This window comes from Dyadobacter jiangsuensis, from assembly GCF_003014695.1.
Classification (GTDB): Bacteria; Bacteroidota; Bacteroidia; order Cytophagales; family Spirosomataceae; genus Dyadobacter; species Dyadobacter jiangsuensis.
Genome location: NZ_PYAS01000005.1, coordinates 1 through 115343, shown reverse-complemented (window position 1 = coordinate 115343; position 115343 = coordinate 1). Strand labels below are relative to the sequence as shown.

Annotated in this window: 101 protein-coding genes, 2 tRNA genes and 1 riboswitch (1 of these 104 running past the window's edge); of the genes, 39 read left to right on the top strand and 64 right to left on the bottom strand. The window is 49.5% G+C overall.

What is annotated here, in order from left to right:
* On the top strand, nt 1-384 hold the 3' portion of the coding sequence (locus tag CLV60_RS11615; protein ID WP_229210929.1) for a YybH family protein. It extends 66 nt beyond the left edge of the window; the window shows 384 of its 450 coding nt (coding positions 67-450); its start codon lies beyond the left edge, outside the window; it ends in the stop codon at nt 382-384.
* 38 nt (nt 385-422) lie between these two features.
* A complete protein-coding gene (locus tag CLV60_RS11610) occupies nt 423-1286 on the top strand; it encodes an AraC family transcriptional regulator (protein ID WP_106595567.1) in 864 nt (287 codons plus the stop codon).
* Between the two features lie 348 nt (nt 1287-1634).
* Here CLV60_RS11610 and CLV60_RS11605 read toward each other — a convergent pair whose 3' ends face one another.
* From CLV60_RS11605 to CLV60_RS11575, 7 genes are all read right to left on the bottom strand, one after another.
* On the bottom strand, nt 1635-3041 hold the full coding sequence (locus tag CLV60_RS11605; RefSeq protein ID WP_106595566.1) for a TolC family protein: 1407 nt from the start codon (nt 3039-3041) through the stop codon (nt 1635-1637).
* Nucleotides 3028-6228, bottom strand: coding sequence for an efflux RND transporter permease subunit (locus CLV60_RS11600; RefSeq protein ID WP_106595565.1), 3201 nt, complete (start codon nt 6226-6228; stop codon nt 3028-3030). Before CLV60_RS11600 ends, CLV60_RS11605 begins: the two co-directional genes overlap by 14 nt.
* Nucleotides 6229-6239: 11 nt before the next feature.
* Nucleotides 6240-7439, bottom strand: coding sequence for an efflux RND transporter periplasmic adaptor subunit (locus CLV60_RS11595; RefSeq protein WP_106595564.1), 1200 nt, complete (start codon nt 7437-7439; stop codon nt 6240-6242).
* Between the two features lie 45 nt (nt 7440-7484).
* Entirely contained in the window at nt 7485-8573 is a 1089-nt protein-coding gene (locus CLV60_RS11590) for an NADH:flavin oxidoreductase (RefSeq protein ID WP_106595563.1), read from the bottom strand.
* Between the two features lie 40 nt (nt 8574-8613).
* Nucleotides 8614-9261, bottom strand: a complete 648-nt coding sequence (locus CLV60_RS11585; RefSeq protein WP_106595562.1) for an NUDIX hydrolase — start codon at nt 9259-9261, stop codon at nt 8614-8616.
* Between the two features lie 12 nt (nt 9262-9273).
* The gene (locus CLV60_RS11580) at nt 9274-9945 is read right to left on the bottom strand and encodes a DsbA family protein (RefSeq protein WP_106595561.1); all 672 of its coding nucleotides are present in this window, start codon (nt 9943-9945) and stop codon (nt 9274-9276) included.
* Between the two features lie 106 nt (nt 9946-10051).
* Complete coding sequence (locus CLV60_RS11575; RefSeq protein ID WP_106595560.1) at nt 10052-10939, bottom strand: helix-turn-helix domain-containing protein; 888 nt, start codon at nt 10937-10939, stop codon at nt 10052-10054.
* A 134-nt stretch (nt 10940-11073) separates the two neighbouring features.
* Here CLV60_RS11575 and CLV60_RS11570 point away from each other — a divergent pair, with 134 nt between their 5' ends.
* From CLV60_RS11570 to CLV60_RS11550, 5 genes are all read left to right on the top strand, one after another.
* Nucleotides 11074-11643: a TetR/AcrR family transcriptional regulator gene (locus CLV60_RS11570; protein WP_106595559.1), complete on the top strand. Its 570-nt coding sequence runs from the start codon at nt 11074-11076 to the stop codon at nt 11641-11643.
* A gap of 81 nt (nt 11644-11724) precedes the next feature.
* Entirely contained in the window at nt 11725-12099 is a 375-nt protein-coding gene (locus CLV60_RS11565) for a DsrE family protein (protein ID WP_106595558.1), read from the top strand.
* A 52-nt stretch (nt 12100-12151) separates the two neighbouring features.
* Complete coding sequence (locus CLV60_RS11560; RefSeq protein ID WP_106595846.1) at nt 12152-13072, top strand: PNPOx family protein; 921 nt, start codon at nt 12152-12154, stop codon at nt 13070-13072.
* Nucleotides 13073-13077: 5 nt separating this feature from the next.
* Nucleotides 13078-14139, top strand: coding sequence for a 2Fe-2S iron-sulfur cluster-binding protein (locus tag CLV60_RS11555; protein ID WP_106595557.1), 1062 nt, complete (start codon nt 13078-13080; stop codon nt 14137-14139).
* The gene (locus tag CLV60_RS11550; protein WP_229210928.1) at nt 14129-14566 is read left to right on the top strand and encodes a nucleoside deaminase; all 438 of its coding nucleotides are present in this window, start codon (nt 14129-14131) and stop codon (nt 14564-14566) included. The genes CLV60_RS11555 and CLV60_RS11550 overlap by 11 nt, the downstream gene beginning before the upstream one ends.
* Before the next feature lie 369 nt (nt 14567-14935).
* On the opposite strand, the gene CLV60_RS11545 is transcribed toward CLV60_RS11550, so the two are convergent.
* From CLV60_RS11545 to CLV60_RS11525, 5 genes are all read right to left on the bottom strand, one after another.
* Nucleotides 14936-15009 (bottom strand) — tRNA-Pro (locus CLV60_RS11545).
* Nucleotides 15010-15134: 125 nt separating this feature from the next.
* A complete protein-coding gene (locus CLV60_RS11540; RefSeq protein WP_106595555.1) occupies nt 15135-18566 on the bottom strand; it encodes an efflux RND transporter permease subunit in 3432 nt (1143 codons plus the stop codon).
* Nucleotides 18567-18680: 114 nt separating this feature from the next.
* Complete coding sequence (locus CLV60_RS11535) at nt 18681-19811, bottom strand: efflux RND transporter periplasmic adaptor subunit (RefSeq protein WP_106595554.1); 1131 nt, start codon at nt 19809-19811, stop codon at nt 18681-18683.
* Nucleotides 19812-19856: 45 nt separating this feature from the next.
* Nucleotides 19857-21218: a TolC family protein gene (locus tag CLV60_RS11530; protein ID WP_229210927.1), complete on the bottom strand. Its 1362-nt coding sequence runs from the start codon at nt 21216-21218 to the stop codon at nt 19857-19859.
* A complete protein-coding gene (locus CLV60_RS11525; RefSeq protein WP_229210926.1) occupies nt 21193-21834 on the bottom strand; it encodes a TetR/AcrR family transcriptional regulator in 642 nt (213 codons plus the stop codon). Before CLV60_RS11525 ends, CLV60_RS11530 begins: the two co-directional genes overlap by 26 nt.
* 550 nt (nt 21835-22384) lie before the next feature.
* Between CLV60_RS11525 and CLV60_RS11520 the strand changes: the two genes are divergently transcribed.
* On the top strand, nt 22385-23878 hold the full coding sequence (locus tag CLV60_RS11520) for a type III PLP-dependent enzyme domain-containing protein (RefSeq protein WP_106595551.1): 1494 nt from the start codon (nt 22385-22387) through the stop codon (nt 23876-23878).
* Between the two features lie 241 nt (nt 23879-24119).
* On the opposite strand, the gene CLV60_RS11515 is transcribed toward CLV60_RS11520, so the two are convergent.
* From CLV60_RS11515 to CLV60_RS11495, 5 genes are all read right to left on the bottom strand, one after another.
* A complete protein-coding gene (locus tag CLV60_RS11515; RefSeq protein WP_106595550.1) occupies nt 24120-24644 on the bottom strand; it encodes a D-glycero-alpha-D-manno-heptose-1,7-bisphosphate 7-phosphatase in 525 nt (174 codons plus the stop codon).
* A 2-nt stretch (nt 24645-24646) separates the two neighbouring features.
* On the bottom strand, nt 24647-25675 hold the full coding sequence (hemE, locus tag CLV60_RS11510; protein ID WP_106595549.1) for a uroporphyrinogen decarboxylase: 1029 nt from the start codon (nt 25673-25675) through the stop codon (nt 24647-24649).
* Between the two features lie 27 nt (nt 25676-25702).
* Nucleotides 25703-28150 (bottom strand): TonB-dependent receptor, encoded by a 2448-nt coding sequence (locus CLV60_RS11505; protein ID WP_106595548.1) that lies wholly within the window; start codon nt 28148-28150, stop codon nt 25703-25705.
* Between the two features lie 67 nt (nt 28151-28217).
* A riboswitch (TPP riboswitch) is annotated at nt 28218-28314 on the bottom strand.
* A gap of 44 nt (nt 28315-28358) precedes the next feature.
* Nucleotides 28359-28661, bottom strand: coding sequence for a type II toxin-antitoxin system RelE/ParE family toxin (locus CLV60_RS35010; RefSeq protein WP_106595547.1), 303 nt, complete (start codon nt 28659-28661; stop codon nt 28359-28361).
* Nucleotides 28662-28670: 9 nt separating this feature from the next.
* A complete protein-coding gene (locus CLV60_RS11495; RefSeq protein WP_106595546.1) occupies nt 28671-28979 on the bottom strand; it encodes an addiction module protein in 309 nt (102 codons plus the stop codon).
* Between the two features lie 78 nt (nt 28980-29057).
* Between CLV60_RS11495 and rocD the strand changes: the two genes are divergently transcribed.
* The 9 genes from rocD (at nt 29058) to CLV60_RS11450 (ending at nt 41373) form a co-directional block, all read left to right on the top strand.
* A complete protein-coding gene (rocD, locus tag CLV60_RS11490; RefSeq protein WP_106595545.1) occupies nt 29058-30320 on the top strand; it encodes an ornithine--oxo-acid transaminase in 1263 nt (420 codons plus the stop codon).
* Nucleotides 30317-31708 carry a S41 family peptidase gene (locus tag CLV60_RS11485; RefSeq protein WP_106595544.1) on the top strand — a complete coding sequence of 464 codons (1392 nt, stop codon included), beginning with the start codon at nt 30317-30319 and terminating at the stop codon, nt 31706-31708. Before rocD ends, CLV60_RS11485 begins: the two co-directional genes overlap by 4 nt.
* 111 nt (nt 31709-31819) lie before the next feature.
* A complete protein-coding gene (locus tag CLV60_RS11480; RefSeq protein WP_106595543.1) occupies nt 31820-33334 on the top strand; it encodes a GH3 auxin-responsive promoter family protein in 1515 nt (504 codons plus the stop codon).
* A gap of 214 nt (nt 33335-33548) precedes the next feature.
* Complete coding sequence (locus CLV60_RS11475) at nt 33549-36647, top strand: AAA family ATPase (protein WP_106595542.1); 3099 nt, start codon at nt 33549-33551, stop codon at nt 36645-36647.
* 48 nt (nt 36648-36695) lie between these two features.
* On the top strand, nt 36696-37895 hold the full coding sequence (locus CLV60_RS11470) for a hypothetical protein (RefSeq protein ID WP_106595541.1): 1200 nt from the start codon (nt 36696-36698) through the stop codon (nt 37893-37895).
* 310 nt (nt 37896-38205) lie between these two features.
* Complete coding sequence (locus CLV60_RS11465) at nt 38206-38601, top strand: sugar 3,4-ketoisomerase (protein WP_106595540.1); 396 nt, start codon at nt 38206-38208, stop codon at nt 38599-38601.
* Nucleotides 38598-39692 carry a DegT/DnrJ/EryC1/StrS family aminotransferase gene (locus CLV60_RS11460; RefSeq protein WP_106595539.1) on the top strand — a complete coding sequence of 365 codons (1095 nt, stop codon included), beginning with the start codon at nt 38598-38600 and terminating at the stop codon, nt 39690-39692. Before CLV60_RS11465 ends, CLV60_RS11460 begins: the two co-directional genes overlap by 4 nt.
* Nucleotides 39689-40609, top strand: a complete 921-nt coding sequence (locus tag CLV60_RS11455; RefSeq protein ID WP_106595538.1) for a glycosyltransferase family 2 protein — start codon at nt 39689-39691, stop codon at nt 40607-40609. Before CLV60_RS11460 ends, CLV60_RS11455 begins: the two co-directional genes overlap by 4 nt.
* On the top strand, nt 40606-41373 hold the full coding sequence (locus CLV60_RS11450) for a class I SAM-dependent methyltransferase (protein WP_106595537.1): 768 nt from the start codon (nt 40606-40608) through the stop codon (nt 41371-41373). The genes CLV60_RS11455 and CLV60_RS11450 overlap by 4 nt, the downstream gene beginning before the upstream one ends.
* On the opposite strand, the gene CLV60_RS11445 is transcribed toward CLV60_RS11450, so the two are convergent.
* A complete protein-coding gene (locus CLV60_RS11445) occupies nt 41374-42252 on the bottom strand; it encodes a PIG-L family deacetylase (RefSeq protein WP_106595536.1) in 879 nt (292 codons plus the stop codon).
* Nucleotides 42253-42365: 113 nt separating this feature from the next.
* On the opposite strand from CLV60_RS11445, the gene CLV60_RS11440 reads away from it, so the two are divergent.
* From CLV60_RS11440 to CLV60_RS11420, 5 genes are all read left to right on the top strand, one after another.
* Complete coding sequence (locus CLV60_RS11440; RefSeq protein WP_106595535.1) at nt 42366-43160, top strand: SDR family NAD(P)-dependent oxidoreductase; 795 nt, start codon at nt 42366-42368, stop codon at nt 43158-43160.
* Between the two features lie 83 nt (nt 43161-43243).
* Nucleotides 43244-43822: a TetR/AcrR family transcriptional regulator gene (locus tag CLV60_RS11435; protein ID WP_106595534.1), complete on the top strand. Its 579-nt coding sequence runs from the start codon at nt 43244-43246 to the stop codon at nt 43820-43822.
* 48 nt (nt 43823-43870) lie between these two features.
* Nucleotides 43871-44872, top strand: a complete 1002-nt coding sequence (locus tag CLV60_RS11430) for a quinone oxidoreductase family protein (protein WP_106595845.1) — start codon at nt 43871-43873, stop codon at nt 44870-44872.
* A 23-nt stretch (nt 44873-44895) separates the two neighbouring features.
* A complete protein-coding gene (locus tag CLV60_RS11425; protein WP_106595533.1) occupies nt 44896-45486 on the top strand; it encodes an NAD(P)H-dependent oxidoreductase in 591 nt (196 codons plus the stop codon).
* A gap of 30 nt (nt 45487-45516) precedes the next feature.
* A complete protein-coding gene (locus CLV60_RS11420) occupies nt 45517-47364 on the top strand; it encodes a monovalent cation:proton antiporter-2 (CPA2) family protein (RefSeq protein ID WP_229210925.1) in 1848 nt (615 codons plus the stop codon).
* Between the two features lie 11 nt (nt 47365-47375).
* Here the strand turns inward: CLV60_RS11420 and CLV60_RS11415 are convergent, their stop codons facing one another.
* The 8 genes from CLV60_RS11415 to CLV60_RS11375 form a co-directional block, all read right to left on the bottom strand.
* Nucleotides 47376-48770, bottom strand: coding sequence for a high affinity choline transporter 1 (locus CLV60_RS11415; protein ID WP_106595531.1), 1395 nt, complete (start codon nt 48768-48770; stop codon nt 47376-47378).
* A gap of 4 nt (nt 48771-48774) precedes the next feature.
* Nucleotides 48775-49023 (bottom strand): acyl carrier protein, encoded by a 249-nt coding sequence (locus tag CLV60_RS11410; RefSeq protein WP_106595530.1) that lies wholly within the window; start codon nt 49021-49023, stop codon nt 48775-48777.
* 93 nt (nt 49024-49116) lie between these two features.
* Nucleotides 49117-50766 carry a fatty acyl-AMP ligase gene (locus CLV60_RS11405; protein ID WP_106595529.1) on the bottom strand — a complete coding sequence of 550 codons (1650 nt, stop codon included), beginning with the start codon at nt 50764-50766 and terminating at the stop codon, nt 49117-49119.
* 588 nt (nt 50767-51354) lie between these two features.
* Complete coding sequence (locus CLV60_RS11395) at nt 51355-51654, bottom strand: Dabb family protein (RefSeq protein ID WP_106595527.1); 300 nt, start codon at nt 51652-51654, stop codon at nt 51355-51357.
* 29 nt (nt 51655-51683) lie between these two features.
* Nucleotides 51684-52775 carry a sensor histidine kinase gene (locus tag CLV60_RS11390; RefSeq protein ID WP_106595526.1) on the bottom strand — a complete coding sequence of 364 codons (1092 nt, stop codon included), beginning with the start codon at nt 52773-52775 and terminating at the stop codon, nt 51684-51686.
* Nucleotides 52776-53340: 565 nt separating this feature from the next.
* On the bottom strand, nt 53341-54615 hold the full coding sequence (locus CLV60_RS11385; protein WP_106595525.1) for a Glu/Leu/Phe/Val family dehydrogenase: 1275 nt from the start codon (nt 54613-54615) through the stop codon (nt 53341-53343).
* 297 nt (nt 54616-54912) lie between these two features.
* On the bottom strand, nt 54913-56727 hold the full coding sequence (gene typA, locus CLV60_RS11380; protein ID WP_106595524.1) for a translational GTPase TypA: 1815 nt from the start codon (nt 56725-56727) through the stop codon (nt 54913-54915).
* 212 nt (nt 56728-56939) lie between these two features.
* On the bottom strand, nt 56940-57338 hold the full coding sequence (locus CLV60_RS11375) for a DUF4160 domain-containing protein (RefSeq protein ID WP_106595523.1): 399 nt from the start codon (nt 57336-57338) through the stop codon (nt 56940-56942).
* Nucleotides 57339-57451: 113 nt separating this feature from the next.
* On the opposite strand from CLV60_RS11375, the gene CLV60_RS11370 reads away from it, so the two are divergent.
* The 4 genes from CLV60_RS11370 to CLV60_RS11355 all read left to right on the top strand — a co-directional run bounded on the left by CLV60_RS11370 (nt 57452) and on the right by CLV60_RS11355 (nt 60810).
* Nucleotides 57452-59077 (top strand): M28 family peptidase, encoded by a 1626-nt coding sequence (locus CLV60_RS11370; protein WP_106595522.1) that lies wholly within the window; start codon nt 57452-57454, stop codon nt 59075-59077.
* 79 nt (nt 59078-59156) lie between these two features.
* A complete protein-coding gene (locus tag CLV60_RS11365) occupies nt 59157-60017 on the top strand; it encodes a TraB/GumN family protein (protein ID WP_106595521.1) in 861 nt (286 codons plus the stop codon).
* Nucleotides 60018-60145: 128 nt separating this feature from the next.
* Entirely contained in the window at nt 60146-60589 is a 444-nt protein-coding gene (locus tag CLV60_RS11360; protein ID WP_106595520.1) for a DUF6934 family protein, read from the top strand.
* Between the two features lie 29 nt (nt 60590-60618).
* Nucleotides 60619-60810, top strand: a complete 192-nt coding sequence (locus tag CLV60_RS11355) for a hypothetical protein (RefSeq protein ID WP_106595519.1) — start codon at nt 60619-60621, stop codon at nt 60808-60810.
* Here CLV60_RS11355 and CLV60_RS11350 read toward each other — a convergent pair.
* Entirely contained in the window at nt 60799-62256 is a 1458-nt protein-coding gene (locus CLV60_RS11350; protein ID WP_106595518.1) for an NADH-quinone oxidoreductase subunit N, read from the bottom strand. The two genes, CLV60_RS11355 and CLV60_RS11350, sit on opposite strands and share 12 nt — an antisense overlap.
* 82 nt (nt 62257-62338) lie before the next feature.
* On the opposite strand from CLV60_RS11350, the gene CLV60_RS11345 reads away from it, so the two are divergent.
* Complete coding sequence (locus tag CLV60_RS11345) at nt 62339-63004, top strand: hypothetical protein (RefSeq protein ID WP_106595517.1); 666 nt, start codon at nt 62339-62341, stop codon at nt 63002-63004.
* 1 nt (nt 63005) lies between these two features.
* On the opposite strand, the gene CLV60_RS11340 is transcribed toward CLV60_RS11345, so the two are convergent.
* The 5 genes from CLV60_RS11340 to CLV60_RS11320 form a co-directional block, all read right to left on the bottom strand.
* Nucleotides 63006-64250 carry an alkaline phosphatase family protein gene (locus tag CLV60_RS11340; RefSeq protein WP_106595516.1) on the bottom strand — a complete coding sequence of 415 codons (1245 nt, stop codon included), beginning with the start codon at nt 64248-64250 and terminating at the stop codon, nt 63006-63008.
* Between the two features lie 112 nt (nt 64251-64362).
* Nucleotides 64363-64863: a hypothetical protein gene (locus tag CLV60_RS11335; RefSeq protein ID WP_229210924.1), complete on the bottom strand. Its 501-nt coding sequence runs from the start codon at nt 64861-64863 to the stop codon at nt 64363-64365.
* Between the two features lie 13 nt (nt 64864-64876).
* A complete protein-coding gene (ffh, locus tag CLV60_RS11330) occupies nt 64877-66199 on the bottom strand; it encodes a signal recognition particle protein (RefSeq protein WP_106595514.1) in 1323 nt (440 codons plus the stop codon).
* Nucleotides 66200-66329: 130 nt separating this feature from the next.
* Complete coding sequence (locus tag CLV60_RS11325) at nt 66330-67142, bottom strand: mechanosensitive ion channel family protein (RefSeq protein WP_106595513.1); 813 nt, start codon at nt 67140-67142, stop codon at nt 66330-66332.
* Between the two features lie 220 nt (nt 67143-67362).
* Nucleotides 67363-67692, bottom strand: a complete 330-nt coding sequence (locus tag CLV60_RS11320; RefSeq protein WP_106595512.1) for a DUF6787 family protein — start codon at nt 67690-67692, stop codon at nt 67363-67365.
* 279 nt (nt 67693-67971) lie between these two features.
* Here CLV60_RS11320 and CLV60_RS11315 point away from each other — a divergent pair, with 279 nt between their 5' ends.
* Both CLV60_RS11315 and CLV60_RS11310 read left to right on the top strand, forming a co-directional pair.
* Nucleotides 67972-69348 (top strand): SGNH/GDSL hydrolase family protein, encoded by a 1377-nt coding sequence (locus CLV60_RS11315; RefSeq protein ID WP_106595511.1) that lies wholly within the window; start codon nt 67972-67974, stop codon nt 69346-69348.
* Between the two features lie 32 nt (nt 69349-69380).
* The gene (locus CLV60_RS11310) at nt 69381-71150 is read left to right on the top strand and encodes a sialate O-acetylesterase (RefSeq protein WP_106595510.1); all 1770 of its coding nucleotides are present in this window, start codon (nt 69381-69383) and stop codon (nt 71148-71150) included.
* A gap of 58 nt (nt 71151-71208) precedes the next feature.
* On the opposite strand, the gene CLV60_RS11305 is transcribed toward CLV60_RS11310, so the two are convergent.
* From CLV60_RS11305 to CLV60_RS34130, 8 genes are all read right to left on the bottom strand, one after another.
* Nucleotides 71209-72744 carry a PepSY-associated TM helix domain-containing protein gene (locus tag CLV60_RS11305; RefSeq protein WP_106595509.1) on the bottom strand — a complete coding sequence of 512 codons (1536 nt, stop codon included), beginning with the start codon at nt 72742-72744 and terminating at the stop codon, nt 71209-71211.
* A gap of 6 nt (nt 72745-72750) precedes the next feature.
* Complete coding sequence (locus tag CLV60_RS11300) at nt 72751-75096, bottom strand: TonB-dependent receptor (RefSeq protein ID WP_106595508.1); 2346 nt, start codon at nt 75094-75096, stop codon at nt 72751-72753.
* Between the two features lie 44 nt (nt 75097-75140).
* Nucleotides 75141-75518: a hypothetical protein gene (locus CLV60_RS11295; protein ID WP_106595507.1), complete on the bottom strand. Its 378-nt coding sequence runs from the start codon at nt 75516-75518 to the stop codon at nt 75141-75143.
* A complete protein-coding gene (locus tag CLV60_RS11290) occupies nt 75518-76651 on the bottom strand; it encodes a cytochrome-c peroxidase (RefSeq protein ID WP_106595506.1) in 1134 nt (377 codons plus the stop codon). The genes CLV60_RS11295 and CLV60_RS11290 overlap by 1 nt, the downstream gene beginning before the upstream one ends.
* An 18-nt stretch (nt 76652-76669) precedes the next feature.
* Complete coding sequence (locus CLV60_RS11285; protein WP_229210923.1) at nt 76670-77500, bottom strand: MbnP family protein; 831 nt, start codon at nt 77498-77500, stop codon at nt 76670-76672.
* Between the two features lie 121 nt (nt 77501-77621).
* Nucleotides 77622-78017, bottom strand: coding sequence for a hypothetical protein (locus tag CLV60_RS11280; RefSeq protein ID WP_229210922.1), 396 nt, complete (start codon nt 78015-78017; stop codon nt 77622-77624).
* Nucleotides 78018-78120: 103 nt separating this feature from the next.
* Nucleotides 78121-78774 carry a hypothetical protein gene (locus CLV60_RS11275; protein WP_106595505.1) on the bottom strand — a complete coding sequence of 218 codons (654 nt, stop codon included), beginning with the start codon at nt 78772-78774 and terminating at the stop codon, nt 78121-78123.
* The gene (locus CLV60_RS34130; protein ID WP_146151548.1) at nt 78771-79058 is read right to left on the bottom strand and encodes a DUF6452 family protein; all 288 of its coding nucleotides are present in this window, start codon (nt 79056-79058) and stop codon (nt 78771-78773) included. The genes CLV60_RS11275 and CLV60_RS34130 overlap by 4 nt, the downstream gene beginning before the upstream one ends.
* Before the next feature lie 333 nt (nt 79059-79391).
* Here CLV60_RS34130 and CLV60_RS11265 point away from each other — a divergent pair, with 333 nt between their 5' ends.
* The 3 genes from CLV60_RS11265 to CLV60_RS11255 all read left to right on the top strand — a co-directional run bounded on the left by CLV60_RS11265 (nt 79392) and on the right by CLV60_RS11255 (nt 81239).
* The gene (locus CLV60_RS11265; protein WP_229210921.1) at nt 79392-80012 is read left to right on the top strand and encodes a Uma2 family endonuclease; all 621 of its coding nucleotides are present in this window, start codon (nt 79392-79394) and stop codon (nt 80010-80012) included.
* A gap of 120 nt (nt 80013-80132) precedes the next feature.
* Nucleotides 80133-80813: a MotA/TolQ/ExbB proton channel family protein gene (locus tag CLV60_RS11260; RefSeq protein WP_019944977.1), complete on the top strand. Its 681-nt coding sequence runs from the start codon at nt 80133-80135 to the stop codon at nt 80811-80813.
* 33 nt (nt 80814-80846) lie between these two features.
* Complete coding sequence (locus CLV60_RS11255; RefSeq protein WP_106595503.1) at nt 80847-81239, top strand: ExbD/TolR family protein; 393 nt, start codon at nt 80847-80849, stop codon at nt 81237-81239.
* A gap of 78 nt (nt 81240-81317) precedes the next feature.
* On the opposite strand, the gene CLV60_RS11250 is transcribed toward CLV60_RS11255, so the two are convergent.
* The 9 genes from CLV60_RS11250 to CLV60_RS11210 all read right to left on the bottom strand — a co-directional run bounded on the left by CLV60_RS11250 (nt 81318) and on the right by CLV60_RS11210 (nt 92780).
* Nucleotides 81318-82346, bottom strand: a complete 1029-nt coding sequence (locus CLV60_RS11250; protein WP_106595502.1) for a Gfo/Idh/MocA family protein — start codon at nt 82344-82346, stop codon at nt 81318-81320.
* A 73-nt stretch (nt 82347-82419) separates the two neighbouring features.
* Complete coding sequence (locus CLV60_RS11245; RefSeq protein WP_106595501.1) at nt 82420-84252, bottom strand: TonB family protein; 1833 nt, start codon at nt 84250-84252, stop codon at nt 82420-82422.
* A 21-nt stretch (nt 84253-84273) separates the two neighbouring features.
* Nucleotides 84274-85866 (bottom strand): M56 family metallopeptidase, encoded by a 1593-nt coding sequence (locus CLV60_RS11240; protein WP_106595500.1) that lies wholly within the window; start codon nt 85864-85866, stop codon nt 84274-84276.
* 14 nt (nt 85867-85880) lie between these two features.
* On the bottom strand, nt 85881-86255 hold the full coding sequence (locus CLV60_RS11235; protein WP_015812834.1) for a BlaI/MecI/CopY family transcriptional regulator: 375 nt from the start codon (nt 86253-86255) through the stop codon (nt 85881-85883).
* A 155-nt stretch (nt 86256-86410) separates the two neighbouring features.
* Nucleotides 86411-87034: a hypothetical protein gene (locus tag CLV60_RS11230; protein ID WP_106595499.1), complete on the bottom strand. Its 624-nt coding sequence runs from the start codon at nt 87032-87034 to the stop codon at nt 86411-86413.
* A gap of 156 nt (nt 87035-87190) precedes the next feature.
* On the bottom strand, nt 87191-88630 hold the full coding sequence (gene pyk / locus CLV60_RS11225; RefSeq protein ID WP_106595498.1) for a pyruvate kinase: 1440 nt from the start codon (nt 88628-88630) through the stop codon (nt 87191-87193).
* A 27-nt stretch (nt 88631-88657) separates the two neighbouring features.
* On the bottom strand, nt 88658-91153 hold the full coding sequence (gene priA / locus CLV60_RS11220) for a replication restart helicase PriA (RefSeq protein ID WP_106595497.1): 2496 nt from the start codon (nt 91151-91153) through the stop codon (nt 88658-88660).
* A gap of 42 nt (nt 91154-91195) precedes the next feature.
* A complete protein-coding gene (locus tag CLV60_RS11215) occupies nt 91196-91789 on the bottom strand; it encodes an aminotransferase class IV family protein (RefSeq protein ID WP_106595496.1) in 594 nt (197 codons plus the stop codon).
* A complete protein-coding gene (locus CLV60_RS11210; protein WP_106595495.1) occupies nt 91776-92780 on the bottom strand; it encodes an aminodeoxychorismate synthase component I in 1005 nt (334 codons plus the stop codon). The genes CLV60_RS11215 and CLV60_RS11210 overlap by 14 nt, the downstream gene beginning before the upstream one ends.
* Before the next feature lie 125 nt (nt 92781-92905).
* On the opposite strand from CLV60_RS11210, the gene CLV60_RS11205 reads away from it, so the two are divergent.
* Nucleotides 92906-93913 carry a YpdA family putative bacillithiol disulfide reductase gene (locus tag CLV60_RS11205; protein WP_106595494.1) on the top strand — a complete coding sequence of 336 codons (1008 nt, stop codon included), beginning with the start codon at nt 92906-92908 and terminating at the stop codon, nt 93911-93913.
* A 47-nt stretch (nt 93914-93960) separates the two neighbouring features.
* Here the strand turns inward: CLV60_RS11205 and CLV60_RS11200 are convergent, their stop codons facing one another.
* Nucleotides 93961-94977, bottom strand: a complete 1017-nt coding sequence (locus CLV60_RS11200) for a WD40/YVTN/BNR-like repeat-containing protein (protein WP_229210920.1) — start codon at nt 94975-94977, stop codon at nt 93961-93963.
* A gap of 190 nt (nt 94978-95167) precedes the next feature.
* On the opposite strand from CLV60_RS11200, the gene CLV60_RS11195 reads away from it, so the two are divergent.
* The gene (locus tag CLV60_RS11195; RefSeq protein ID WP_106595493.1) at nt 95168-95470 is read left to right on the top strand and encodes a YtxH domain-containing protein; all 303 of its coding nucleotides are present in this window, start codon (nt 95168-95170) and stop codon (nt 95468-95470) included.
* A gap of 69 nt (nt 95471-95539) precedes the next feature.
* Here CLV60_RS11195 and CLV60_RS11190 read toward each other — a convergent pair whose 3' ends face one another.
* The 14 genes from CLV60_RS11190 to tgt all read right to left on the bottom strand — a co-directional run bounded on the left by CLV60_RS11190 (nt 95540) and on the right by tgt (nt 112273).
* Nucleotides 95540-96079 (bottom strand): DUF4136 domain-containing protein, encoded by a 540-nt coding sequence (locus CLV60_RS11190; protein WP_106595492.1) that lies wholly within the window; start codon nt 96077-96079, stop codon nt 95540-95542.
* Between the two features lie 22 nt (nt 96080-96101).
* On the bottom strand, nt 96102-98141 hold the full coding sequence (gene dnaG / locus CLV60_RS11185) for a DNA primase (protein WP_106595491.1): 2040 nt from the start codon (nt 98139-98141) through the stop codon (nt 96102-96104).
* A 13-nt stretch (nt 98142-98154) separates the two neighbouring features.
* Nucleotides 98155-98904, bottom strand: a complete 750-nt coding sequence (locus CLV60_RS11180; protein WP_170118765.1) for a TerC family protein — start codon at nt 98902-98904, stop codon at nt 98155-98157.
* 335 nt (nt 98905-99239) lie between these two features.
* Nucleotides 99240-100202: a glycosyltransferase gene (locus CLV60_RS11175; protein ID WP_106595489.1), complete on the bottom strand. Its 963-nt coding sequence runs from the start codon at nt 100200-100202 to the stop codon at nt 99240-99242.
* Nucleotides 100195-101595 carry an O-antigen ligase family protein gene (locus tag CLV60_RS11170; protein WP_106595488.1) on the bottom strand — a complete coding sequence of 467 codons (1401 nt, stop codon included), beginning with the start codon at nt 101593-101595 and terminating at the stop codon, nt 100195-100197. Before CLV60_RS11170 ends, CLV60_RS11175 begins: the two co-directional genes overlap by 8 nt.
* Entirely contained in the window at nt 101583-102944 is a 1362-nt protein-coding gene (locus tag CLV60_RS11165; RefSeq protein WP_106595487.1) for a hypothetical protein, read from the bottom strand. Before CLV60_RS11165 ends, CLV60_RS11170 begins: the two co-directional genes overlap by 13 nt.
* On the bottom strand, nt 102908-103636 hold the full coding sequence (locus tag CLV60_RS11160) for an acylneuraminate cytidylyltransferase family protein (RefSeq protein ID WP_170118764.1): 729 nt from the start codon (nt 103634-103636) through the stop codon (nt 102908-102910). The genes CLV60_RS11165 and CLV60_RS11160 overlap by 37 nt, the downstream gene beginning before the upstream one ends.
* On the bottom strand, nt 103633-104781 hold the full coding sequence (gene neuC, locus CLV60_RS11155; protein WP_106595485.1) for a UDP-N-acetylglucosamine 2-epimerase: 1149 nt from the start codon (nt 104779-104781) through the stop codon (nt 103633-103635). Before neuC ends, CLV60_RS11160 begins: the two co-directional genes overlap by 4 nt.
* Nucleotides 104774-105787 (bottom strand): N-acetylneuraminate synthase family protein, encoded by a 1014-nt coding sequence (locus CLV60_RS11150; protein ID WP_106595484.1) that lies wholly within the window; start codon nt 105785-105787, stop codon nt 104774-104776. The genes neuC and CLV60_RS11150 overlap by 8 nt, the downstream gene beginning before the upstream one ends.
* Before the next feature lie 19 nt (nt 105788-105806).
* Nucleotides 105807-107387, bottom strand: a complete 1581-nt coding sequence (locus CLV60_RS11145; RefSeq protein ID WP_229210919.1) for a polysaccharide biosynthesis tyrosine autokinase — start codon at nt 107385-107387, stop codon at nt 105807-105809.
* Entirely contained in the window at nt 107356-108087 is a 732-nt protein-coding gene (locus CLV60_RS34650) for a Wzz/FepE/Etk N-terminal domain-containing protein (protein WP_229210918.1), read from the bottom strand. The genes CLV60_RS11145 and CLV60_RS34650 overlap by 32 nt, the downstream gene beginning before the upstream one ends.
* 152 nt (nt 108088-108239) lie before the next feature.
* Nucleotides 108240-109346 carry a UDP-galactopyranose mutase gene (gene glf, locus CLV60_RS11140; RefSeq protein WP_106595483.1) on the bottom strand — a complete coding sequence of 369 codons (1107 nt, stop codon included), beginning with the start codon at nt 109344-109346 and terminating at the stop codon, nt 108240-108242.
* A gap of 111 nt (nt 109347-109457) precedes the next feature.
* Nucleotides 109458-110912: an OmpA family protein gene (locus CLV60_RS11135; RefSeq protein ID WP_106595482.1), complete on the bottom strand. Its 1455-nt coding sequence runs from the start codon at nt 110910-110912 to the stop codon at nt 109458-109460.
* Nucleotides 110913-111139: 227 nt separating this feature from the next.
* Entirely contained in the window at nt 111140-112273 is a 1134-nt protein-coding gene (gene tgt, locus CLV60_RS11130; protein ID WP_106595481.1) for a tRNA guanosine(34) transglycosylase Tgt, read from the bottom strand.
* Between the two features lie 60 nt (nt 112274-112333).
* Here tgt and CLV60_RS11125 point away from each other — a divergent pair, with 60 nt between their 5' ends.
* The 5 genes from CLV60_RS11125 to CLV60_RS11105 all read left to right on the top strand — a co-directional run bounded on the left by CLV60_RS11125 (nt 112334) and on the right by CLV60_RS11105 (nt 115162).
* A complete protein-coding gene (locus CLV60_RS11125; RefSeq protein WP_229210917.1) occupies nt 112334-113515 on the top strand; it encodes a glycosyltransferase in 1182 nt (393 codons plus the stop codon).
* The gene (gene rsmG / locus CLV60_RS11120) at nt 113506-114126 is read left to right on the top strand and encodes a 16S rRNA (guanine(527)-N(7))-methyltransferase RsmG (RefSeq protein ID WP_106595480.1); all 621 of its coding nucleotides are present in this window, start codon (nt 113506-113508) and stop codon (nt 114124-114126) included. Before CLV60_RS11125 ends, rsmG begins: the two co-directional genes overlap by 10 nt.
* A gap of 26 nt (nt 114127-114152) precedes the next feature.
* Nucleotides 114153-114434 carry a hypothetical protein gene (locus CLV60_RS11115; RefSeq protein WP_106595479.1) on the top strand — a complete coding sequence of 94 codons (282 nt, stop codon included), beginning with the start codon at nt 114153-114155 and terminating at the stop codon, nt 114432-114434.
* An 85-nt stretch (nt 114435-114519) separates the two neighbouring features.
* Nucleotides 114520-114593 (top strand) — tRNA-Asn (locus CLV60_RS11110).
* A gap of 92 nt (nt 114594-114685) precedes the next feature.
* Nucleotides 114686-115162: a hypothetical protein gene (locus CLV60_RS11105; RefSeq protein WP_106595478.1), complete on the top strand. Its 477-nt coding sequence runs from the start codon at nt 114686-114688 to the stop codon at nt 115160-115162.
* Nucleotides 115163-115343 lie beyond the last annotated feature (181 nt).

Sequence of the window (115343 nt, the reverse complement as noted above, 5' to 3'; positions counted from 1 at the left end):
GCAACAACGCCCGAAGAAATCGTCCCATCGCTTTTGGCGCATTTTAACTCGATGGATGTGGATGTAATGCTGGATTTCTACGAACAGGATGCCGTGCTCGTCGACGCCCAGGGTGTCCCTCAGCGAGGGCGCGAGCAGATCCGTAAGGAGCTTTTGAAATACTACAGCGTCCAACTGCCCATGCACATCATTGCCCGCCATATCTTTGTTTCGGGCGACACGGCATCGCTCGTATTGGACTGGAACATTGCCGGTAAAGCCCCTGATGGCACGCCGGTGCACATGGTTGCAACCTCCAATGATATCGCCAGAAAAGGCCCTGACGGCTTCTGGCGGTACATCATCGACAACCCGTTCGGGACACAGGTTAGGAGTTTATATTAAACAAGCCAGGGCCGGACTCCCGGCCCAACTTAGCATCTATGGCAAACACCGGCATTATCCTGCAAAAATTAGTCAATACTCACACAGGTGTGGAAGTCGAGCGGTGGGTAGGCAATCATGTACAAAACGCGGAAGCCTTTAAACCCCATCGGCATGACCATTATACCTGCCTGCTTCTGGAAAAGGGTAAAATTGATATTATGCTCGATTTTCAGCCCGTTACGGTTAAACCCGGGATGCTTTTCATCTCCTACCCAGGGCAGGTACACCAGGTGATATCATCGCTTGGCGGAGCAGGCTGGTATGTCTCGTTCGACAGCCGATTGATCGACGAGCCAATCAGGTCTACGCTGGATGAATCAGTGACCGAGGTATTGGCGGTACTGCTCTCACAAACCGAAGACGCCTGGTTTAAAAAATCCATCGGTCTGATGCTACAATTGGAAGAACTGAACAAAGGTGCTGATCTCAACCGGATAGTTACGCACGCGTTATTGAAAGCATTTGTCTACGAGGCTATGATCATTTACCGTAAAACACAAAATCATCTGGCTGAGCGTCGCGGGCAACGTCAGTTCGTTGTCGCCAAAGACTTTAAAAAGCTTCTGCGGAACCATTATAAGACTTTGAAAAAACCTGCCGATTATGCCGATCAGTTAAATATATCGGTTAACTACCTCAATGCGTGCGTGAAGGCCGTCACAGCTAGCTCCGTCTCAGCATTAATCCATCGAGAGGTGATCGCCGAATCACAGCGGCTGCTGTTTTACACAGATTTGGATATCAAGGAAATTGCATTGGATCTGGGATTCGAGGACCAGAAGTATTTTAGCCGGCTGTTTAAGAAGGTCGTAGGCGTTGGCCCAACTGTATTTAGAAACAAACAATTATCGATCGAATAGTCAACACCGGCAGAGTACAAAAAAACACCGGATGAAATATAGTTAGTCAACCATGACTGAAAGTTATCACACACTTATACAATGTATAAATTGCTCAACAAGTCTATATCAACCAGAAGTAATGATGCGACGCAGCCACAACTTAAAGCTGCTATCACAAAAGATGCCGCTCCGAATCATCGGAACGGCATTCTGATTTGAAGCTAGATCGATAAAAGATTTACCTCAAACTTATCCAGGAAATACGATCCAGAATTCTCCGAAACAATATTTAACTACTTGTCCACATGCCATGATTAGGCAAGAAACTTCAAACACTACAAGTGTTGACATGATATGGAAGAGCCGTCAATTCCACCCACCACCCAGAGACCTGTACAGCTCGACCACCGCATTCAGCTGCCGGGTTTTAATGGTAGCTAGTTGCAGCTCGCTTTGCAGCAGGTTGCCTTGCGCCGTAATGACTTCCAGGTAATTGGCCATCCCGCGGGTAAAGAGAAGGTTCGCATTGCGGGAAGCAGTTTCCAGCACGTGCGTCCGTTCTGCGGCTGCGCGGTATTGCGCTTTCAGCTTCTCCACTTTGGTCAGTTCGTCCGACACTTCGCCCACCGCGTTGAGAACCGATTGCCGGAATGCAATCACTGTTTTTTCACGCTCTATATTGGCTATTTCAAGGTTGGCTTTCAGCTGTCCCCGCTGAAAAACGGGCTGGGTAATGCCGCCCGCGACCAGTCCGAAAAGCGATGCGGGAATATTGAACCAGTTGCTGGCTTTCAATGCATTGATGCCGCCGCCGGCCGTAATCACCAATGAAGGATAAAAATTCGCCTGCACCTCGCCTACTTTGGCATTAGCCGCATTCAAAGCCAGCTCAGCGCTTTTGATATCGGGCCGGCGGCTGAGCAATGTGGATGGAAAACCGGCATGCAGTTCTTCCGGGATCGTCAATGCTTGCAAACGGCTTTTGCGGTTGATCGCCTGCGGCATTGTCCCGATCAGCACATGCAATGCATTTTCCTGCAATGTGGCCTGCTCTTCCAGTTGCGGAATGAGCTGGGAAGCAGTGAGCCGCTGCGCCTCAGCTTGCTGGACCGCCAGTGAGGTGACCTGGCCGCTTGCAGCTTGCAATTTGATAATGACCAGCGTGCTGTCGTTGAGCATCAGGTTCCTCCGGGCGATTTCCAGCTGTGCATCCAGCATTAAAAGATGGTAGTAACCCTGCGCGACCTGCGCTACCAGCTGCGTTTGCAGCGCTTTGCGGGCTTCCGTGGTTTGCAGGAAGCCTGCCAGCGCGGCGGCTTTGCGGCTGCGGATCTTGCCCCAGATATCGGCTTCCCAAACTGCCGTCATCCCGGCGCTGTAATCCTCGATGTGCGAAGTGCCCAGGAACTGGTTCAGGGTGAAACCATTCAGACTATTGTCGGACGGGCGACTGGTATTGGCAGTCAGATGCGCTTTCAGCTCCGGCAGGTAGCCCTGCCTGGCCTGTTTGAACAGTACTTCGGCGGCATCGATGTTTTGTAGCGCGATCTGCATGTCGTAGTTTTTAATCAATGCCGTATCGATCAGTTGCAGCAGCGCCGGGTCGGTAATGAAAGTCCTGAGCGGAATGGCGCCGATACTGGCAGAATCTCCGGGCGCTACACTTCTGAATGCCCCCGGTACCGCATCGGGTAGCGGCACGTTTTTCGAAACCTTGCATCCCGCCCCGGTCAGGGCGACGAGCAGGATAAGACTTATATTAAACTGTTTCATAAATAGCTTGATTTACAGGCCCTTCGTCGTCGCGAACCGCCTCATTGGAATCTTTGGATAATCGCTCCTGCAAAGCGCGAAAAACCACGAACAGCACAGGAATGATCAGCAAGCCCAGCACCACCCCGGAAATCATACCGCCCGCGGCGCCGATGCTGATCGAATGGTTGCCCTGCGCCGACGGCCCCGTGGCGCTCATCATTGGGATAAGCCCCACTACGAATGCCAGTGAAGTCATAATGATCGGGCGGAGCCGTAACTTGGCTGCCTCGATGGCCGCCGCTACCAATGGTAGCCCTGCCCTCCTGCGCTGAACGGCAAATTCCACGATCAGGATCGCATTCTTCGCCAGCAGGCCGATGAGCATCACCAATGCTACCTGCACATAAATGCTGTTGGCAATGCCGGTTATGCCGATGGCAACGAATACACCGAAGATGCCCGCCGGAATGGAAAGCATTACCGCCAGCGGCAGGATGTAGCTCTCATACTGTGCTGCCAGCAGGAAATAGACGAACACCATGCAAAGGATGAAAATGACCGTCGATTGTCCGCCAGAGGCGATTTCCTCCCGCGTTTGACCGGAAAATTCATAAGTATAACCGGCTGGGAGCTGTTTTGCCGCCACTTCTTCCACCGCCTTGATCGCCGCCCCGGAGCTGAAACCGGCCTTGGGAATCGCATTCACGGAAATGGAATTGAACATATTATACCTCGAAACCGTCTCCGAACCGTAGATCCGGCTCAGTTTCACAAGCGTATTGATCGGCACCATCTCGCCGGTTTTGTTTTTGACAAACACCCTGTCGATCGCCGACGGGTCGGCGCGGTCCTGCACATCGGCCTGCACTACCACGCGATAGTACTTTCCAAAACGGTTGAAATCCGATGCCTGGGCACTGCCGAAATAGGCCTGCATGGTTTCGAGAATGTCTTTCACGCTTACACCGAGCTGGTCGGCTTTATCGTCGTCGATGTCCAGTTGCAGCTGCGGGTAATCGGCCTTGAAGCTTGTGAATGCTGCCGCTATTTCCGGGCGCTTGGAAAGCTCGGCGATAAACTGCTGCGATATGGTGCTGAATTTATCGAGCTTACCGCCGGTTTTGTCTTGTAACACCAAATCCAGGGCTTCCACATTGCTGAAACCGGGCACGGTCGGAAAGCTGAACACAAAGAAGCTGGCGCCGGTAATGCCGCCCAGTTTGCTGCGCACATTGTCCATCACAGCGTCCAGGTTCTTGATATCGCCGCGCTGCTTATTGGGTTTTAATAATGCATAAATAATGCCTTTGTTGGGGCTCATGGAGTTGGTAAGCACGTCAAAACCGGAAATGGCCGTCACAAATCGCGTGGCGTCAAGGCCCTTCACGGTCGTTTCGGCCTGGCTCATCACTTTCTGAGTCACATCCAGCGTCGTTCCCGAAGGCGTATTTACGGCAATGGCGATAAACCCCTGGTCTTCTGTGGGTATAAATGCCGAAGGCGTGGATTTCACCATGAATACCGTCGCCATCGCTATCAGTACAAGGCCGCTCATGGCGAGCCACTTGTGACGGATCAGAAATTTCAACCCGCCTACGTAGCGGCCCGTCAACGCATTGAAACTGCTATTGAACCCGATGAAGAATTTTTCCTTAAAATCTTTCTTCACTCCCGCTTCTTCACCAGTGCCGGAAGCATTTGTATGGATTTCCTTCAAGAACAATGCAGCTAATGCGGGACTGAGCGTTAGCGCATTAATGGCTGAAATCACAATCGCGATGGCCATCGTGAATGCAAATTGCCGGTAGAAGAGCCCGGTAGATCCTTCCATTGAACCCACCGGCACAAATACCGCTGCCATGACGAGCGTAATGGAGATAATGGCCCCCGAAATTTCATGCATCGCCTCATGGGTCGCCGCTTTGGGACCCAGGTGTTTGTGCTCCATTTTGGCATGTACCGCCTCTACGACCACAATCGCATCATCCACCACAATACCGATCGCCAGGATCAATGCAAAGAGCGTGAGCAGGTTAATTGAAAAACCAAAGAGCTGCATAAAGAAAAAGGTACCTAAAATGGCCACTGGAACGGCAATGGCGGGGATCAAAGTCGAGCGGAAATCTTGCAGGAATAAAAACACGACGATAAACACCAGGATAAACGCCTCGATGAGCGTGTGCTCGACCTGCGCAATAGATTCGTCCAAAGCCGTTTTGGTACTGAAAAATATTTCATGCTTAATGCCCGCCGGAAATGCTTTCGACGCCTTTTCCATCGCTTTACGGACTGCGATCTGCGTCTCGTTCGAGTTGGCGCCGGATAGTTGCAGGATACCGATTACCACCCCTTTCTTACCGCTCAATCGTGTCGAGCTGTTATACGAAAATGCGCCCAACTCCACCCTGGCCACGTCTTTCAGTCGCAATACCGAGCCATCCGCATTCGAGCGGATCGCGATGTTTTCGTATTCGTCGGGCTTGGTCAGTTTACCCTTATATTTAATCACATACTCAAAAACCTCTTTGCTATGCTGACCGAATTTCCCCGGCGCAGCTTCCAGGCTTTTATCCTGGATGGCTTTCATCACTTCGGCGGTCGTCACCTGGTAATTGCTCATTTGGGTCGGGTTCAGCCAGACGCGCATCGAATAATCCTTTTGGCCTCCGTATAAGCTCGCCAAACCCACTCCCGGAATGCGTTTCAGCTCGGGGATAATGTTGATTTCGGCATAATTTCCGACAAATGTCGGGTCGTAGCGGGCTTCGTCTTCGGTGAAAAGGCCGATGCCCATCATGAAAGTTACGTGCTGTTTGGAGGTGGTAATCCCCTGCTGCACCACCTCGGCCGGCAAATGGCTCAATGCCTGCGACACCCGGTTTTGCACGTTGATCGCCGCCTGGTCGGGGTCGGTGCCCAATTTGAAATAAACCGAAATTGACAGCGTGCCGTCGTTGCTGGCCGTGGAGCTCATATAGGTCATATTTTCGACCCCGTTAATGGATTCTTCGAGCGAGGGCGCCACCGATCGCAGCACCGTTTCGGCATTTGCACCGGGGTATAAGGCGCTCACCATCACGGATGGCGGGGCAATGTCGGGAAATTGCTGCACAGGCAGCTTGATCAGGCTGATCACCCCGAGGATCACGAGGATGATCGAGATCACGGTGGCCAATACAGGCCTTTGAATGAATATCTTGAACATGGCTGTAATACTTAATTTTTACTCACTAATTCGACGGGCTGGCCGGCCACGATCTGCGGCTTGATCACCTGCCCGTCCTGCAACCGGTCAAATCCGCTGAGCACGATCTGATCGCCCGGTTTCAAACCCTCTTTGATCAGGTAATGGCTGCCGCTTTTACCGATCACAGTAATGGGCGTTTTGGTCACTTTGTTTTGATTATTTAATGCAAAAACAAAAACCTTGTCCTGCATCTCGAACGTCGCCGATTGCGGCACCAGCACCGCGTCGCTATGCTGTAAACCAAGCCGGATTTTGCCCGTGTTACCCGAGCGGAGCACCGAATTGGCATTTGGGAAACTCGCCCTCAATGTAATAGCGCCGGTATTCTTATCAAACTGGCCGTCGATCATGTCAATCTTGCCTTTGAACGGATAAGCGGCATGATTAGACAGCAGCAGCTCCACGTCAGGCAGGTTTTTGATCCGCTCCGCAGGCGTTTTCCCAGGATAATGGTTATTGAATGCATTGAAATCGTTCTCGGCCAGGGCGAAGTACGCCCGCACTTCGTGGATGTCCGAAAGCTGCGTTAATGCCGCCTGGTCGCCGGGAGAAACGAGGCTACCCTGCTTTTTAGGAATGCGGCCGATGTAGCCACTCACTTTCGCACGGATATTGGTATAATTTAAATTGATCTCCGCCGACGCCACACCGGCCCGCGCCTGCTCGGCATTGGCCTGGGCAATCTGATAGGCAGTCCTCGCCGTTTTCAGTTGAAAATCCGAAACAACCTTGTTTTCGACGAGCGGCGTCAGCTTTTCTACTTCCAGCTGCGCATTCAGCACCGCTGCCTCCGCTGCACGCAGACTGGCTTTCGCATTGTTCAGCGCTTCTTTGAAAGACTGCGGATCAATCTGAAACAATATTTGTCCAGCCTTAACATATGCACCTTCATCCACGAATGTATGCTGCAAATACCCGCTCACCTGCGGGCGGACGTCAATGTCGGCTGCGCCCTGGATGGAGGCCGGGTATTCAACAAACGTGATGGCCGAACTTCCGCTGATCTGAACCACCGGCAGCACGGGCGGCGGCGTGGCAGCCGCAGGCTTATCCGCGGCCGACTGGCAGGCCAGCATTAAAGCCGTCATGGAAGAAACTGCAATGAGGTACAGTACCCGGTTCATGCGCATCCTGACCATGTCAGGCGCATGTAATGTGATCGTATTCATAGTATTCGTATTTAAGATTTCATTAGTTGTGGTACATAGCTGCATTCACAGGGAGCCGGGCAGCACGAAGCTCGGCCATCCGCGCAGGTGGTTGATAAAGCGCTCGCTCAATCCGCCGCGGCGCAGGTAAGCGGCCGTGACGGGCAGTGTCGGGCTTTCATACCTTGGATCGGCCATTACCTGCAAGGGGAAGTCTCGTTGGAGAATGCCGGCCCGGGCAATGAGCGCGAAATCGCACCCTTCGTCCAGTAGCCGTGCAGCCCGGTGCGCGCTCATGATCTTCCCGGCAGCGCCCACCCGTACGCCCTTGCGCGGGAGGCTGGTGAAAACGCTAAGCATGCTCTTGCCCCGGAATGTGCCTTCCCGCACGACTTGGGCCGAATCCCATAATGCGAGATCCAGGTAATCAATCAGTTCGCGGTTGAAAATCTCGGCGGTAAGCTCGCGCAGCTCGTCCAGCTGCAACCCGTACCGTTCGATTGACAGTCGCCAGCCGATCTGAAAATCAGGCCCGCAGGCGCGGCGAATGCCTTCGATTACCTCCATCGTGAGGCGCGCCCGGTTTTCCATGCTGCCGCCGTAGCGGTCACGGCGGTCGTTCAGCTCGGGGGAAAGGAACTCGGAAAGTATCCATCCAAACGCGCCGTGTACGGCGACGCCGTCGAACCCGGCCATTTGTGCGCGTTTGGCGGCTGTGATGAATGAGTCGCGGATCCGCTCCACCACTTCGGTCGGGATTGCCCGCACGCCCGGCACGGTATAGCTCGACGCGGGCGCCGGTATACCGCCGAAAATCGGGTTGGCACGGTGCCCAGCGTGGTGCAGTTGTACGGCCGACAGACCGCCGCCGTCCCTTATCGTGGTTGCGATGCGCGTAAGACCGGGCAAGTGCGCATCGCTGTGAATGCCCAGCTGGCGCGCGAATGCGATGCCGCCCGCTTCCACGGTCGTCGCGCAGGTTTGGATCAATGCGTAACCGCCTTGGGCGAGCTGCTCCATCCATTGTTGGTCGTATTCGGAAGCCGTGCCATCGTAGCCGCTTTGCTGGTTCGTGAGCGGCGCAAGCATGAATCGGTTACGCATAGGCGGGCCATGCAGCAGCGTGAGCGGCTGAAAAAGATCAGAAACAGACATTTTGCTTAAAATTAAATTGAAATAACAATGACGCTTGGCATTATACGCCGTGCTTTTCCGGCGCACTACCCTTCACAATCATGAGCAGTTCGCTGATCATCTTCGCAGTGGCTCCCCAAACGGGATGGCCCTGCACATCGTAATGCGGCGTGGACACGAGGTCGCCGGGAATCTCGATTTCGCTGGCGCCCAGGGTGTTCGGATCGAGAAAATGGTCCAGTTTCACTTCCAGAACGGCCTCCACTTCGCGGGTGTCGGGCAAAAAGTCGGGGCGGTATGGAATGCAGGCTACGACGGGCAGGACCAGGAAATTGCTGGGCGCAATATAGATTTCCGTGAGCGTACCCAGGATTTTGACCACATTAGGCTTTACCCCTATCTCCTCTTTCGCCTCGCGTAACGCCGTGTGGATCAAATCTTCGTCCATAGGCTCATACCTGCCGCCGGGGAATGCCACCTGCCCGGAATGCACCCCATCGTATGCGGTCCGCAGAATCAATGCAAAACATATCTCGTCCCGAAATGGATACAGCAGGATCAATACCGAGCTTCTTCGGGTAGCAGCGTCCGGCACTATGCCCAGGTATCCGGCCGACGATGCTTCCATGGTCCGGTGCGCAACTTCACCAGGCAGCGGCTTTTTCAGGTTTTCGCTGAGCCCGAGGATAAATGAAGAAAACGATTTCATTATTTCCGGGTGTTAACACTCGCAGGAATCATCCGTGCATGCAGGTCCCTGGCCGGGCGCGGACGTAGCCATTTTTCTGAACAGCCCGTCGATGATGATTTTCATATTCTCATACGACTGAAACCCGCGGGTAACCACTTTCACCGACGCATTTTCCAACGTGAGCAACGTCGGGAAGCCCTGCACGCCCAGCTGCCGGCTGAAATCAAAGCCCTGGACGGTACGACGCTTCATTTCTTCGGAATGAAAGCTTTCCAGGAAAACCTGCTTCTCTATGCCCAGCTCCGCGGCGATTTCTGCCAGCGCCAGGTCATTGGTAATGTCCTTGCCCTTCACGTAAAACGAAGTTTGCATTAGGCTCAGAAATTCAAAGTCCCAATCGGGCAACAGCTTTTGCACCACCGCCAGCGCCCGGCTCGAAGGCTCCGTATCATAATGGAATGTGTCGGAAACGAACTTCATCGAATGATCGAACGGCTGGCCGCTGCGGGCCGTGACATTCCGCCAATGGTATTCGAGAAAGTCGCGGTACTCTTCGGTGACCGTTTGCCGGCTGCCGGGGGAGAATCCGCCGGAGACAATTTGAAGATCGATATCCGGGTAATTTTCTTTCAGCTTTTTCAAAACCGGACTAAATCCATAACACCACGAACACATCGGGTCCGTGAAATAGAACATTTTCATAACGCATCTTGCTGATTGTTTGATGAAACAAAATTAGCCCCTTTGGAGGAGGGGCTATTTCACGAGAAGTCCAAAAAATGTCCTGTAAAGTTCAGGCTAAAAAGGGTCAAAACCGCTGCTGCAACTGCTTGGGCGTGCTGCTGTATTTCTGTTTAAAAGAAGCAATAAAATGGGCGGGCGTTTCAAAACCGACCTCGTAGGCGATCTCGGTCACGTTCTTTTCGGAGCTTTGCAGCAGCTCGTAAGCCGTTTCGAGCCTCCGCTGCATGATCCATTTTCCGGGGTTCATTTTAAAGGTCTGCTGAAACTTGCGCTTGAATGTCGAAAGGCTGCAATTGGCCAGGGAAGCGTATTGTTCCAGCGACATATTTTCCTTGTAATGGTTTTGCATTAACAACACGAGGTCCGGGGAGAAAAAACTATCGATGCTGCGGAGCTGTTTTTCAAGCAAATGCCCCTCCGGCGCGGAGATCAGGATCTGGAACAGTTCGGTGATCTTGGCGGGTAAAAGAAACCGTTTGCGCTCGGGATCGGCATTGCCGGTAATGCAGGCTTTGAGCTGCAAGGTTAGTGCGGCCGTCAGATCGTCGGCCGGGAGTAATGCTACGCCGGGAATGTTCTGTTCCGGTTCGTCGGGCTGTGCGAGGCTGGTGCAAGCAAATATGTTTCCAGCCTGGGCGCGGAGCCATTCGTCGGAAAAGAGAATGGTAATCTCATCATAGCCCACAGCGGGATCGACCACTTTCTCCGCGATCCGGTAAGTTCCCTTTTTCAGGCTAAACCCCGCTCCGGCGGTAACGGTAGTGGTGCATTCGCCGCTGCTGATCTCCTTTTGCCCGTTAATGACAATGCTGATCATATTCATATGCACACTGGTCAGCGTAGCAGGAATGTCCTCGAAATGCATATGGTGCATTAAATGGATCTCATCGTCCCAGGAAAGAACGGCGGGAGTCTCTTTGATGATGACGCTGCAATGGCGGGTATTGTTCATGGATCACACAGCTGGTTTGATACATTAATTTTACCAAACGGTCGGGATAGTCTGTAAGTTCCATAAAAATTTTTCTCCCATTACTGAACTAATTTTCTTTACCGATCGTTCGGTATTTGAAACACTCAGAATACATGGCTTACGCAAAAGTTGAACACGATGTCGTTATCGACAAACTGATGGAAGTATTCCGGTCGTCCGGTTACGATGGTGCGAGTATGGCCACGCTTGCGCAAGCGACGCAGTTGAAGAAAGCCAGCCTCTACCACCGCTTCCCGCAGGGCAAAGAAGAGATGGCACACGCCGTGCTCCGTTATGTTGCTACCTGGGCCAAAAGCAGAATTGCCGATGTGCCCGTTGTCTCGGATAGCACGCCGGAAGACCGGCTCGATACTGCATTGAAGGCTATCGACGAGCTCTACGATGGTGGCCGCCTCGATTGCATTCTCCGGGCATTGTCGCATGGCTCGGCGGCAAACCTTTTTCAGAAAGAAATCGGCGCGATTTTCGAAACGTTGATCCGCTCTTTCAAACACCTGGCCCTCGAATTCGGCCACAATGAGCAACAGGCGCAGCAGCTGGCCAATGAACTCATGGTGAAAATCCAGGGAACGCTCATCGTGCAGCGCTCGCTTGGGCAACCCTCGATGTTCAAAGCCATGTTAGCCGAAATGAGCGCCAAATTCATGAAGACTCATTTTTAACATATATTTTTTGTCAAAATTTTTACCGATCGTTCGGTAAATTGTAAGTTTAATTTTTAAAGTTTAAATCAATCAAGTACAATGAAAAATGATGCAAAAACGGCCCTGATTATTCTTTCAGATCCTAACTCCAATTCCGACGATGCCAACGGCAAACTGTTCAATGCGCTGGCGGCGGCTTACGATTTTAAACAGGCAAACCAGGAAGTGACGATCCTCTTCCAGGGCGCAGGTACCCGCTGGCCCGCATTGCTCGAAAAAGCAGACAGTCCGTTTTATGGCTTGTTCGAAGCTGTGAAAGACAAAGTGCAGGGCGTTTCCTGCGGCTGCGCCAACGTCTTCGGCGCGGATACCACCGGCTACGACCTTATTTCGACCAATGCCATTCCCGGCACTTCCGGCCTGCCCAGCTTTGTGCAGCTGCAAGAAGAAGGCTATCAGATCATTACATTCTAATTCCGAAACCTGCGGCCGCTGGTAATTGCGGCCGCATTTCCCTACGCTGAACATGGAAAACAACCCATTTCACCCCGGTGAGCTGAAAGTCCAGGCCCTGGCCGGCGAGTCGCAGATCGCCAGTCGGAACGGCCGGCTCATTGCCGACAAGATTCCCAACGGCGCATTGAAATTTGTCGATAAACAGCCTTCCGTGCTCGCCGCGAGTCTGGATCAGGAGCAAAACATCTGGGTATCGATGCTGGCAGGCCAGCCCGGTTTTGTGCAGGCCGAATCGCCGCAAGCGGTGCAGCTGCATACGGAACATCTGGTGTCGGCTGAAAATGATATTTTCTGGTCCAATGTGGCCGGGCACCCCAGCGTCGGCCTGCTGTTCATCGAGCTGGCCACGCGCAGGCGGTTGAAAGTGAACGGCCCGGTGATGTTTGCGCCTGACGGTACCGGTTTGCAAGTGCACGTGCAGGAATGCTTCCCGCTTTGCCCACGCTACATTCAGCGGCGCGAAGTAGCAGTGACCGCAGCCACACGGCAGGCCCATGCAGCCACCGAAACCGGCGGGCATTTCACCGATGCATTGCAAAGCTGGATTACCAGCGCCGACACCCTGTTTGTCGGCAGCGGCCACGACGACGACCACATCGATGTCGGCCACCGGGGCGGCAACCCGGGTTTTGTACAAATCCTCGACGAGCGCACGCTCCGCATCCCCGATTACAACGGCAACAGCATGTTCAATTCGCTCGGCAATTTCACGATCAATCCCCGCGCCGCGTTGCTTTTCGTAGATTTCAAATCCGGCGAAACCCTGCAACTTACCGGCCATGCCGAACTGGACTTTACCGGGCCCGACGAAGACGACACCACAGGCGGTACCGGTCGCTACTGGCAGTTTCATTTACACAGCTGGCGAAGGCAGACAAGCCTGGCCGGACTCAACTGGACCTTTCTGGATTATTCCCCATTTAACGTTTAGCATTCATGTTCAAGCCCGTTCAGGTCATCGATAAAGTTCAGGAAAGCCAGACGATCTGGTCATTTTACCTCAAACCCGCCGATGGCGATCGCCTTGCGCATTATCTGCCGGGGCAGCACATTATCGTCCGGCTGCAAATACCCGGGCAAGCCGGGCCGGTTCAACGTTCTTACACCTTATCAGGCGTGCCTGGCCAGAACCTTTACCGCATTACCGTAAAGCGCGAGGGCACACCGGATCAGCCCGGTATTGCATCGTCGTTCTTGCATGATCATGTTGATATTGGCGATACAATCTGGATCAGCGAACCTCTTGGCGGGTTTGCATTACAAAAAGACTCACGACGGCCGGTCGTGCTTCTCAGCGCCGGTGTAGGCATTACGCCTATGCTCAGCATGCTCGAAGCCATTGCCGAAGAGCCCGATCCCCGGCAGGTTTGGTTTGTGCACGGAAGCAGGAATGCGGGCGAGCAGCCGATGCTCGGGTGGCTGCGATCGCTGGCCCGCACGCAGGCGCACATACGGGTGTCGATCCACCATAGCCAGCCGTCGCTGTCCGAAATCATTGGGGTTGACTATGACGCGTTCGGTCGGATAGACCTGGATTTTCTCAAACAAAATTCATCCCCTGCCAATAGCGACTTTTACATTTGCGGCCCCGAATCTTTTGTCAAAACACTTGCTGATGGACTGCGGTCCTCGGGCGTTGCTGATTCCCGGTTGTTTTGTACTTATCTTAGTGGAAATGACAACACTGTTTTACCAGATCAGAAAACAGCGCCGATTTTTATCGAAGAAGACCTGGCCGGTGCGGTCCCGACAATCTCACTCACGCAATCTGGCCGGTCATTTTCCTGGGCCGATGGATACGGAAACCTGCTGAATTTGCTCGAAAAACACGACATTTACCCGCCAAGCAGTTGCAGGGAAGGTACTTGCATGAGTTGCAGCACAAGGATAATTTCAGGAACAGTAACTTACGACCCGGAACCATTCGGCGACCCTTTCGAGGGTGAAATTCTGCTTTGCTGCGCACGGCCTGAAACCGATCTGGTGCTTGATTTATAGACAAATGGACGATCACCGAAGATTTTTACAACGCTGTCACGAGCTGGCATTGGAGGCCGGCCAATCGGGTAACACGCCCGTCGGCGCACTCATCGTGCGCGACGGCGTCATCGTAGGCGAGGGCATCGAAGCCACGCGCCCCGACAATGACATCACCCGACATGCGGAAGTGGAAGCTATCCGTGATGCATTGAAACGCCTCGGCACCGACAAACTTACCGGCTGCGCGATGTATACCACCCACGAGCCTTGCATCCTCTGTTCGTACGTGATCCGGCATTATCAAATCAGCTGGGTGGGTTTCGAGCATGCAGTACCGGCAGTCGGCGGCGTCAGTTCATCATGGCCCATTCTGACGGCAGCTGATATACAGATTTGGACGCCGCCACCTGTGATAGAGACGTTTAAATCGCCGCATGATGCCTGAGAAGCAGCATCATATTTGATCTTTTTATGCTGAGCAATTCCACAATGGCACAGCCGTAATTACAGTTTAACGGTACTATCAGAGGCAAAACTGAACCAATAATTAGGTGAAAAAGCTCAGAATCAGCATTTTCAGAAATTCTCTTGATTGTACGCTTGAACGACCGTATAATCGAACACTGGGTGAGTTAGTCGATCAAATAATTCAATTTTGGATGCCCGTTTTCCGAAAGTCAAACTCTAAAAAATGACTAAATCAGTTCACCGGAATCAGAAAAACTCAGTGAACCTGAGAAAAAATGTTCGACCTATGTTCGACCTAAGAAAAAAGCCACCTACAATTTTCATCGTAAGTGGCTGATAATCAATGTCGGGATGACAAGATTCGAACTTGCGACCCCTAGCACCCCATGCTAGTGCGCTACCGGGCTGCGCTACATCCCGAACTTTCAAGAATGCCTTACGGCCGTTCTTTGGGGTTGCAAATCTAAGAATGTTTTGGATTATTGTTCATTTCAGGTTGAAAAAAATTGAAACAACCTGAAATGAACAATCCATGTGCCGGGAGTCTAGATCGATTCGTTCTGCCAGTCCGGATTTACGACATCGACCTTGCCTTTCCGGAACCATTTGTCGCGGATGCGCTCGTTGACGTAATACATACATGGTACCATGATGAGCGTCAGCAGGGTAGAGAATGTCAGACCGAAAATGATCGTCCAGGCGAGGATGTTCCAGAACACCGAGCTTGGCCCGCCGACGATCAAATGGGGTTCGAGATCGCGGAAGAGGCCCACGAAGTCGACTGTGATACCCAATGCAAGCGGTACCAGACCCAGTACGGCCGCGGAGGCTGTAAGCAACACGGGTGTCAGACGGATCGCGCCACCTTCAATAATAGCCTCGCGCATCGGGTACCCGCGCCCACGGAGCTCTTCGATGAACTCGATGAGTAGAATACCGTTTTTCACCACAATACCAGCCAATGCGATGATACCTACACCGGACATGATGATTGAGAAATCTTTGTTGAAGATCACAAAGCCCAGCAATACACCAATGAGCGAAAGCACGATGGTAAAGAAGATAATAAATGGCTTGATGACCGAGTTGAACTGTGTGGCCAGGATCAGATAAATCAGCATGATCGCCGCACCGAACGCAGTTCCAAGGAATGCCATAGATTCGGCCTGCTCTTCCTGCTCGCCACCCATTTTGATAATATAGCCATTTGGTACCTCCATTTCCTGGATCAGTGTTTGGATCTGCGCTACAATTTCGTTGGCATTGTAGCCCGGCAGCACATCGGAGCCCAGGGTGACGATACGACGCTGGTCCTGACGGTTAATCTGGCTGAAAGTCGTCGAATAATGAATATTGGCAACGGAAGTGATCGGTACCTGGCGCAGTGCACCACCCATATTCATGTCGCGGTACACGACATTGAGGCTCAATAGCTTCTCAATTTGCTCGCGATCGTCTTTTTCCAATCGGACCATGATCGGATATTCGTCCTTGTCATCACGGAATTTCGAAACTTCCAGACCGAACAAGGCCGTACGAACTGCCAGTGCGATCTGCTGCGAGCTGATGCCTTCACGTTGTGCCTTCTCGCGATCGATGTCAATGACGATTTCGGGCTTGTTGGTAACGAGGTCGGAGCGGAGCTGATCAATCCCTTCAATACCCGAATCCTGCACTTTTTTCAGAACGTCTTTTTCCAGTTTTTGAAGTACTTCAAATTCATCGCCGGAAATTTCGATGGAAATAGGTTTACCTGTTGGCGGGCCTACTGCTTCACGTTCTACGGAGATTTCGGCACCTGGTATACCGGATACGGCGTCGCGGATTTTGCGAAGTATAGCCTCCGACGACCTTCCACCACGTTCGGTACCGTATACGAATGCTACGGTCACCTTCGACTTGTGCGGCGTGGCAGAACGGTCTGGGTTGTATGGGTCACCCGCGTTTTTGCCGACGTTGGCAATTACCGAATTGACCATATCCATGGCTTTTTCCTTCTCCAAAACATCAAAAACACGTTTTTCAATGATCTTGGTGACGGAGTCGGTCACGCGGGCGTCGGTTCCGATCGGAAGTTTGTTGTAAACATATACGTAGTCGGGATCTCCGCTTGGGAAGAACAGTACCTTAGGCTGAGCAATCCCGGTAATGATAAACGTGGCGATCAGCAGGAAGAACACACCCACAATGGCAACCACCGGACGCCATCCTCTGAGCAGCCAGTCGATCAGTTTGCGGTAGCCGTTTTTCAATGCAGGCAACAAGTGATCCTGGAAGGGAACCAGAATGCGCGGCGTCAGAATATAGTGGTTGAAAATCCAGAGTATCAATATAAATACAAAGAAATTACCCACACCGCGGTCGATCAGATAACCTATCAGAGCGGCTACCACCAGGATGATCACCGGCCGGCGGATCGCTTTGAAACTCGTATCGTGCGCTTCTTTTTCATCTTCATGGCGGCCCATGAACGACACGGCAAATACCGGGTTCATTACATAAGCCACAAAAAGCGAGGCGCCAAGCGTAATAATGAGCGTTAGCGGCATGAATTTCATGAATTCCCCGACTATACCCGTCCAGAAAAGAAGCGGGAAGAATGGCGCGATGGTGGTGAGGGTACCGGAAAGTACGGGAATGAATACCTCGCCGGCCGCCGCTTTCACTGCCTGCTGGATCGTCCAGTCCTTGTGCATGTTGAACAAGCGGTGCGTGTTTTCGATCACCACAATGGCGTCATCCACCACGAGACCAATACCCAGCAGGAATGCGAAGAGCACGATGGTGTTCAAAGTAAACTCGGTGCCTACCATCGGGCCGATGATCGGCATTAATACAAATGCTACCAAGGCAGATAGCGGTACCGAAAGCCCCACGAAGATCGCGTCGCGCACACCCATGAAGAACATCAGTACAAGTACCACGAAAATAAAGCCGAGTACAACGGTATTGATCAGGTCATGCAGGTCGGCACGGGTCTGGATCGACTGGTCGGCCGTAATTTTAATATCCAGACCAGCCGGAAAACGATTTTCTTTATAATCGGCGATTACATTTTCAATTTTGTCGGCCGCATCGACCAGGTTCTCTCCCGAACGTTTGATCACGTTCAGGGTAATTACCGATTTGTTGGCCAGACGGGCGAAATCCTGCTGCTCTTCAAAGCCATCGGCCACTTCGGCAATGTCGCCCAGACGGACCGTAGCGCCCGTGGATGTGCGTATGCGGATGTTCGCCATGTCGTCTACGTTCGTGTACTCGCCTTTTACGCGAAGGGTGCGGCGCACGCCCTGTACGTTGAGCTCACCACCCGAAACGTTGATGTTTTCACTCTGGATCGCCGTTTGAACGTCATAGAATGTCAAACCCGTCGATTTCATGCGGTCGAGGTTCACATTGATCTGGATTTCGCGGTTCAAAGCGCCGAGGATATCCACGCGGGTAATTTCAGGCAATGCTTCGATTCCGTCTTGCAGGTCTTCTGCGTATTCTTTCAGTTGTTTCAAAGAATAGTTACCCGCAATGTTGACGTTCATGATCGGAAACTCCGAGAAGTTCACGTCCTGGGCTGTCGGGCCAGAGTCGAGGTTTTGGGGCAAGTCGGTTTTGGCCTTATCCACCGCATCCCTTACCCTTTGCAAGGCGACTTCCACGGCCACGTCCGGCGTAAATTCCACGAGGATTACCGAAACGTCCTGCAATGCATTGGATTTGATCTTCTTGACCCCGTTGAGGGATTTGAGCTGCTTCTCGATCGGCTTGTTGATCGTGTTTTCGATATCGGCCGGTGCCGTCCCGAAATACACCGTATTAATGTAGATCTGCGGGATCTTGATATCCGGGAACTGCTCTTTCGGCAGGTTATTGTATACCATGAACCCCGCCAGCGTGATGATGAACGTAAAGATGTAGATCGTCGTCCTGTTCTCTACGCACCAGTTGGTGAAGCCTAAGGTTTTATATTCGCTAAATTTCATAGGACTAATTTTGAATGACTGAATGAGTGAATGAGTGAATTGTTCATTTTCTGACAATTCTTGACAACTCCTGACTATAAACTGGCCTTTGACGGCCGTCACTCTTATTCATATTTAGTAGCTGATCGGCTGACCGTCGGACACTTCCTGGTAGCCGAGGGTAATCAGTTGGTCTCCTGCCGAAAGCCCTGAAAGGATCTCGACTTTGCCATTGTAGCTCAGGCCGGTCTTTACTTCTTTCGCTTTGGCTACCTTTTTGTTGCCTTCGGTCACGGCTACATACACTACATTTCCTTTCTCCGTGCTCTGGACGTAGTTCTGGTCGATTGCCAGTGCGTTTTTGCTGGTGGCGTCGTTGATCTGCACCTGTGCCATCATATTAGGCTTGATGGCGCGGTCGGAAGGCAGGTTGGCCTCAATGGTAAATGTTCTGGACAATGGATCCACCGCGGTGCTTACGAATGAAATTCTCGCTTTGAATTCCTTTTTCAGATCAGGAAATTTGACGATCACTTCGTCGCCCTTTTTCACGCTGGCGGCATACACGTCGGATACTTTCGCCAAAACTTTCAGGTTGCCCAAATTCACTACGCGTACTACGCCTACGCCCGGGGAAGCCATTTCACCTACTTTTACATTCACGAGGTCCACCACACCTGCCATCGGCGAGATGATATTGGCTTGGGAAAGCTGGGTGTTCAGCGTAACCAGTTTCTTTTCCAGCGACTCCTTGTTGTTTTTCGCTTGCAGGTATTGCAGCTCGGTGCCGATTTTCTGGTCCCAGAGGTTTTTCTGTTTATCATAAAGCGTATTGGCGAGGCTGAGCGAAGTTTTTAGTTCTTCAATGGATTCGGTCAGAATGCTGTTGTCGATCTTCCCGATCACGCTTCCGGCCTTCACCGCATCGCCTTCCCGGACGTACATCGCCACGACGGCACCGCCTGTTTTAGGCGTAACCAGCACGTTGTTTTTCGCATCGACGGTCCCTTGCAGCTCTACATAATGCTTGAAGGTCTCGGCGTTCAATGTGGCGATCGACACCGGTTTTACTTTGGCCTCCGTGGCTTTCTTGGGATCCAGTTTGCCGATTTCGATTTCGAGCGCCTTGATTTTCTTTTCGTTCTCGACCTGCTGGGCTTTCAGTTGGGCGAGTTCTTCTTTTTTGCCTTCCAAACCTTCTTTCTTGGCGGAGCAGGCGGCCAGGATGGTCGCAATAGCGGTTATAATCAGAATATTGCTTTTCATGGTATTGGTAAGTAGCTGTTTCAATTTTGTTCAGTGTTAATGGTATTATTCGGAATAAAGCTCGCCTTTGGCTTTGCTGAGATCCACTTTGGCGATCATCAGGTCGTACAATGCGGTGAAGTAGTTCGTCTGTGCTTCTTTCAAAGAAGATTCCGCATTGACCACCTCGATGTTCGAACCAACGCCTTCTTTGTATTTGATTTTCGTGACCCGCACAATCTCTTCGGCGAGGGTCAGGTTCCGTTTCTGGGTTTCAAGGGTGGCAAATGCATTCTTGATATTGATGCTAGCCTGGTTGTTTTCGAGATCGATCGACTGTTTCAGCAGGTTTTGGTTGTTCTTAACCTTGTCGATCGCGATCTTTTTCTGAGCGATCTGGTATTTTTTGGTGAAGCCGTCGAAGATCGGAATGTTCAGATTTACAGCCAGTACCATGTTGTTGAACCACGGATTATTGAATAGCTGGGAAAATTTGTCCATACCGGCATTGTATCCGTAACCCAGAGACGCCGACAAGCTCGGCAAATAGCCGGAGCGGACATTGCGCAGGTCGAGCATGGCCAGCTTTTCCTGCGTGTTCAATAAGGAATACTCGATTCTTTTCTCATAGCTCACATCCAGGCTCTCCGATTCCGACCGGAGCTCGGCCACGTTTACCGCATTAATATCATCAGTGAGCTTGATAGGCTCGTTTGCCGGCATTCCCATCTGGAAGCGGAGCAATGCATAACTCAGCTCGATCAGGTTCTGCACCTTCTGACGCTCGGTTTGCAGGTTGTTGATCTGCACCTCCAACCGGTTTACATCGAGCAGCTCCACAAAACCGCTGGCATTCATCGCCTTCGTCTCGCGCATGGATGAGTCCACGCGGGCGATGTTCAGATCGAGCAGCTTGGCGCGTTCTTCCGCCACCTGGGCCGAGTAGTATGCCTTCGTTACCGCTTCGGCAACTGTTACCTTCGAAGAAGTGGTGCTTTTTTGAGCCAATTCACGATAAGTCGCAGCTGCTTTCAGCCCGATAAAATAGGAGCCGTTGAAAATCAGCTGGTTCAGGTTGGCAGAAGCAGAGCCTTGCCAGGGGATACCAAACTTCACAGCACTCGGTGGTGCGTCGTCTGGTGCCGATGGATCGAAGGTCTTCGCCGGCAAAAAGAACCTTGGGATAATAATGTTGTTCGTTAGCGAAACAGCCCCGGTTACTTGCGGCAATCCGGCTGCACGGATTTCGCCAATGCGCGCTTCGGCCGATACGGCGTCGAGTTGCGCATTCTTGACATTCAGATTGTGCTTGATCGCGTAATCAACGGCTTCTTTTAACGAGTAGCCGGTTTGTGCATGAAGTGGTACAAAATAGATCAGTGCCGCGAGCAGCATCAAAGTGCTACGTATTGTTCTGGCATTTTTCATGGATATTGAGTTCAGTTGCTGGTTTATCTTTTATGGTGTTGTAGTATTCAAAGCCTTTTTCCGAAAGTATCCCCCTTAAAAAGTGCCCGAGAAACTGGGTTTGTACGTGCATGATATTGAATTTCTTGGCGGGATAAACGGTGGGGTCGAAAGCAAGCACGATCTGCTCCACACGCAGCAAGGAAAGAACCTCCACGTCGATGTCAGGCCGGTATAGCCCCATTTCGATTCCTTTGAGGAGATTTTCCCGCATGTTTTTGATAATGAACTCGTGTTTGTAGTTCTGAAACAGCTCCCAGGCATTGGGATAATACTTTTTGAGATCATACAAAAGCGTGGGGTTCATGTCGGCGAGCGTTTCCTGCATTTGCACCGTGGCGTACATCGCTTCCTCGATCGGGTTTTCAGCAAGCTCTTCCAGCTTCTCCATTTCGCATTTCTGCGTCCGGATCTCCTCCTGTATCACCAGGGCGAGAATGGCTTCCTTGTCGGAGTAATGCTGGTAAATGGTACGCTTCGAAATCCCCAGGTCACGGGCAATGTCGTCCATCGTGACGCTACGGATGCCGTAACGCCAGAAAAGGTTCAGTGCCGATTTGATAATTCGCTCTTTCACAGCGACAAATTTGAAATTTTCGAATGACAAAAACTAAGAAAACTCTCAGAATGTTTAAAGTTTTCTGCCAGTAAGTAGTCGATTATCGGCAAAGAAGGCACAAATCGGGTTGTAAATTGCCCTTATGCGCTGAATATTAGCTGTTTTGGCGGAATTTCGGTCGTTTGCAGAGCGCGGCCGTTTTGAGAGAGATCATAGGAATGGTTTTTAGCTGTTGAGAAATGTATAAATTTTAAATAGGATTATATTTAGAATAAATAGTCTGATGCAAAATACTGTGAATGAGTCGGGAGCAGAAATTATGGATAGGATTTTCAAATTTCCGGCCTGAAAATAGGGAGGGGAGCGCCGGTTCGTCAATTAAAAAATTATTAAGCGGGGATTTTCAGGTATGAACTTGGCAAATAGAGCGATAAATTGCTTTCGAATGGGAATGATTTGACGGTGATCCGTGTTTGGAAATGACACATATTCTGCCCAATTTTCGGGTCATTTTCGTTCCTATTTTTTAACACCCAATTCACTAATTGCCATCGCGACAAACAAATCAATGAAAAGCTACATTGACCTGATTCAGCAGACGTTCGAGTTTCCGACCATGGAGTTCAACGTTGATAATAATGAATTGCTGTTCAACAATGTACCTCTGATGGATATCATCAAGGAACATGGTACGCCGTTAAAGATCAATTATCTGCCCAAGATCGGAGAACACATCGAGAATGCCAATATGTTCTTCCGCAATGCCTTCAAAAGACATAACTACAAAGGTACTTATACCTATTGCTACTGCACGAAATCGTCGCACTTCAGCTTCGTGCTGGAAGAGGCTTTGAAGCATAACATCCATATCGAGACGTCTTCCGCTTTCGATATTCCCATTATCCGGGAGCTTTACCGCCGTGGCAAGGTGAATAAGAGCACGTACATTCTGGCGAACGGCTACAAGCTGCCTCGCTACACGCAATACCTGAGCGAGCTGATCAACGAAGGGTTCAATGTGGTACCGATCCTGGATAACCTCAAAGAAATCGAATCGTATGAGCAACAGGTGACGGCCGATTCGGTGCATTTCGGAATGCGTATTGCGACGGACGAGGAACCGAATTTTGCATTCTATACCTCGCGTCTGGGTATCCGTTATAATGATGTTCAGCAGCTCTACAAGGAGAAGATTGAGCCGAATCCTCGTTTCAAGCTTAAAATGCTGCACTTCTTCATTAATACCGGCATTAAGGACAGTGCCTATTATTGGAGTGAACTCACCCGCTTCATGTTCAAGTACTGCGAAATGAAGAAAATCTGCCCTGATCTCGATTCAATCGACATCGGTGGCGGCCTTCCGATCCAGACCTCGCTGCAATCGAACTATGATTACCAGCAGATGATCGACGAGATTATCGAGAACATCCAGTGGATCTGCAACAAGAATAACGTCCCTGTTCCGCACATTTTCACGGAGTTCGGAAGTTACACGGTAGGAGAGAGCGGCGCGGTGATTTATGAAATCATCGACAAAAAGCTCCAAAACGATAAAGAGCTCTGGTACATGATCAACGGATCGTTCATTACCCAGCTTCCGGATTCGTGGGGTATGAACCAGAAGTACATCATGCTGCCGATCAATAACTGGGATAATCCTTACCAAAAGGTCAACCTCGGTGGACTGACGTGCGACTCGCAGGATTTCTATAACTCAGAAATGCACAGCGCCGATTTGTACATGCCGATTTTTGAAGATAACGAACCACAATACATCGGCTTCTTCCACACGGGCGCCTACCAGGAATCACTCGGTGGCTACGGCGGCATTCAGCATTGCCTGATCCCGGCGCCGAAGCACGTACTGATCGACCGCGATGAGGAAGGTCGTTTGACGACCCGCGTTTTTGCTGAGGAGCAAAACAGCGACTCGATGTTGAGAGTTTTAGGTTTCAGGGAAGAGCCGTTCGGGCCGCAGGATCGTGCTGCGCAAGACCGCCAGCCTCAGAAGGATGCCAAAACGGTGGAACCCGAAGAAGAATTGGCAGAAACAAAAATCTGATACCGTATATAAAGTTCTTTGAATGAGTTCGTTATTAGTTAGGCTAAAACGCTCATTCAAAGAACTTAATTTTATATTTTTGTAGTGACAAAATCTTATACGAACTGGAAAATGAAAAAGATCTTACTTCTCCTGGCTGTTTGCGGAACATTGGCGGTAGCGTCATCTTGCACCAAGCATGCCTGCCCTGCCTACGGATCAGTACAGAAAACCCAGCCTGCGCCGGTAGTAAAAGCTTAATTTACTGCTTCAATATCAGCCTGGCAGCTTCCAGCAAATTCACAGCGGCATAATCTCCCGTCGATTCTTCTGCATTCGGGATGATGTGAACCGTTTTTAAACCCACATTCTTTCCTGCTTCCATATCCCGGTCCCGGTCGCCGATCATCCACGATTGAGCGGGATCGATATCGTATTTGGCCATGGCTTTCTCGATCAGCAATGAACCAGGCTTACGCGACAATGAGTTGCCGGAGTAAGATGGGTGATAAGGTGAGAAATACAGGTCGTCCAGTGCATTATCCGAGGCGTTTTGCATGGCCTCGTGAATGGCATACACATTATCCGCAGTATATAGTCCTTTCGCAATGCCGGCCTGGTTGGTAATGACAATCAGCAGATAACCAGCCTCTTTCAATATTTGCAATGCTTCGGCGACCCCTTCGGGTATGACGAGTTCTTCCAGTTTGTATAAATAATCCGGGCAATCCTCATTCAGTACTCCATCGCGGTCGAGGAATACGCATTTATTTTGGTGCAAAGCCATATTTATAGGGAAGAATACTCTTTAACCGCCTCGATGAAGCAACGGACTTTGTCGGGATCGGTGTCGGGGTACACGCCGTGGCCGAGGTTGGCAATATACCGTTGTGTACCAAACTGATTTACCATTTTCTTCACTTCCGCACGGATCTGGTCATACGAAGAGTACAGTACGCATGGGTCCAGGTTTCCCTGCAATGTCTTGCTCGGGATCAGTTCGCGCGATTCGGTGATATCCATATTCCAGTCGAGGCCAACCACCGAGCAGCTCAGCTCCCCGATTTCCTTTCTGGCGAAGAATGCGCCCTTGGCAAACACAGTTACAGGTACCTCGGTAATCGCATCGCAGATCTGCTTGATATAGGGCAACGAGAACTCGCGGTATTGCTCAGGCGACAGGATACCTGCCCAGGAGTCGAAAAGTTGTACAATATCGGCACCGGCTGCGATCTGCGCTTTCAGGTAAGCGATCGTGCTATCGGTGATTTGCTGTAATAATGTATGAGAAAACTCGGGATCGGCGTATAAATGCTTTTTCGCAACCGAGAAGGTTTTGGAGCCTTTGCCCTCCGTCATGTAGCAGAAGATCGTGAAAGGCGCGCCCGCGAAACCGATCAGCGGAACGCGTCCTGCGAGGCCTTCTTTCGTGATTTTAATAGCGTCCAGCACATATTTGAGATCCGTTTCCGGCTCGGCGATGTGCAGTTTTTGCAGGTCGGCCAAAGTGTGTACCGTGCTCGGGAACACCGGTCCGCGCTGCTCTACCATTTCGTAAGGCAAGCCCATTGCCTCGGGAATGACGAGAATATCGGAAAATATAATGGCAGCATCCACGCCCAGCAAGTCCACAGGTTGCAGGGTCACTTCTGCTGCCATTTCAGGTGTAGTGGCCAAATTGATAAAACTTCCGGCCTTCTCGCGAACGGCCCGGTATTCTGCAAGGATGCGTCCGGCCTGGCGCATCATCCAAACAGGCGTACGTTCGGTTTTCTCCCCCCGTGCCGCCCGAAGCAAAAGGTCATTTTTCAGATTCATGCGGCAAAGGTAGGGAGAAAGTGGTTATCAAAACCTGAAATTCACCCCGATCAGGAAATTTCGCCCCGCTTGCGGAAAATAGAAATTTTCCTGCGTAAGCGCACCGCCGGCAATATAACCGTAGGTATAACCATTCGACTCGTACTTCTCGTTCAGCACATTGTTTACGAGCAGATTAAATGCGATTTCATTCGCCCAGGACGGCTTGATGGTCCATGACAAACGAATATCGTTGGTGAGGTAAGCGTCGAGTTTGCGGGTTTCAGTTGAGGTGTTGTCCAGATATTGTTTGCCTACATATTTGGTCAGTAATGCCAGTTCCAGGTTTTTGCGGAGCGAATAGGTAAACTGGCTTCCGACGATCACATTCGGTGAGAATGAAATATCCGATTTGCCGTGATCAACCATTTTGTATCCGCCATTATCGTAGTCGACAATGTATTCCGTGAAGTTTTTGATCTTGTTCTGGCTGAAAGTCGCATTGGCGTTCCATTTCAAAAAGCGGTTGAATGCCACAGCGCCTTCCAGTTCAATACCGGTACGGTAGCTCTTAGGCACATTCACACGTATGGAGCCGCCCACGTCGTTGATCTGGCCGGTGAGTACGAGCTGATTCTTATAGCTCATCAGATAGTAATTCGCGGCAAATGCCCATTTGCCTTGCTGCGTTCGGAAACCGGCTTCGACGTTCTGCAAACGCTCGCTTTTCGGAAAGAGGTTGGCGGTTGAAGATGTGAAGTCGTCGCGGTTCGGTTCGCGGTTACCGATGCTGTATGAGGCATAAACCGAGCTTTGTTCTGCCAATTGATAAGTAAGACCTGCCTTTGGATTAAAGAATGAATACGATTGGTCAAATGCTAGCTGAACCAGATCATTGTCTGTACCATGAATGGCGTGGCTTACCCGGCGGTATTGCAAGTCGGCAAACGCGGTGAGTTGATCTGTGAATGCATAATAAACCTTTCCATACAGGTTGAAATCCTTCTTTTTACCCGTGCTGAAATAGTATTGATGCTCATTTTCAATGTTTCCAGCATTACGTGCCCATATGATCTGACCGTAATGGTCGCCATCATATTGGTTCCAGCCTCCGCCGAAGCTTGCAGTAAGCTTTTTGAAATTGTTGTAATCGAAGGAAAATGTACTTCCGTAAAAGTAATTGTCCAGCCAGCGGCGACGGATGAAGTCGGTGCTGGTGAGCGTGTCTTTACCGACAATTACATTAGGCAAATTGTATTTGCTGTAATCGTCGCCGGAACGGTATTGCTCATAATAACCCAGCCCGCGAACGAGGAAGGCATTGAGGTTGAATGTCAGTTTATTACTCAGGTTATGGGACGAAACGATCTGGTAATGGTCCTGGCGATAGTTATCCACCTCATTTTTATAAGTGTAGGAATTATAAGTCCGGTTATCGGAATTGAGGAGGTTTGCAGCGTCTTTTTCACCTAAATAATTTCGGTCGATGTAAGCCAATATACCTTCACGATCGCCGCGCAGCTTAGCTTCCGGCACACCGTTCCAGGATTGGTAGGTACGCTCTTTTCCGGAAAACACATTCACCCGCACAAAGCTTTTCTTACCAAAATACCCACCTGAGAGGTAGTAGGAATGCAGTTCCGACGAAGCCCGGTCCACAAAACCATCCGAAGACACCCGCGACAGCCGAGCGTCGAAAGTAAACTTGTCCTTAATCAGGCCCGAGCCTACTTTCAAGGTGTTTTTAAACGTATTGAACGAACCATAAGAGTTATTCAGCTCTGCATAGGCCGTTTCGCGAAATGCATTGGTATTGATATTCACGGAAGCACCAAATGCGCCGGCGCCATTGGTGGACGTTCCCACGCCGCGCTGGATCTGAATGCTGCTCACGGATGACGCAAAGTCCGGCATATTCACCCAGAAAACGCCCTGGCTTTCAGCATCATTATAAGGAATTCCGTTTACAGTTACGTTAATGCGGGTAGCGTCGGAGCCGCGTATGCGTATGCCCGTGTAACCCACGCCGCCGCCCGCGTCGCTCGTGCTCACGAGGGAAGGCGAAAAGTTGAGCAGCACGGGCAAGTCCTGTCCCATATTCTGCTTGTCGATCTGTGCGGCGGTCACGTTGGTATAGGCCATACCCGTTTTATCGTTCACGCGGGTGGCGTTGATAATCACTTCGTCGGCCTGGTAAGTACTTTTTTGGAGCTTGATTTCCAGCTGATTTGAGGTGCCGGTGGCGATTTTAGTAGTTTGATAACCAATGTAGGAAATGTCAAGGGCATCGATATTTTCGGAAATGTTCTTCAAAACAAAATGACCATCCTTGTCGGTACTCGCGCCGCGGATTTCACCGGCTTTAATGGTCGCGCCGGGGAGCGGCTTACCGTCTTCGGCGTCGGTCACACGGCCGGAAATACTTTTTTGTGCAAAAGTGAGGACTGAGGTGGTGCTGAGCAGCAGGGCCAGCAGATAGGTAGTAATTTTTCGCATTGCGATCAATAATTACAACAGGCAGGGGCCACCTATCAGAAAGTTCTATAAAATATTAACAGAAAATAGCCGGTCCGGCTTTCTCTCCCTACGCCGGCATTACCCGGATCAGGTTAAATGGGTATGATCTCAGCCCGTTCGGTAGGGCACCCCTTGAGATTATGCTGCAAAATTAAGGGTTGACGCGGGATCTTTCAAGTGAAAAGATTTATTGTTTCCGTGCCTGCATTTTATCAGGATCCTGGCTTGTGTGCCAGACACCCAATACGACAACAGCCCGTTGCTGCTCGTTAATGTTGAAGTGAATCATGAAGGGAAAGTACCTAAGTAACGCCGTTCGTGTTTTTCTGTAACGAACTGCATAGAGATAAGGATTTTCACCGATCAAGACAAGTTTACTTCTGATAGCGTGTGTGAATCGCCTGCCCAAGCCTGGTTGCTGTCTGTCATACCAACTCGCAGCGTTCCTAACGTCCTTCCTGGCGCGACTCAGGAAAACAGTTTTGTACATTCAAGATTATCAATACAAGTCTTTTTCAATGTCTTTTAAAACCTCCTCTGAATCAAATACCTCTTCAAGCCCATTTTCGTAGGCTTCGATTCTTTCTGCCAATAAGTGTTTGTGCCATTCCGGTATTTCAGGCCATTTTTTCTCATCGGTGTCCTGGGATTTAGCCTTGAGTAGGTTCCATTCTGAGATTGGTATAAGAAAGCTTTTTGGGATACTTCGGCACCCTGATAAATATCGAAGTTTCATGATTGCCAACTGGATAGTTTTGCTTCTGCTTTGAACAAATATAGCGAAAGTTGGGCAACCGTTTAAATCCATTTTGCCCCAATTTTCTAACGGTTTTCCTTAATTTTACCTAATTTAATACGAACATCGTCATTCATTTTTCTGCCGGATATGCCAAACTATACAGACACAACCGATATATCACCTTCACAACATGCCATAGACCTCGAATACCGGTACGGAGCGCATAACTACAAGCCAATGCCGGTAGTGATCCAACGGGGCGAAGGCATTTTTTTGTGGGATGTGGAAGGGAAGCGGTATTTCGACTTCCTCTCGGCATACAGCGCGGTGAGCCAGGGACATTGTCATCCGAAAATCGTGGATGCGATGGTCCGTCAGGCGCAAAAACTGACGCTTACGTCCCGTGCATTTTATAACGATCGCCTCGGTGAATGCGAGAAATTCCTCTGTGACTATTTCGGGTATGACAAAGTTCTGATGATGAATTCGGGTGTGGAAGGCGGCGAAACCGCGCTGAAACTAACCCGGAAATGGGCGTACAAAGTGAAAGGTATCGAGCCCGGGAAAGCGAAAACGGTGTATGCAGCCGGTAATTTCTGGGGAAGGACGCTGGCGGCGATATCCTCCTCTACAGACCCTTCTTCCACCAACGATTACGGTCCGTTCCTTCCCGGCTATGAAATCATTCCCTATAATGACCTTCAAGCGCTTGAAAATCTACTGAAAAGCGACGCGAACATCGCGGGTTTCATGGTGGAGCCCATCCAGGGTGAGGCGGGAGTAGTAGTGCCCGATGAAGGCTACCTGAAAGGCGTGCGCGATTTGTGCACAAAATACAATGTTCTCTTCATCGCCGATGAGGTGCAAACCGGCATCGGACGCACCGGAAAAAGACTGGCTTGCGATTGGGAAGGAGTGAAGCCGGATATCCTGGTTCTCGGAAAAGCGCTGTCGGGCGGCACAATGCCGGTTTCGGCTGCATTTGCCGACGATGAAATCATGCTGACGATCGCGCCCGGCGAGCACGGCTCAACCTATGGTGGTAACCCGTTGGCCTGTGCCGTGACGATTGCCGCATTACAGGTGGTTCAGGACGAAAACCTCGCTGAAAATGCCGAACAAATGGGGCAAATCTTCCGCAGGAGAATGCAGGAACTTCAAAAGCAATGTTCTCTGATCGAAAGCGTTAGAGGGAAAGGGTTGCTGAATGCGATCGTGATCAACGACTCCGAGGATAGCAGCACGGCCATGGACCTTTGTTATAAAATGATGGAAAAAGGGCTGTTGTGCAAGCCTACGCATGGTAACAAAATTCGTTTCGCGCCCCCGTTGGTGATCAATGAGTCGCAAATGGATGAAGCATGCCGCATTATTGAAGAGGTATTTTTAGAAATGAACGGAAATCTATGAAACTGAGACTTTTCCTGCCTGTCATTTTACTCGCTGCGTTTGTTTTTTCGTGTAAGGAGAAAAACGCAGACCCCAAGAACGACACTGAAACCAACCAGTGGATTTATACCAACATGAAATACTGGTATTACTGGACAGACCACATCACGGCGTCGCCCGATTACAATAAAACGCCAAGCGATTTTTTTAGCTCACTCCTTTATAAATATGATGCGACGGCGCGCCCGGATGGCGACCGCTTTTCGTGGATGCAGGAAAGTGCGAAGGAATTGGAAGCTTCTCTGGGAGGTGAATCCAAAACGAGCGGAATGGAGTACAAGCTGGTGTATTTTCCTGCCAACACCAGCAATGTGGTTGGTATTGTCCTTTACGTGATCCCGGACTCGCCTGCCGCCAAGGCCGGCTTTGTGCGGGGTGATGTTTTTAGCAGCGTGAATGGCCAGAAAATGACGGATTCGAACTACTCGAAACTGCTGAACACGCAGGATAAAACTACTTACACCCTGGCCGATATCAAGGATGGTACATTGAAAGAAACCACGACGACACGCGAGGTGACGCCCATCGTATTGCAGGAAGATCCGGTGTTCTTCGATTCGGTTTACACGATCGGCGCCAGCAAAATCGGTTATGTGGTTTACCATCAGTTCATTCCCGAGCCTTACCAAACCAGCAACAAAGCGTACGACAAGAAGTTGGATGCGATTTTTTTGGAGTTCAAAAATAGCGGCATCAATGCATTGGTACTCGATCTCCGCTACAACCCCGGAGGTTATGTCAGTTCAGCGACGAACCTGTCCAGTCTGATCGGCAAGGTTACGGCCAATGATGTGTTTTATTATAAAGAATACAACAAGCAGGTAACTGAAACGAGCCTCAAAAAATACGGGGAATCCTATTTCTATGACAAGTTTGTGGCCAAAAGCCAGAATGTGGGCAGTGACCTGAAACACCTCGTGGTACTGGTATCGTCGCGGACGGCGTCTGCGAGTGAACTGGTGATCAATGGGTTGAAGCCTTTTATGACGGTAACATTGGTTGGAGGAAAAACAGTGGGTAAGAATGTAGGGTCGGTCACGATCAGCGACGAGAAGAATGGTATTAAAGTAGGATTGCAGCCGATTGTCTCCAAATCATTGAATAAGGACAAAAAATCGGATTACCATGTTGGCTTTGAGCCGGATGTGAAGGTGAGTGAAGGAAATATCCTCTACCCATATGGCGATCCGCGCGATCCTTTACTGGGCGAGGCGCTCTTCCAGATTACGGGTACGCACGTGACTCGCCAACTGCGTAGTGCACGCGTGCTGGCGGAGGAAGCAAGTGCGGAACTGTCGTCTTCGATCAGCCAAAAGGCGGGCGGTAGCAACATGTTCTTCGACAGATAACCGCCTGCTGATAAAAAATCCTGAATGGTGAGAGAACAGCTTGCAACTGTTCTCTCACCATTTTTTATTGCTATTTTTACAAACTTGCGTATTTCTAACTAATTGACCTTTATGAAGCTGGTAAATGATATGACTGTCTGGTTTATGAAGCGGCGCTTCGAACGGATCGAACAGTTTATGAAGTACCCCATTGAAACCCAGCAGCGTATATTTTCCGAATTGATCGAAACCGCGCGGTACACCGAATGGGGCAGCCGCTATAATTACGGTCAGATCAAATCGGTCAAGGAATTTCAGGAGCAGGTACCCATTTCGGCTTACGAGCAACTTTATCCCTACATCGAGCGCGTTCTGAAAGGCGAGCCGAATGTGCTGTGGCCGTCGCAAATCGAATGGTTTTCCAAATCGTCGGGCACGACCAATGCGCGGAGCAAATTCCTGCCGGTTTCACCCGAGGCGTTGGAAGAATGCCATTACGAGGGCGGAAAGGATATGATGACCCTGCTGATCAATAACCGGCCGGATACCCGGGTTTTCGACGGTAAGGGCCTTTCGATCGGCGGGACTTTGCATGCCAATCCATTTGACGATTATACCCAGATCGGCGATGTGTCGGCGGTTATCATGCAGAACCTGCCTTCCTGGGCAGAATTTATGCGTACGCCGCCGTTGGAAGTGGCTTTGATGGACCATTGGGAAAGCAAGCTGGACAAAATGGCGTCGATATGTTCGCAGGAGAATGTGACCAGCATTCTGGGCGTCCCTACCTGGACGATCGTGCTGCTCGATCAGATACTCGAACGTACCGGCAAAAAGAATATGCTTGAAATCTGGCCGGATTTTGAGGTTTTCGTGCATGGCGCGGTTTCGTTCGAGCCCTACCGCGATTTGTTCATGACCAAATATTTCCCTTCTGACCAGGTGCTGTACCTCGAAACGTACAGCGCGTCGGAAGGTTTTTTCGCGATTCAGGATGATATTAATAGGGTAGGAGAAATGCTGCTCATGCTCGATTATGGCATTTTTTATGAATTTATACCGATTGAAGAGCTCGGTAAGGAGCATCCCAAAGCATTGTTGCTGGATGAAGTGGAAGTAGGGAAAAACTATGCGATGGTGATCTCGACCAACGCCGGACTCTGGCGCTACCTGATTGGCGATACTGTGAAATTTACTTCTACCTACCCGTTCCGCGTGAAGGTGAGCGGGCGTACGAAGCATTTTATCAATGCTTTTGGTGAAGAAGTGATTGTCGAGAATGCCGACCATGCCATTAAAGTGGCGGCGCATCAGACGGACGCCCTGGTTGCAAACTATACTGCCGGGCCTGTGTATATGGGCGATGGCGCGCGAGGCTGCCATGAATGGATCATCGAATTCACCAAAGAGCCGGAAGATCGTGACGCTTTCGTACAGGCGCTGGATGCTGCATTACGCGAAGTGAACTCCGATTATGACGCCAAACGATACAAAGATATGGCCCTCACACGCCCGCAAGTGCATTTTGCACCCGCAGGTACCTTCTACGCCTGGCTCGGCAAGCAGCACAAGCTCGGCGGCCAAAACAAAGTGCCGAGGCTGAGCAACACGCGGGAATACCTGGATGATTTGTTGGCTGCATTGTAGGGCGACGTTGAGAGACTGACCGCCGACGGCAGACCGCGGACCGCCGATTTGTGATTGCGAGAGCGTATTTATCGAATGAGTTAATATTTAAGTAAACATTAAAAGAATCGGCGGTCTGTGCTCGGCCGTCGGTGGTCAAGTAGAATCCTTAATCGGCGGTCAGCGGTCGGCGGTCAAAATTCCCCGACGCTATCACTTACCGCAAGCCGTACCAATGATCCCCAAACGCTTAAAAATAAAAGGACTATATTCTTACCAAACCGAACAGGAGATTGATTTCGACCCGTTGACGGACGCGTCGTTGTTCGGGATATTCGGGGCTGTGGGGAGTGGGAAATCCTCCATCCTGGAAGCGATCACATTTGCATTATACGGTGATACCGAGCGGCTCAACAAGTCGGGCGACGACCGTACCTACAATATGATGAACCTGCGTTCGGATGATTTGCTCATTGATTTTGAATGCATTGCAGGTAAAGACGCTGAGCGATACCGGTTTACGGTGCGCGGCAAACGGAACAGCAAGAATTTCAAGGATGTAAAAACCTTTGAACGGAAAGGCTATGTCTGGCGGGAGAACGACTGGGTGCCGCTGGCCGAAAACGAATCGACCGAAAGCATTATCGGCCTCAGCTATGACAACTTCCGCCGGACGATCATCATACCGCAAGGACGTTTTCAGGAATTCATTGAACTGAAAGACGCCGAGCGTACCCGGATGATGAAAGAGCTCTTCCAGCTCGAAAAATACGACCTCAGCCGGAATGTAGGCTCGCTGAGCAACCGGAATAACCTTGCATTGTCGAATGTGGATGGTCAATTGCTGGGGCTTGGAGAGGTGACGAAGGAGATGCTTGCGGAAGGCGAACAGCAGTTGGAGCAGCTGCGCCTGCAAATTCAGCATATCTCAAATGAGCTGGCGGTTCAGACGGAGCTGGAAGGCAATTTTCAGAAACTCAAACTCGCCGGAGAGAAGATTCAAATGCTGCAAAGCAGGCTCGCGATGCTCGATTCCCAGCGTGCAGCCATGCAGGAACGTGAGGCTACATTAAAGACTTTTGAAACCTGCTCACTGCATTTCAAATCCATTTTTGACCAAAAAAGTAAACTGCTGACCGACATAGCGCGGGACGAACGCGTTTCAGAGGGCAATCAGGCAAAGCTTACAGAACTGGCAATATCACTGGGAAAGCAGCAGGAGACATTACTAATCCTGAAACCACGGTACGAAAAGCGTGAGGAACTGCTTGCGACCGCCGAGGAACTCGAAAAGGTGATACGGATTATCGAGCATTCGCAGGCGGTTATTAAAAGGAAGGATGCGCTGGCGCGTGGCGAGGAGCAGTTGAAGGAGAAGGAAAACGCCATCGAAATACAAAAACAACAAAAACAGGAGCTGGAAACGGCCAATGAGCAGCGGAAAGCCGGCCTGGGCGATGTGCTCGAAATGGGGCTGGTGAAATCTTGGTTTACTACTGCCGATGGCCTCGCAGAGAACCGTCAGACGATCAAAACAGAAGCAGAAGCGCTTGCGGCGGAGATCAAAACGTTGGCGGACGGCCTTGCGGAACGTTTGCAGGAGATTACCGGTGAGTTCGGCATTCAGTTTGGCGAGGATTATTCATTGGATGCATTTCAAAAAGGTGTTGCGGCATATTTTGAAACCGGGGATGCCAATCGGAAAGAGCTCAATAGGCAGCTATTGCACATCAATACCCGCGTTGCATTGCATCAGTATGCGGGTAACCTGGAAGACGGCGAGCCCTGCCCGCTCTGTGGCTCGTTGCATCATCCCGAGGTATTGATCACCGACGGTGCATTGGCGGGGGAAATAGCAGCGATGGAGAGACAGCTTAATGCATTGGATGAAAAGGAGCGGCTATTGAGGAAGTTGCAGTCACCGATAGAGCGGGTTTTTAATCAGATTGAAAATCTTGAAAAGCAGAAATCGTCGATAAAACAACGTTTCGCAGAAGCAAAGGCAAAACTCGAATCGCACGATAAGGCATTCGAATGGGCCGCATTCAACAAAACAGATCGGGAAGGTTTTGAAAAACGGTTTGCGGAAAGTAGTCGTGTGCAGACGGAAATCAGAGCCGCGGAAACAGCATTGAAGTCCTTGACGGATCAGATAGAAGTCGCGGGCAGAGATAAAACAGAAAAGATCGAAAAGCCGCTTCAAGCTTTAAAGGACGAGATTCTGAAATTGGAAAATACTATTCAGACGCTTTCGGAACAGTTGCAGAGGATTAACCTGGCAGAGTTTGAAACAGTTGAAAAAAGTGAAATTTCAGAAAAGATCTCGGGATTGAAAACCGACTATCAGCAGCTCTCCACAGCATTTGCCGAAGCAGAACAACAGGTAGATGCATTGGAGAAAGAACGGAATACGCTTTCGGGGAGCCAGGTCACACTATTGGCGGCACTGGAAGGGAGCCGTCGCGAACTGGCGGCGGTGCAGGAAAAAATCGACAGCGAGCTGGCGGCTTATGCCTTCGAGTCGGAAGCGCAGGTGGCAGAAATACTCCAAAAGCCGATCCATACCGAAACCGAGCGACGGGCGATCAATGAGTTTAAACTGGCATTGGAAACGACCGGTGCCGAGCTGAAAAACCTGTTGGAAGATCATGCTGGTGAGCAGTATGACGTCGCGAAGCACGAGGAAGTGACTGCATTGAAGAATACATTAACCGAAAATCTGAATGCCCAGCGCAAAGAAGAGGGGAACATAGGCGGTCGGCTGAAACAAATGGCGGAAGATCTGGCCAAAAAAGCGACGCTTTTGACAGAGAAGGGCCGCTTGCAGCTCCGAAAAGAACATCTCGACGATTTGGCGAAACTCTTCCGGTCGAGCGGGTTCGTGGATTACGCGTCGAGCATTTACCTGCAAAACCTGATTCAGGCCGCGAATCACCGGTTCCATCAGATGACCCACCAGCAGCTTCATCTCGAACTTGGGGAAGGAAACAGCTTCTGGGTGAGGGACTTACTCAATGGCGGACATATGCGGCTCTTGAAAACGCTTTCCGGAGGGCAGAAATTTCAGGCGGCATTGTCGCTGGCCCTGGCGCTGGCCGATCATATTCACGTCAGGAATGAATCTAAACACAACTTTTTCTTTCTTGACGAAGGCTTCGGTTCCCTCGATAAAAATGCATTACAAACGGTCTTTGAAACGTTAAAATCATTGAGAAAAGAGAACCGGATCGTAGGGATTATCAGCCACGTGGAGGACTTGCAACAGGAAATCCAGACGTACCTGCGCATTACCGAAAGCGAAGAAGGCAGCCGGATCGTGCCGAGCTGGAAATGAGTATCGCACATTAAATGTATATTTGAGCGTATTTGCCCAAGCCGTCCTATGCTTTTGGAAAATTTTTACGGGTCGTCACTCCTTTGGATTGAAGCGCAGTTGTCTGGAAAGAACTGGTTGTGGAAGCTCACTTTTTTTGCTGTCGCGCTGTCGCTTTTTCTCGCATTTCCGCCTTATTCGCTCTTGCTCGATCATTTGAGAAGCAACGGTGTGAGCCTCGATGCCTGGGTTTTTATTCATAATCAGGCGCAGGACATACTGCACCCGAAAGACATGGATTACGACGTGCGCCGGGAGAATATGATTTTCCGCTGGACATTACCGGCCCTTTCGTTCCTCACAGGTCATAATGTGCTGCTGATCCTCATCATTCAGGCTGTTCTGGGCGTATTATTTCTTTATAAAACCGGCGCGTATATCTATTCCGTATCGGGCGATAAGGTAATTACCGCGCTGTTTGTGACGGCGATTGCCAACATCTTCGTGAGCGTGTGGGCCTTCGCGGACGTACACGGGTATGGGGATGAATTTGCCTTTTTCTTTCTGCTGCTCGCATTGTTAAGCAAAAATTCGCTCGTGATTTTCCTCTCGCTGTTAATCGCATTCTTTACCGACGAGCGAGCTGTGGTGGCGGGCGGCTATCTGCTGCTGTGGTGGATGGGGACGAAGGCTTATCGTAATAAGAATTTTGGCGTTCCCGGTTTACTCAAATCGGCCTTTACAGGGGAAAGCCTCGTCGTGTGGGTGGCGTGGGCGATCTATTTTACGATCCGGGAATATGTGCAGACTACCTATTTCCCGCACCACTCCTATTCTACGATCGGAACGCCCGTATTGCTGGCCAATGCGCACCGCAATGGATTGGGAAGCAGTATATGGGGGGCATTTGAAGGGACCTGGCTGATCCTGATCGCCGCCTTTGCCGTGCTGTGCCTTACCAGGCGCTATTGGCTTTTGCTGGCGCTGATGGCCGGTTTTGTGGTGCTGGTAGCCACGGGAATCTACGTCCACGACATCGACAGGGCATTGTCATACGGCTTTCCGTTTATCCTGCTCGCCGTTTTTATATTAATCGAAACCTCTTCTACATCTACGGTCCGGCTCATCCTGTTTTTCACGATGGTCGTCTGCGTGGTCCATCCGCAGGTCTTTTACATGGGCTACAACAAAATACTTTGGCTGGAACCACTGCCCGTTAAAATCTTCATGCTGATCGATCACCGCCTGCAATGGGGGATGTTTAGTTAGATCACCCGCATAGGGTGGCCCGCATAGGGTGGCCCGCATAGGGTCGCCCGGATAGGGGTAGCCCCGACTATTTTCGTCCTTTCCCAACCAATACCTTGCAACATTGGTCAACGCGAGAGTGGCAGCACTTCGTGTCGGTACGCATTAAATGATCATTAAGCCTTGCCTCAGGATAATCGATTTTTTTATGTGGAAGGTATTTTTGTATTTTAAAGGAAAAAATGTCTGACATTTACTAACAGGTTACTTTTGAAGAAGATCGCGTATTTGAAAGAGTTTAACCACACCCTAACAATCTAGAAATTTCTATATGCCGCTTTTAGTACAGCTGGATACATTTAATACCGGATCAGGCAACCTCACAGTCTTTGAAAAAATCATCCCCGGTACAATTAAACGCGTGTTTTACATTTACGGCGCGGGTGAGACGCAGCGAGGTGGTCACAGGCATCACAAAACGTGGAATGCCCTGGTTTGTATTCACGGAAGTTGTCGTATATACTCCAACGACGGCGAGAAGGAGGAGATCTTCATCCTCGATAATCCTGTGTCGTGCCTGATTCTCGAACCGAAAGACTGGCATATCATGGATTCTTTCTCGGACGATGCAATACTGTTGGTATTGTCCAACGAATATTATGACAAAGCCGATTATATCGACGATCCTTATCCCCTGAATCAGCTAATCCAGACAGTATCTCAATGATCCCATTTCTGGATTTAAATCAGGTAAATGCCCCTTATCTGCAAGCGATCGAAGATGCCTCCCTCCGTGTAATCCGCTCGGGGTGGTATATTCTGGGCAATGAGCTAAAATCGTTCGAAAAGTCGTTCGCCACATATTGTGAAGCGGAGCATTGTGTAGGGACCGCCAATGGGCTCGACGCGATTACGCTGATACTGCTGGCCATGGACCTGCCGAAGGACAGCGAGATCATCGTGCCGGCTAATACGTACATTGCATCGGTACTGCCCGTGAGTTACCTGCATTTGACACCGGTTTTCGTGGAGCCCGACCCGCATACGATGCTGATCGATCCCGCGCTGATCGAACAGGCTATTACGCCGCGGACGAAAGCTATTGTCACCGTCGATCTTTACGGGCGAAGCTGCGAAATTGCACAAATCCTTGATCTGGCACGTAAGTACGACCTCAAAGTGATCACCGACGCCGCGCAGGCGCACGGGGCCACGCATGCAGGCAGGAAGGTGGGTACGTGGGCGGACGCGACGGCATTCAGTTTTTACCCTACTAAAAACCTGGGTGCACTGGGCGATGCCGGTGCTATTACTACGAATGACGCCGCCCTGGCCGAGAAGATACGTTACCTGCGTAACTACGGCTCGGTGATCCGTTACCAGAACGAATACCAGGGTGTAAACAGCCGCCTGGACGAAATGCAAGCTGCGATACTCAGCGTGAAACTGCCGTATCTCGATCCTGAAAACGTCCGAAGGAGAGAGATTGCGGGCCGGTATTTGCGGGAATTGATATGCAGCGAGCTGATATTGCCGCCCGCCGACCGGATTTCGGAAGATGCGTGGCACCTCTTTGTGGTGCGGCATCCCCGTCGCGCCGGGTTTATCGCTTTTCTGGAAGCACGCGGCGTACAGACGAACGTCCATTATCCGCAGCCTATTCATAAACAATTGGCTTACAAAGAATTTAAAGATTTACATTTGCCTTTGACAGAGCAGATTCACCAGCAGGTGATCAGCTTGCCGCTCAACCCGGTTTTGACGGATGATGAGGTGGCTTACATCATAGAAACCGTCAACCTATTCGATCGTCAATGAAGCTATCGGTCATTATCCCGGTTTACAACAGCGAAAAAACCATCCGGTCGCTGATCGAAAAGCTACAAGCCACTTTATCAGAAATATCATTCGAAATCGTGATGGTGAACGACGGCAGCCGTGACGGTTCTGAGCAGGTTTGCCGGGAGTTGTCGAATGCCTATGCCAACGTGCGGTTCATTTCGCTACGCCGGAATTACGGGGAATTCAATGCGGTGATGTGCGGCCTTAACTGGGCTTACGGCAACTATTGCGTGATGATCGACGATGATTTTCAGAACCCGCCGGAAGAGATATTGAAGCTGGTGGAAACCGCTGAATCGGGGGATTACGACGTCGTTTATACCTATTATGCCAAGAAACAGCACTCCGTAGGCCGGAATATGGGCAGCAGGTTTGTGAACTGGCTCACGAGTTATCTTTTGAATAAACCCAAAGACCTGTACCTGTCGAGCTTCAAATTGATCCGGCAGGAAGTCGTACAGGAAATTATCAAATATCACGGGCCTTATCCATATATCGATGGGCTGATATTCCGGATCACGCGGAATATCGGTACCGTGCAGGTAGCGCACCAGAAACGCGAAGAAGGGGCTTCCAACTACACGTTTCATAAGCTGATATCGCTTTTTCTCAATATCCTTTTCTGCTACTCGTCGTTACCGATTCGCCTTTTTGTGCCTATCGGTGTGGGATTATTCAGTTTAGGATTTTTGCTTTTGCTCTTCCTGACTCTCCAGTGGATCATCGGTCCTGACCCGAAAGGCTGGCAGGTGGTAACGGCTACCATCATTTTTATCGGAGGCATTCAATGCATGCTGCTGAGTGTTTTGGGGGAATATATTGGCAAGAGTTTTATGGCGCAGAGCGGCCAGCCGCAGTATGTGATCAAATATAACAGCTCCGAACACGTATGATCGATAACCGGCTCGAATACCAGCGCATGTACGAAACCGAGCGCAAGCTGTGGTGGTATCAGATTCTCCACGGCAAGGTGTTGGGCCAGATCCGCAAGCATTTCAAGGCTATGGATCCCGATCTCAAAATCCTCGATGCCGCCTGCGGTACGGGCGGGTTAATGTCGTTTTTAAGGGAAAATGGTTATTCCAACCTGCGGGGTTTCGACTATTCACAGCATGCCATTGATTTCTCGAATGAGCGCGGGCTGAATGTCGTTTTCGGTGACCTGCGGAATGTCGATGCATTTGAGCCGGGCGAAACTTTCGACATCATTACCTGCAACGACGCGCTCTATTTCCTGACTGACGAGGAGATCATCCGCGCCCTCACGGCCTTTAAAAAGCGTCTGAACCGCAACGGGCTGATCATCATTAATATTCATGCATTCGAAGCCTTCTCGGGTACGCATGACCTGGCCGTCGGTAGCTCGCGGCGTTTCAAGTTGGAGCAATTCCAGGCATTTGGTAAGGCGGCCGGGCTGCGAATTGGTTACACTACCTATTGGCCGTTTGCGCTTTCCCTACCCATTTTACTCGTACGGCAATGGCAGAATTACCAGATCCGCAGGAAAAAGATCAATGTTGACGAGCTCGATTCGGATGTGGAATACCCGGGCGACGCAGTGAATGCAGTTTTGAAGGCCATCACCAAGACTGAATCCGCCATTCTGGGCAAAGCACCTTTCGGGAGCTCGCTCTTTATGACCTTTCAACCAGCCTGATTACTTTTTGGAATACCCCGAAGTGTTCAAAGCGTCAAACAGCGCCTTGGTTTTCCCGACTCCCTCCTCCCCATTGATCGCGAAATACCAGAATGTTTCCAGATCTCCCCGGTGCATCGCCTGGTTCATATCGCCGCTTTGCGACTTGTGTGCGGCTTTCACCCAGTCGGCGACGATCATGTAACTGTGTTTTTTATCCTCTCCGAAGCTGTAAGAACGGTCGAATTCGAAAACGGGCGCTGCTTTGAGGATGTCGGTCTCCGGATAGCCCGTTAGCCTGGCGAACTGGAAAGTATAGCCTTTGTTTTGAGATTGGCCACCCAGCACAACCGGTTTTTTAGGCCCCTTAAAACGCTGCGCGGCTCTTAATGCGCTGATTGAAGCGGTTTTATGATGCGCGTGCTGGCCATCATGCGGAACGAGGCATAATATGAAGTCATAGCCGCCGTTGGCGAGGATATGATCCAGCTTTTTCTCCACATAGGCAATATCCCAGTTCTTGCCCTGCAAATAGGGTTTCTCGTCGCGGTTGTAGTAATCATCGAGCTGGTCGAGGAAGAAGAAATTGCCAATCCCCATCACCTCGCCGGAAGCCATGAGCTCTTTTTTTCGGATTAAGGGTAAATGTTTCCTGCCCGTTGCAGAATCCACGAGGTTCAGGCCGTAGTAGCTCGATGCCACCAGGCCGTTGTAGCCGCCCGAAGCATCGGTGATCAATGCGAGGTCGGCGGAGCCTTTCAGTTCGTGGGTGATCTTAAAAACAGTCACGGGAAACATGGTTTCATCGTCCGGATGTGCCGTAACGATCAGCACGCGCGGGCCCTGCGCATGGACACCCGCGGAAAACAGCAATAGTAACAAAAGATAAATGTGTCTCATGCGATCATTTTGTTAGGTGATGTGTTATAAAATTATGGATTCCGGGGATTATTGCAATCGATGCCCGTCCTGCCAGGTCAAACAGTCATCTACACTCTTATTATCAAAGTCTTATGGATTTGAAATTGAATGGAAAAACTGCATTCGTCAGCGGCTCCACACAAGGTATCGGGTTTGCCATCGCACAGGGTTTATTGAAAGAGGGTGCCGATGTGATCATTAATGGCCGTTCGGAAAGCAAAGTCAGGGAAGCGGTGCTGAAATTGAAAGAATCAACGCCGGGTGGACATGTGAGTGGTATTGCAGCCGATTTTTCAAAAGTGGAAGAAGTGAATACGCTATTGCAGCAATTGCCGGATATCGATATACTTATCAACAATGCAGGTATTTTCGAGCCAAAACAGTTCACAGAAATTTCGGACGAGGAGTGGTTCCGTTTTTTTGAAGTAAACGTATTGAGCGGCGTGCGGCTATCAAGGCATTTCTTCCCTAAAATGATTGCCAAGGATTGGGGCAGGATTATCTTTATTTCCAGCGAATCGGGTGTGAATATCCCCGAAGAAATGATTCACTATGGCACTACCAAAACAGCGCAACTCGCGGTAAGCCGTGGTCTGGCTGAATTGACCAGGGGTACAAATGTTACGGTGAATACGGTAATGCCCGGCCCGACTAAGTCGGAAGGCGTCGCCGATTTTGTCAAACAGCTGGGGGAAGCCAACAACATGTCAGCGGAACAGGCCGAAAAGGATTTCTTCAAAAGTGCGCGGCCAACTTCGCTATTGCAGCGTTTTGCATCGGTGGAGGAAATCGCCAACCTGGTAACTTACGTGGCGAGCCCGCTTTCATCGGCTACAAACGGCGCTGCCCTGAAAGCAGACGGCGGCGTGGCGAAGTTCATTATCTGATAAATACAGGGTCTGCTTTTGGGGTGTGATCAGAATATTTCCTAATTCTGGAACGTTCGTTCTGAAATAATTGTCTGATAGTCATGGCACGCAACAAAGCATTCGAACCGGAAGAGAGGCTGGAAAGGGCGAAATGCCTTTTCTGGCAAAAGGGCTACAACGCCACCTCTATGCAAGACCTCGTCGATACGATGGGGCTGAACCGCGGAAGTATTTACGATACTTACGGTGATAAGCACACTTTGTTTCTTCAATGCCTGCGCAGTTATACGGAAGGCATGTTTGAGGATTACCGGAAAGTGGCTGAGGAAACAAAGTCGCCGCTGAAAGCCATCGAAAAGATCATCAAAAAGGCGGCGATCCGGACGGTCGAGGAAGAAAGGACTTGCATGGGGGTGAAATCGACCTTCGAACTGGGTTCCGTGGACGAGGAAGTGCATGCCATACTAAAACAAAATACGACCAATCTGACGGCCCTGCTGAAAGAACTTTTGAAAAAGGCACAGAAAGCGGAGGAAATCAGTAATAAAAGGGATCCTGCAATGCTTGCCAGTTTCGTCGTATCGAATTTTACGGGCTTCTGGCAGACATTCCTGGTATATGGCGATGGGGAGCTGGTGCAGGAGCAAGCCGAATTTTTAATAAAATCTATCAAAAAATAATTTGTCCAATGATGGAACAAGCATTCCATAATGACAATGCTTACGGACATGTCAGGGTTAGTTACAGCAATCGCAAATAAATCAGGTATAGTAAAAATCTACAAGCAAGGAGCGCCTTCGGTGCTGGGTTACGAACGGGAGTCCATTGCAGAACCGGGGCCGGGGCAGGTAAGAGTGCGGCAGGAAGCCGTCGGGCTGAATTTTGTGGATACTTATTACCGCGACGGAAAATTTCCGGTCAAATCATTCCCATATACACCGGGCGTGGAGGCGGCAGGCGTTATCGAGGCCGTCGGGCCGTGGGTGACCGAATTCAACGTAGGCGACCGCGTGGGTTACCATTTCATCCCTGGGGCATATGCAGAAAGCCGCGTGGTATCGACGCAGCAATTGATCCATATACCGGACGACATTACCTCGGAGGAAGCCGCGGCCATGCTGGTGAAAGGCTTTACCGCCAGGATGCTCGTGAAAATAGTGAATCCCATTAAGCCGGGCGACGTGGTGTTGGTACATGCGGCGGCGGGCGGTGTGGGCACCCTCGTTACCAAATGGGCGAAGGCGCTTGGGGCGACGGTAATCGGCACGACGGGCTCCGAAGAGAAGAAAGAAGTGGTGTTGGCGAATGGGGCCGACCATGTTTTTCTGGCGGAATGCCGGGAATTTGTGCACTCGGTAATGGAAATTACGGAGGGCCGCGGTGTGGATGTGGTGTTCGACGGAGTAGGGAAGGACACTTTCAGCTATTCACTGGATGTAATCCGGAAAGGGGGCAAAATCGTTTTGTACGGATCGTCGTCAGGCCAGCCCGAGCATATCGACCACGCCTTGCTGCGTGAGAGGTCCATCGTAATGGCAACTCCGACGCTCAGCGCGTACATCACCGACCGCGAAGTGCTGGAAGAATATGCGGCGGATACCTTCGAGGCATTCAGCAGTGGAATTTTCGGTGAGCTGGCTATTACCCGGTATCCATTATCGAAAGCATATCTGGCACAAGCCGACCTTGAAGCGCGGAAAACAATAGGTTCCGTAATTTTGGTACCGTAAGTTTTTTGCATCAATTCCCTATTATGTCCAAAGTTCTGATCCAGTTTGCCCACCCCACTCACAGTAAATCCAATGTGCAGAAGACGTTGGAAAAATATGCCCGCAAGGTAAAGGGTGTGACCTTTAATGATCTGTATGAACATTACCCCGACCTTTTTATAGATATCAAAAGGGAGCAGCAGTTGCTGGCAAAGCACGATATTATCGTATTTCAGCATCCTTTCTATTGGTACAGCAGCCCTCCCATTCTGAAACAATGGCAGGATCTTGTGCTCGAATACAACTGGGCTTACGGCCCGAAAGGGCAGGCGCTGAAAGGCAAGAAGATATTCAATGCGGTGTCGTGCGGAGGCGGGCGTGATGCCTATACCTCGTCGGGGTACAACCGCTTTCCTGTCGGGCAGTACTTGCTGCCATTCAACCAAACGGCCTATTTATGCCGGATGGATTATCTGCCACCTTTTGTGGTACATGAAACTTATACGATCGAAGATTATACGCTGAAAGCCTACGGCGAGCAATATGCCGAGTTGCTGGATGCGTTGGTGAATGATCGCATCGATCCGGCGGAGTTGGCCGGGGTCGAATATCTGAACGAACTTTTTCCACACTGAACCATGCAGCAATCCTTCTTTTTTCAGGCAATGATATACCTCGCTTCGGCGGTGGTAATGGTCCCTGTTGCCAAACGGCTGGGGTTGGGATCGGTGCTCGGTTACCTGGTTGCGGGGGTGATCATCGGTCCGGCGGGCCTGAAATTCATTGGAATGGAAGGCCAGGATATTATGCATTTTGCCGAGTTCGGCGTGGTGATGATGCTTTTTGTCATCGGTCTTGAACTCGAACCCTCGCGCCTGTGGCGTATGCGCAAGAGCATTGCGGGGCTTGGCGGGTTGCAGGTAGGCGTGACCACCATCCTCGTAGCCGGTGTTGCGATGCTTTTCGGTATTGGCTGGAAAGAGGCGCTCGCGTTGGGGATGATCATCGCAATGTCGTCCACGGCGATTGTGATGCAGACACTGAATGAAAAAGGCTGGCTGAAAACCGTTGCCGGGCAGAGTTCGTTCGCCGTGCTCCTGTTTCAGGATTTGGCGATCATTCCGATGCTCGCATTGTTCCCGTTACTCGCCGACCACGCGGGGGTGATCGACGGGCATGCTGGCGGAGGCTCGCTGGTGAGCGCATTGCCGGCCTGGCAGCAGGCCATTGTGGTATTGCTCTCGGTTTCGGCGATTGTGCTGACGGGCAAATACCTGTTACGCCCGGTTTTCCGCATGATGGCACGTACCGCATTGCGCGAAATGTTCACCGCCACCGCACTGCTGCTCGTGGTAGGGATTGCCGTGCTTATGACTTCCGTAGGCCTTAGCCCTGCCCTGGGCGCATTTGTAGCGGGTGTGGTACTCGCCAACAGCGAATACCGCCACGAGCTGGAAAGTTCTATCGATCCTTTCAAAGGCTTGCTGCTGGGTCTGTTCTTCATTTCGGTAGGCTCCTCCATCGATTTTTCGCTGGTGGTTTCCAAGCCGCTGCTGATTATCGGGCTAGTGGCCGGACTGATGCTGCTGAAAATGGCTATTCTCTTTGTTTTAGGCAAAATATTCGAAGTGCGGAATGCGCAGAACTTCATATTCAGCATTGGTTTGAGCCAGATTGGCGAGTTTGCATTTGTATTGCTCAGCTTTTCTGTTCAGCAGGGTGTTTTGGGTAAAGAAGTGTCGGATACGATGACGGCCGTGGTGGCGATCAGTATGGCCATGACGCCGCTGGCGATGATGGTGAATGAGAAGTTTATTCTGACACGATTCTGCCTCGTGAGCGCGGGACTGCAAACGGCGCAGCGCCCAAGCGACGTGGAGGAAGAAGATAACCCGGTAATCATCGCCGGTTACGGGCACTTCGGAAATATCGTGGGCCGTTTTCTGCGGGCGAACGGCGTGGAGGCGACGGTGCTTGACAATGACAGTGACAATGTCGATTTCCTCCGCCGGATGGGTCTCAAAGTGTATTATGGCGACGCTACCCGCTATGAATTGCTGGATATTGCCGGCGCAGGCCGTGCCCAGATGATCATTATCGCGATCAGCGATGAGGAAAAGAGGTTGGAATTAATTGAAACAGTGAAAAAGCATTTTCCGCACTTGCATATGCTCGTGCGCTCGACCAACCGCAACGATGCTTACGACCTCATGAATGCGGGAATGATGCATATTTACCGCGAGACGTTCGATACAAGTCTGCGCCTGGGGGTGGATGCATTGAAATTGCTCGGACATCGTGCGCATGAGGCGACGCGCATGGCCAAAACGTTCTTTGTTCACGACGAACGGACTTTGAAGCATTTGTCGAGCATCCGGAACGACGAAGAATATATCAATGCGGCCCGGCAGCATATCGAAGAGCTGGAAATGATCATGCAGGCTGACAGGGATGCGGTGAATTTGAATGCGCTTGCCGGCTGGGACCGCAAAGCCGAAGCCGAGACGGCTTGATTTTTCAGGGATCAGCGCGATGGTTCAACTACCGGACCACCGGCGATTTTTCCCCAAATCCAACCCACTGCCATACCCAGGAAACTGGCGAGCAATCCGTAAATGAGGGCCGGATATTCGGTTTCAATAAAAACACAAACCAGCCACACCGCCAGTCCGATAACCATTGATAGTATACAACCAAGGGTATTGCTGGATTTCCAATAGAGTCCCGCAGCCAACGGAACAAATAAGGAAACGAGACTGAATGCCGACGATTCTGCGACGAGTTCGAAAATGCTTTCGCGGGTTGCGGCCATGAAAATGCACACCGCCGTAATACCGATGATGCCTGCGCGAATGATTTTCAGCAACTCTTTGTCGTCGAGATCTGGCTTGAAGTATTTGAAGATATTTTCCCCTAATACAACTGCCGGAGCCATGATGGCGCTGCTCGTCGTACTGAGAATCGCAGAAACCAGCGCCCCGAAAAACAGGATTTGAAGCGGCAGGTTCATGTGTTTGAGAACCATGTTGGGAATGATCATCTGTCCGTCTTTTTCTTCTCCGGGATACAGATGGTGCCCGCAAAGCCCGATGAAAAGCGGCAACAGGGCGATGGTGAGATACATAAACGACGAAAGCAACGTCGACTGCACCGATACCCGGGCCGATTTCGCCGACATAACCCTTTGAAAAACATCCTGCTGCGGAATCGATCCGAGCCCGATGGTAATCCATGCCGCGAAGTATTCGAGGTGGCCTTTGAGGGTATTTTCGGGAAAAAAGCGGAAAAAACCGGTGGGGGCAGCATCAAGCAGCGGCTGAAAACCGCCAACTTCCTTGTAAAGCACCGCTGCCACAATGAGCAGGCCGACGATGATCATGATCGTCTGAATGAAATCGGTGATCGATATCGACCACATTCCGCCCCAGATCGTATAGAGAATTACGACGAACGAACTTGCGAGAATGCACATGAGCAGCGACCAGCCGAGCACGACTTTCAGTACAATACCCATGGCTAGCAACTGGGCGGCTATCCAGCTGAAATAGGACGGAATAATGAGGATGGCGGAGAGCAGCTCGGCATTGCGCCCATAGCGGATCCTGAAAAAATCACAGAATGTGATAATATTCATTTTGTAAAACCTCCTGGCAAAGAACAATCCTACCAGGAAAAGGCACAGCGAAGCGCCGAACGGGTCCTCGATGATACCTAACACCCCGTGTTCGATAAACTCGGTAGGGGCGCCCATGATGGTTTCCGACCCGAACCACGTGGCAAAAGTCGCGGAGGCGGCGAGGATCAGCGGTAGCTGGCGCCCCGCCAGTACGAAATCTTGGGTAGTAGTGATTCGTTTGGAGGCCCAAAGGCCTATTCCCAGGTTTGCCAGCAGGTATGCCAGGATGGAAAAGGCCAGCATGCTTTCAGGCTTCCTGATTTTCTACAATCCATTGGGTAGTGGCATTAATGGTGCCCATTTCCCAGAAAATGGATGGGCTTAACTCGATCCCGAGCCATTCCTGTAACTCGGTTGTGATATCGACCATGAGAAGGGAATCCAATCGGTAATCGATGATTTCGGCGTCCAGATCTACTTCGGAAGGATCTATTTCCGCATGGTGAGCAATGCGCTCAACTATCCAGCCGGAAATTTCGGTAAATGTTTTACTCATTTAGTTGAAGTTTGTAACAAGCACTGAATGCTACGTGAAAATAGTACTTTTGCAGGTTTTTTAAAAATTAGGAGCTTTTTTAAGTAACCGATATTAATCTACAATACTCTTTTTGGCGAATAGCTCGCGGGCTTTCAAACGCTGGATTTTGCCGCTCGATGTCTTGGGAAGTTTCCCTGGTTGGAGCAGCAGAATTTCATGTGGGATAAGCCCAAATGCCAGTCCGACGCTCTGCGCCATTTTGTTTTTGATGACCTTCTCATCGTCCGGCGTTTGTGCCACCCGGCGCACTTCGCTTACGATCATCAGTGCTTCGCCCTGCTCTGTTTCGACGGAGAAAGCCGCCGCAGCGTTAGGCTGGATATCCGGATGGCTTTCGCTCACGACTTCCTCGATGTCTTGCGGATAATAGTTTACCCCGCGGATGATAATCAACTCTTTAGTACGGCCGGTGATAAAAAGAAGACCATTTTCCATGAAACCTAAGTCTCCCGTCCTCAAATAAGGGCCTTCGCCATCGCTGGTATAAGCCTGGAACGTAGCTTTGGTTACATCGGGTTTTTCCCAATAGCCTGCTGCTATACCACTGTTTTTTACCCATATTTCGCCCTCTTTTCCATCCGGCAAGCTTGCATTGCTTACCGGGTTCACGATGGATACTTCGGTGAATTCCACCGGAGGGCCGCAAGCAACCACTTCTTTGGCATCCGTCAGTTTGCGGTAGGTAGTGGGCGTGCCATTCAAATGCAGGCTGACGGCCAACGTAGCTTCGGCGAGGCCATAGGACGGTACGAGGCTGTTTTTTCTGAAACCGGCGGCTTGTGTAGCGGCAGCGAATCTCTCGAGGGTCGAAATCCGGATCGGTTCGGCACCCACGTAGAGGACTCGTAGCGAGCTGAGATCCAGCGCATCCAGCTGCTCCTGCGGAATGCGCGCGAGACAATGGTCGAGTCCGAAGCCAGGTCCGCCGCAAAATCCGGCATGATAGGTGCTGATCGTTTGCAGCAGTAATGCGGGTTTGGTAATAAAGAGCAGCGGGGAGATCACAAAACCGGTACCACCCGTAAAAAGCGGGGACAGAAGTCCGTCCACCAATCCCATATCATGGTAATGTGGCAGCCAGGTAACCGACGTATCCTCGGCCGTGCGCCCGAAGCAATTGTTGATCGCCCGCAGATTGGCCGTCAGGTTGGTGTGGCTGATCATCACGCCCTTAGGCTGGCTCGTGGAGCCAGAAGTATATTGTAAATAGGCTGTTTCGATGGATTCCTTATGCCGGCGGATGGCGCCTGGTGCTGCCGGTGCGACCATCAGATCGTCGGTGAAAATCCATTCGGCATCATAGTCCTGTAATGCGGAAGAAGCGTCGTTTTTCCGCTGAAACAGCATTTTGTAGGTTTTCGCATTGGTAATGATGCCGGAAGCCGCGCAGTCGCGCATAATGCTCAAGATACGATTTATTCCCGGCTCGGAATAACTGATGGGCGTAGGAACCGCAATAATACCCGCATGCAGCGCCCCCAGGAACGAACATACAAAGCCCGCTTCCGCGGGTAGCAGGAGGATCACCCTGGCGTTGACAGGAAACTTGCTGCTTAGCAGATGTGATGCGCCCAGTACGCGTTGATGAAGTTGATGGTAATCAAGTTGCTCAGTGATTTCACCCTCTTTGCCAATATAACCGTAGGCAAGCTTGTCAGGATGTAATCCGGCATTGGTTTTTAGTACATCGAGTATATCCATAAACTGCAAAATAAAAAGAAAAGGCCAGATAAAAGTGGCTTAATGCACAGTATCGGGCCTTTTTTTATCGAAAGGTATGTCAATTATCGTCTGTGTCCGCGATGGCGGCCATTGTTTCCGTAGTGGTCGTTGTGGCGGTATTGCTTACGGTAAGCATGGTTGTCATGACGACGGTACTTATGCCGGTCGGCATGTATGACCCGCGGCGGTGGCGTCACCACTACTACACGTGGCGGCGGCGGGGGTGCGTGATAGCGCCTGTAACCATGCCGGTAGCCATAATCATAGCCCGGCTCGTAGGAACGATAGGTACAGGATGAAATCGAAATGGCTGCGATCAGGGTAATCATGACCGACAGCAAGACTCTGTTCTTTTTCACGGTTCTAGTTCGTTTTGTACTGGTTCTAGAACGAATTGGATGGAAGGATAGTGCCGAAGACAGGGAAATTACAGGCGGTGGAAAAAGTTATCCACAGTGTGGATAGTGCTTAAATGTAGCTTAACTTGTTGATGTTCTGTATTGTTGAGAGTTGTTAACAAGTTATGCACATTTTACGTGTGGATAACTTGTTAACAAATATTAGGCTTTACGCTTCAACGTCGTAAATCACAACCTTCTCCCAAAGATGTGCGCATTCTTCGACGAATTTCTTGTGCAGCGGGTGAACCTGGTACACATCATGGGCAGCTTCATCCTTGAAAATCAGGATCTCGGCAAAGTCATAGGTAGCATCGATAACCGGTCTGCGGGTAGCAGCAGGAGGGCCGATATAGGCCGATTCGATGGATTCGATCGCTTCGAGGGATTTAATGCCGGCGAGCAGGGCTTGTCTTGCTTCTTCGTTGTCCTTCTCCTTCAACCAGAAGAATACGTTGTGGATAAACATGGATAATGGTTTATGGTGTTAGAAATTAATTATGGATTCAACTGATTGACGACATCGTCCGCTTTCGCTTCCGGCAATTGCTGGTGGTACGCTTTTTCGAGCTTGAAGGAAAAAGTGGTCCCCTTATCCGGCTTCGACATTACGGCGATTTTCGTGTCGTGGGCATTCAATATATGCTTAACAATGGCAAGTCCCAAACCGGTACCGCCGATTTCTTTGCTACGGCTCTTGTCGATCCGGTAAAAGCGTTCGAAAATGCGGTTCAAATGCTCATGTGGAATGCCCGGGCCATTGTCCTTCACCTCCACTTCAATGTACTTTTTACTTTCGCTGAAATGGACGACTACTTTACCATTCTCATTCCCGTATTTGATCGCATTCTCGATCAGGTTAAGCATTACCTGCTCCATTCGGTCGGCGTCGGCCTTGATCCACACTTCGGGCATGTCGTCCGGTTTCACTTTCAAGGTCACGTTGCGGTTTTTGGCAATGTGTTCGAGGCGGCTGAAAATACCGAGGGTAAGTTTGCGCAGGTCTGTCGGGACGATATTCATTTTTATATCGCCGGTTTCCATTTGCGAAAGTACGAGAAGGTCTTTCACGAGCACGTCGAGGCTGTCGAGGTTATTGGCCGCCTTCCTTAAAAAACGTTCACGCACGTTTTCATCATCCATCGCGCCGTCGAGGAGCGTGTGGATAAATCCCTGGGCAGCGAAAATCGGTGTTTTGAACTCATGCGAAACATCTGCCAGAAATTCCCTTCGGAACAATTCCAGCTTTTTGAGTTCATCGATTTCCTTTTGTTTTTTGGTTACATAAACAAAAATCTCGTCGTTGATGGTCTTCAGCGGGTTGGATTCCCTGATCAACTTCTTGCGCGGGGCCATATTGAAATCCCGCATTTTCAGTTTGTGGATGGTGCGGTACATTTTGTTCACCTCGCGGAAAACCAGGATGTCGACGGCGTAAAGCACGAGGAAAAAGGAAGAAATAAAGGAGGAAATGGCCGAAACGAACAGCATCCCTTTTGAAACCCCATCCACAAATGCGAGGAATGTGGTGGTAATGAGGGATATCAGGAATGCCAGAATGACGGCAATGAAACGGGGACTTAACGACATGGTACTTTAAAGCTTGCTTCACGCGGGAGCGTGTACGCCCGCGTGAAGCGAATCTGTTGAAATTTTAGCCTTAAAGTTAACACTTTGAAACCGGTTTAGATTCGGTTTCGCCTCCGAAGTGGCTTGTTAAGAAATTGTTAACCAATTGGGGTGTCTGTGTCGTCGGTGTGGAGTCAGGTGTTGTCAGGTTTAGTCAGGCGTTGTCAGGTGTTGTCAAGTTTAGTTGTATGCAGTTTTTGGGAAGGTAAATTCCGTTAGGCATGCAACATTGGTAGAAAATGCAAGCTGCCCGATCGTGTTAAAATGCCGTCAGGCATGCAACAACAATGCTCGGTTGTTACATGCCTGACGGCATTTGCCGGAATACAGCATCCGGTTCGGCAGCTACCAATGTTTCATCGCTAAGCGATTTCTGCGGAGCTCAAGGAGTAACAATAAATGACAATACCTGACTCCTAATGACTATTCCCGACTACCAATGACCACACTTGACTATTCCTGACTACCAATGACCACACTTGACTATTCCTGACTATCAATGACCAACCGTGACCACTCCTGACCATTAAAATCCCCCGCGATACTTATATGTACTCGCGACCTTGTCAATCGCCACAATGTACGCCGCAATGCGGAGCGACACCTTGTATTTCAACGATGTTTCATACACTTTGTCGAAAGCTTCTTTCATAATGCGATCGGTGCGGCGGTTGATGCGTTCGAGCGTCCATTTGTAGCCGATGCGGTTTTGAACCCATTCGAAGTAGGAAACGGTAACGCCGCCTGCATTTGCAAGGATATCAGGTACTACCATAATGCCCTTATCATTAATGATATCATCGGCTTTGGCAGAGGTAGGGCCGTTGGCCCCTTCGACGATCATGCGAGCCTGGATACTTTCTACATTTTTGCGTGTAATTACGTCTTCTTTCGCCGCTGGTACCAATACGTCTACCGGAAGGGTGAAAAGCTCATCGCCGGAAATTGCTTCTGCTTTGGAATAGCCTTCCAGTGAACCCTTGTTGGCATCTCGGTAAGCAATGGCGTCCGCCACATCGATTCCCTTGTCATTATAATAGGCACCCGAAATGTCACTGATCGCGTGGATGGCCGTCCCGCGCTCGCGCAGGAGCAGGGCCGCGTGCGAACCTACATTTCCAAAGCCCTGCACTGCCGCTGTGGCACGGTAGGGGTTAATGCGCAGCTTTTCCATACCTGCCAATGCAGACACCATTACGCCCCGGCCGGTCGCTTCGGTACGGCCCAGGGAGCCGCCGAGTACCAGCGGTTTGCCGGTTACCACGGCCGGGATTGTCATGCCTTTTGATTTGGAATACTCATCCATCAGCCACGCCATTTCGCGGGGGCCGGTGCCCATATCAGGAGCCGGAATGTCCTGGTCCGGGCCGAAAACATCTAGCAATGCAGTCGTGTATGCACGCATGAGGCGCTCGATTTCGCCAGGCGACATTTCACGCGGGTTGCAGGCGACGCCACCTTTGGCACCACCGTAGGGGATATCCACCACGGCGCATTTCCAAGTCATCCATGCCGCTAATGCACGTACTTCGTCGAGGTTGACGTCGGGATCAAAACGAATACCGCCTTTGCTGGGGCCGAGGATAGTAGAGTGGATTACGCGGTAACCTTCGAAAGTCCGGATTTCGCCGGAATCCATCGTGACCGGCAGGCCGACTGTTACCTGTTTGCGGGGCACTTTGAGGATATAGTACATTTCTTCGGATATCCCGAGGAGGTCTACGGCTTTGTCAAATCGCTGCATCATTGACTCCAACGGATTGTCTTTATCCTTAATCGGAGCCGGTTCTATGTAAGACATCATTTGATCTTTAAGGTGTTGATATTAAAATAGTTAACTCGAAATGAATGAGTCGACAATACAAACTACGCTATTTGTTATTATAAAAACAAAAAACTAATTTTTCTTGAAATAGTAATAAAATATGATTGGCGTAGAATGTTTTAGAGGAGTGACAAACATTAGAATTATACCACAGGTTTTGGCGTGAATCCCAAATTTTCTGACGGGATCGGAGGAAATATTGAAATGCAGGAAAAATAAAAAAAGGAGGCAAATATTTGCCTCCTTTTCGGGTTTGGAATGTCGGGCTTTGGATTAAGCCATTTCCAGTTTGGATGCGTAACGCTTACGATCGTTTTCATCCAGGTATATTTTCCGCATACGCATGTTTTGCGGGGTAACTTCGAGGTATTCGTCTTTCTGGATGTATTCCATGGATTCTTCCAGAGAGAAGTTGATTTTCGGAGCGATACGCAGACCGTCGTCCGAGCCGGAAGCACGCATGTTGGTCAATTTTTTCGCTTCTTGCAGGTTTACAACGATGTCGTTAGGACGGTTGTGCTCACCTACTACCTGGCCACCGTAGATTTCATCGCCCGGATCCACGAAGAAACGTCCGCGATCTTGCAGTTTATCAAGGGTATAGCCTGTTGCAGGGCCTGTGTTTTTCGAAATGATCGATCCGTTCAGACGGCCTGGGATCGGGCCACGGAATGGCTCGAAGCTTTTGAAACGGTGCGTCATAACAGCCTCACCTTGTGTTGCGGTCAATACGTTTGAACGCAGACCGATCAGACCACGTGAAGGGATTTCGAATTCAAGGTGTTGCAGATCGCCTTTCGGTTCCATGATCAACAATTCGCCTTTGCGTTGCGTAGCCAATTCGATCACTTTTCCGGCAGTTTCTTCCGGTACGTCCACCACAAGCGTTTCGATTGGTTCGAGGCGCTGGCCGTTTTCGTCTTCTTTGTACAATACCTGTGGCTGACCTACCTGCAATTCGTAGCCTTCACGACGCATGGTTTCGATCAATACCGACAAGTGGAGGATACCACGGCCGTAAACCAGGAATTTGTCTTCGGTATCTGTATTTTCCACGCGCAATGCGAGGTTTTTCTCAGTTTCTTTCAACAACCTGTCGCGGATGTGGCGTGAGGTAACGAATTTACCTTCTTTACCGAAGAATGGCGAGTTGTTGATCGTGAAGAGCATGTTCATCGTAGGCTCATCCACCGCGATACGTGGCAATGCTTCGGGGTTTTCTGCGTCAGCGATGGTGTCACCGATTTCGAAATCTTCGATACCCGTTACCGCGCAAATATCACCAGCACTTACTTCGCTCACTTTGGATTTACCCAAACCTTCGAACAGCTGTACTTCTTTGATTTTTACTTTCTTCATCACACCGCCGGCCTTGCAAAGGGTCACGGTCGATCCTTCTTTGATCGTTCCTCTTTTCACACGACCGATGGCGATACGGCCAACGAATGCATTGTAGTCGAGAGAAGTGATCTGCATCTGGGTGTTTCCTTCTTCGATTACCGGGGCAGGGATCTGCTCGATGATCGTGTCGAGAAGGAAAGTAATATCTTCGGTTGGTTTCTGCCAATCAGGACCCATCCAGCCTTGTTTCGACGAACCGTAAACAGTTACGAAGTCGAGCTGGTCTTCGGTAGCGCCGAGGTTGAACATCAGGTCAAATACGTTTTCCTGAACTTCTTCCGGGCGGCAGTTTTCTTTATCTACTTTGTTAACAACCACGATTGGTTTCAGGCCCAGGCCGATAGCCTTGCCGAGTACGAAACGGGTTTGCGGCATTGGCCCTTCGAATGCATCGACCAGCAACAATACGCCATCTGCCATTTTAAGTACGCGTTCCACCTCACCACCGAAGTCTGCGTGACCTGGTGTATCAATTACATTGATTTTCACATCTTTGTAACGCACCGATACGTTTTTGGAAACAATTGTAATCCCACGCTCACGTTCCAGATCGTTGTTGTCGAGGATCAGGTCGTCGAACTCCTGATTGTCGCGAAACAGCTTTGACGCGTGGATGATTTTGTCGACCAAAGTCGTTTTACCGTGGTCAACGTGCGCAATAATTGCGATGTTACGAATGGCTTGCATTGTTTTATGGATCAGATGTTTACGGCACTGCCACGAAATCCTCTCGACTGCGTGTCAGGACCGATTTGGCTTTTGTCTGGATGTAAGTTGGCCAAACAGGGTGCAAAGGTACGTACTTTTCCTCTGAATAACAGTATTTTACAATTAATTTATTGTTATCCCGTGAAAAACAGCCTTTAAACTAAAAGAAGTGCAAAAAGGGAAAGAAAATGTCAGTAGGGTGCTATTTCCTTTTCGGACATTCGGTAGAGGTTGTCAGGGTCGAAATCGACTCCATTGTCCCAGGTAAGCGTCCCGTAGGAATCGAGTTTGACCGTTTTGAAGTAATTCTGATCCGACAATTTGCTGATCAAACCGTCATTTATCTTTCGGTACTTTTCAATTATTTCTTTAAGGTTCACGCTACGTATTTCACCGTTATTGAACTCGCATGTCACAGCATAGTCGCGTACCTGGATGATGTTTGGAGGCAGATTGCCATCCAGCAGCCCTGCGCTTTGAATGTCGATAATAGCCCGGTACTCCTGAAATTCTGCGTGGAAATGCGGTGGATTATGGTCGTCAAAAAACATTCGGATAACAATGCCGAAGAAGCGGCTGATTTCAGGCATGATATAGTGTGTAGGTTGTTAAATCAAAGATACTAATAATAGAGGTAACAAGCGGTTTTGCATTCGCCCACACGTTTCGTTAATTTGTAAGGATTGAAATACCATTAAACCTCATGATGAACAAGAACCTATTGGCTGGATTATTCCTGTCTATCAACACGTTGGCATTAGCGCAGGAGCGCCTGCCGCAGGAGCGCCTGCCGCAAGACGATGCAGCCAAATATGCGGCGAGCATTACACCCTCCGATCTCAAAAAGCACCTCGTCATTATTGCTTCCGATAGTCTGGAAGGCCGTGATACCGGTTCGCCGGGCCAGAAGAAGGCGGCGGAATACGTGTCAAAATACTATAAACAATACGGGTTGCAGCCGATTGCAGCCGATGCCGACGGCTCTAAAAGTTATTTGCAGAAGTACAAATTGTACAAAAGGAGCTGGGGTGAAGTATATGTTTCGGCGCATGGCAAGAAATATGAATTCAATAAGGACTTCTATTTGAATGGATTGCTGGATGTTCTCGAGGAAGTTACCACTGACCTGGTGTCGGTAGGTTATGGCATCGAGGACGGTAGTTATAGTGATTATGCCAAGATCAATGTAAAAGGGCAATCCGTGATATTGTTCGATGGCGAGCCCCAAACTTCGGGGGGTAAATACCTGATCAGCGGTAGTTCGGAAAAAAGCAAATGGAGCGGCCCGGTTTCATGGCAGGTGAAAGCGAAACTGGCGAAGGAGAAAGGCGCTAAATATGTATTCATCATCACCGATAAAACCGGTGAAGACCTGGATAAAGAGATTCGTCAACGCGCGGTAATGGCCCGGAGGTTCAGCGCGCCTACCTTGAAGCCGGTGCAGGAGAACCCGTCGGGGACGGCTGCATTTGTGTTTTCGGCGAAAGGAGCGGCAGAAATGCTGGGAACTTCGGTTGCGAAACTCATGAAATTGAGATCCGAGATCGATAAATCGGGTAAACCTGCTTCCGAAAACTTCGCGAATACAGTTTCATTGAAAGTCGGCCGGGTGAGTGAAACCATCGATACCGAGAATGTAGCGGCATTTATGGAAGGGACTGATAAGAAAGACGAGGTGCTGGTAATCAGCGCGCATTTGGACCATATCGGTATTTCCGAAAATGGCGAGATCAATAACGGTGCCGACGACGATGGCTCGGGAACGGTGTCGCTGCTGGAATTGGCGGAAGCATTCAGCAAGGCCAAAGCCGAAGGTAAAGGGCCAAGAAGAAGTATTCTGTTTTTGAATGTGACCGGAGAAGAAAAAGGTCTGTTTGGCTCGGAGTATTATTCCGAAAACCCATTACTGCCGCTCAAAAATACCATTGCCGACCTGAACATCGACATGATTGGTCGCGTGGATGAAGCGCACAAGAATGATCCGAGATATGTTTACCTGATCGGCTCCGACAAACTATCATCGAAGCTGCATGAAATCAGCGAAGAGGCGAACAAGAAGTATGTCAACTTTAAGCTCGATTATACTTTCAACGACCCCAAAGATCCGAATCGCTTCTATTACCGCTCCGACCATTACAATTTTGCTAAAATGGGCGTCCCGGTAATCTTCTATTTTACGGGCGTTCACGAGGATTATCACCGGCCGGGTGACGACGTAGAGAAAATCCTGTTCGACAAGCAATCGGAAATCGTGAAACTGGTATTTTACACGGCTTGGGATTTGGTTAACCGCGACGAGCGTATTGTGGTGGATAGTCATAAGGAGTAGTTTTTTGGGAGAAAGGAGGAAGGGGAGGAAGGAGGAAAGGGAGGAGGAGAGTGAGTTGTTTTAAACTAATGATTGAAATATGAATCGGTTTTTGTTGTTGCTGGTTTTTTGTTTGTCAAGCATTATCTCACGGGCGCAGGTGCCGACGGAGAATTCGCTGCTCTGGGAAATCAGCGGTCGTGGGTTGGCGAAACCTTCGTATTTGTTTGGGACGATCCACCTCATTTGCCCGACTGATTTTTCATTAAGTGATTCCTTGAAAAGCACACTCGCTCGCACGCAGCAGGTGGCGTTGGAAATGGATATGGACGACCCCGGTATGATGGCCGGCATGATGAAAATGATGAATATGGCTGCCGGTAACGAGTTGAAAAAGCTCGTTACCGAGCAGGAGTACCAGCGGCTTGACCGTTTTTTTAAAGACTCAGTGCATGTAGGCCTTGCGATGTTCGAGCGGGCGAAGCCATTCGTACTTATGGGCCCGTTGTTCAACACCGTGTTGGATTGTCAGCCGCAATCTTATGAAATGGCACTGGTTGAATTGGCAGGCAAGCAGAAATCGGAAGTAATAGGTATCGAAACGCTGGAAGAACAAATGGCGATTTTTGATACGATCCCTTATAAAGACCAGGCTAAGATGCTCCTTAACCTGATCGACAGCCTGCCTTCGGCCAGGAAGGAATTCAAAAGCCTGGTGGCGTTATACAAGACGCAAAACATCAACGAACTCTACGGAATGACGCTGAAAAGCGAATTCGGAATGGAGGGGAATGAAGAGGTAATGCTGTTTGCCCGTAACCAGAAATGGATTCCTCGTATACGCAGGATCGCGAGCGCGAAGCCGACGTTTTTTGCCGTTGGGGCGGCGCATTTAGGTGGGGAGAAGGGCGTTATTGCTTTGTTGAGGAAGTCGGGGTTTACGGTGAAGGCGGTGAATTGACAGGTAAATCGCTCGTTGATAATTCGCGGGAAGCCGCTTGTACATCCGCGCTAATTTGTGGCGCGTGATAAGCGGACTAAGCGTTAAATTGGGTAGCAGAACTAGCCACAGACTTACACACGTGCTGTATGCATCAGGAAAGATATGATCTGATCGCTGATGAAAGCAGCCATCGGTTCGAGTTTATAAGTGATGGCCCTTACGGGAAGAAAAAGAAGGTAATCCTTTTTCGCCCGCTTTCAAATGACAGCAATTATTACAGCCTATCATTTGGTGATTGGGATCACGAGAAACAAACTATTGATGATACTGCTGTTTCAAACAACGGGGACACGCTAAAAATATTAAGTACGGTGGCATTTGCTGTTCAATCATTTGTGGTCCATCATGCCGGGTCAGTTATTTTGGCTACGGGAAGCACAGCGGCGCGAACGAGACTTTATCAGATGAATATCTTAAAATACTGGAAGGAAATCAGTATTCGCTTCGTGGTAAGAGGTTCTCGTAAAAACAAATGGACCTCGTTTAAGAAGGGAGTTAATTATGATGCTTTCCTTCTGTTTCATAAATGAGTATTCAAGTATCAAAAAATATATGGCTTATGAAACATCAAGAAAATCAATTCCTTGAAGATCAGACAGAATATCTGAGCCGACCATTGCCTGACTTATCCAATGATCCGTTTGTGCTGAAAAAAGAGAGGCTCATTATGGAGATTCTGGAAAGAAATCCTATTCCGAAACACTTGCTCCCTAAAAAGAAAAGCAGCGTTGTCAATAGCTCAAAAAGCTGAAATCCACCGCGTCAGCCACTCTGGATTGAAAAACAGCATTAGTAATGCAATCAGGAATAACCCGGCGACCAGCTTGCCGGAAGCGCTATTGTTTGTGCTAACCGCCTCGGGCCTTACTGTTTTGAAAAACAGGAGGTAAGGCAATCGCATGTAGTAGGCCAAAGAAATGGCTGCATTGAGAATGCCGCCGACGAGTAGCCACAACATCCAGGTCAGTTCCTGGTCATGGTAGCTTTCCCACAGGGCGGAGAAAACAAGTAATTTGGAGGTAAAGCCGCCGGTTGGGGGAAGGCCAGCGAGTGCGACCATTACTACGGTGAGAATGCCGGAAATCCAGACATAGTTGCGACCGAGACCTTCGTAGTCTTTGAGTTCTGTTTCCTGTCTGGGTTGCAGCAGATCGACGAGGAAGAAGGCAGCCAGATTGATAACCAAATAGGCGGCGGTGTAAAATACGGCAGCCTCGAAGCCAAAGCGGCTGTATGCCGCGATACCGACCAACAGATAACCGGCCTGCGCAATAGACGAATAGGCCAGCAAGCGACGCGCATTGCTTTGCCAAAGGGCGGCCACATTTCCGATGGTCATGCTAATGAGTGCAATTCCACCTAAAACCGGGAAATATTGGGCAGGTAAAATACCAGCCAGACGCATCAATACGAGGATAACGGCCGCTTTCGGCGCTACGGAAAGGAATGACACAAGGGGAGTAGGCGCGGCTTCGTAAACGTCGGGTGTCCAAATGTGAAACGGCACCAGCGAGAGTTTGAAAAGCAGGCCGGCCAGCGTCAGTACAATGGTAACCGTTACAACGAGGTCGGAGTTGTTGCTCAGAGCGACGGTCATGACGTCGTTGGTGATGTCGAGCGTGCCCGTAAGGCCGTAAATGAGCGAAATGCCGTAAAGCATAACGGCCGAACTGGCGGTCCCGAAAAGCAGGTATTTAATGCCTCCTTCTGCTGCTTTTTTGTAGGGCGATAACGCCACCAGCAGGTAAGAGCTGATGGAAATCAGTTCCAGTGAGAGGTAAATCGACAGCAGGTGTGTGGACATTGTCAGCAAATGCATACCCATCACAGCGGCGATCAATAGTGCGTGATATTCGGCCGGGAAATCGTATTTTAGAATGCGGACATGCAATAATGTGAAGATCCAGGCGAGCGTAATCAGGATTTTGAAGAAGACTGCCTGCCTGTCAAGAAACAGCAAAGGTTGAAACCTGAACGAAGGCTCCACGTTCCATTGACCGATAACTAGCAATAAGGCGATTAAACTTCCCGCAAGTGCTACATTTAACAAATAGGATGTTGATTTTTCCTTGCCGAAGCGCTTGGTAAAAATGAGTTCTGCGAGCAGGAACAGACAAAAGAATATAGCCAGAAAAATTTCAGGGATGATTCCGCCGAGGCTCTGGCGTACATGTATGAGCTGATCGTTGATGTCCAAGAGAGCAGGTACAATTTTTGTGCAAAAGTACGGAAACAACGGCTTCCAAACCTCGAACTTATCAAATTAACCAACTTAAATCATGAAATATCTGCTAAGAATTTTCTCGCTGGCATTCTGTATCATGGGCATTCAGGTACACGCGCAGGATTCGACGGGACTGGCGGGAACGCCTTATCAGGAAACACAGCTGGCGGCAGGGGAGAAGTCCCCTTATCTGTTAAAAGATTGGTATTCGGGTACAGTCAGGACCAGCGACGACCGTGTTCATGACGGTGTCCAGCTGAGATACGACTATCTGAAAGACGAGGTGGAGTACAAGGCAGGTTCCAATTTGTACCGGGTTTCATCCGGAGTGACGGAGTTCACCATACCGAGCGGCGTCGAGCTGTATACTTTCCGGAGTGGTTATCCGGCGACGGGCAGTAACACCGAAAAGAGCTTTTACCGCGTGCTTTACGATGGTAACACCAAGCTTTTGAAAAAATACACCAATCCTATTAAAGTAGAAAAAGCCAGCGCCACAAGGGAAATGGACGCTGGCGCAAAATTGTATTTGTTGAAGGACGACAAGATGAATCCGGTCCAGCTTGAAAACCGCAACAGTTTCCTGAAACTTCTGACTGACGAAAGGAACAAGCTGAATTACGTCATCAAAGAACAACAGCTGGATTTCGCCGGCGAGGACGATTTGATCCGTTTGCTGGAAGAATACGATTCCTATAAGGCCGGACGGGGCGGTAACTAACCTACTTTTCCACAATCCAGCGGTTCACGCTGTTGTATTTCCCCTCGAGAACGATCTTGAAAAAGCCGGAAGGATATTTCGAAATATCTATTTCGGCTTTTTCATTGCTAACCTCCACCTCGTCCATCAGATAGTAAAGGTCACGACCGCCTTTTTCGAACTGATTCGTGGTAGTGAGCCAGATTTTGACCTTTCCTTCTTTCTCAACCGCTTTCCAGGTAATATTCACTTTGGCGCCCGATTTGTGTACATCCGGCGCTGTTACGGAGAGTTTGCCGGTGAATGGCACGCCGTCGACTTCAAATGCCTGTTCCTTGGGGATATTGATCTCCATATGCCTCGCAACGGTCGGGAAAATGTCGACCACGCCCGGTGTGGCTTTGAAGTTGGAGTTCAATCCCTTTGCATTAGTGACGATCCAGGTGCTGCGCTCGCGGTCGCTCTGGCCGCCGTGCCCTTTGCCTGTTTTGGCATCGCGGCCGTGGTCGGTGGTGACTACCATCAGCCAGTCCTCGTTAAAATTCTTTTCGCGATAGCCGACGGATTTCCAGATGCGCCCCATTTGGTCGTCCATCATCTGGATGGCCTTGTGAAATTGCTCGCTATCACCAAACTTGTGGCCCATATCGTCGGTGTATTCGAGGTAAACCCACGACATATCCGGTCCGTTGTCGTGAATGTAAGCCGCGGCTTCGTCTACTACTTTTTCATCGATTTTGTGAATGTACTCGCTTTGCTTATCGTGTTTGAAGTGCACCGTGTCGAGCTCAAAGCCGTCAAATGAATAATCGATTTGCAGCTTGTTGGTTTGCGGAAGGTTAGTGCCTACCAACTTTGTGCGGTTATCGAGCCAGGTTGAGAAAATAGCACTGCGTTTCTGCGGATATTGTTCTTCCAGGAATCGGAAAAGGGTCCAGTAATTGTAGTTCGGGTCTTTAATATCATTGTCCCAAACATTGTGCTTGTTCACCCAAGTGCCCGTCAAGAGGCTGTTATAGCCTACGGCCGAGATGGTCGGCGTTTGCGAATAGGTGCCCTTACCCCCGCCTACGTACGCGCGCGTGTAGCCGCCCACCTTCGCGATGGCATCCAGGTGCGGGGTGGGGATTTTTTCCTTGCTGTCGCTGGAAATGCCGTCCACGATCACAAAGACGACCTTTTTAGTTTTTGGAGCCTGGGAGAAGGCTTCGGGAGCAATGATGGTGGCCAACATTAGCCATAGCAGAAAGGAAAAACGGGTTTTCATAAATTGAATGACTGTTTAATAAAAAATCCCCCAAATTAACGGCTAATTCGCCGAATTTGAGGGATTTTGAGACTAAGAAATTATTATTAAATGATAATTTCTTCTCCTTTTTTTATGGGCTTACCGGTTGCTCCGGCGCTGTGTCGGCTTTTTTCTTTTTACCAAACGCATACACGATTCCGAAATGGCTTTTGAGCACCCCGCTGTCAAACTTATCTTTTACATACGGATTCAGCTCCAGGGCAAGCATAATGCGGCGGTTCATAGGAAGCGGTGCAATGCGCACGCCGAAATTTACCGAATAGCCGTCGATGGTAATCAGGTCGGCGTCGGCATCGGCAATGCGATACAGGGGATTTAGCCTGAGGCCACCGCCGATGTACCATTGTGCCACTTCGCCTCTTTTCAGGTTGATCATCGGAAGCAGGTCGATGCTCAGGCTGCTGAAAAGCGAGTTGGTTTGCAAGCGCGTATCCAGCCAGATCGCCTTTTTGGCATTCGTGCTGACGGTCAGCAGGCTGCTCCAAGGGTAGTAACCCACTGTTGCCTGTGCCCGCAGTTTTCCCAAACTTGCCAGCAGCATCAGCGTCAGTACAAGAAGAACTCGTTTCATCGAGGAGTGTTTATTAGCGGCGCATTGCTTTACCCAGCTTACCTGCCGCCTGCATGGTATTCATTTTTTTCATCATTTTCCGCATTTCATCAAACTGTTTGATCAGGTTGTTGACTTGCAGAATGGTGGTGCCGCTACCATTGGCAATGCGTTTTTTACGGCTGCCGTCGATGATATCCGGATTTTCACGCTCCTTTTTGGTCATCGACTGGATGATCGCCTCGATTGGCTTGAATGATTCGTTGTCGATATCGAGGTTTTTAATAGCCGAGCCCATTCCAGGAATCATTCCAATGAGGTCTTTTACGTTACCCATCTTCTTGATCTGCTGCAACTGGCCGAGGAAGTCGTCAAAATCGAATTTATTCTGACGCATTTTGGCATTAATGCGTTTCGCCTCGTCTTCATCGAACGCTTGTTGGGCACGTTCAACGAGGGAGATCACGTCACCCATGCCGAGGATCCGGCTTGCCATACGATCGGGGTAGAAGGAATCGAGTGCCTCCATTTTTTCCCCGGTACTGATGTATTTGATCGGTTTTTCCACCACCTGGCGGATCGAAAGCGCCGCACCACCGCGGGCATCGCCGTCCAACTTGGTCAGAACAACACCGTCGAAATCGAGTCTTTCATTAAATGTCTTGGCCGTATTCACCGCATCCTGACCGGTCATGGAGTCGACCACGAAGAGGATTTCGGAAGGTTTTACGGAAGTTTTAATGTCTTCCACCTCCTTCATCATCACCTCGTCCACCGCCAAACGGCCCGCTGTATCGACGATCACGATCTTCTTGCCGGACTTTTTCGCATGCGCCACCGCATTCTGGGCGATGCTGACGGCGTTTTTGTTCTCAGGCTCCGAATAGACTTCCACGCCGATCTGCTCACCGAGCACTTTCAACTGGTCGATCGCCGCCGGGCGATACACGTCGCAGGCTGTTAGGAGTACCTGGCGACCTTGTTTTTTGAGCAAAGAAGCTAGTTTTCCGGAGAAAGTCGTTTTACCGGAACCTTGCAAACCTGCGATGAGGATTACCGCCGGGTCACCTTTGATATTGATCCCCTCGGCATTGCCGCCCATCAGTTCGGTCAGCTCTTCCTGCACGATTTTGACGAACATCTGTCCCGGCTCAACAGAAATCAGGATTTTTCTGTCGATGGCTTTTTCACGGATGCGGTCGGTAATTTCTTTCGCTACTTTGAAGTTAACATCGGCGTCGACCAATGCCTTACGTACTTCTTTGGTCGTAGCGGCAACATTTATATCTGAAATCCTATCCTTTCCTTTTAGTGTGCGAAAGGCGTTATTAAGCTTGTCCTGTAAGTTTTCAAACATGGAATAATATCTATGAATCTGAACCTGAATTTGAAATAAAACACAAAGGTATAAATAAAATGAGGAGTACAGGAAAGTTACCTCCTGTACTCCTCAATATTGATGGTTCGAAGCTCTCGCTTCGGACCAGCTATTGCTTCACTGCGACGCTTAGTTCAGCCGGTTTTGGTGCCTGAATACCGTCGATCGCGAATTGGCGACTAATGCCTTCGTGGACATTATAATAGGTATCCCAATAAGTTTCGCTGGGCGTCCACACGCGCACATCAAAAAAGATGGCGTTTTCGGTGAGTTTGGTAACCAGAATGTCGTGTGAAACATCTTTTAATGCGGTAGGGCAGGCGTCAACCGCCTTCAGAACCGAGGCCCTGATTTTATCCACCCCGTTCTGGCTTCCGGCAGCGAACACCATATCGACGCGGATCTTGCCTTTCCCGGAAATATTGGTGATCGGTGACGTCGACAATGCCCCATTCGGGAGGATAATGGTCTTATTATCCGGCGTTACCAGGATGGTATTAAAAATCTGCACGCCTTCAACTGTTCCGGTAAATCCCTGTGCATTTATGAGATCACCCACGCGGTAAGGCTTGAAAATAAGAATGAGCACCCCACCCGCGAAATTCGCCAGGCTACCTTGTAATGCCAAACCTACCGCCAGACCGGCCGCACCGAGCACTGCCACGAACGAGGAAGTTTCGATGCCCACAATGCCTGCGATGCTCAGCAGCAGCATTACGTTGAGCAAAACAACGATCAGTGAGCTGAGGAAAGGCTGCACGTCACGGTCGACCTTGCGTTTTTCCATCACATTGCTGAGCATCGAGCTGATTTTGCCTACAATGAAACGGCCGATGATGAAAGCGAGGAGTGCAAGCAGGATTTTGCCGCCATAAAGTGTTGCCAGCGTCCAGATCTGCGCTTTGATAATGTCGAAATTCATGCCTTGTAGAGGTTTTGTTGATAAGATGTGAATTGTGTGAAACGTTTGTGACTGCTATTTGCATTCAGTTGCAAAGTCATTCATTCTTGGGACATTAGCAATGGGGGCGGCGAAATCTTGGAGTAGAAATTGTTCTATCGATGTAGTAGCGGCATCAAAAAAGGGTGAGCTATGGCTGTTTACCATTTGCTCACCCTTTGGGATATACTTTGTATTGCGCTTATTTCTTGAACTTGGCGGCGATCCAGCGGAACATTTTCTTCTCTTTTTCCCAGAAAAACGAGAACTGGCCTAGGAGAAAACCGTACAACAGCAACAAGCTCTGGTAAGTCGGGAAAATGAACAGAATGTAGGTAATGGTTTTGAGCCACATCGGCGTGGCGTCGTCATATCCGAGCAGATAGAAGAGTCCTTTCCGGAGCCATACTACCGAAGAACCCGACAAACTGAACACTGCGAGTACCAACAAAACCTGCCTGGTTGTTTCCAATCCCCATTTTTCCTGCATTTTACCCAACCAGGGCTGTGCATTCTTTTCTCCGCTTTGCATATATGTTATTGTATTGACTGCGACTGAATTTCCTGCAAAGAAACAACGCGAATCGCAAAAATCCTTGGTTTTAATGAAGGTTTAATAGCCGAGTTCGTGAATGGTGGTTAGTTAATGCGGGGCCGTGAATGCGGTAAAATTACCGTTCGGGTATCCATCCCGGTCATTAGGAGAGCGGATTGAAGTTACAAGCTAATTGTAGCCTAAACTTGAATTAATTGAATGAGACCGGGCTGGTCAGCCAGGCTTTCAGTTGTATCAATTTAAAATTCAAGTGCTATGAAAAAACTGTCTGCATTACTGTTTGCACTCACATCGAGCCTTTTCGCCTGTTCGCAGGAAGCGCAGCCGGATACTACCAACGACAATGTGGTCGATGCCATCGATAGTACAGAATTGCTTCCCAGCCTGCACCCGATCGCGAAATTTACCAGCATGCAAACCGGCCAGGTAGAAGTTCAACCATCCCTGAATTTTAACAAATGGAATGCACAGCAAGTCGGCCATGTTGATTTGAGCAACCTGAAAGGCTCCGATGCCACATTGCGAATGATCGCCGTCGGCGGCGGACTTACCGCGGGCGTTTGCAATGGCGGCCTTTACCGGGAGAGTCAGCAATTTGCCTATCCAAACCTGGTTGCCCACCAAATGGGCTTGACGGATTTTGAAATGCCGCTTTTCAGCGAGCAGGATTTCAATGGAACGGGCTATTACCTATACGATAACCCGTTAGCAAAATATCCTAAGTGGAAGAAGGTTATCAATAACCGTGCGCCCGTGACGGGTGGAGCGCCGCCAGTGTTGCCGAGGTATGAAGGGAATGCTTCGAATTTTGCAACGCCCTGGGGCGCTTCGACATGGCTCTCCTATCCCTATTGCGAGAAATGTATGACACAACCCTACGTGTCCCGTCTTTCAACTTTGAAAGCGACTCCTCAGTATAACGTTTTGAGCGAAATTTTGGAGAAGAGGCCATATAACTTTGTTCTGCTTGATGATTTTTTTGATAGATGGATACAGGGTCTTCAGGAAAATTCTCATATCAATCATTACACACTGAATTTCAATGGATCCATATACCTGAGTGGAACAATAACTGACTATACATTAAATGCCATTCTTGGTAAAGGTCAGCGGGGAGTAATTTTCACCGTCCCTCATTACCGGACGCTGCCTTACATGAATTGGTATAAAGTCAGTGAATTAATCGGTGCAAGTACAAATTCAGATGCTTCTTATTTGGTCCCCTCGCCATTCGTCAGCCGCATCTTCGAAAAACACGAACCCGGAAGCAAGTTTACTTCCAAACTCGATCCGCTATCTGTGATCGACGCTGAGGAAGCGCTTTTCTCCGATCCAGAAACTATGTACAACCCGAAAATTAAGGAGTATGCCGAAAAGCATAATCTAGCCGTCGTGGATCTGTACGAAGTTTATGAGAAAATCCATACCGGATCATATGTATCAGACGACGGCGTTCCCATCGACGGCACTATGAAGGGTAACTTCTTTTCAGCTGATGGCATTTACCCTACGGCTCTTGGACAGGCCATTATTGCGAACGAAACGATCAAGGCGATCAACGAAAAATATCACACACGCATTCCGCTGATTAGCATTAAGGATTTTGTGAAAACCATTGGTTTTAAGAATTGAGCCTATCCATACATTTAATTATGTAATGAATTATGAAAGCAAAAAATATCTTTATAATTCTGCTATGTGGGTTGGTGGGAAATAGTTCATTCGGGCAATTCGTTTTCCTTTCTTACCCTATTGAAAAAAGCGTCATACAGCGAAATGCCGCAAATACGGCCAGTGTCACAGTTGCCGGACAGGTCGTTTCGTCAAGCTTGTTGGCAACCGTGGGTTATCGCTTTCGCCCGTTGAGTGCTTCTGGCGTCGCAGGAGCAGCCGGACCTACTACCACGCTACCACTGACATCGAATGGAATGTTCTTTGGCACGACAATGATGTCCAAAGGGTGGTATCTATGCGAGATAATATACAATGGGATTGTCTACGCGAGTTCGCGATTCGGCATTGGAGATGTATTTATTATCGCCGGGCAATCCAATGGACAAGGTATGAATGACAAGACCTGGAATTTGCCGCCTACTACTAATTACCCCGAGTGGATTGTTGGGTCATCGGACAGCAAAAACTGTACGAAAAATTTACCGGAAATGTTCGGGAGTTTTTTCTCCTTCTCCAATGCGAACGACATAGTCAAGCATGGCAGCTTATCACCCACAGGAAATACAATCTGGTGCTATGGAGTGCTTGGAAAACTGATCTCCGACGCCAATGGGGGAATGCCGGTAGCCTTTTTCAACGCAGCCTCCGGTGGAAGCACCATCACGCAATGGTACCAGGGTTCACAGGGCTTAGCCGCTCCGAACGGGTATACCGGACTGCAGTTCTGTGATGGAGGAACGTTTCAGGGGCCATTCATCGGGCAGCCCTACACGCCATTGAAATCTGCACTGAATTACTACGGATCGATATTTGGCGTACGCGGTATATTGTGGCACCAGGGAGAGGCGGAATCGGATCCCAATCTGGGCGCGGCATACAAAGTGACCACTTCGGCCGACTACACGGCTAAATTGACGGCGGTTATCAATAAGTCGAAGGCAGATTTTGCATATCCTAATTTAACGTGGTTTATATCCAACGTTTCTGTAACAAATTGGCAGGGCCCTAACCCGACTATTCGCGCTGGTCAGACGTCGGCTGTAAATGCAGGTTCCGGTGTAGTGGGGCCGGATTCAGACTACGACGGTGCGGTTGTGACCCAGGGGATCTGGCGTAAAGACGGCACCCATTTCGAAGAATCTTACAATTCGTCGCTCACCTGGCTCGGCAATAAATGGTTCAACCAAATCGGTAACAATGGCGTTAAAATCGAGCACGGTTTCGTGCCTTCGCTTACCTATTTAAAAAATGGCAACCTCCGTTCGCTCACGGCTCCGGCTGGTTATACCGAGTATCGCTGGGGTAATGACATCAACGGCGCGATCGCCGGTGCGACGACAAATGTCTTTACCACAGACCAGTTTTATACCGGTATCAGATGTTTCATCAAAGATGCGAATGGCAATTGGCATGCATCGCAACGGGTGAATATCGGGCAGTTCAGTTCTCAGCGTGAGGGCAGCGAAACAGGAATAGTTGAAAAAGATGCTATCGCTGATTTTGAATGGAAAATCTACCCAAATCCGGCTGTCGGGGACGTGACGATCGAATTTGCAATAGCGGAGGATAACAGCCATGTAAGACTTGAAATATTGGATAGCAACGGCAGTGTCGTGCGGAAAATAGTCGAAAATCCGCATGCGAAAGGTCTCTGGAAATATCCTGTTAGTAATTTCGATGTCTTCAACGATGGAGTGCATTACGTTCGCCTCAAAGTGAACGAAACGTTTATGGCGAAAAAGATTTTGAAAGGACATTAAAAGAAGGCCGGGAACTGAAATCCCGACCTTCTATGAAAACACCTGTTTGTGATAAACGCTATTTAATCTTCAAAAACACCAGTAACCCCAGCACACTTACGATCAAAACGCTTGCAGCGGCAGCCGTCATCACACCATCCCGCGCATTCTTACCCAGAAAATCCAGGCCGCTGTATTTGTGCAGGAATGCGAAGCTGAAACCTTCGCGCCGGTTGCGATCTTCCACTTTCGTTGAAAGGCGGCTGGTAGTCGTTTCGATGTAATAGGTCGTGTGGTCGGGCGTGTCGTAGGCCAGTTTCACCACGGGCAGCCGTTTGTTTACGAAACCATATTCACCGGCGAAACTGGTTACCATAGATGCTTTTTCGACTTCCGCGTCCGAAATTGGAGAGGAAATTTGCGCTTCCATCAGGTCGCAGCAGCTTTCGGCGTTGCGCTCCTCCTGCGCGGCGAACTTGCGCGCGAGGTATTTGGCAAAACGGATGTTACCGCCTTCGAGTTTTTTGCCGTCGCGGATGTCGGTATAGTCCACCACTGTTTTGTCGGTTTCCCAATCTTTCCGAACGGTTTGCCAGAAAATGTTCTCTCCCCATTTGATCAGCCCGATATTGGTAACGCCTTTGAGGTCGACGATAGACGCCTGGGCTATTTCTTCCGTTTTGATCACCGGGTCGTAAACATATTTCTGCCGCTGGTCGGGGTCGAGCTTCTGAACGGCGTGGTAGGCGCCCGAGAATGCGAACGTGAATGTGAAAAGGCTGCACCAGATGCCGATCGAACGATGGTATTTGCGCAAAATGCCCCGCTGGTTGCCCGAACGACCGGTTTTGAATTTTTTCCACATTAACCCATAAACCACCACGCCTGCGACTGCCGAAAGGATAATGAGGCTCAGAAAGGTCACCATTACCGCAATGCGGATCGTATTGTTGGTGATCATATCCATAAAACCCCAGTTATGGAATGTGCCGAATATCCAGATGAACGCCTTCCGCCCGCTGTCGTTAAAGGTAGCGAAGCGGCTCTGACCGGTTTCGACATAGATATCCATTTTCCGGTCGTCGTCGAAGCTGATTTTCCACACGGGTAAAAACCGGTTCACGTATTTGTACTGATCGGTGAATTCGGTCAGCAGCGTGCTGGAAATGATCTTCGATTTCGGTTCACCGAGCATATAGCGAGCCATGTGTTCGGCATATTTCCGGTCACCGTCGGGCAATTCGGCTCCGGAGGCAGTATTGAAATACCTTAATTTATCGTCGACGCCCTTAACCTGGTACCACGCATTTCCCTGAAACTTGATCAGCCGGAAGTTTTTGAATTCCGTGATTTTGTTTTGCGTTAAAACCGGCCCGAGCTGTAACGTTACGTCGGCTGGGGCCACGGGCTCTGCCTTGTAAAATTCGTGCGCAATGGTCGTCTTGAACCAGTGCGACATGAACGGGTGCATCACACCCGAGGCCGTCCAGAAAATGGTAGGAACAAGTGCCAGCAGCCCTAATATGCGGTGCCAGCGATAAATGTTTCTGCGGATGGTCTTTTCGGCCTTTGCCTTGAATGACTCCCTGGGTTGTATGGCAATTTCCTCGATCATAATCTGTTATTTTTTGCCGGTGAAAGTGTATTGCACGCCGAAAACGAATGTCCGCGGTGCCGCAGCATTGTAGGTCGTGCGGTCGGTGGCGTTATTGCCCCGGGTCGCATTGGTGGCGTAAAGCACGTCGGTAAGGTTGAGGACGTTGGTGAACAGCTCGACGCCCTTCCAGTTGTAGCCGAATCTCATGTTCAAGATGTCATAACCTTCGTATTTGACCGAATTGATCTGGTTCTGATAGTAGGAAGCCACATGCTGCCATTCCACCGACGACCGGAAGTTTTTGAACCACTTGGGATAATAACTAAACTCCGTGTTCCAAAGCCAGCGAGGCGACGAAGGCATATCCTTGCCATTGACATTCTTCACCGCATCAGACTCGCGGCTGCTCAGGATGAACTCTTCATAGCGGTGAATGGCCGTAGTACCTCCGAATCGGAAGAAAAACTCCTTCGTCGGTTTGTAGGTCACGCCGAATTCCGCGCCGCGGTGCAAGGTTTTGCCGGCAGATTGATAATCGTAGGAATTATCCGGTAGCCGCACATTCAGCAGTTCGTTGCGGCCATTCATTTGATAAAATGCCAGGTCGATATAAACCTTATTGTCAAGCACGGACGCCCAACCACCGATTTCCGCGTTGTTGAATTCGGCTGGTTTCAGATTGTAGTAGAACAGGTCGCCGTTTTCTGCCGGTACGGTGCGTTTGCGGAAAACCGACGTGAGCCCCGGAGGAGAGAAGCCTCTCGAATAGTTGGCATAAATCCCTTTCCCTTTACCCAAATCATAAGTAGCGCCGATTTTCGGGGTAACCTTGCTGTATGATTTGTTGCCCGAGGTGTTATCGAGAAAATTGGTGTAGGTAAACGACATCCGGTCGTAACGCAAGCCCGCCGACACGCGGAGCTTTGGCAGCAGTTCGAAATCATATTGCGTGTAAGCCGCCGTATTCTTGATATCCGCGTCGTAATCCGCGTTTTTGATATCGGGCCGCTCTTTTACGATCGTGTATTTCTCGACCGATTTGCCGTCTGCACGTAACTGGGCCGCCAGATCGATCTGGTAGGACCAGTAGTTGGATGGCGAGAAATCAAACACGGCGCCGGTGATCAGTTTGGAATTAAGGAAGCTGAACCGCTGGCTGTGCTGGGCGAGTACGCCAAGACTTTTGAAATCGCTTGAATTGATTTCGCCTTTTGCAGTTGTTTGCCCTGACGTCCAGCGAATGCCGTAATTCGGGTTCTGGCCGTGTTCATTTTTCCTGGCAAATGCGGTTAGGAATGTCTGCGAGCCATTTTTCCAGTCTTTTTCAAGGGTAAGCCGACTTCGCAGCGAGCTTACTTTGCGGTAGGTAAAATCGGTGGTACTCACATACTGCCGCGAGTAAAATGCAAGGCTGTCCACACTGCCGCTCGTTTGCGAATCATATTTGCTGTAAGCCAATGTGTAAATCAGCCGCGTCGACGGCGTGAAATGGTATTCTAACCGTGCGTTGATCGCGTTCTTGTCGTAATCGCTGCTTTTCATCCAGGCGTCGCGCTGGTTGGCAACGAACCCGCCCACGTAAACGCCGAACTTCCCGATCATGCCGCCTGCACCATATTGAATGCGCTTGTAGCCCCACTGGTCGGCTTGCACACCGATTTTGGCGGTTGGCAGGAGGGTAGGGCGCTGCGTGATAAAGTTGATCGCGCCACCCACTGCTTCCGGGCCGTAAATAGAGGAAACAGGGCCTTTTACCACTTCCACCGAGCTGATCGCAAACTGGTTGAATTCCAGGATTGAGTTGTGGTTGAAGACGCCCATCGGCCGGATCGGGACGCCGTCTTCCATGTACAGGAAATAGGCATTGGTGGTAAATGGTTGCCGGATCGCCATTGAATGCTGCTCGTTGCCGAGGTTCACCATCATCACGCCGGGTACTTTGTTCACAATTTCGTACATGGCCGTCGGTTTGGCCTCATCGATCATCCGTGGAGTCAGTTTGGAGATAGCGATCGGACTCTCCGTGCGTAATGTCGCTTCACGGTTACCCGTCACGACAACCGATTGCAGGTTTTCAGTAGCCGCATCCAGTCCGATTTTAATGCGCTTGCCCTCTTCTATCCGGACCTCTTTGGCAGAAAACCCGATGCTGGAAATACGGAGTACCGCATTGGAAACCGCATTATTGAATGCAAAATGGCCATTGTTATCCGTGGTGGTGCCGAGATTGGCGGAAACGATTTGCACGGTCGCCCCCGGAATGGGTTCTTTGGTCTGGGTGTCGAATACACTGCCTTCGATGCCCTGCGCGACAGCCGCGTGCGCGCATACATACAGGAATAGCGCCTGTAAAAATATTTTCAGGTTCATTATAATGCTTTAAGAGATTAAAATTCAGTTAGGTATCATGAATTTTATCTCCTGGGCGGGCGCAGCAATTTGCCGACTGGGGCTGAGTAGAAAAGTAACTGATGGAAGAAACGAACCGGTTCGCGGAATTCGACTGTCTCCGGTTCAAAGCTGTAAGAATAGGGTTGGGGGGTAAATAGCTGGATAACAGGCGTGTTGTGGACTTTCTCCGAAGTCTCCTTATCCTGCTTTTCCTTTTGCTGTTTGAGTTTTTTGGCCAGGTAACACTTGCCGTCGCAATGCAGGTCGGGGCGTTTCCGGTTTTCGCAAAGCACCCTGGCAATGTATTCCCGGTTCAGTTTAAAGTACGCGATCGTTCCCCACGGACTGAGCGTGGGTAGCATAATAGCTGCGAGCAATATGTATGCTATGAATGAGCGCATTAAAAAGAGGTTCCTACACCGGGATCGGAAAAACGCTTGTCTTTGATGAAATCGTCGTCATTTAATGTTTTCAGAAATGCAATGATAGACTGCTTTTCTGCCGTCGTCAGGCTGATCCCGCGTTTTTGCCCAGCTACGTTCAGCAGCGGGTCCAGAGTCGGGGAAACGTAAATACTGTCCTTGCTGCCCGGCTTGTCGTTTGCGTAGTGGTCGAGCACCTGTTCGAGTGTCGTGAAACGGCCATCATGCATATAGGGAGCGGTCAGGCCCACATTACGCAGACTTGGTACCTTGAATTTCAGCCGGTCGTTATCATTTAAAGTAATGGCATACCGGCCCTGATCGTTGATTCGGTTGGGTACCAGGCCATTGTTTCTGAATTTCTGGTCTGTAAAAAGCTCGCCGGCATGGCAGGAGGCACATTTTTGTTTGAAAATGGATAAGCCATCTTTTTCCTGTGCTGTCAATGCGGAAGCGTCGCCGCGCAGGAAATAGTCATAACGGGACGTAGCCGAAACCATCGTCATCATAAACTGTGACAGCGCCTGCATCATCCGGTCGGCCGTAATACTATCGCTGCCGAATGCCGCCTTGAACATTTTGGGATAATTCACCTGCTTGGCGGCACCTGCTACCGGCGTTTTTTTCAACTTTTCGATCACATTGCCGACCCGCTCGTCCATTTCCACCTTATTTTGAATAGGCACCGGCGGCACCATGTCCATATCATGCACGCCGCCATCCCAAAAAAAGGAGGTATTCCAGGCCATATTCTGTACAGATGGCGCATTCCGCGTACCGATCCTGTCGTCCACGCCGTGGCTGAGGTCATGTCCATGGTGCGTAAATGCAGCCTGTTGCTGGTGGCACGTCCCGCAGCCGATGTTGTCCGTCCGCGAGAGAATGCCATCATAAAAAAGGAATTTGCCTAGCTCGACGCCTTCGACCGTCAGCGGATTTTTGGATAAATCATAGACCGGATCGGGGAAATAGGAAGGCTTCGTCCATTGCAATGGCGTAGGGGTATTGTCCGTCGGCTTAGGCCCCGGGTCGTCGGTACTGCTCTTTTTGCAAGAAACAGCCAACGCCAGCAGCGCTGCCAAAAAGCTCAATATGCCCGTAACCTTCCTCATTTCGTTTGCCAGTGTATTTTAGTTGATCTTTATTTCTTTGACATGGAACATCCCGGCGTAGTTGTCGGCGACGTACCTCGAAGAATCGGTAAACATTAGCGATGAGCTCTTCTTGATACTCAATGGCGTGCCGCCGTTGAAAATTTTCTGAATATCGGCCTGAATGAGTACGTTGGAAACAATGCTCGTCGTCACGATCGCCTTCTGGCCAGGGAAAGTCAGTTTGACGGTCCTGAGATTATTGATCGTCTTTTCTGTTCTACCTCCGAAAAAGCCAATGTGGTAATAGTACTTGCCATTTGCGGTCGTTGCCGAATCGGAAGAGCCTTCCATTTTCATGAAAATATAGCCCGGATTCCAGTCCCAGTACATCGCTTCTTCATTGGTTGGGCCTGAGTAGATGTCCAGGATCCCCTTTCGTCCAGGTGAATCCGGCTCCATCACGCTACGCAGGCTGTCGACGCCCACCATAAACTCAACGCCCGTGTAATCACCTGTCAGCACATTCCGGATCGTCAGTTTCTGCGACTCCTTATTCGCCTCACGGATCAGAAAGTAGCTCGAATCCTGTGGTACTGTAAACACGCTGCCATCCAATTTGATGAGTTTGATATTCGAAATGTAGTAGTTGAGTTTGCTGACCGTGAAATCCTCTCCCGCCGCATTCATATATTGTGTGGTATTGAGCTGCAAATCTTTATCACCCACGATATTATCGAATTGCAGCTGAATCGTGCCGGTTTCAATGGGATCAGTATCGTCGTTTTCGTCCGGGAAAGAGCAGGAAACCATCAGTAACCCGGAGGCCAACGCCCATGCCGATAACCATGAAAATGTTCTTTTCATCATATGTGTTTTGAAAAATAATGGTTCACACGCATCCGATGGGCGTGCATTAAGCCGACAAAATTGCAAACAGAATCTGTTCCAACTAATGCTAGAACTGCAAATGGGGTGATTTTATGCTAAATCAGACGAGCGGGGGATGAAAAATATCGTCCACCGCAATGCGGGGTGTGAAGCAATTGGCAAGAGAGAAAACCGCTCGCGGAAGCAGTTCGACGATAACAGGTTGCTGCGCAAAGGAAAAATCCGTGCGCTGGTCCATTACCTGGTCAATCAGGCGTGACATGTACGTTTTTTCAGCCTGACGTTTTTCCTGTTCGTCCAGCGCGGCGATGCGTTTGGCGAGGTAGCACTTGCCATCGCAATGCATTTGCGGCCGGTTTCTGTTTTCGCAAAGGTTGGCAACGATGTATTCGCGCCGGATCTCAAAATCCAGGTACAACAAAGGAATCACCCACACTTTGACCAACATGAGGCCAAGCAGGCTGAGGGATATCCATTGTCTTGCAGAATTTCTCACAATATCAGAAACGAACGAGCCGGTTTGAGTGGTATTTGTTCGAGCAAAGGTATGTATGAAAAGGTTAAAAAAGGTGGTTTTCTTAACTGCGATATACAACTCACTACGGTAATCTGTAGTAGAGCTGAAATGAAAGACCTCCGGAATAAAGAAAACGGTTATTGAGCAACGGCGGTGTGTACCCGAAACCGGGGTAATACTGCACGTAAACGGAGGCTTTGGTACGCCGCCCCATCACATTTCGTAGTAAAAATCTGAGAGAAAGGTAGCGGCCTAGTTTGAGATCGTAGGCAATATAGCCCTCCCAGCCTATTGCGACATTATTCCTTTCCTGAAAAGAACCTTCATAATCGCCGAATGTAGGCCCATCAAACACAAATTTTCCACTGTAACTGGCAAACGAGATGATAGGGCCATAACCGACGCTGATAAACCTTGAGCGATGTTGGAACTCGTATGAAGCCCGGAAATAAGCCCCCTGAAAATTCTGGGACGGATCGAATTCGTCGTACTGACGGGTAGAACCCTTTGCAAAGCCCGCACCGATCACAACACTTGCGTCCGGTCTTTTGATATTAAAGTGATAGTAGGGCTCAACGATGATCGTTTTTCGAATGTAATACCAATTTGGGAGGGCATACGTGGGCACACTATTGATCACATCGAGTCCAAGGTAACTACCCCTGGTACTGTCCTGCTGTGCGTAGGTTGTAAATCCTAGCGAGACGATAGCGACGAGGACGACGAGTGTTTTCATTCTTTGATCTCTACATAAATTCCTGTGGAAGTATCTTGCGCGCCCACCTCCCAGCTATTCGGTGTAATGTAGGTGCCATACCGCACCTCCACTTTTTTGAACGTTGAGCGATGCGTACGACCATCCCGCGGCTTGTTAGCATTCACTACAAATCCGCAATCACCCTTATAGCGGAACTCCCGTTCATAAAAGATTGTCAAGGTGTCGGCGGTTTTTTTGCTGCCTTCATATTTGTATACATATGTAGTGCTATCAGCCCGCAGGGAAATTGGGAATGAATGCATTCCTGTAATATTTTTGGATACGAGCTGTCCTATTGAATCCAGCGCATTCAGCGCGAAAACGGAGTCTACCTTCGCGGAGTCCAGAAGTGTGTTTGTGGAGCGTATAACAACTGTCAGTTCTTGTTGCGGACCGCAGAAGACACAGCCGAGCAGCAAGAGCGATATAAACATTGGAATTGTTGACCTCAAATATTTCATGAAGATTCCATCTTTTTGTGTTTCCAGGAGACACAATTTCTTGAAACATCGTTGCCCTCCGCAGGATAATCGGTGTTTAAATCAGCACTTAGTGTGGGACATTAAAGGTATATTTGAGAAAAAGCACACTATAATATGGCAGCACCTGCATTAGCACTTTCACAACAGATCATGTACTCAGAAGAGGAATATCTCCGGCTTGAAAACGACGCTTTTGAAAAGAGCGAGTATTTTCAGGGGCAGATTATCAAAATGGCCGGGGCGGCGCCGAATCACAATCGGGTTAAGGAAAATGTAATCGGGGAGATTTATCCGGTTTTGAAAAAGGGTAAGTCATGCAGAAGCTCTTCGAGCGACCAGCGGATTCACATTCCGGCGAATTCGCTTTATACTTATCCCGACATTGTCATCGTCTGTGGGCCGAACAAGTTTTCGAAACTGGACCGTATCACGATTATTAACCCATCCGTGATCATTGAAATCCTCTCCGCTTCCACTACTGACTACGACCGTAGCCTTAAATTCAAATTGTACCGAGACATTGAATCCTTGCAGGAATATGTGACAATAGATTCCCGGAAAGCCAGTGCTCAGGTTTTCCGCCGGATGCCCGATAATCAGTGGATCCTGGCCGATGACGCATTCTCCCTTACCGAATCAATTACGATTCGAACAATCGGCGCTACGCTGCAAATGGCCGACCTCTATGAGGGTACCGAGAATGTAAGCAATCTCTTGCCCCCGTCCGAAGAGTAATTTTCCTATATTTGCCCTTTGAACAATAAGGGGCATTATGCTCCGTTTAAGATCAAAATTGTTTTTGAATAGAATCGACCTCTGTTTCATTCGCTTAACCATTCACTTTTTATTTCTGATATGATGCTTCTGCAAGCACTTACTGACTCTACTGCGGCTGCACCCGTCGCTGAGCAGGGCCTTTCTGTAATCGATTTGCTCGCCAAAGGGGGGTGGGTAATGTTGCCACTGGGGCTGTTGTTCCTGGCCACGCTGTTCCTCATTATCGAACGTTTCCTGGGTATCGGCGCCAATGGCAAGATTGAGCCGCAATTTGTCGACAATGTGAAGGATTTTATTCAGCAAGGAAATTTGAAATCGGCGGAGTCGCTTTGCAGAAACCAGCGTAATGCAGCGGGCCGTATTCTGGAAAGAGCTATCGGTCGCATTGGTTACCCGATCAAAGACATTGAAACTACGATTGAAAACGCCAGCCAGATCGAGATCCAGCGTATGGAGGGCAACCTGCCGTACCTGGGGGTGATCGCGGGTATCGCGCCAATGCTCGGGTTCGTGGGTACAATTTCGGGTATCATCCGTATTTTCTACGACATTTCAATCTCCAACGACTTTAATATCAGCACCATCGCAGGGGGTATGTATGAGAAAATGATCACTTCCGGATCCGGTCTGATCATCGGTCTGATCGCCTACGCGGGTTACCACTTGCTGAACATGAAAATCGACCGTTTTGCATTGCGCCTGCAAATGGCCGCATCCGATTTTCTGGATGTGCTTTCAAAGCCAGTGGCTGCAAAATAGATATTCAAGGGACAACCCATTACATTTTCCAATATGAAAATACGTCGGAAGAGCCGGTTTGCTCCGGAGGTGTTCACGCACTCGCTCAACGATATCATGTTCTTCCTGTTGCTGTTCTTTTTGATCATCTCCACGATGTCCAATCCGAACGTGATCAAACTGATGCTGCCCAAGGCATCGGCTACGCAACAGATGTACAAAAAGCAGATTACACTTTCGGTAGATGAGCATAAAGCCTATTTCATCGATAAGGAGCCTGTTCCTTTCGATAACCTGGAAACGCAGTTGCAAAGTATCTTTGCCGGTGTGGAAGAACGCACGGTCGTTTTGCGGGTAGATAAGAACCTCGCGGTGCAGGACCTGGTGGATGTACTCGAAATCGGAGCCAAGAACGATATCAAAATGGTAATGGCTACGGCTAAATAAAATTTTGGAGGAAAGGAGGAGGGAGGAAGGAGAATGGAAAAGGGCTTGAAGAGTTGATCTTCAAGCCCTTTCTCGTTGCTATTGATTGGCTGCGCTTTGGTAGATTTGCTCCACGATGGATTGCAGGATGGCTCCTTGCTCTCCGTCGCAAATGTTGGCAGATTGGCCGTCGCAGAGGTCCAGGAAAGCGGTTGTGTTCTGCAATTGAGCATCGATTTCACCCAAATGCGGGAAACGGATATCGGCTAGTTCACCTGCGATTTCGGTATGTACCGATAGCGGAAATAGTTTAGCTCCGCCTTTTGTTCCGAAAACTTCCAGGTTGATGGTCTCCTCCTGCTCCATGTTTAGTGCAAATGAGGTGGATAATGCAATGCTGACATTCCCTGGAAACGACAGATGCGCGAAACACGCATCTTCTACTTCAAATGTTGCAGGGTTCCAGGCTCCTTTCAGGCCTTTTCCACCGGTTTTACCAATGAAATCATATGTGTTGGCTACAATACGGGTAGGATGCTGATAACCCGTGAGGCCTAGCGCCAAATCGAGGATATGCACGCCGAGGTCGATCAATGCACCGCCTCCCTGGATCGTTTTATTGGTAAAATTACCCCAGCCCGGAATGCCCCGGCGACGGAGGTAGTTGGCCTTGATGTGGTAAATGTCGCCCAGGCTGCCTAGCTCATGATATTTTCTCAGCGTCGTGTATTCCGGCGCGTGGCGGCGCTGGAAGTTGTAAGCCAGGGTTAAGCCCTTCTTTTTGGCCAGATCGGCCATTTCACGTGCCTCGCTGGCGTGCATAGCCGGCGGTTTTTCACAAAATACATGACAGCCGTTTTCAAGCGCCTGCATGGTGAACGGATAATGCAGGTTATTGGCCGTGCAGTTGATCACGATGTCCGGCTTGCCTTCGCTCCGGTACATTTCGTCGGGGCTGTCGTAGGCAAGCGGCACGCCGTGCTTGTCGGCTAACGCCTGTGCTTTATGGATGTCGCGGCTGCATATCGATACGGCCTTGACGCGATCGGACAGTTTGGCTAATGCCGGAAGATGGTTCTGGTCGGCAATATGCCCGCCGCCGATGATGGCGGCTTTCAGGATTGACATGAATCGGAAGAATAGGTTAATTACTCTTCCAAATATCAGGATTTAAGGGCAGAAAAGTGGCTGAAATACGAGTTTAATAGGTTTTACGGTATTTCAGTGGTGTATAAGTCCACGAGGGAGTTGCGTAAACGCGGCTGGTTAGTCCATATCTGATTTGCTTGTATTTGCCCGTTTGCGGATCGTTATGTTCGTTGGCCTGAGTTTTTGGGATGACGGTCCATGGACCATTCACGGCAATATCCGTAAACTTTCCCCATTTATAGAGGTTCAGCTTCCCGTTGAAAAAGGCATCTATTTCCTCCATATTCGGAACCGGTGAAAAGCTGTTTGATCTGAAATTTAAAAAGCCTTGGCGTTTGTCCTGGTTTTCTTTATCCAGTTTAAAATTGACTTCCAAAGTATATTCCATTTCGACCGGCCTCCCGTTCTGCACTGCTGGGCTCCATTTCGGCATTTCGTTTACAACGCGCAAGGCCTCTTTATCAATGCCATAGCCAATGTTTTTCAGACTTTTGGCATTGCGGATATCGCCGTTTTTATCGACTGTGAAAGACACCAGAGCGATCGCCTCCACATTTATTTTGCGAGCTGCTTCCGGGTATTGCAGATTTTGCACAAGGTATTGCATTAATGCCTCGTTACCGCCCGGAAATGAGGGCCGTTGCTCAACTATTTTCATTTCATCACCGACTGGCGCAGTGGTTGAAGGAGGTGTAGTATTACCGTCGACTATCGGCCGACCGACAACTACCGGGCCTGTAATTTGGTTTACAGCCTTTTTGACGATCAGTCCGAGTTCCTGATTATTATCTGTGAGCTTGAATTCCTGCGTTTCATACGCAACGTGTGTGATCACGAGCTTGGAATTGGCTGGTACGTCGCGCAACTCAAACCGGCCGTCGCTACCGGTGGTTGTACCGCGGGTCGTTCCCGCTATGATGACGGCAGCATCCTCGACCGGTCCGTCGGTTTCATCGATAATGAGCCCTCTGACACGTATCGTCTTTTCAACCTCCGCTTTGAGCTGATCGATCGCCTGCAATGGGTATGGGGAAGCCGAGGTGGCGACCGAACATGCGACAACCGATAGGACCATCAGGTATTTGGTCAGCAACCACCGTGAACTGCGTTTTTTGTAAATCATCCGGATCCTGCTTTTTAGTAGTGAGGAATTGAAAAAATGATTGGCAATGGTAATGCCGGGGCTGCGCATTGCGTAGGCGACCAGGAATGAGGCATAGTCGTTCCGGTTCGGCACCGACTGATCGGCCAGGTATTCGTGGACGGTTTCTATCGAGCGTTTGTAAAGCCAGACAACCGGGTTAATCCAGAAAACGATTTTCAATAGCTCGATCAACAGGATATCCGCTGTGTGCCATTGCCGGATATGCTCACACTCGTGCCGGATGATTGTGTCGGGATTGTGGTGGTAGTCATGGGAACTTAGAAACAGCCAGCGAAAGAATGAAAACGAGCTCCCGCTCCGACTGGTGCGGTTTTCGGGCAACATCATTAATGTGTAATCGCCCATATCGAATCTTTCACTTTGGCCTATCATTTTGCGGATCGTGAAGAGGCTTAAAGTGAATTTCCAGACCATGATCAATGCGCAGACGACATAGAGCCCGGATACCCAGACCCATAAGTTAATACCTGTTTCCGGCGTTTGGTCGGCGATTACGGCTACGGAGATCGTGGCTTTCTGGTACACGGTCTCCGGAACGTAGATAGTCGTAACCGGCTCCGCAAAATGGATGGCAGGCAATGCAAATGCAATCAGCAGCGTGCTCAGCAGGTAAAAACGGTTCCAGTGAAAGAAGGTATGTTTTCGAAGCAAAAGCCAATAGCAAGCATAAAAAAGCAGCCAGTACATATTGACTTTTGCCAGATAGAGGAGCGTTTCCATGCAGGGCGGTGTTACAGAGGGCTATTTGCTTTTGGTAATGATTGAAACGACACCGTTCGCCCCTTTTGAGCCATAGATACTCGTAGATTGCGGATTTTTAAGTACGCTGATGCTCTTGATTGTATTGGGATCCAGCGCTTTGATCTGGCTGCCGTCTTCCAACATTTCGCCGTCCAATATGTATAGAGGCTGGTTAGCCGCAAATGCCGGTTCTCCTTCCGGCCAGCGTACTTGTATTCTTGATTCAAATTTATCCCCAGTTTGCATTTCAGGCTGTGCTTCGAAAGTCTCACCTTGCAGTATGGTTTCCTCTTTCGGTTTTTGAATTACGGGCTGTGACACTGGCTTGAATCCGACAATCGTTGTTTCGCCGTCGGTATTTGCGTCTTCGCCTACTTCCGCGAGTTGGAAATTGATGGGAACCGTGAATTTCACACTAACGGCTTTTCCACTCTGCTTGCCCGGGGTCCATTTAGGGAATTTGGAAATCACCCGGACCGCTTCTTCGTCGCATCCGTAGCCAATTCCTTTCAGGACTTTTACATCTTTGATATCTCCTTCCGACGTCACAATGAAATTGACAAAGACCTTGCCTTGTATACCGGCCCTCGATGCGGATGAAGGGTAATGGATCTTCCGACCAAGAAACTTAAACATTTCTTCGTTGCCGCCGGGATATTCCGGCTGCTCTTCCACAACTGTGAAAATCCGTTCGTTATCACCTGCTTTTGATTCCGTCTTTACTACCTCATTCTCCTTTGAAACCTGGCTCTCGCAGCCGGCGACGAAAAGTGCGCTGGTTCCGATCAGTGTTGCGGCAACCACGTAGGTGCCCAGCATCCATTTGGATGTGCGGTTCTTATAGATCATCTGAATACGGTTTTTTAATTGAGATGGTTTGAAAAAGTGGTTCGTCAGCGACGCGACAGGCGCGTTGAGCGCATATGCTACGAGAAACTGAGCGTAATATTCACGGTTCGGGGCTTGCGCATCGGCCAGGTACTCGTGAATTTCTTGCAGCGACCGCTTGTACAACAGCAGCACCGGGTTGAACCAGAAAATGGTTCTTATAATTTCAATCAGAAGAATATCCAAACTGTGCCGCTGTTCGGTATGCACCATTTCGTGCCGCAAAATGGCGTCGAAGTGGTTTTCATAATCATTACGGTTAATGACGATCCATTTCAGAAACGAGAACGAACCCACCTGGTTAGAGTCGATCAGGATCACCGTGCAGTCTTCCAGCTCAACACGCTCGCCTGAACGCAGGTATTGCGCGAGTTGAGCGATGTTCCTTGCCAGTTGCGTAGCAGCTACGGCGAGTCCGGCGATGTAAATCATTGTAAGGATCTGCATCCATGTCCAGGCTTCGGGTTCTTCCGGCTTCGTTCGGATCACGTTGAATGTGGAGGCAGTCACCTCGTATATCACGGGCAGTTCGGGTGCTGAGGCCGGGTAAATGATCTCAGGCAGTGCGAAGGCAATGAAGAGGGAGCCCAGCAAATACCAGCGGTTCCATTGGAAGAACGTGTGCTTGCGCAGCATCAACCAGTAACAGAGGTACAGCAACACCCAGTAAAGGCTCACCTTGCCGATGTATATGAAATTTTCCATGGCTAACAGACGGTTTACTGGTCGTTTTTATGTTGGTTAATCAGCTTCATGATCTCGTCCAGGTCTTTGGTGTTCAGATCATTATCCTTTACAAAAAAGGAAACCAGGTTCGGCAGCGAATTGTCGAAGTAGTTAACCATCAACTGCTTCATTTCGTGTCGTTTATATTCCTCCTCCGAGATAAGGGGGTAGTATTCGTGCGTTTTCCCGTACGCATTGTAGCCTACCACCTCTTTCTTCTCGAGAATGCGGATGATCGTGGATACGGTGTTGTAGGCCGGTTTGGGCTCGGGCATTTCGGCAAGGATGTCTTTCACAAAAGCCTTTTTCAGCTGCCAGAGAATTCTCATGACCTCTTCCTCTGCCCTCGTCAGGTTACGGATTTCCATAATGTTTCTTTCTTTAAAATGGGTTATAAGTAATGGGTAATTCAAATGTATTACTATTTTGTTAGTTTCAAAACTATTTTATTAGTTATTGTAAAAAAATAAAAACCATCACTGTGGTATGTGACGGTTTTGGCTGATTATCAGTTGTTTATTTTCTATGCAAATTTAAACCCTCTACTCCGGAGATGCTGGCCTACGTTGCATAGTGCATTTGGCATTAGCAAAACTTCATTATTCCAGTCAAAGGTTGTCCAATTGCCAGGTGTGGCGATCATTACTTTCTTTGTTTTCGTGAAGAACCAAATCACTTTTCCTACTCCAAATTCGAGCAGCTTCATTGTCTTCAACGTCACATATTCACTTTCGGCGGCATCGTTAAGTTCCACACGCGTGTCCACTTCAATGCATACTGCTGGGGGAACCTGTGCATAATTTAGATTGATTTGGTCTATGGTGAGAATATCGTAATCAAAAACCATAATATCCGAAGCGAGATTGTTTCTTCTATTAATATGGAGGCCTGGCTCATTAGTGGCAATCAGATACTTACTTTCGTCGACTGAACGAAAAAGGATGCGAACCAGATAGGTAATGATAAATGTCTGTATCGTACAGCAACCCATAATGCCATCTTCATTCATATTGCCGGCGAGCACTTCCCGGTAGCCTTTGTAGTAGTAAGGCTTTCCATCAATGATCTCGCGGATCAATGAATTAGGAATGCTTTCTTCAAGGGCATTTTCCGGAATGTCTCGGCCTGGTGTAGGTGAAGCAATCATAGTCTGATCGTTTAGCTCATAATCGAATATACAAAATTTATCTCCTGATTTTCAATCCAATGTGCAGGGTAACGTGCTCAATGACCCTGCGGCCGAAAAAGCAGAAGGGCGACGGAATGTGATTCCGCCGCCCTTCTAATATGGTCTTCGTAATGCTTATTCTACCACACTCAACTTCACCGTATTCGTCTTGCGCTGTCTGGAAACCGGCATGCTCAATGTGTTGATGAACACGTCGCCTTTCTGCAATTCGCCCTTTTCTACGAGGAAAGTTTTGATGTCCTCGATGAGGTCGTCAGTCGAAACACCCTGGTCGCGATCGTAGTAGAATACCTTGGTACCCCAGTACAATGCCAGCTGGTTCATCAGCATTCTGTTCGATGTGAAGATCAGCAAGTTGGCTTTCGGACGGTGGTGCGACAGGCGGAAAGAAGTATAGCCCGAGCGGGTGATACCGATGATCGCCGCAGCCTGCGTATCACGTGCCAGACGGCATGCGCTCATTACCACGTTGTCGTTCAGCTTGTATGCACCTGGTGAATCGTTAACGGCTGCATGGTGTTTGAAATAGATGCTGTTGGCGCTCGCTTCCACTTTTTCGATGGTGCGGCTCATGCTTTCTACGGCCAGGATAGGATATTTACCCGAAGCCGTTTCTGCCGAAAGCATTACGGCATCAGCGCCGTCGAGTACCGAGTTAGCCACGTCGTTCAGCTCGGCGCGGGTTGCGCGTGGGCTTTCGATCATGGATTCCAGCATTTGCGTAGCCACAATTACGGGCTTGCCGGCACGGTTGCATTTTTCAACGATCATTTTCTGGATCATCGGAACCTCTTCGGCAGGAAGCTCAACCCCGAGGTCACCACGCGCCACCATGATAGCGTCGGTAGCTTCGATGATCTCGTCGATATTGAGGATTGCCTCAGGTTTCTCGATTTTCGCAACAACGCGGGCATGTTTGCCTTTGTTGGCGATATATTCCTTCACTTTCGTGATTTCCTCGGCAGTACGTACGAACGACAATGCGATCCATTCCACATTGTTTTCCAGGCCAAAGTCCAGGTCTTCCCAGTCCTTAGGCGTTACCGAAGGCATAGAAACCTTTGTATTAGGGAGGTTAACGCCTTTCTTGGATTTCAGGTAACCACCATAGATAACCTCGGTGATCACGTCACTTCCATCGATGCCTGTTACCAGCACTTCCAGTTTACCATCATCCATCAACACGCGGTCACCGATCTTCACATCATTGTACATTCCGTCGTAAGGCGTGCTCACTTTCTCGGCGGTACCGAGTACCTCTGTGTTGGAAAGGATGAGTTTTTTGCCAGGTTCGATCAGAACGCCGTCTTTTTCAGCCACCAGACCGATACGAATTTTAGGTCCTTGCAAATCTTGAAGGATAGCCAGGTTAAGGCCATGCTCTTCGTTGATCTCGCGGATGTTGGTAAGTCTTTGCAGGTGGTCAGCGTGGGAGCCGTGGGAGAAGTTGAGACGAAACACGTTCACTCCTGCTTTGGCCAATGCATATAATGTTTCTTTCGATTCCGAGGTCGGGCCTACGGTTGCAACAATTCTGGTTTTTTTGGAAGACATAAAGTTAATGTGCAGTAAATGATGTTTTTATAAACAATCCACGTCGATCACGACCTGGATGCTTTTTAGCGTCTTGTCAGTCAGAGTGTCAATTACTTTTTCCTGTATAAATGACTTTGCCGCCTTAAAATTAATCTTTTCTCGTTCAAGTTTGATGAGAATATCGAACAAAAACTGATTTCTTACTCTTTCGACCAGTGGCGGCTGCGGCCCCAGAACCCTGCTGGCACCCAAATGCGACGTCAGTTTTTCGGCCAGTACTTTCGCAGCCCTCGCGGCAGTTCCTTCGTCGATATGCTTTACAGTAACCTTGATAAGCCGCGTAAATGGCGGATAGCTGAACCGCTCTCGCTCTGCGATTTCGGTCTCGTACATTCCCTCGTAGTCATTGTTGATGATCTTTTCGAGCAATGGCTGCGACGGATTTGCGGTTTGGATCAGCACCTTCCCGGGCTTGTCCGCACGCCTTCCCGCCCGCCCGCTCACCTGCGTAAGCATCTGGAACGCCCTTTCCGAAGCACGGAACTCGGGGAAGTGGATAATGCGGTCCGCGTCGAAAATGCCGACCACGCTCACATTGTCGAAATCGAGGCCCTTACTGACCATCTGCGTCCCTACCAATATATCAATGCCTCCTTCTTCAAACTCGGAAATGATTTGCTGATAAGCGTTTTTAGCACGCGTGGTATCCAGGTCCATGCGCTGCACACGTGCCTCGGGGTACATTACATTGATCTCCTCCTCTATTTTTTCGGTCCCGTATCCCATCGTTTTCACTTTGGGCGAGCCGCAATGCGGGCAAGTCCGCGGCACCTCTTCCTTATGCCCGCAATAATGGCAGCGGAGCTCGCGCGCTTTCATGTGGTAGGTGAGGCTCACATCGCAATTGGCGCATTCCGAAATCCAGTTGCATTCCTCACATTGCAGGTAAGGGGAGTAGCCGCGACGGTTCTGAAAGAGGATGGTCTGTTCCTTATTTTTAAGGTTGTATTCCAAATGGCTGAGGAGCACGGAAGAAAACTCGTTCTTCATCTGCTTCTGCCGCTTTTCCTTTTTGGTATCGATCAGCTCAAAACGCGGTAATGCGGCATTCCCAAAACGCTGCTTCATTTCTACGAGCCCGTACCGGCCGCTTTGCGCGTGGAAATAGCTTTCCAGAGAAGGCGTCGCCGAACCGAGCAGTGTTTTACCCTTGTGCATGTACGACATAATCACTGCTACGTCGCGTGCATTGTAGCGCGGTGCAGGGTCGTGCTGCTTGTAGGAGGTTTCATGCTCTTCGTCCACGATAATTAAACCGAGGTTATCGAATGGCAGGAAAATGGCCGAGCGTACGCCCACCACAAATTGGAATTTGCCATCCAGAATGCCTTTCCAAACTTCTACCCGCTCATTGTCGGAGAATTTGGAATGGTAGATGCCCATTACATCCCCGAATACTTTCCGGAGCCGGATCACAATCTGTGTCGTCAGCGCGATTTCAGGAAGGAGGAACAATACCTGCGTACCGCTTTCGAGCGCCTGTTTGATCAGCTCGATATAAACTTCGGTTTTACCGCTGCCCGTGATGCCGTGCAGAAGTACCACTTCCTTCTCGCGGAAAAGCTCGTGGATTTGCCGAGAAGCTTCTTTCTGGGTTTCGGTGAGCGTAATGATGCCCATGTTGCCCATGGGGATCTCGTCGAAGCGGGAAACGAAGATTTCGAACTGTTCGAAAATGCCTTTTTTGATGAGCGTATTCAACGAGGCGTCCGAAATGGTATCATCCTGGCTGAATACCGATTTATCCAAACCCTTGTAGTTCAAATCCGGGTTGTTGTAAACCGGAATGAAACTGAGGTATTTCAAAAGGATTTCCTGCTGCTTGGGCGTTTTGTCGAGGTCGGCGGCGAGCCTGGAAAGCGCTTCATTAGAGGTATAGGTGGCTGTCAGTCTGATTTTCTTCGCGACTTTCGGCTTATAGCGTTCTTTTACTTCTTCATACAAAATCACCGCCCGTTTCCCGACCAGCGATTTGATAATCGAAGTTATATTGGACTTCTGCAAAAGCCTTTCCACTTCTTCATAGGAGAGTGTCTGATGCTTTTTAATTTCTTCCACGACAAGAATCTCCTGGTCGGTCAGCAGCTCTTCATATTCAAATTCGGGATTTAGCTGAATTCTCGATTGACTGGTGATTTTCAAGCCAGCCGGCAATGCCACATTCATTACTTCGCCGATATTGCACAGGTAATATTCAGCCACCCAGGCAAAAAGTTCGAGCTGCTGCTGGGTCACGATGGGCTGTTCGTCGAGCAATTCCAGAATATACTTCGCCTGGTATTTCACCGGCGGGTTGGAATGCAGCTGGGCCACCACGGCCGTAATCACCCTTTTCTGACCAAACTGCACGATTACCCTCGCCCCGACCTTGATCAGCGAAGCCATTTCCCGCGGAACCCGGTACGTAAACAGGTTCGGAATCGGTACCGGCAGGATCAGATCGGCAAATAAGGTGATTTCTTCCTCGAATAGGGAGGTCATGGATTCAATGCTTTAATTCGGGCGCAAGTTCGCAATTTGTGGTCAAGCAATCAACGAAACATCGAGCGTTGCGGCATGCGCCCAGTCGACCATCGCGTTGAAAAGCCGTATCTGGCTGAATGATTTTATATCACTTTCGCGAATGTCCGTAGTTTCAATAATGCCCTGGTCGAGCAGTAATGCACGCTGGGTGCCAGGCAGGAGCGGGCTCACGGGGGTGAGCCAGCGGTTACCGTCACGGAACGCGACATTGCAAAAGTTGGAGTCGGTTACCAGCCCCTTCCTGATGATCAGTATCTCGTCCGCGTCCCCGCGTTGCGCGTAAAGTGCATTCAGGGAGTCGCGGTTGTCATATTTGTACCGGTAGTCGATTTCATCGTGATAAACCCGCCTGATTTTGCGGATTGCACGGCGGGAATAAGGTTCCCACCTGATATTGTCGACCTTCTTATCGTAGGCAATGCGGCATTTGTGCATAGTGTCGTCGACCTGGTCGGGAACGGGAAGCAGTTCGGCTAAATCCCAGTTATCATCATAACCCCACAATTCCCGGCGGGTTTTGTTGAGGCGTGCTTCGTGGTACGACAGGTTTTTCAATTGCCGGTGTTCTACGCAAATCGTTTCAAAGCACAGCATGCGGGGTGTGGCTAAATGGGAGATAAACTTTATCAATCACTTCCTGGTATTCACTTCTTGCATTGCTTAATGCCGTAATTCCACCCCCGCTTTTGAAAACCAGTTGTTGATCCTCTTGCTCGATAAAACGGATCATTACCGCGCTTTCAAAGTTTTCTCCATCAAAATACCCCATCACCCCGGTGTAATAACCACGGTTATATTCTTCGGCCTCCCGAATGATTTCCAGCGTGCGTGGTTTCGGGGCGCCGGTAATGGAGCCGGCAGGTAGCAGTTTTTTCAAAAGATCACCGTATTCACCATTGAAATTGGTTGGTAAAATACCCGCAATTTCAGAACTCACCTGTAAAAGAGTTTTGTCGGAAGCCTGAATACGATCGATATAGCGATAGCGCTCCACCCAGACTTTTTTAGCCACCATACTGAGATCATTTCTAATCAAATCGACGATCGTGGCGTGCTCGGCAGCTTCTTTGTAATCTGAAAGTATGACTTGCTCCGCATTCGGTACCGAGGCGTCGATGGTGCCTTTCATCGGAAACGAGGCAATGCGGTTGTCCTGAATGCGTACGAAAATTTCGGGAGAGAAACAGACGAACCGATTCTTGAATAGCAGCCGGTAAGGTGCTTCGCTATGCCGGAATATCTGTTTCAACGTGAGGTTGGTGTCGATCGGCGTCGGTACTGAAAGGTTCACCAGGAATGAGTTGCCGGCATTCAGATGGTGCAAGACACAGTCGAATTTGGGCTGGTAATCCTTAAAAGCGAGCGGATGCTTGTCGAACTGAATGTGTTCCGGAAGGTCGTCGCCGAATGCCGCCGTATCATTGGTAAAGCCATTCAGATTGAAGAGGATCTCCTCTGGATCGACGTCGCCAAGTTTCCAGGCAAGCGGTTTTTGGAATTGGTAGTCTACCAAAAAAAAGAACGGGGTTTTGGCTTTGCCCCATTCATTCAGTTTCTCCGTAAAGTCCCCGGCCGCGTTTTCCAAGCTAAAAAGTGGTATTATCAGACTTTCTGAACAGTGAGCTAATTTACAAAGTTCAGAAACCAATAGCTAAATTAGAGGGTTAAAAGACTAAGGGCGGCCGCGAGCAAAAGGCCGTCAGCCATACAATGCATATTTACGACGCAATCATTATCGGCGGCGGCCCGTGCGGCCTCGCAATGGGTGTAGAACTGGCCAAGAGCGGCCTCGATTACCTGATCCTCGAAAAAGGAAATCTCACCGAATCCATCCGCCGGTATCCGAGACGGATGAAGTTTTTCTCCACTGCCGAAAATATCGAGATTGGCGGCATTCCGTTTGCGATTTCGGATGTAAAAGCCAATCGCAACGAGGCTTTGCAGTACTACCGGAAGGTTGCCGGCTATTATCATTTGAATTTCAAGCTGTTCGTAGATGTGGATCGCTCAGAAAAGCAGGCGGACGGTACTTTCCTGACCTATTCCAATGACGGACAGGTATTTCAATCCAAAAATGTAATCCTGGCGACGGGCTACTTCGATGTGCCGCGTATGCTGAACGTGCCGGGTGAAAACCTGCCGCACGTTTCGCATTATTATGATGAGCCATTTAAATACTCCTATACCAATGTAGTGCTGGTCGGCGGTTCCAACTCGTCGGTAGAGGCCGCTTTGGAGCTGTATCGCCATGACGCGAAGGTGACAATCGTACATAAGGAAGCCGACTTCCGTACCAAGGTAAAGTACTGGCTCGTGCCGGATGTGAAAAACCGTGTGAAAGAAGGAAAGATCCACACGCGTTTCAACTCGGTGACACGTGCAATCGAGCCGGGGCGGCTTTTAATCGAAAATCTCGAAACGGGCGAACAGGAATGGCTACCGGCGGATTTCGTTTTTCTATTGGTAGGCTATTTGCCCGACGAGCATTTGCTCGCACGTTGTGGCGTGACGCTCGACCCGGTTACGAAGGTGCCGGAGTATGATTCGGAGACTTTTGAAACGAATGTGCCGGGGCTGTATCTGTGCGGGACTGTATTAGCCGGTGTGTTCACGGAAAAGGTATTTATAGAAAATGGTCGTGAGCATGCGGCTGCAATCGCTGATCATTTGGCAGGCCGGGAAGTTCGGAAGGTGAATGAATTGATTGATCGAATCTAAACTGCCACGAAGGCACGGCTGCGGCCGACCGTGAATGAACACGAAGCTCACTGATCGACTAATACCAGCTTCTTCTTTTTCTTTTTAGACGAAATCTTTTCGATTTTGCCGATTAAACCATTCGCTCCGACACCGTAACCCACATTTCCGGCGAAGCTCATGGAATGGAAGCCCTCGGTACCGAGTGAAATCCAGCTTTTTCCACGGTCTAAGGAGACGCTGTTGCCGGAGGGGCCTGAGGCTACCAGGGCATAATTGTCCGAGCGGATCTGCGTGTCGCCGTTCCAGGTAGCGTTGGTTTTGTGGTAAATGGCTACCGATTCTTTCAGCCCGGTGGGTTTGGTCATGCCGGCTAATGTCCAGGTAATACCGCCATCGTTCGTGAGAAGCACGTTTTGAGTTGAATCGGTGGTCTTTTTATAGTCCCCGCCTACCGCTATGCCATTCTTTTTAGACCAGAATCTTAAACCAAAAATTCCGCTGGTCGGCCCCGCCGGTAATGGGGTTGCGGAGACCTGCCAGCTTTGGCCGTAATCTTCCGTTCTGAAAACCCTGGCCATTTTGCTGCCGCCGGTACCGATGAAAGCCACGCCCTTGCCATTGGTGAGGATGGATGTGCCGCTCGCCGCGAAGCATGCTTCTCCGGGTTCGGCTGCCGGGCGTTTATCGAGCGGGAGTTCCTGCCAGCTGTTACCACCGTCACCGGTTGTAAGAATGAAGAGTCTGCCTTGGGTCGGATCGCCGAGGCAAATGCCTTTATTTTTATCCCAAAAGTCGATTCCATCCAGAAAAACCCCATTCTGTGTAGTTTGGTACACAAGCTTCCAGCTTTCTCCGCCGTCCTCTGTTTTGTAAATTTTCGCTTTGTCCTTTTCCGACTCACCGGCACTCATCGCGATCGCCACCTGTTTGTCGAATGCATGGATGTCGCGGAAGTCGAGGGAGTCGGCACCGGAAACTTTGTAGGTTGTCCAGGTGTGCCCGCCGTTGGTAGTCTTCAAAACAGTGCCCCGAGTACCGCCAATCCAACAGATAGTAGGCGATATGGCGTGTACTGCGCGCATATGGATCTTCGTTTTGATATCGATGACCTTCCATTGCGCCCTGCCTTCACCTGCTTTAACCAGGAATAGGGAAAAAAGTAGGAGTGAGAAAATGCCGTTTATGGAAAATCGGCGCGCTGATTTGCGAAGTGGCACAGTATTTTGTTATTTTCAGTTCTAATGTTTTATCAACACAAAATAGGGAATTCGTATGAACAAGAACCAAAAATTTTTGATTGGCTCGATCGGAGCACTGTTAACAGGCATCGCGATTGGCCTTTTGGTAGCTCCCAAAGACGGAAAAGAAACCCGCAAATTGATCAAAAATAAGGCAAATGACCTCGGCGGAAACGCAAAGGATAAATATGAGAAAAGCCTTGAAGAACTGTCCCACCTGGCCGACAGACTCAAAGACGGGTTCCTGAAAAACGTAAGCAGCGCAAAAGAAAAAGCAAATGGTGTGGCCGACAATGTGAGCGAAAAAGTTCGCGGCGTAGTCAACAACAATGCTTAGTAACTCCGATATTCACGACATTGAAAGGGTTGTTTCCGATAACGAAGCGACCCTTTTTGCTGTTCGAAATTACGGTATTTTGGCGACTACCTCGCTGATTACCTGATTGATATCTTCCGAGAAATTCTTCGTTTTTTCAGGAATTATGCCGCTCGCGCCGCCTTGCCAGACCATCCGGTTGTCAGCGGCATCCACAAGGTCGATCACAATCGTGCCTTCACGGTATTTACCGGTTACTACTTCTTCGCTTTTCCATGAATAACGCCGCTGGCCCATGTAGCGCGGCAGACCGTCGGTACGGAAGTCTGTTTGCCGGGTTTGCAACTGTTCCTGCACATTCAATGCAATATTGATTTTCAGGCTCGGGTCACGCGCCTCGTCGAGCCCGCGGGCTTGCAAGTTTTTGGCAATGGCTTCCTTGATAATGCTCACGTTCTTCTCGAAGTTCTGGGAAACCGTATCGCCCTTAGCCTCAATATCGAAAAAGCCGTAAGTAGGGAAGTCGGCGAGCTTGAAAGAGTCTTCTTTTTTGACTTTCAGTAGTTTATAGGACGGACTGCACGCGGTAATCAGCAAAAAAAGGCACAAAAAGGCCAACGCATTTTTCATGACAGCGAATATTTAGGTTAAATTATCCGATTACGCTTCCCAATTCCTTGGCGGCTGCCATGCTGATGCCTTTGTAGAACATAAATTCCGTCATAATGGCATGTTGTTCCTCTTCCGTCTGCGCGTGTACCGCTTGTTGCAGGCAAACCTTCATTTTCTCTTCAATGAATGCCTTTTTCAGCCTGAGAATATTGTTGAAAGCCGTTTTGTCCAGCACATCTGTCTCAAACGGCACGTAGATCTCGTATTTCTCCTGCCAAAGTTCGCTGAGCTCATGTTTCTGGGTCAGCCATTCGATGGTCAGGTTCCTGATATCCGTCTCATGGTGTTGCAGGAAGTACTCGGTGGTCAGGACGTGGTTCCGGTTGAAATTTTCACGGAACAGCGTCAGCAAATGGCTGAATACCGGGTCTTTTAGCTCGATTCCCTCGATTTGGCCCAATACATACTGACAAACCGTAATGGACGGTTCCAGCTCGCGCGCACCATGCACGACGAGCAGGCGCACGAATGCTTCCTCCTGGTAATGCAGCTTGCTCCGCTGAAACGTTTCCGGGGCGGGTTGTTCGGGAACGAAGGGATTTGCATCCGGCTCGCCCGCAAATGGCCCGAAACCATCACTGAACAACGCGTCCAGGTCGTCCGGCCCATCTGGCATGGACCTATCCGGAGGCGCAAATCCCGGGCTCGCAAACCCTGAACCTGCATTGTTTTGGCGAGGCTGCCGTTCGGTTGGTTTGGCAGTCTGCTGCTTGCGCATCAGCTTGTTGCCCTCCGTGATCAGCATTTGTTCGTCCACCCGCATCATTTCCGATGTACGGTGGAAAAACACCTGCCTTTTAATCGCATCGGGGATTTTGACGATGCTGTTGACCACTTCCTGGATCACCGCAGCCAACCGGAAAGGATCATTTCCGGCATCCTGCAACAGAATTTCCGTTTTGAAAGTGATAAAGTCCTTCGAGGCCTTTTTCAAATGCGCTTTGAATGCCTCGGCACCTACCCGGCGGACATAGCTGTCGGGGTCTTCGTTATCGGGGAAAAGGACGACATTCACATTCAAGCCTTCTTCCAAAACAAGATCCAGACCGCGCAGGGCCGCTTTGATACCCGCCATATCGCCATCATACAAAATGGTAATGTTGGGTGTAAAGCGGCCGATCAGCCGGATTTGCTCGACCGTAAGCGATGTTCCGGACGAGGCGACGACGTTCTCAATCCCGGCCTGATGCAGGGAGATAACATCCGTGTATCCTTCAACCAGGTAGCAATGTTCGAGACTGCGGATTGCGTTCTTCGCCTGATAAATGCCGTAAAGGACCTCGCTTTTATGGTAAACCTCCGTTTCGGGAGAGTTGAGGTACTTGGGCTGATTTTTATCAGTTTTCAGTATCCGCGCACCGAACGCGATGGTCTTACCCGCGATATTGTGGATTGGGAAAATAACCCGGCCACGGAAACGGTCGTAGCCTGCCGTATGACTGCCCTCCTTATGGATGAGCAGACCCGCTTTTTCAAGAATTTCGGCCGAATAACCCTTTTCTAGTGCTTCTTTGGAGAAAGAATCCCAGTTGTCGAGACTGTAACCCAGCTCGAACTTCTTGCGGATTTCATTCGTAAAACCGCGCTCCCGGAAATAGCTCAGACCAATCGCCTGACCTTCCTCGCTGTGATGGAGCTGGTGCTGGTAATAGTTTTTAGCGTAATTGAGAATGATGTACAAACTCTCCCGAACGTTTTGCCGGATGGTTTCTTCATCAGTGAGCTCCTCCTCTTCAATCTCGATATTGTACTTACCCGCCAGATACCGCAATGCTTCGCCATAACCGATACCGTCGATGTCCATCACGAACTTGATGGAATCGCCCGCGGCCCCGCAGCCGAAACATTTATAAATCTGCCTGACGGGGTTGACGTTAAAGGATGGTGTTTTTTCGTTGTGAAACGGGCAGCAAGCCGAATAGTTGGCGCCTTTTTTCTTCAAGGACACAAAATCCCCTACCACTTCCACGATGTCTGCGGCGTGCTTGATCCTCTCTACCGTTTCGGGGTTAATGCGCATAATTTTCTAATGTTCAGTTCACGCGGTCGCGCAGCTTCACCGGATTTTTCTTTTTATCCGCCTGCATATTGAGCAATTCCACGAAGAACGAGAATGCCATCGCGAAATAAGCGTAGCCTTTCGGGATTTCATAGTGGAATGCTTCGGCCACAAGCAGCGTGCCAATCATCAACAAAAATGACAGCGCTAAAATTTTGATGGAGGGGTGATTATTTACAAAATCCCCGATTTTAGCCGCAAAAGCGATCATAATGAATGTCGAAGCAATGACTGCGAGGATCATGATCGGCACTTCTTTCACCAGACCGACGGCCGTAAGCACAGAGTCGAAGGAGAAGATAATGTTCAGCAAAGCGATCTGAACCAGTGCGCTGCCGAACGACATCGATTTTTTATCTGAAATATCGCCGGATGGCAGGTCTTCCGGCTCGCCTTCGAGCTTGTGGTGAATTTCCTTGGTAGTACTGTAAAGCAGAAAAAGACCGCCGCCGAGCAGGATCAGGTCACGCCCGCTGAAACCGTAGCCAAACAACGTCAGAACGTCTTCTTTGAGACCGATAACCCACGAAATGCCAAACAAAAGTGCGATCCGCAGCACGAGCGCGATGAGCAAGCCGTTGTTTTGCGCTTTTTTTCTTTGATTAACAGGAAGTTTGCCCGAAACGATTGTGATGAAAATGACGTTGTCTATACCAAGGACGATTTCCAATAAGGTCAATGTGAGTAAACTGATGAGTGCATGGGTGGTAAAAAGTGAGTCCATGAATGACTTTGTGAGTGTTAGTTGTACGAAAGTAATCAGGCAGAGTAGTTTGAGCAATAATTACGCCAATTTTCCGTAATTTTGAGGTATAGGACAATCCTCTAAAAATTTTTTAAGGAAATGTCCATTATTTTCTGAATAGAATTTAGAAATTCGCATCCTAAAGTTTTTTTCTGATTACTTTAGTTTGTTATTTTGCGGTATTGAAATTCAATTTGAACTTTATCTGAGCGATATATAGATATTAAAAATATAGTGTGTGTATAGTGTGAAACAGGGCATGGAAATTTTTCTATGCCTTTGTTTTTTATAAACTGTTTATCAGTTAATTAGTACTACTCTCGCTCCATCTCCCGATACAATTCAATCAGCTTTTCTACTACATCCGAAGCCTCTCGGGGCAAGGTAATCAGTCGTTTCGCTTCATTCAGTTTTGCCGTTAAATCGGTTTTTGAAAAATCCTTAAAAATGCTGCAAAACGGCGGCCTCGCCACTGCAGCTGATGCCAGGACGGGTATTCCCAGTTCGTGGGCCTCTTGCACCGATAAGGAAACGCCGTCGGTAGTAGTATTGCGGATGAATGCTTCGGAAAGCAGCAAAATACTTCTGAAATCGTGTAAGTGATTGATAAAAAATATGTTGTCAGGAATGTGTGTTGTGCTTTGTTGAATATACGATCGGTAGTTGCCGGAGGGGTCTGATATCAGAAGTTGATACTCCGGGTAGCTCGCGAAGTGACTGACCATTTCTGAAATTCCGTAAATCTCCCGACCGTTTTTATCAAATGTGACATTCCATGCATTAGTGCAGAATGTGGCGCGGTAATACTTCCGGCGGGATATCAGTATCGCCCGCAACGGAGGGGATAACGGCAGTATTTCCCGGTCGGCAATGTAGGTTGAAATCTCGCGTGAACGCGGGTTGCACTGGAGCGCCCGCAACAGGCTCGTACGCTCCTGTACAATGGGTATATACGCGAGGCGTGCAGATAAGATCACTGTCCAGTTACCGAGAGACCGGTATCTGCCCCAGCATCCGTGATAGGTGATAATGAGTTTCTTACCTGTGAGCCGGCAGAACACGGCCAATGTTGCCTGCGCACCGGGGTTCGAAAAATGGATATGGACAACACTGTGAGTGAATATTTCGAAGAGAATTCTAAGTGCAGAGGTTTTTCCGTAATCGCAAAAATCGAAGTCGACCTCCATTTGCCGCAGACGTCGTGTAAGGCGCTGGATGTGTACGCTCACTCCCCCGATGGGCGGCGGCATTTTTCCGATGATCAGAAGTCTAGCCATGAGCGGTAGCAATGGGTTGGTTTCCGATACTTTTGGAATAATAATAAATGCAAACAAGCAGGATAGGAGCAATGCAATTGATTGTGAGGCTTTTGCCTGGGATTATCACAAAGACATACCCGACAGAATGCACAAACAGTAGGTAGACGCCCAATGCCATGGGCAATATTCGTTGTGATCGTCCGGATGCAGCGGTATTGAATAGCGAACAGCCCAGTGCTGCGAATAGCCCGTACAGATACAATATACCGATAAGCCCTTGCTCGGCGAGAATCGTGAAAAACATCGAATGCGCTTCGCGGTAGCCTGGACCGAGTAGCTCGAAACTCCCTATGCCGTGCCCATTAAGCGGGCTTTCCAGAAACAGTTCATATGCCAGCTGCCGGATCTCCGCCCTGCCGCTCACTTCCTGAATTCTTTGCAAAGCCGGCCCGACAGTTGTAAAATCCGCAAAACGCAGCTGCCATGCATACGCCAGGTCTGGGTTAATGAGACGGATCAGGCGATCAAAACCTGCGCTGATTAAAAGACCAAGCATCATAAACCACACAATCAGCCTCCAATTGCTTACACTCCATGTGGAAGCGAGCAGATAGGGCAGCACAATGAATACCGCTCCGCGCGAAAAGGACAATACAACTACCATTGTAAAAAGGACAACCAATAGCGGCGCTGCCAGCCAGGAGTAAACGGTACGCATTGCATAACGTATCGCAAACGGCCAAAGGAGTATGAAATACGCCATCGTTACATTGGTGTCCGAAATGTTCCGGGTTACCAACAGGTTGCTGGCGCTTTTGTATTGTGCGCCGAAGTATACGAGGCCGAATGTCCCGAGCGCAAGCAAGACGAAGGTAAGGCAAAGCGATCGTTCCAGATTTACCGGAAATGCAGGATGCCTCGAAAGCATACTGATGTACAGGAAATACAAAGGGATGGTGACGAGATATAATGTAAATGCTCCGGTGATGATCCCTGCGAGGTTCGGGGAGATGATAATAAACAAGAAATTGAATGCAATCCATGATGCCACCAGGCTTTTTTGTACACTGGTAAACTCCGTTTTGAGACGGATCAGTACAGATACCATGTAAAGGTCAGTCAACAAAAAGGGAAGTAGGCGCCATAGCGAATTAGCTCCGGCAGGGAAGTCATATTTCTGAAGTAAGTGCAAAAACTGGGTCAGAACGGGCATGCTGAGTACATAAAATAGTTTGTGTTCCGATGGGAGGAGCAGTACGACTATACAATAGGTGTAAAAACCGAAAACGAATGCGGTCTGAATGGTGCTTTCACCAAAAATGAGCAGTGAGTTGAATAACAACAGCACCAGCCAGGCAATGCCGACGGATAGCAGGCCGATGGTACCCGTAGCGATGATCAGCCTAGCCATTGCCTGATGTATTGGGTCGTCAACCGCACGGAGTCGGGTGTGACGTGATGAATCACAGGCTCTATCGCTTTTCTGAAATTATTGGGAACACTGCTGTCTGCCAATACTTCATCCAGTTTCGCAAACAGCTCCCGGCGATGGTAAACAGTTTGCGCTTTCAAACAATCCGGAAGCAGTTGCTGGTGGGAATAATCATAAAACCGCTGCACCGCCCCCGCATAATGGTTGTCCGAATGCGCGTCGTAGGCAACGCTGATACAAGGTTTATGACAGGCAAAGGCATCCAGCAGCATGGTGGATGCGACCTGCACGCATACCGCGCAGCTTACCAGTTGTGTCAACAATGTTTCAAGGTAATCGACAGGCGGAACCTGATTGGAAGGGTGACCGAACGGATGGAAAAAGCGAATGTTTTCAATGGTACTGAAATGATCGTAGCGCCTCGGATCGTCGCCGGGATGGCATCTTACCAGAATCGTAATATCGGAGTGATTTTGCGCGTAGTCGAGAAGATCCCGGATTATATAGTTTTGGCAGGAATGGTGTTTGAGCGCACCTGTCGCGAAAAGGATCGTTCGTGTTGGTCGGGGAATTTCAGGGGCGTTGGCCAGGTAACTCACCTGATCCGGCAGTCTCCGTAGATAGATGTCGAATCTTGGGACGCCGGTAATCCGTACCAGCGTGCGATCTCCCAAATTTGTGTAGAAGCGTTCGTATTCGAGAGCGATTGATTGGTTCCAAACCAGTACCAGGTCGGATCTGGAATTAATGACACCTTTTGAGGTCAGATTGTCCCAGCTGATGACGATCGATATGCTGGGGATTCCATAAACTTTGAGCGAGTTGACAATCGTGTTCTCCCGCAGATCGAGCGGGGAAGTTGAAAGCACTGCCTGGAAGTGATGGTCGGCAACCGGCCTGCCGATATCCGGCAGCGTTGTGCAGCGAATAAGCCAGTTCCTGAGGAGGACTACTAGCGACCCGCTCAGAAACACGAGTATCGGATTTTTTTGGGAAACGCAGAAAACCCAATGCATCACTGGACTTCGCTCCATGAGTTTGATACGGATGGTGTCCAGATTAAAATAATGCCCGAAAAGCAGCATCTGGATACTCCGGAGCCATTTTGCTGGCCTGGAAATTGTCGGAACCGGCGAAGTCAACAGGGTCATATTTAACCGGAAATGCCTGTTGAATCGCGCAATATCGGCGATTGTCAGTAAATCCGACATGATGGAAATTCTGTAATGTTCTTCAAGCTCGTCCATCAAACCGGAATGGATTACATTGATCATCGCAAATGGATTGGTGATCAGTACGAGAATGTGTTTTTGGTTTGCTCTTTCCATTGTTGAACGAGGTTTTCAGCCTGTGCCCAGTCGGCAGGTGTGTCGATATTGATTCCAAATGCATGGTCATTCAGCCATGGGGCTACTTTGCCGCCTGTGATGAGCCCCTCGCGGATGAGTGACGTGCGTGCGATGTAAATTTCGCCGTCGCGGTGATAGGCCGTGGGCAGGTCCTGTCGTCGGGTGAATGTGGGATGTTTGACTGCTCTTTCGAGTCCGTTTTCTCCGAAAGCATATGCCCAGTAAGGATTGAATGCATCTGGTATCTTTCTCAAAGTGACCAGGCTGTCGGCATTTTGCCGGATGATGCAGCGGATGGTGTCATCGATAATGTCTGGTGCGCGGAATGGGCAGGTAGGTTGGAGTAGCACGACGTATTCGAAGTGTCCCCAATGCTCTTCCGCATATTTCAGCGCGTGAACCACCACATCGATCATCGGCGAATGGTGCGTGGCCAGATGGCCTGGCCGCAAAAAAGGTGCGGTTATTTTGGCAAAACAATTGGCAAAGAATGCGGTTTCCGGGCAATCCGTAGACACCAGGATGGTATCCAGCAGCTCCGATCGCTCCGCTGCTTCAAAAGTGTATTGGATCAGCGGCATTCCGTCAAGCAATTTCATGTTCTTGCCCGGAACACCTTTGGACCCCATTCTCGCCGGAATGAGGCCCAGGATTTTTGAAAATGGCGTCATGATGTGGTGAGAAGGTGTTTTTTAAGAATGAAGGGAATCGTTGCGAGCTGTGTGGCAATTTGTTCCCCGGCATTCCCTTTCCCGTAGAGCGTTACCGGTGCGAAAGGCCCATGCGCGAGCTGGCGACGGACGGCGGAGATGATAGCCTCGGTGTCGGGCAGGCAATCCGTAACATTCGGTCCACGCTCACGGCCGTTTTGCCTGCTTCCAATATTCACGGCCGGCACACCTAATGCACTGCATTCGCGTATCCCGACGCTTGAATTGCCGACGAAGCATGCGCATTTTCTGAGTAAAAGAATGAAGTGAGCAGATTCCATATTTTTGAAAAAATGAAAAGGAAGCTCCGGATGCTGCTCTCGGAATGCTCGTATGCCCTGGGCGGTACCGGCTGTTCCCGGATCGGCGTTCGGCCAAAACCAGATGCAGGGCATGTTCATAGCTGCCAGAGCGTGTAAGGTGTGGTCAATTTGCCATTTGGAATGCGCTGTTTCGGTGGTTACGGGGTGCTGCAACACTATCAAGTAAGGGATATTCAAATCCGGTCGTGATCCGACACCGCCGTAGGCTTCGTACGGGTTGAAATCCAGCCTTTTATCTTGATAAACCAGATCGATGGAAGGGCAACCGGTGTGGTAAACCTTTTGTGGCGAAAGCCCCATTTGGATAAGCCGCGCCCGCGCATTTTCGGTTGCGGTAAAATGCAGATCAGCCAATTGGGAAATGCTGTTCCTGATCCGGTCGTCGATGTTGCCGGTAACTTCCCCGCCCTGAATGTGAGCGAGCGGAATGTTCATGTTCACGGCTGCGATGGCCGTCGCAATTGTTTCGAACCGGTCGGCTACGGTCACCACCACATCCGGATGATGATTGCCGAAAAATGTGGCCAGTTCGATGACGGCCAACCCGGTTGTTTTAGCAGAAGCAGTGTCGCTTTCCGGATCCAACAGGTTTGGGATAATGGCCGAAACCGGTAGATTTTCAGCTTCCAGGTGTGGAATAATATTTCCAAACCTGCCTACCAAGGCACTGCCGGTTACGACGATCTGCAAACAGAGCCGGGGGTGAGCGTGAATGGCGGTCAGTACGGTTTTAACCCGACTGTAACTGGCCCGGGCGGTAAGTACAACGCAGATTTTACGCATGGTGAAGATGATTTTCGGTGAGAAAATCCCATTTAGCGATATCCCTGGTCAGTGTTTTACCCAAAACCTCCCGGTACCTTGCCGCTGCCATTCCGAAGCCAGCCGGCTTTTTGGTTTCGAGGTCCGAGCATTGAATTTGCTCACCCTTCCGTAGATCGCGGTTGACGGCCAGTGACTTGCCGAACATACTTTTCATCCTCGAAAAAGCTGCATTAGCGTCCTTATTGACAGGGAAATTCAAGGCAGTTTCGATTTTGCGTACGCCGGTGATTAACGTAGTTGCCTGCCGCAACGTGAGTGACGACGAAGCATCGGGATTGCTCATTCGCTTGTCGAATGTGATATGGAATTCGAGGAGGCGCGCGCCGAGGGCAGCTGCCGCCAGACATGCGAAAATATCACCCGAATGATCCGAGAAACCTACCGCAACCTGGTAGCGCTGACTCAATTCAAACATGACGTTCAGGCCCCATTGATGCGGTTTGGCGGGGTAGGACGTCGTACATTGAAGGATGGAAACCGGTGTTCCCCGCGATTGCAGAAAGCCCATGGCCTGGTCTAGTTCAGTCCAGGAACTCAGCCCCGACGATAGTATGACCGGCTTTCCAGTAGCTGCAATCTTGTCGAGCATTGGCAGGTTATCCACTTCGCCTGAACCGACTTTAAAGCCGAATACCCCGATTTCATTAAGTAACTCCACTGCGGCCAGCGAGAACGGACTTGCAAGAAAATCCAGTCCTGCTTTTTCGCAGTGCTTTTTAAGCCCATCCCATTCATCCGGACTAAATTCCATGCTTTTCCAGTAGTCGAAGCGGGAGCCGTTCTGATAGGGAATTTTGATGCGGAAATCTTCATAAATACTGCTTTCTGCCTCGGCAATGTGGACTTGGAACTTGGCCGCGTTGGCTCCTGCCTGGGCAAGCGCGTCTATGTACGCATGTGCGAGGCAAATACTCCCTTCGTGGGCCTGACCAACTTCTCCAATAACATAAATGTGTTGTTTCATAGGTGTGTTTGATTGGATGTTAATAGTAATTGTATTGATACCGATGCAAACTGCGGGTGCCGTTGAGGACGACGTGTAAATCCGGCAGAAGCGACTGATTACGCGCATTTTGAATTTCTGCGAGTTGGTGAATGAAAGTGAAATGCTGCCGCACGATATACAATGTCATGTCGGCGTGTGCACCGAGGAGACGTGCATCGGCTACCAAACCGACGGGCGGGCTGTCCAGCAGCACATAATCGTAGCGGATTTTAAGGGTTGAAATGAGATCTGCGACCTTCGGAGACAGTATTATTTCGCCCGTTCCGGGACTTTGCTGCCCGGCTGCGAGGAAGTCAAAAGATGTTTCGGAGCTATTTTGTTGAATGAGTGGTTCATGCCCGGATGCGATGCATTCTGTAACTCCGTTGGGGCGAAGGTTTAAAAGGGTTGCCAACGAAGGTTTCCGTAAATCAAAATCGACGAGGAGAACTTTCTTCCCTGCGAGTGCGAGTGAATGCGCCAGGTGCATGGCTACGAACGATTTCCCTTCATTGGCCATAGCAGAGGTAAGCAATATCACCATATGGGGCCTTTCGCCGGTGGTAAACTGGATATTCGTACGCAAAGAGCGGAACTGCTCCTTGATGAGACTGCGATTATCCGCCACTTTTAACAAGCCAGTGCGGCTCTGCTGGCTGATTTCTCCGAGTATCATCACATCGCATTGTCGCTGGATGTCCTCCTTGGAAGTGATTTTATTATTGAAGATTTGGCTGGTATACAGTACGCCCAGTGGTGTCAGAATACCTGTGAAAACTGCTATGAGAATAGTTAATTCCCGGTTGGGATAGACAGGAAGTCTGCTGGCTTTCGGCGGATCGATAACCCTGGCATTGGCGATATTCGCAGAGCGTGAGATCGCCGTCTCCACACGTTTTTTGAGCAAAAACAAATAAAGCTCTTGCTGAATACCCTGCTCGCGCGACTGCGCAAGGAAGGCGCGCTGATGTGCCGGTAGTTTGGATATTTCTGCTTCGGACTCCTTGCCATATTTACGGATAGCGGCAGCGTTCACTGTGAGTTCCTGTATTTGGAGCCCAATCGCGTCGAGGAGGTTATTTCGCAGAACCTCTATTTGTTTTTCCAGTGACCTCAGCTGAGGATGCTCCGGCGCCAATGTTGCGAGTGCCATGATCCTTGCCATCTGCATTTCATTGTATTTTCCCGCCAGCGCCTCAAAAGTGCCTTCCTGTGGGTACAATGCAGAGGGAATGGCGGCAGCGGGCTTTTCGAGCAAGTGCGCTTCCAGCAATCGGACGATTTTCAGGCGAATGGCTAGTTCTTTTTCTTCCAATGCATTCGTAGCAGATTTTTGCAGCGCCTGGCGGCCATCTTCCGCCATATCGATTATTCTGTGACGTTTGCGAAAGTGTTCGATGTTAGTTTCGACCAGAGCCAATTCGGATGAAATGCGTGCGAGGTTGTTGTTGATGAAAGCAATGGTGTTGTCGGCCACTTTGTTTTTCTCGCCGATACTCGCCTTTTGATAGCGGGCAATGAGCTGGTTTAGAATAGCTTCTCCTTTTCTAGGTAAAACATCCTGTACTGACAAATTCACCAGACTCGCTGTTTTGTTGGGTGCCTGAATGCTCAACACACGGGAATAGTGATCGAGTATCGCTTCCGGTCCCGATATTTTGAACGAATATTCCCGATATTTTGAACGAATATTGATACTCGGAAGCGGGTTTGAAACGCGTGGTATCGACGATCGCCATTCCGTGTGGAAGCTCCAACTGTCGGCCGAAATGGCTCTTGTAAATACTGTCGGGCGTTTGTAGCGTAAATGTGTTGCCGGCTTGTCGGCTAAGGTGATAGGTTACAGGTTTTGCGGGATGAGGTTCGAGAAATCTGATTTTGTAAGGCGTTTTCTCGTAGAGCTCCGTCGTTTTGAGATGACCGGAGGCGAAGTATTGCGTGGTTAATTGCAGGTCCGCAACGACCTCGCCCAGCAGGCTCCGGCTTTTGAGTATTTCAATTTCATTTTCAACACTGCTGGTAGCATCGGGCAATCCGAGTTCTTCTAGTAGGGCGCTTTCATGAAAATCGCTACCTCGGGAATCGTCCTGAACCAGTAAGGAGGCAGTGATGGTGTAACGCGGGGTTTTGTATCGCAGAAACGTGAATCCAAGCAGGACCGACAGCGTCGGAGAAATGAGAAACCAATACCAACGAAATCGGATCGCTTTCCAAAGCGGGTGATCAGCCCAGTCCTGAAATGTTGCGAAATCTGCAGTTTGAGTTTTGGATGCCAGCATTGCCTGCACGGTTTAGGTGATAGCATTTAGACGCTGGCTTGTAATTTTGGTAACGCGACTTCTACAAAAATTTTTTTTTGAATTTTGGTACAAAAACTAAAAACCCTGTTTCAATAGCTTGAAACAGGGTTTTTAGCGAAAAATATTTTTTCCTAGGAATCGAAATGCACTTTCACTTTTTTCAGCGCTGAGGCTACTACCTGGTGCATGTCGTAGTACCGGTATTCGGCAAGCCTTCCGCCAAAAATCACGTTCGGCTCTTCTGCTGCGAGTGCTTTATATTGGTTGAACACCGCCGTATTCTTGTCGTCGTTTACCGGGTAATAGGGCTCGGCACCTTTTACCCATTCCTGCGGGTACTCGTGTGTGATCACGGTTTTGGGTTGTGTCCCGAACTCAAAGTGCTTATGCTCAATAATGCGGGTGAAAGGCGTTTCGCCATCTGTATAGTTTACTACCGCATTTCCCTGATAATTATCCTGGTCCAGCAGCTGATTTTCGAAGCGGAGGCTGCGGTATTCGAGCTGGCCGAAGCGGAAATCGAAATATTCATCGATAGGGCCGGTGTAAACGATCGTATCTGCCAGGGCCGCCAATGCTTCCCTTTCTTTAAAGAAATCTACCCCCAGGCGAACGTCCACGTCTTTCAGGAGCCCTTCTGTCAGTTTGTTATAGCCGCCGATGGGGATGCCCTGGTAGCGGTCGTTGAAGTAGTTATTGTCGAAGGTAAACCGTACGGGGAGTCGTTTGATGATGAATGCCGGGAGTTCGGTAGCTTTTCTTCCCCATTGCTTCTCGGTATAGGCCTTAATCAGCTTCTCGTAAATATCCGTTCCAACCAATGAGATAGCCTGTTCTTCCAGATTTTGTGGGTCTTTAATGCCTGCTTCTTCTACCTGCTGCCGAATTTTTTCCTTTGCTTCCTCCGGCGTGCGAACTTTCCACAGCTGGTAGAAAGTATTCATATTGAATGGAAGGTTGTAAAGCTCTCCATTGTAATTCGCTACCGGCGAATTGGTATATCGGTTGAATTCAACGAACGAGTTGACGTAATCCCAGATGTCCTTGTCGTTGGTATGAAATATATGGGCGCCGTATTTATGCACATTAATGCCTTCGACATTCTCGCAATACACATTGCCGCCAATATGGTCGCGGCAATCGATTACCAGACATTTCTTTCCGCGTTTGGTTGCCTCATGGGCAAATACCGATCCCCACAAACCTGCTCCTACTACCAGATAATCATATTGTTTCATTAATTCCCTGTTGCGTTGTTATGATGTGGCTAATTGATTTGGCGTGTGAATATATTAAAAAGAGAAAGGCTCCCGACGGGAGCCTTTCTCTTTCAGTCGTTTCTTCAACTATTAGGGAAGAAGTTTCAATTCTACGCGACGGTTTTTCTGCAAACCTGCGCGGGTTGCGCTGTCGGCGATCGGTTTGAATGATCCGAAGTAGTCTACGATCACTTTGCTTGGGTCTTGCAGACCAGCCTCGTTGATCAGGAAGTTTTTCACTGCATCTACGCGGCGTTTTGAAAGCGCGACGTTGTAACGGTCAGATGCACGACGGTCGGTGTGACCAGCCAGTTGCAAGCGGCATCCGTTTTTGTTCATCAACGCTGCTACGTTTTTCAGCAATTCCTGGAATTCAGGTTTCAATACGTTTTTGTCGGTATCGAATGTTACGTTAGCAAAGATCTCGGAGCAAGCAGCACCGGTCGCCAATGCATTTTTCACGTAAGAATCGAAGTCGAGTACGCGACCAGCACCGTCAACAATGCTTCCTGCTGGTGAGTTTGGCTCTTTATCGAAGAAGTCGGATACACCGTCACCGTCGGTATCAAGCAACAAACGTGGGTCGATATCTTTTGGACGGTTTGCTTTTGCAACTGAGTCCATTTCTTCGAGTGTAAGGATTTTCGGAGGCTTAACCAGTACACGTGGGTCTGTGTAACGCAGGTGGTAGTAACCACCTTCTTCTGGCTTGTAATCCCATTTGCCATCCACTTTCTGAACTTTCAAAGGCTTTTTGCCCAATTTGTAAGTTACCTGGATTGCACCGTATCCGTAGCTGTCAAGCTCAGAGTTTCCTTTGTGGGAAGTTTTCTGATCTTTGATGTTGAAGCTGTTAGGCGTTCTGTCATAGTCACCACCGTAAGTAGCGTCCAGATAATCAGAGTTGGTGTGAGTCAAACGGAAGTCAACACCGATGTCGATTCTTGGCGTTACTTCGTAGTTGATGTTCAAACCGGTTGGAACGATCCAGTCGTTCATCTTGCCAGTCTCACGAAGTTTCACACCGCCTGTCAGGTCATAAGCGGTAGCGTCGTAAAACACCTGACCGATACCTGCATACGCATCAATTTTCCAGCGCTTCATTTTGTTCGGGCCCATCAGAAGTCCTTTCAGGTTAACAGTTCCTGAAAGCGATACATCGAAGTAGCTTCCTTCAAAATAGCGGTTATAGTTACGACGTTTCATACCTCTCAGGTTACCCAGAGATGCGTCCAGACGAGCTCCGAACAGGTAAGAAAGTTGTTTGTTCAAAGTGAGGCCTCCTTGAAAAGTTCCGGATTCCTTGTGGCTGTCAGAGTTTGTTTTGGTAACAGGCCAGAAGTCATATTCTCTTAAATCACCAAAAAACAGCGTTGGGCCAAAGTGTGCGGAAATTGACCAGGTGTTCAATTTGTAAGGGCCATCGTACGTCGCTTTTGGATTGTAATCCGGAGAATTCGGTTGCACCAGCGGCTGTGCGAATGAAGGCAGCGCCATCATTGCTCCCAAGGCAAACGAACCAATCAACTGGGATACTTTTTTCATACTATTCAAGTTAGCGTTATTAAGATTAACTAGGATTGATCTATATCCAATTTTATGAGTAAAGTTATATATTTATTTCACGGCTAATCGCAACATTAACCAAATGCCTAGTGCGCACAAAAATAGGTTATCAAGATCACTTAATCAACCGCAAGTTGATACAAAAGGAAAAGTTTCCTGATATTTAATTCAAATTTTACCCGAAAGAAACCTCCTTTTCTGAACTTTCAAAGCCGTTGATTCAATTTTTTTTCCATTTCGCGCTTCCATGAAGCGAAAGTTCCGTCGATAATTTTCTCTCTCGCACTGTTAACCAGCCACAAATAGAATGTCAGGTTGTGGATGCTCGCAATCTGCGCTCCAAGCATTTCACCGGATTTTACAAGATGCCTCAGATAGGCCTTACTGTAAAATGTACTAACGTGCCCGCCAAGGCCCGGGTTTATCGGTGACAAATCATCCTTCCACTTTTCGTTGCGGATGTTGATAATGCCTTCTGTTGTAAAAATCATGCCATTCCGCGCGTTTCGGGTCGGCATCACGCAATCGAACATGTCCACGCCCAGAGAAATGCACTCCAGTATATTCGCAGGTGTACCCACACCCATGAGGTAACGCGGCTTGTCCTTTGGCAGAATATCACAAACTACCTCCGTAAGTTCGTACATGATCTCAGCCGGCTCGCCTACCGAAAGACCACCGATCGCATTGCCCTCGCGCCCGGCAGAGGCAATAAACTCAGCGGATTGCTTCCGCAGGTCTTTATAAACACTTCCCTGGACAATAGGGAATAACGTCTGGCTGTGGCCGTAGCGCGGCTCGGTGCTGTCGAACCGGTTGCAGCAACGTGTGAGCCAGCGGTGAGTCATTTCCATCGATTTGCGCGCGTAGCCAAAATCGCAGGGATAGGGAGTACACTCGTCAAACGCCATAATAATGTCGGCCCCGATGGTGCGCTGGATGTCCATGACATTCTCCGGCGTGAAGGTGTGTACGCCACCGTCAATGTGTGACTTAAATACCACACCCTCTTCATTTATTTTACGGCCGGTTCCGGCCAGTGAATACACCTGGTAACCGCCGCTATCGGTCAGTATCGGCTTGTCCCAGCCATTGAATGCATGGAGCCCGCCGGCCTTTTCAAGAATGTCGAGGCCGGGACGGAGATATAGGTGATAGGTATTTCCTAAGATGATCTGTGCCTTTACATCTTCCTTTAATTCACGCTGATGAACCGCTTTTACGGTGCCCGCAGTACCCACAGGCATGAAGATGGGCGTCTGGATTACCCCATGATCGGTCTCGACCAATCCGGCCCTCGCTTTCGAATGGGGATCCTCAACTTGTAATGTAAACTTCATTAAAAGGTTTTAAATTGCTGGTGTGCAAAAATAGGGGTAACGTCTCGAACATTCCTGTCAATGACAGTATATTTGCATGAATATGGTAAAATTTTACATCTCTCTTCTGTTGTGGCCGATTCTTTACTCTATGCGCTGGGAGCGTTCGTAGCTGTTCAGTTATTCTATTATCTCTTCTTTTTTACACGGCTGGCATTTTACGGAAAGGGCGCTAATTATGGCAATGCCATGCCCGGAGTAACCGTTTTGGTGTGCGCCTGGAATGAAAGAGAAAACCTGACGGAGCTCATTCCATTGCTGGATGCGCAGGAGTATCCCGAATACGAGGTGATCCTGCTCGACGACCGGTCCGATGACGGGAGTGAAGAGTATATCCGCGAGAATATCAACGGCTGGAAGAATATCCGGTATATCCGCATTAACGACCAGTTCAATCACGTTACCCCCAAGAAATATGCATTGACTGTCGGCATGAAGCAGGCCAAGTACCCTATTGCGCTCATGACAGATGCCGATTGCCGTCCGGCTTCGAACCATTGGATAACTGCTATGACTTCCCGGGTAACCGAGGACAAGGATATTGTGTTGGGTTTTTCGCCTTATTTTAAACAAAAGGGTTTGCTCAACTGGTTTATCCGCTGCGAAACCTTTTATGCGGCTGTTCAGTACCTGTCGTTCACCCTCGCGGGAATGACCTACATGGGGGTCGGCCGTAACATATTATATAAGCGCTCCGTGTTTTTTGCCAACAAGGGCTTTTACACACACAAGCACGTATTCGGCGGCGACGACGACATTTTCCTGAATGAAGTAGCGACAAGTTCGAATACCACCATTTCCATTGAAGAAGATTCCTTCGTGTATTCCGTTCCCAAAATCAACTGGAAAGACTGGTTCCGGCAGAAGCGCCGCCATATTTCGGTAAGCCGGTACTACAAGCCGCGGAACAAGGTGTTGCTCGGAATGCTTTCCGCCGCACACATCGGCACGTGGCTGCTCGGGCTGGTTACATTGGCCTGGGGGCTGATCGTGAAAGATATGTTACTGCTGCAATACCTCGGTATCGTTTTTGGTGTAAGATGGGTCATTCAGTGGTTCCTGCTTATTACTATTAATGTAAAGCTGGATAAAACCGTCGAGTGGTTCAGCTTTTTACTGATGGACTTTGCACTTTTTGTTTATTACCTCGTTTTCGGGTTTTTGACCATGACGAGCAGAAAACCCCGTAAATCATGGAATTGATTGATAAGTATTTTCCAGACCTGACTGCCGACCAGCGCGACAAGTTTGGACAAATGGGCGAGTTGTACGAATACTGGAACGCCCGTGTGAATGTGATTTCCCGGCAGGATATCGATACATTATATGAACGCCACGTGCTGCATTCGCTGGGTATTGCCAAAGTGCAGCAATTCCGCCCCGGAACGAGCATTCTCGATGTTGGCACCGGCGGCGGTTTCCCGGGTGTCCCGCTGGCCATTATGTTCCCCGAGGCGCAGTTTCACCTTGTGGATAGTATTGGCAAGAAGATCCGCGTGGTGCAGGAAATTGTGGCTGCATTAAAACTTGACAATGTGCGAGCGGAGCAGGTACGCGCCGAAAAGCTCGACGACAGCTATGAATTTGTCGTGAGCCGTGCCGTGACGCGCATGGCACCGTTTGTAGGCTGGGTGAAAAAGAACATCAGCCGGAACTCGTTCCACGACCGCAGGAACGGAATTTTATATCTCAAAGGTGGGGACTTGACCGAGGAGCTCTCGGAGATCAAAGAAAAGCCGCAGATTTACGCGCTTTCCGACTTTTTCGGGGAGGAATTCTTTGAAACTAAGAAAGTCGTATACGTACCTTTGTAAGCATTCATTTAATAACCTATTCAAATATGAACGAGCGATTCAGCGCCAGCGGGCTCATGAACCCATTTTTTCCGGACGAAATCACTTTCGGAGAAAAGGGGGTAACCTTCAAAGTCAGGAAACTTTTCAGAAGCAACGATAATTTCGTGTTTTATTCGGATATCTCAGGCGTCGAGATCGACAGCGGGATGTTTTTTTCGACGATCCGGATCATTCCGCGCATGCGTCCCGAAATAATTATTAATAATTTTACAAAGGGAGATGCCAAGAAAGTCAAGGAGTTAATCCTCACAAAGGTGCAAGCCTAATAATTTTTTAAAGCTGACACTTGCGCCGTATAACTTGAATTACTAGATTTGCACCACAATTCGAGTACAACAACCGGACAATGATTCCCGAATAGCTCAGCCGGTTAGAGCATCTGACTGTTAATCAGAGGGTCGCTGGTTCGAGCCCAGCTTCGGGAGCTTGAAAATGAAGCACTTAGCAAGAAATTGTTAAGTGCTTTTTTCTTTGGTTGCAATAAAAGTTGCAATACTTGGCTAGCCTCGGAATCAGCATGAATCGCCTCGCCACGTTGATAGTTATTACTGCCAGTTTAATTTTCGGCGTCCACCTTGTCCTGAGGGGGACACTTGGAGCAGGAGATGTGATGTTTTTTGTTTCTTCGGCACTTGGATTGTACTGGGTCAGAAGTGGGTTCCTCAATCGCGATCTCAAATTCGACGAGGAATTTTTTCATTATGATAACGACATCAAAATTCCTCTTTCCTCTATTACGGCGATCAAGCTCGGTCTGAGCTCCAACCTTCAACATGATCGTTATTGGAGAATCCAATATAAGGTAAGTGGCAGTGATGAAAAATCTATCACACTTTTGCCGTCTGTGACCAACGACAATTTTATGAAATTTCTCAGGGCGGTGGAAGCTAGAAATCCGTCAGTGGAGACAGATATGTTTAAATTTGAGCTGTTATGGGGTTTTATGCCTAAAATAACGTGGAGGGTGAGGGGCAAAGGTGATTCAAATCAGTAAGGTCCCCGAATTAGTGAGTTTCTCAAATCGCCTAAGACTTACAAAAACGTGAGTCGTAAGGAGATATATCAAACGGCGTCTTTAATTGGGTATTTCGGAGAAGTTGACCACCTGATTCCGTGGCAAATTGACCACCTAATTATCTGGCGGCCGGTAGCAGAAAAAAGCTGCAGAAGCAGTT

Excerpts from the sequence above, each read along its gene's own strand:
- CLV60_RS11610 (WP_106595567.1), top strand. The coding sequence starts at position 423 with ATGGCAAACACCGGCATTATCCTGCAAAAATTAGTCAATACTCACACA.
- CLV60_RS11605 (WP_106595566.1), bottom strand. The coding sequence starts at position 3,041 with ATGAAACAGTTTAATATAAGTCTTATCCTGCTCGTCGCCCTGACCGGG.
- CLV60_RS11600 (WP_106595565.1), bottom strand. The coding sequence starts at position 6,228 with ATGTTCAAGATATTCATTCAAAGGCCTGTATTGGCCACCGTGATCTCG.
- CLV60_RS11595 (WP_106595564.1), bottom strand. The coding sequence starts at position 7,439 with ATGAATACGATCACATTACATGCGCCTGACATGGTCAGGATGCGCATG.
- CLV60_RS11590 (WP_106595563.1), bottom strand. The coding sequence starts at position 8,573 with ATGTCTGTTTCTGATCTTTTTCAGCCGCTCACGCTGCTGCATGGCCCG.
- CLV60_RS11585 (WP_106595562.1), bottom strand. The coding sequence starts at position 9,261 with ATGAAATCGTTTTCTTCATTTATCCTCGGGCTCAGCGAAAACCTGAAA.
- CLV60_RS11580 (WP_106595561.1), bottom strand. The coding sequence starts at position 9,945 with ATGAAAATGTTCTATTTCACGGACCCGATGTGTTCGTGGTGTTATGGA.
- CLV60_RS11575 (WP_106595560.1), bottom strand. The coding sequence starts at position 10,939 with ATGAACAATACCCGCCATTGCAGCGTCATCATCAAAGAGACTCCCGCC.
- CLV60_RS11570 (WP_106595559.1), top strand. The coding sequence starts at position 11,074 with ATGGCTTACGCAAAAGTTGAACACGATGTCGTTATCGACAAACTGATG.
- CLV60_RS11565 (WP_106595558.1), top strand. The coding sequence starts at position 11,725 with ATGAAAAATGATGCAAAAACGGCCCTGATTATTCTTTCAGATCCTAAC.
- CLV60_RS11560 (WP_106595846.1), top strand. The coding sequence starts at position 12,152 with ATGGAAAACAACCCATTTCACCCCGGTGAGCTGAAAGTCCAGGCCCTG.
- CLV60_RS11555 (WP_106595557.1), top strand. The coding sequence starts at position 13,078 with ATGTTCAAGCCCGTTCAGGTCATCGATAAAGTTCAGGAAAGCCAGACG.
- CLV60_RS11540 (WP_106595555.1), bottom strand. The coding sequence starts at position 18,566 with ATGAAATTTAGCGAATATAAAACCTTAGGCTTCACCAACTGGTGCGTA.
- CLV60_RS11535 (WP_106595554.1), bottom strand. The coding sequence starts at position 19,811 with ATGAAAAGCAATATTCTGATTATAACCGCTATTGCGACCATCCTGGCC.
- CLV60_RS11530 (WP_229210927.1), bottom strand. The coding sequence starts at position 21,218 with ATGAAAAATGCCAGAACAATACGTAGCACTTTGATGCTGCTCGCGGCA.
- CLV60_RS11520 (WP_106595551.1), top strand. The coding sequence starts at position 22,385 with ATGAAAAGCTACATTGACCTGATTCAGCAGACGTTCGAGTTTCCGACC.
- CLV60_RS11515 (WP_106595550.1), bottom strand. The coding sequence starts at position 24,644 with ATGGCTTTGCACCAAAATAAATGCGTATTCCTCGACCGCGATGGAGTA.
- hemE (WP_106595549.1), bottom strand. The coding sequence starts at position 25,675 with ATGAATCTGAAAAATGACCTTTTGCTTCGGGCGGCACGGGGGGAGAAA.
- CLV60_RS11505 (WP_106595548.1), bottom strand. The coding sequence starts at position 28,150 with ATGCGAAAAATTACTACCTATCTGCTGGCCCTGCTGCTCAGCACCACC.
- CLV60_RS35010 (WP_106595547.1), bottom strand. The coding sequence starts at position 28,661 with ATGTACAAAACTGTTTTCCTGAGTCGCGCCAGGAAGGACGTTAGGAAC.
- CLV60_RS11495 (WP_106595546.1), bottom strand. The coding sequence starts at position 28,979 with ATGGATTTAAACGGTTGCCCAACTTTCGCTATATTTGTTCAAAGCAGA.
- rocD (WP_106595545.1), top strand. The coding sequence starts at position 29,058 with ATGCCAAACTATACAGACACAACCGATATATCACCTTCACAACATGCC.
- CLV60_RS11485 (WP_106595544.1), top strand. The coding sequence starts at position 30,317 with ATGAAACTGAGACTTTTCCTGCCTGTCATTTTACTCGCTGCGTTTGTT.
- CLV60_RS11480 (WP_106595543.1), top strand. The coding sequence starts at position 31,820 with ATGAAGCTGGTAAATGATATGACTGTCTGGTTTATGAAGCGGCGCTTC.
- CLV60_RS11475 (WP_106595542.1), top strand. The coding sequence starts at position 33,549 with ATGATCCCCAAACGCTTAAAAATAAAAGGACTATATTCTTACCAAACC.
- CLV60_RS11470 (WP_106595541.1), top strand. The coding sequence starts at position 36,696 with ATGCTTTTGGAAAATTTTTACGGGTCGTCACTCCTTTGGATTGAAGCG.
- CLV60_RS11465 (WP_106595540.1), top strand. The coding sequence starts at position 38,206 with ATGCCGCTTTTAGTACAGCTGGATACATTTAATACCGGATCAGGCAAC.
- CLV60_RS11460 (WP_106595539.1), top strand. The coding sequence starts at position 38,598 with ATGATCCCATTTCTGGATTTAAATCAGGTAAATGCCCCTTATCTGCAA.
- CLV60_RS11455 (WP_106595538.1), top strand. The coding sequence starts at position 39,689 with ATGAAGCTATCGGTCATTATCCCGGTTTACAACAGCGAAAAAACCATC.
- CLV60_RS11450 (WP_106595537.1), top strand. The coding sequence starts at position 40,606 with ATGATCGATAACCGGCTCGAATACCAGCGCATGTACGAAACCGAGCGC.
- CLV60_RS11445 (WP_106595536.1), bottom strand. The coding sequence starts at position 42,252 with ATGAGACACATTTATCTTTTGTTACTATTGCTGTTTTCCGCGGGTGTC.
- CLV60_RS11440 (WP_106595535.1), top strand. The coding sequence starts at position 42,366 with ATGGATTTGAAATTGAATGGAAAAACTGCATTCGTCAGCGGCTCCACA.
- CLV60_RS11435 (WP_106595534.1), top strand. The coding sequence starts at position 43,244 with ATGGCACGCAACAAAGCATTCGAACCGGAAGAGAGGCTGGAAAGGGCG.
- CLV60_RS11430 (WP_106595845.1), top strand. The coding sequence starts at position 43,871 with ATGTCAGGGTTAGTTACAGCAATCGCAAATAAATCAGGTATAGTAAAA.
- CLV60_RS11425 (WP_106595533.1), top strand. The coding sequence starts at position 44,896 with ATGTCCAAAGTTCTGATCCAGTTTGCCCACCCCACTCACAGTAAATCC.
- CLV60_RS11420 (WP_229210925.1), top strand. The coding sequence starts at position 45,517 with ATGATATACCTCGCTTCGGCGGTGGTAATGGTCCCTGTTGCCAAACGG.
- CLV60_RS11415 (WP_106595531.1), bottom strand. The coding sequence starts at position 48,770 with ATGCTGGCCTTTTCCATCCTGGCATACCTGCTGGCAAACCTGGGAATA.
- CLV60_RS11410 (WP_106595530.1), bottom strand. The coding sequence starts at position 49,023 with ATGAGTAAAACATTTACCGAAATTTCCGGCTGGATAGTTGAGCGCATT.
- CLV60_RS11405 (WP_106595529.1), bottom strand. The coding sequence starts at position 50,766 with ATGGATATACTCGATGTACTAAAAACCAATGCCGGATTACATCCTGAC.
- CLV60_RS11395 (WP_106595527.1), bottom strand. The coding sequence starts at position 51,654 with ATGTTTATCCACAACGTATTCTTCTGGTTGAAGGAGAAGGACAACGAA.
- CLV60_RS11390 (WP_106595526.1), bottom strand. The coding sequence starts at position 52,775 with ATGTCGTTAAGTCCCCGTTTCATTGCCGTCATTCTGGCATTCCTGATA.
- CLV60_RS11385 (WP_106595525.1), bottom strand. The coding sequence starts at position 54,615 with ATGTCTTACATAGAACCGGCTCCGATTAAGGATAAAGACAATCCGTTG.
- typA (WP_106595524.1), bottom strand. The coding sequence starts at position 56,727 with ATGCAAGCCATTCGTAACATCGCAATTATTGCGCACGTTGACCACGGT.
- CLV60_RS11375 (WP_106595523.1), bottom strand. The coding sequence starts at position 57,338 with ATGCCTGAAATCAGCCGCTTCTTCGGCATTGTTATCCGAATGTTTTTT.
- CLV60_RS11370 (WP_106595522.1), top strand. The coding sequence starts at position 57,452 with ATGATGAACAAGAACCTATTGGCTGGATTATTCCTGTCTATCAACACG.
- CLV60_RS11365 (WP_106595521.1), top strand. The coding sequence starts at position 59,157 with ATGAATCGGTTTTTGTTGTTGCTGGTTTTTTGTTTGTCAAGCATTATC.
- CLV60_RS11360 (WP_106595520.1), top strand. The coding sequence starts at position 60,146 with ATGCATCAGGAAAGATATGATCTGATCGCTGATGAAAGCAGCCATCGG.
- CLV60_RS11355 (WP_106595519.1), top strand. The coding sequence starts at position 60,619 with ATGAAACATCAAGAAAATCAATTCCTTGAAGATCAGACAGAATATCTG.
- CLV60_RS11345 (WP_106595517.1), top strand. The coding sequence starts at position 62,339 with ATGAAATATCTGCTAAGAATTTTCTCGCTGGCATTCTGTATCATGGGC.
- CLV60_RS11340 (WP_106595516.1), bottom strand. The coding sequence starts at position 64,250 with ATGAAAACCCGTTTTTCCTTTCTGCTATGGCTAATGTTGGCCACCATC.
- CLV60_RS11335 (WP_229210924.1), bottom strand. The coding sequence starts at position 64,863 with ATGAAACGAGTTCTTCTTGTACTGACGCTGATGCTGCTGGCAAGTTTG.
- ffh (WP_106595514.1), bottom strand. The coding sequence starts at position 66,199 with ATGTTTGAAAACTTACAGGACAAGCTTAATAACGCCTTTCGCACACTA.
- CLV60_RS11325 (WP_106595513.1), bottom strand. The coding sequence starts at position 67,142 with ATGAATTTCGACATTATCAAAGCGCAGATCTGGACGCTGGCAACACTT.
- CLV60_RS11320 (WP_106595512.1), bottom strand. The coding sequence starts at position 67,692 with ATGCAAAGCGGAGAAAAGAATGCACAGCCCTGGTTGGGTAAAATGCAG.
- CLV60_RS11315 (WP_106595511.1), top strand. The coding sequence starts at position 67,972 with ATGAAAAAACTGTCTGCATTACTGTTTGCACTCACATCGAGCCTTTTC.
- CLV60_RS11310 (WP_106595510.1), top strand. The coding sequence starts at position 69,381 with ATGAAAGCAAAAAATATCTTTATAATTCTGCTATGTGGGTTGGTGGGA.
- CLV60_RS11305 (WP_106595509.1), bottom strand. The coding sequence starts at position 72,744 with ATGATCGAGGAAATTGCCATACAACCCAGGGAGTCATTCAAGGCAAAG.
- CLV60_RS11300 (WP_106595508.1), bottom strand. The coding sequence starts at position 75,096 with ATGAACCTGAAAATATTTTTACAGGCGCTATTCCTGTATGTATGCGCG.
- CLV60_RS11295 (WP_106595507.1), bottom strand. The coding sequence starts at position 75,518 with ATGCGCTCATTCATAGCATACATATTGCTCGCAGCTATTATGCTACCC.
- CLV60_RS11290 (WP_106595506.1), bottom strand. The coding sequence starts at position 76,651 with ATGAGGAAGGTTACGGGCATATTGAGCTTTTTGGCAGCGCTGCTGGCG.
- CLV60_RS11285 (WP_229210923.1), bottom strand. The coding sequence starts at position 77,500 with ATGATGAAAAGAACATTTTCATGGTTATCGGCATGGGCGTTGGCCTCC.
- CLV60_RS11275 (WP_106595505.1), bottom strand. The coding sequence starts at position 78,774 with ATGAAAACACTCGTCGTCCTCGTCGCTATCGTCTCGCTAGGATTTACA.
- CLV60_RS34130 (WP_146151548.1), bottom strand. The coding sequence starts at position 79,058 with ATGCATTCATTCCCAATTTCCCTGCGGGCTGATAGCACTACATATGTA.
- CLV60_RS11265 (WP_229210921.1), top strand. The coding sequence starts at position 79,392 with ATGGCAGCACCTGCATTAGCACTTTCACAACAGATCATGTACTCAGAA.
- CLV60_RS11260 (WP_019944977.1), top strand. The coding sequence starts at position 80,133 with ATGATGCTTCTGCAAGCACTTACTGACTCTACTGCGGCTGCACCCGTC.
- CLV60_RS11255 (WP_106595503.1), top strand. The coding sequence starts at position 80,847 with ATGAAAATACGTCGGAAGAGCCGGTTTGCTCCGGAGGTGTTCACGCAC.
- CLV60_RS11250 (WP_106595502.1), bottom strand. The coding sequence starts at position 82,346 with ATGTCAATCCTGAAAGCCGCCATCATCGGCGGCGGGCATATTGCCGAC.
- CLV60_RS11245 (WP_106595501.1), bottom strand. The coding sequence starts at position 84,252 with ATGGAAACGCTCCTCTATCTGGCAAAAGTCAATATGTACTGGCTGCTT.
- CLV60_RS11240 (WP_106595500.1), bottom strand. The coding sequence starts at position 85,866 with ATGGAAAATTTCATATACATCGGCAAGGTGAGCCTTTACTGGGTGTTG.
- CLV60_RS11235 (WP_015812834.1), bottom strand. The coding sequence starts at position 86,255 with ATGGAAATCCGTAACCTGACGAGGGCAGAGGAAGAGGTCATGAGAATT.
- CLV60_RS11230 (WP_106595499.1), bottom strand. The coding sequence starts at position 87,034 with ATGATTGCTTCACCTACACCAGGCCGAGACATTCCGGAAAATGCCCTT.
- pyk (WP_106595498.1), bottom strand. The coding sequence starts at position 88,630 with ATGTCTTCCAAAAAAACCAGAATTGTTGCAACCGTAGGCCCGACCTCG.
- priA (WP_106595497.1), bottom strand. The coding sequence starts at position 91,153 with ATGACCTCCCTATTCGAGGAAGAAATCACCTTATTTGCCGATCTGATC.
- CLV60_RS11215 (WP_106595496.1), bottom strand. The coding sequence starts at position 91,789 with ATGCTGTGCTTTGAAACGATTTGCGTAGAACACCGGCAATTGAAAAAC.
- CLV60_RS11205 (WP_106595494.1), top strand. The coding sequence starts at position 92,906 with ATGCATATTTACGACGCAATCATTATCGGCGGCGGCCCGTGCGGCCTC.
- CLV60_RS11200 (WP_229210920.1), bottom strand. The coding sequence starts at position 94,977 with ATGCGCGCAGTACACGCCATATCGCCTACTATCTGTTGGATTGGCGGT.
- CLV60_RS11195 (WP_106595493.1), top strand. The coding sequence starts at position 95,168 with ATGAACAAGAACCAAAAATTTTTGATTGGCTCGATCGGAGCACTGTTA.
- CLV60_RS11190 (WP_106595492.1), bottom strand. The coding sequence starts at position 96,079 with ATGAAAAATGCGTTGGCCTTTTTGTGCCTTTTTTTGCTGATTACCGCG.
- dnaG (WP_106595491.1), bottom strand. The coding sequence starts at position 98,141 with ATGCGCATTAACCCCGAAACGGTAGAGAGGATCAAGCACGCCGCAGAC.
- CLV60_RS11180 (WP_170118765.1), bottom strand. The coding sequence starts at position 98,904 with ATGGACTCACTTTTTACCACCCATGCACTCATCAGTTTACTCACATTG.
- CLV60_RS11175 (WP_106595489.1), bottom strand. The coding sequence starts at position 100,202 with ATGGCTAGACTTCTGATCATCGGAAAAATGCCGCCGCCCATCGGGGGA.
- CLV60_RS11170 (WP_106595488.1), bottom strand. The coding sequence starts at position 101,595 with ATGGCTAGGCTGATCATCGCTACGGGTACCATCGGCCTGCTATCCGTC.
- CLV60_RS11165 (WP_106595487.1), bottom strand. The coding sequence starts at position 102,944 with ATGGAAAGAGCAAACCAAAAACACATTCTCGTACTGATCACCAATCCA.
- CLV60_RS11160 (WP_170118764.1), bottom strand. The coding sequence starts at position 103,636 with ATGACGCCATTTTCAAAAATCCTGGGCCTCATTCCGGCGAGAATGGGG.
- neuC (WP_106595485.1), bottom strand. The coding sequence starts at position 104,781 with ATGCGTAAAATCTGCGTTGTACTTACCGCCCGGGCCAGTTACAGTCGG.
- CLV60_RS11150 (WP_106595484.1), bottom strand. The coding sequence starts at position 105,787 with ATGAAACAACACATTTATGTTATTGGAGAAGTTGGTCAGGCCCACGAA.
- CLV60_RS34650 (WP_229210918.1), bottom strand. The coding sequence starts at position 108,087 with ATGCTGGCATCCAAAACTCAAACTGCAGATTTCGCAACATTTCAGGAC.
- glf (WP_106595483.1), bottom strand. The coding sequence starts at position 109,346 with ATGAAACAATATGATTATCTGGTAGTAGGAGCAGGTTTGTGGGGATCG.
- CLV60_RS11135 (WP_106595482.1), bottom strand. The coding sequence starts at position 110,912 with ATGAAAAAAGTATCCCAGTTGATTGGTTCGTTTGCCTTGGGAGCAATG.
- tgt (WP_106595481.1), bottom strand. The coding sequence starts at position 112,273 with ATGAAGTTTACATTACAAGTTGAGGATCCCCATTCGAAAGCGAGGGCC.
- CLV60_RS11125 (WP_229210917.1), top strand. The coding sequence starts at position 112,334 with ATGACAGTATATTTGCATGAATATGGTAAAATTTTACATCTCTCTTCT.
- rsmG (WP_106595480.1), top strand. The coding sequence starts at position 113,506 with ATGGAATTGATTGATAAGTATTTTCCAGACCTGACTGCCGACCAGCGC.
- CLV60_RS11115 (WP_106595479.1), top strand. The coding sequence starts at position 114,153 with ATGAACGAGCGATTCAGCGCCAGCGGGCTCATGAACCCATTTTTTCCG.
- CLV60_RS11105 (WP_106595478.1), top strand. The coding sequence starts at position 114,686 with ATGAATCGCCTCGCCACGTTGATAGTTATTACTGCCAGTTTAATTTTC.